This window comes from Agromyces bauzanensis, from assembly GCF_014645655.1.
Classification (GTDB): domain Bacteria; phylum Actinomycetota; class Actinomycetes; order Actinomycetales; family Microbacteriaceae; genus Agromyces; species Agromyces bauzanensis.
On the sequence record NZ_BMMD01000017.1, the window covers coordinates 1 to 88,029 of the forward strand.

The 88,029-nt window shown below is 69.6% G+C and carries 83 protein-coding genes and 4 pseudogenes; 26 read left to right on the forward strand and 61 right to left on the reverse strand.

Annotated elements, in window-relative coordinates:
• The 3 genes from IEX31_RS13680 to IEX31_RS13690 form a co-directional block, all read right to left on the reverse strand.
• A partial coding sequence (locus tag IEX31_RS13680) for a peptidoglycan-binding domain-containing protein (RefSeq protein ID WP_229662358.1) occupies positions 1-572 on the reverse strand: 572 nt, incomplete at its 3' end.
• A gap of 172 nt (positions 573-744) precedes the next feature.
• A complete protein-coding gene (locus IEX31_RS13685) occupies positions 745-1,803 on the reverse strand; it encodes a sensor histidine kinase (protein WP_308423526.1) in 1,059 nt (352 codons plus the stop codon).
• A gap of 10 nt (positions 1,804-1,813) precedes the next feature.
• Positions 1,814-2,509 (reverse strand): response regulator transcription factor, encoded by a 696-nt coding sequence (locus IEX31_RS13690; protein WP_188743990.1) that lies wholly within the window; start codon positions 2,507-2,509, stop codon positions 1,814-1,816.
• A 125-nt stretch (positions 2,510-2,634) separates the two neighbouring features.
• Between IEX31_RS13690 and IEX31_RS13695 the strand changes: the two genes are divergently transcribed.
• The 3 genes from IEX31_RS13695 (at position 2,635) to IEX31_RS13705 (ending at position 5,420) form a co-directional block, all read left to right on the forward strand.
• Positions 2,635-3,240 carry a M15 family metallopeptidase gene (locus IEX31_RS13695; protein ID WP_229662359.1) on the forward strand — a complete coding sequence of 202 codons (606 nt, stop codon included), beginning with the start codon at positions 2,635-2,637 and terminating at the stop codon, positions 3,238-3,240.
• On the forward strand, positions 3,237-3,842 hold the full coding sequence (locus IEX31_RS13700; protein WP_229662360.1) for a VanZ family protein: 606 nt from the start codon (positions 3,237-3,239) through the stop codon (positions 3,840-3,842). Before IEX31_RS13695 ends, IEX31_RS13700 begins: the two co-directional genes overlap by 4 nt.
• 384 nt (positions 3,843-4,226) lie before the next feature.
• Complete coding sequence (locus IEX31_RS13705) at positions 4,227-5,420, forward strand: nucleotide kinase domain-containing protein (RefSeq protein ID WP_229662361.1); 1,194 nt, start codon at positions 4,227-4,229, stop codon at positions 5,418-5,420.
• A 19-nt stretch (positions 5,421-5,439) separates the two neighbouring features.
• Here IEX31_RS13705 and IEX31_RS13710 read toward each other — a convergent pair whose 3' ends face one another.
• From IEX31_RS13710 to nrdH, 13 genes are all read right to left on the reverse strand, one after another.
• The gene (locus IEX31_RS13710; RefSeq protein ID WP_188743992.1) at positions 5,440-6,417 is read right to left on the reverse strand and encodes a thymidylate synthase; all 978 of its coding nucleotides are present in this window, start codon (positions 6,415-6,417) and stop codon (positions 5,440-5,442) included.
• A complete protein-coding gene (locus IEX31_RS13715) occupies positions 6,414-7,028 on the reverse strand; it encodes a nucleoside/nucleotide kinase family protein (RefSeq protein ID WP_188743993.1) in 615 nt (204 codons plus the stop codon). Before IEX31_RS13715 ends, IEX31_RS13710 begins: the two co-directional genes overlap by 4 nt.
• Positions 7,025-7,594: a C1 family peptidase gene (locus IEX31_RS13720; protein ID WP_188743994.1), complete on the reverse strand. Its 570-nt coding sequence runs from the start codon at positions 7,592-7,594 to the stop codon at positions 7,025-7,027. Before IEX31_RS13720 ends, IEX31_RS13715 begins: the two co-directional genes overlap by 4 nt.
• A gap of 116 nt (positions 7,595-7,710) precedes the next feature.
• A complete protein-coding gene (locus IEX31_RS13725; RefSeq protein ID WP_188743995.1) occupies positions 7,711-8,838 on the reverse strand; it encodes a protease inhibitor I42 family protein in 1,128 nt (375 codons plus the stop codon).
• Between the two features lie 4 nt (positions 8,839-8,842).
• The gene (locus tag IEX31_RS13730) at positions 8,843-9,217 is read right to left on the reverse strand and encodes a helix-turn-helix domain-containing protein (RefSeq protein WP_188743996.1); all 375 of its coding nucleotides are present in this window, start codon (positions 9,215-9,217) and stop codon (positions 8,843-8,845) included.
• Between the two features lie 18 nt (positions 9,218-9,235).
• Complete coding sequence (acpS, locus tag IEX31_RS13735) at positions 9,236-9,625, reverse strand: holo-ACP synthase (RefSeq protein WP_188743997.1); 390 nt, start codon at positions 9,623-9,625, stop codon at positions 9,236-9,238.
• Positions 9,622-10,482 (reverse strand): thymidylate synthase family protein, encoded by an 861-nt coding sequence (locus IEX31_RS13740; protein WP_188743998.1) that lies wholly within the window; start codon positions 10,480-10,482, stop codon positions 9,622-9,624. Before IEX31_RS13740 ends, acpS begins: the two co-directional genes overlap by 4 nt.
• Positions 10,479-10,853 (reverse strand): hypothetical protein, encoded by a 375-nt coding sequence (locus tag IEX31_RS13745; protein ID WP_188743999.1) that lies wholly within the window; start codon positions 10,851-10,853, stop codon positions 10,479-10,481. Before IEX31_RS13745 ends, IEX31_RS13740 begins: the two co-directional genes overlap by 4 nt.
• A gap of 419 nt (positions 10,854-11,272) precedes the next feature.
• On the reverse strand, positions 11,273-12,034 hold the full coding sequence (locus tag IEX31_RS19770) for a hypothetical protein (protein ID WP_486303650.1): 762 nt from the start codon (positions 12,032-12,034) through the stop codon (positions 11,273-11,275).
• A gap of 167 nt (positions 12,035-12,201) precedes the next feature.
• On the reverse strand, positions 12,202-13,224 hold the full coding sequence (gene nrdF / locus IEX31_RS13750) for a class 1b ribonucleoside-diphosphate reductase subunit beta (protein WP_188744000.1): 1,023 nt from the start codon (positions 13,222-13,224) through the stop codon (positions 12,202-12,204).
• A 45-nt stretch (positions 13,225-13,269) separates the two neighbouring features.
• Positions 13,270-15,402: a class 1b ribonucleoside-diphosphate reductase subunit alpha gene (gene nrdE / locus IEX31_RS13755; RefSeq protein WP_373285528.1), complete on the reverse strand. Its 2,133-nt coding sequence runs from the start codon at positions 15,400-15,402 to the stop codon at positions 13,270-13,272.
• A gap of 5 nt (positions 15,403-15,407) precedes the next feature.
• Positions 15,408-15,860, reverse strand: a complete 453-nt coding sequence (nrdI, locus tag IEX31_RS13760) for a class Ib ribonucleoside-diphosphate reductase assembly flavoprotein NrdI (protein WP_188744002.1) — start codon at positions 15,858-15,860, stop codon at positions 15,408-15,410.
• A 131-nt stretch (positions 15,861-15,991) separates the two neighbouring features.
• Entirely contained in the window at positions 15,992-16,225 is a 234-nt protein-coding gene (nrdH, locus tag IEX31_RS13765; protein WP_136709313.1) for a glutaredoxin-like protein NrdH, read from the reverse strand.
• 500 nt (positions 16,226-16,725) lie between these two features.
• Between nrdH and IEX31_RS13770 the strand changes: the two genes are divergently transcribed.
• Positions 16,726-17,523: an alpha/beta fold hydrolase gene (locus IEX31_RS13770; protein ID WP_188744003.1), complete on the forward strand. Its 798-nt coding sequence runs from the start codon at positions 16,726-16,728 to the stop codon at positions 17,521-17,523.
• 208 nt (positions 17,524-17,731) lie between these two features.
• Here the strand turns inward: IEX31_RS13770 and IEX31_RS13775 are convergent, their stop codons facing one another.
• From IEX31_RS13775 to IEX31_RS13785, 3 genes are all read right to left on the reverse strand, one after another.
• Positions 17,732-18,307, reverse strand: coding sequence for an HhH-GPD-type base excision DNA repair protein (locus IEX31_RS13775; protein ID WP_188744004.1), 576 nt, complete (start codon positions 18,305-18,307; stop codon positions 17,732-17,734).
• A 105-nt stretch (positions 18,308-18,412) separates the two neighbouring features.
• Positions 18,413-19,300, reverse strand: coding sequence for an LLM class F420-dependent oxidoreductase (locus IEX31_RS13780; RefSeq protein WP_188744005.1), 888 nt, complete (start codon positions 19,298-19,300; stop codon positions 18,413-18,415).
• 231 nt (positions 19,301-19,531) lie between these two features.
• Positions 19,532-19,864 (reverse strand): hypothetical protein, encoded by a 333-nt coding sequence (locus IEX31_RS13785; protein WP_188744006.1) that lies wholly within the window; start codon positions 19,862-19,864, stop codon positions 19,532-19,534.
• Between the two features lie 142 nt (positions 19,865-20,006).
• Here IEX31_RS13785 and IEX31_RS13790 point away from each other — a divergent pair, with 142 nt between their 5' ends.
• On the forward strand, positions 20,007-22,586 hold the full coding sequence (locus tag IEX31_RS13790; RefSeq protein ID WP_188744007.1) for a cation-translocating P-type ATPase: 2,580 nt from the start codon (positions 20,007-20,009) through the stop codon (positions 22,584-22,586).
• Positions 22,587-22,699: 113 nt separating this feature from the next.
• Here IEX31_RS13790 and IEX31_RS13795 read toward each other — a convergent pair.
• From IEX31_RS13795 to IEX31_RS13815, 5 genes and pseudogenes are all read right to left on the reverse strand, one after another.
• Positions 22,700-23,575, reverse strand: a pseudogene (locus IEX31_RS13795) (zinc-binding alcohol dehydrogenase family protein); the annotation flags it as partial.
• 84 nt (positions 23,576-23,659) lie between these two features.
• Complete coding sequence (locus IEX31_RS13800) at positions 23,660-24,928, reverse strand: IS110 family RNA-guided transposase (protein ID WP_188744008.1); 1,269 nt, start codon at positions 24,926-24,928, stop codon at positions 23,660-23,662.
• Between the two features lie 252 nt (positions 24,929-25,180).
• Positions 25,181-26,011: an aldo/keto reductase gene (locus IEX31_RS13805; RefSeq protein WP_188744009.1), complete on the reverse strand. Its 831-nt coding sequence runs from the start codon at positions 26,009-26,011 to the stop codon at positions 25,181-25,183.
• A 131-nt stretch (positions 26,012-26,142) separates the two neighbouring features.
• The gene (locus tag IEX31_RS13810; RefSeq protein ID WP_188744010.1) at positions 26,143-26,685 is read right to left on the reverse strand and encodes an MFS transporter; all 543 of its coding nucleotides are present in this window, start codon (positions 26,683-26,685) and stop codon (positions 26,143-26,145) included.
• Positions 26,643-27,563, reverse strand: coding sequence for an MFS transporter (locus IEX31_RS13815; protein ID WP_188744011.1), 921 nt, complete (start codon positions 27,561-27,563; stop codon positions 26,643-26,645). Before IEX31_RS13815 ends, IEX31_RS13810 begins: the two co-directional genes overlap by 43 nt.
• Before the next feature lie 86 nt (positions 27,564-27,649).
• On the opposite strand from IEX31_RS13815, the gene soxR reads away from it, so the two are divergent.
• On the forward strand, positions 27,650-28,105 hold the full coding sequence (gene soxR / locus IEX31_RS13820; protein WP_188744012.1) for a redox-sensitive transcriptional activator SoxR: 456 nt from the start codon (positions 27,650-27,652) through the stop codon (positions 28,103-28,105).
• Between the two features lie 57 nt (positions 28,106-28,162).
• Here the strand turns inward: soxR and IEX31_RS13825 are convergent, their stop codons facing one another.
• The 10 genes from IEX31_RS13825 to IEX31_RS13870 all read right to left on the reverse strand — a co-directional run bounded on the left by IEX31_RS13825 (position 28,163) and on the right by IEX31_RS13870 (position 41,219).
• Positions 28,163-29,101 carry a cyclase family protein gene (locus IEX31_RS13825; RefSeq protein ID WP_188744013.1) on the reverse strand — a complete coding sequence of 313 codons (939 nt, stop codon included), beginning with the start codon at positions 29,099-29,101 and terminating at the stop codon, positions 28,163-28,165.
• 5 nt (positions 29,102-29,106) lie between these two features.
• Positions 29,107-30,480, reverse strand: coding sequence for an APC family permease (locus IEX31_RS13830; RefSeq protein WP_188744014.1), 1,374 nt, complete (start codon positions 30,478-30,480; stop codon positions 29,107-29,109).
• A 57-nt stretch (positions 30,481-30,537) separates the two neighbouring features.
• Complete coding sequence (locus IEX31_RS13835; RefSeq protein WP_188744015.1) at positions 30,538-31,434, reverse strand: slipin family protein; 897 nt, start codon at positions 31,432-31,434, stop codon at positions 30,538-30,540.
• 152 nt (positions 31,435-31,586) lie between these two features.
• On the reverse strand, positions 31,587-32,777 hold the full coding sequence (locus IEX31_RS13840; RefSeq protein WP_188744016.1) for a cystathionine gamma-synthase: 1,191 nt from the start codon (positions 32,775-32,777) through the stop codon (positions 31,587-31,589).
• Between the two features lie 153 nt (positions 32,778-32,930).
• Positions 32,931-34,298: a cystathionine beta-synthase gene (locus IEX31_RS13845; RefSeq protein ID WP_188744017.1), complete on the reverse strand. Its 1,368-nt coding sequence runs from the start codon at positions 34,296-34,298 to the stop codon at positions 32,931-32,933.
• 348 nt (positions 34,299-34,646) lie between these two features.
• The gene (locus IEX31_RS13850; protein ID WP_373285526.1) at positions 34,647-36,578 is read right to left on the reverse strand and encodes an ABC transporter ATP-binding protein; all 1,932 of its coding nucleotides are present in this window, start codon (positions 36,576-36,578) and stop codon (positions 34,647-34,649) included.
• A gap of 267 nt (positions 36,579-36,845) precedes the next feature.
• On the reverse strand, positions 36,846-37,469 hold the full coding sequence (locus tag IEX31_RS13855) for a TetR/AcrR family transcriptional regulator (RefSeq protein WP_188744018.1): 624 nt from the start codon (positions 37,467-37,469) through the stop codon (positions 36,846-36,848).
• Between the two features lie 343 nt (positions 37,470-37,812).
• Complete coding sequence (locus IEX31_RS13860; protein ID WP_188744019.1) at positions 37,813-38,796, reverse strand: carbohydrate ABC transporter permease; 984 nt, start codon at positions 38,794-38,796, stop codon at positions 37,813-37,815.
• The gene (locus tag IEX31_RS13865) at positions 38,793-39,761 is read right to left on the reverse strand and encodes a carbohydrate ABC transporter permease (RefSeq protein WP_188744020.1); all 969 of its coding nucleotides are present in this window, start codon (positions 39,759-39,761) and stop codon (positions 38,793-38,795) included. The genes IEX31_RS13860 and IEX31_RS13865 overlap by 4 nt, the downstream gene beginning before the upstream one ends.
• A gap of 99 nt (positions 39,762-39,860) precedes the next feature.
• A complete protein-coding gene (locus tag IEX31_RS13870) occupies positions 39,861-41,219 on the reverse strand; it encodes an ABC transporter substrate-binding protein (protein ID WP_188744021.1) in 1,359 nt (452 codons plus the stop codon).
• 268 nt (positions 41,220-41,487) lie between these two features.
• Here IEX31_RS13870 and IEX31_RS13875 point away from each other — a divergent pair, with 268 nt between their 5' ends.
• On the forward strand, positions 41,488-42,534 hold the full coding sequence (locus IEX31_RS13875; RefSeq protein WP_188744022.1) for a LacI family DNA-binding transcriptional regulator: 1,047 nt from the start codon (positions 41,488-41,490) through the stop codon (positions 42,532-42,534).
• Positions 42,535-42,555: 21 nt separating this feature from the next.
• On the opposite strand, the gene IEX31_RS13880 is transcribed toward IEX31_RS13875, so the two are convergent.
• From IEX31_RS13880 to rplJ, 4 genes and pseudogenes are all read right to left on the reverse strand, one after another.
• Complete coding sequence (locus tag IEX31_RS13880; protein ID WP_188744023.1) at positions 42,556-43,803, reverse strand: MFS transporter; 1,248 nt, start codon at positions 43,801-43,803, stop codon at positions 42,556-42,558.
• Positions 43,800-44,258: a MarR family winged helix-turn-helix transcriptional regulator gene (locus tag IEX31_RS13885; RefSeq protein ID WP_188744024.1), complete on the reverse strand. Its 459-nt coding sequence runs from the start codon at positions 44,256-44,258 to the stop codon at positions 43,800-43,802. The genes IEX31_RS13880 and IEX31_RS13885 overlap by 4 nt, the downstream gene beginning before the upstream one ends.
• 239 nt (positions 44,259-44,497) lie before the next feature.
• A complete protein-coding gene (gene rplL, locus IEX31_RS13890; protein WP_188744025.1) occupies positions 44,498-44,887 on the reverse strand; it encodes a 50S ribosomal protein L7/L12 in 390 nt (129 codons plus the stop codon).
• A 50-nt stretch (positions 44,888-44,937) separates the two neighbouring features.
• Positions 44,938-45,428: pseudogene (gene rplJ, locus IEX31_RS13895) on the reverse strand (50S ribosomal protein L10).
• Between the two features lie 404 nt (positions 45,429-45,832).
• Between rplJ and IEX31_RS13900 the strand changes: the two are divergent.
• The 4 genes from IEX31_RS13900 to IEX31_RS13915 all read left to right on the forward strand — a co-directional run bounded on the left by IEX31_RS13900 (position 45,833) and on the right by IEX31_RS13915 (position 50,185).
• Positions 45,833-47,260 (forward strand): hypothetical protein, encoded by a 1,428-nt coding sequence (locus tag IEX31_RS13900; protein WP_188744026.1) that lies wholly within the window; start codon positions 45,833-45,835, stop codon positions 47,258-47,260.
• Positions 47,261-47,320: 60 nt separating this feature from the next.
• Positions 47,321-47,710 (forward strand): RidA family protein, encoded by a 390-nt coding sequence (locus tag IEX31_RS13905; protein ID WP_188744027.1) that lies wholly within the window; start codon positions 47,321-47,323, stop codon positions 47,708-47,710.
• Positions 47,711-47,908: 198 nt separating this feature from the next.
• Positions 47,909-49,663: an MDR family MFS transporter gene (locus IEX31_RS13910; RefSeq protein ID WP_188744028.1), complete on the forward strand. Its 1,755-nt coding sequence runs from the start codon at positions 47,909-47,911 to the stop codon at positions 49,661-49,663.
• A gap of 9 nt (positions 49,664-49,672) precedes the next feature.
• Positions 49,673-50,185, forward strand: coding sequence for a MarR family winged helix-turn-helix transcriptional regulator (locus tag IEX31_RS13915; RefSeq protein ID WP_188744029.1), 513 nt, complete (start codon positions 49,673-49,675; stop codon positions 50,183-50,185).
• A gap of 196 nt (positions 50,186-50,381) precedes the next feature.
• On the opposite strand, the gene IEX31_RS13920 is transcribed toward IEX31_RS13915, so the two are convergent.
• The 3 genes from IEX31_RS13920 to IEX31_RS13930 form a co-directional block, all read right to left on the reverse strand.
• The gene (locus IEX31_RS13920) at positions 50,382-51,938 is read right to left on the reverse strand and encodes a sensor histidine kinase (RefSeq protein ID WP_229662362.1); all 1,557 of its coding nucleotides are present in this window, start codon (positions 51,936-51,938) and stop codon (positions 50,382-50,384) included.
• On the reverse strand, positions 51,935-52,681 hold the full coding sequence (locus IEX31_RS13925; protein WP_188744030.1) for a response regulator transcription factor: 747 nt from the start codon (positions 52,679-52,681) through the stop codon (positions 51,935-51,937). The genes IEX31_RS13920 and IEX31_RS13925 overlap by 4 nt, the downstream gene beginning before the upstream one ends.
• Before the next feature lie 226 nt (positions 52,682-52,907).
• Positions 52,908-53,849 (reverse strand): prenyltransferase/squalene oxidase repeat-containing protein, encoded by a 942-nt coding sequence (locus IEX31_RS13930; RefSeq protein ID WP_229662363.1) that lies wholly within the window; start codon positions 53,847-53,849, stop codon positions 52,908-52,910.
• Between the two features lie 139 nt (positions 53,850-53,988).
• Here IEX31_RS13930 and IEX31_RS13935 point away from each other — a divergent pair, with 139 nt between their 5' ends.
• Both IEX31_RS13935 and IEX31_RS13940 read left to right on the forward strand, forming a co-directional pair.
• The gene (locus tag IEX31_RS13935) at positions 53,989-54,690 is read left to right on the forward strand and encodes a YqaJ viral recombinase family protein (protein WP_373285527.1); all 702 of its coding nucleotides are present in this window, start codon (positions 53,989-53,991) and stop codon (positions 54,688-54,690) included.
• Entirely contained in the window at positions 54,687-55,481 is a 795-nt protein-coding gene (locus tag IEX31_RS13940) for an alpha/beta fold hydrolase (RefSeq protein WP_188744031.1), read from the forward strand. Before IEX31_RS13935 ends, IEX31_RS13940 begins: the two co-directional genes overlap by 4 nt.
• 21 nt (positions 55,482-55,502) lie before the next feature.
• On the opposite strand, the gene IEX31_RS13945 is transcribed toward IEX31_RS13940, so the two are convergent.
• The 3 genes from IEX31_RS13945 to IEX31_RS13955 all read right to left on the reverse strand — a co-directional run bounded on the left by IEX31_RS13945 (position 55,503) and on the right by IEX31_RS13955 (position 58,501).
• The gene (locus IEX31_RS13945) at positions 55,503-56,429 is read right to left on the reverse strand and encodes a capsular polysaccharide synthesis protein (RefSeq protein WP_188744032.1); all 927 of its coding nucleotides are present in this window, start codon (positions 56,427-56,429) and stop codon (positions 55,503-55,505) included.
• A 19-nt stretch (positions 56,430-56,448) separates the two neighbouring features.
• Positions 56,449-57,126 (reverse strand): Pr6Pr family membrane protein, encoded by a 678-nt coding sequence (locus tag IEX31_RS13950; RefSeq protein WP_188744033.1) that lies wholly within the window; start codon positions 57,124-57,126, stop codon positions 56,449-56,451.
• Between the two features lie 415 nt (positions 57,127-57,541).
• On the reverse strand, positions 57,542-58,501 hold the full coding sequence (locus IEX31_RS13955) for an ArsR/SmtB family transcription factor (protein WP_188744034.1): 960 nt from the start codon (positions 58,499-58,501) through the stop codon (positions 57,542-57,544).
• 55 nt (positions 58,502-58,556) lie between these two features.
• On the opposite strand from IEX31_RS13955, the gene IEX31_RS13960 reads away from it, so the two are divergent.
• Positions 58,557-60,014 (forward strand): MFS transporter, encoded by a 1,458-nt coding sequence (locus IEX31_RS13960; protein WP_229662364.1) that lies wholly within the window; start codon positions 58,557-58,559, stop codon positions 60,012-60,014.
• Positions 60,015-60,140: 126 nt separating this feature from the next.
• Positions 60,141-60,509 carry a deoxyribodipyrimidine photo-lyase gene (locus IEX31_RS13965; RefSeq protein ID WP_229662365.1) on the forward strand — a complete coding sequence of 123 codons (369 nt, stop codon included), beginning with the start codon at positions 60,141-60,143 and terminating at the stop codon, positions 60,507-60,509.
• A 184-nt stretch (positions 60,510-60,693) separates the two neighbouring features.
• Here the strand turns inward: IEX31_RS13965 and IEX31_RS13970 are convergent, their stop codons facing one another.
• Positions 60,694-61,590, reverse strand: coding sequence for a bifunctional helix-turn-helix transcriptional regulator/GNAT family N-acetyltransferase (locus IEX31_RS13970; RefSeq protein ID WP_188744035.1), 897 nt, complete (start codon positions 61,588-61,590; stop codon positions 60,694-60,696).
• A gap of 119 nt (positions 61,591-61,709) precedes the next feature.
• Between IEX31_RS13970 and IEX31_RS13975 the strand changes: the two genes are divergently transcribed.
• Positions 61,710-63,089: an ATP-binding protein gene (locus IEX31_RS13975; protein WP_188744036.1), complete on the forward strand. Its 1,380-nt coding sequence runs from the start codon at positions 61,710-61,712 to the stop codon at positions 63,087-63,089.
• Between the two features lie 184 nt (positions 63,090-63,273).
• Here IEX31_RS13975 and aceB read toward each other — a convergent pair whose 3' ends face one another.
• From aceB to IEX31_RS13990, 3 genes are all read right to left on the reverse strand, one after another.
• Entirely contained in the window at positions 63,274-64,977 is a 1,704-nt protein-coding gene (aceB, locus tag IEX31_RS13980) for a malate synthase A (protein ID WP_188744037.1), read from the reverse strand.
• Between the two features lie 99 nt (positions 64,978-65,076).
• Positions 65,077-66,393, reverse strand: a complete 1,317-nt coding sequence (aceA, locus tag IEX31_RS13985; RefSeq protein ID WP_188744038.1) for an isocitrate lyase — start codon at positions 66,391-66,393, stop codon at positions 65,077-65,079.
• A gap of 171 nt (positions 66,394-66,564) precedes the next feature.
• The gene (locus IEX31_RS13990) at positions 66,565-67,128 is read right to left on the reverse strand and encodes an NAD-dependent epimerase/dehydratase family protein (protein WP_188744039.1); all 564 of its coding nucleotides are present in this window, start codon (positions 67,126-67,128) and stop codon (positions 66,565-66,567) included.
• An 81-nt stretch (positions 67,129-67,209) separates the two neighbouring features.
• On the opposite strand from IEX31_RS13990, the gene IEX31_RS13995 reads away from it, so the two are divergent.
• From IEX31_RS13995 to IEX31_RS14010, 4 genes are all read left to right on the forward strand, one after another.
• On the forward strand, positions 67,210-67,350 hold the full coding sequence (locus IEX31_RS13995; protein ID WP_188744040.1) for a hypothetical protein: 141 nt from the start codon (positions 67,210-67,212) through the stop codon (positions 67,348-67,350).
• 218 nt (positions 67,351-67,568) lie between these two features.
• Positions 67,569-69,068 (forward strand): helix-turn-helix transcriptional regulator, encoded by a 1,500-nt coding sequence (locus tag IEX31_RS14000; protein ID WP_188744041.1) that lies wholly within the window; start codon positions 67,569-67,571, stop codon positions 69,066-69,068.
• Between the two features lie 173 nt (positions 69,069-69,241).
• On the forward strand, positions 69,242-70,690 hold the full coding sequence (locus IEX31_RS14005) for an NAD(P)/FAD-dependent oxidoreductase (RefSeq protein WP_188744042.1): 1,449 nt from the start codon (positions 69,242-69,244) through the stop codon (positions 70,688-70,690).
• A complete protein-coding gene (locus IEX31_RS14010) occupies positions 70,687-71,046 on the forward strand; it encodes a cupin domain-containing protein (RefSeq protein ID WP_229662366.1) in 360 nt (119 codons plus the stop codon). The genes IEX31_RS14005 and IEX31_RS14010 overlap by 4 nt, the downstream gene beginning before the upstream one ends.
• A gap of 17 nt (positions 71,047-71,063) precedes the next feature.
• On the opposite strand, the gene IEX31_RS19305 is transcribed toward IEX31_RS14010, so the two are convergent.
• The gene (locus IEX31_RS19305; protein ID WP_268236992.1) at positions 71,064-71,192 is read right to left on the reverse strand and encodes a hypothetical protein; all 129 of its coding nucleotides are present in this window, start codon (positions 71,190-71,192) and stop codon (positions 71,064-71,066) included.
• On the opposite strand from IEX31_RS19305, the gene IEX31_RS19630 reads away from it, so the two are divergent.
• Together IEX31_RS19630 and IEX31_RS14020 are read left to right on the forward strand one after the other, a co-directional pair.
• Positions 71,182-71,466 carry a hypothetical protein gene (locus IEX31_RS19630; RefSeq protein ID WP_188744043.1) on the forward strand — a complete coding sequence of 95 codons (285 nt, stop codon included), beginning with the start codon at positions 71,182-71,184 and terminating at the stop codon, positions 71,464-71,466. The genes IEX31_RS19305 and IEX31_RS19630 overlap by 11 nt on opposite strands.
• A 102-nt stretch (positions 71,467-71,568) precedes the next feature.
• Positions 71,569-73,047 (forward strand): flavin monoamine oxidase family protein, encoded by a 1,479-nt coding sequence (locus IEX31_RS14020; protein WP_188744044.1) that lies wholly within the window; start codon positions 71,569-71,571, stop codon positions 73,045-73,047.
• Here IEX31_RS14020 and IEX31_RS14025 read toward each other — a convergent pair.
• Complete coding sequence (locus IEX31_RS14025) at positions 72,944-73,693, reverse strand: Pr6Pr family membrane protein (RefSeq protein WP_188744045.1); 750 nt, start codon at positions 73,691-73,693, stop codon at positions 72,944-72,946. The two genes, IEX31_RS14020 and IEX31_RS14025, sit on opposite strands and share 104 nt — an antisense overlap.
• Positions 73,694-73,782: 89 nt before the next feature.
• Positions 73,783-74,415 carry an amino acid ABC transporter ATP-binding protein gene (locus IEX31_RS14030; protein WP_344999118.1) on the reverse strand — a complete coding sequence of 211 codons (633 nt, stop codon included), beginning with the start codon at positions 74,413-74,415 and terminating at the stop codon, positions 73,783-73,785.
• 429 nt (positions 74,416-74,844) lie between these two features.
• Here IEX31_RS14030 and IEX31_RS14035 point away from each other — a divergent pair, with 429 nt between their 5' ends.
• Complete coding sequence (locus IEX31_RS14035; protein ID WP_188744046.1) at positions 74,845-75,171, forward strand: hypothetical protein; 327 nt, start codon at positions 74,845-74,847, stop codon at positions 75,169-75,171.
• A 61-nt stretch (positions 75,172-75,232) separates the two neighbouring features.
• On the opposite strand, the gene IEX31_RS14040 is transcribed toward IEX31_RS14035, so the two are convergent.
• From IEX31_RS14040 to IEX31_RS14050, 3 genes and pseudogenes are all read right to left on the reverse strand, one after another.
• Entirely contained in the window at positions 75,233-75,487 is a 255-nt protein-coding gene (locus IEX31_RS14040; RefSeq protein ID WP_188744047.1) for a hypothetical protein, read from the reverse strand.
• An 86-nt stretch (positions 75,488-75,573) separates the two neighbouring features.
• Positions 75,574-76,718, reverse strand: a pseudogene (locus IEX31_RS14045) (acyl-CoA dehydrogenase family protein).
• Positions 76,715-77,986 carry a CaiB/BaiF CoA transferase family protein gene (locus IEX31_RS14050; RefSeq protein ID WP_188744048.1) on the reverse strand — a complete coding sequence of 424 codons (1,272 nt, stop codon included), beginning with the start codon at positions 77,984-77,986 and terminating at the stop codon, positions 76,715-76,717. Before IEX31_RS14050 ends, IEX31_RS14045 begins: the two are co-directional and overlap by 4 nt.
• 169 nt (positions 77,987-78,155) lie before the next feature.
• On the opposite strand from IEX31_RS14050, the gene IEX31_RS14055 reads away from it, so the two are divergent.
• Positions 78,156-79,520 (forward strand): NAD-dependent succinate-semialdehyde dehydrogenase, encoded by a 1,365-nt coding sequence (locus tag IEX31_RS14055; protein ID WP_188744049.1) that lies wholly within the window; start codon positions 78,156-78,158, stop codon positions 79,518-79,520.
• 117 nt (positions 79,521-79,637) lie between these two features.
• Here IEX31_RS14055 and IEX31_RS18970 read toward each other — a convergent pair whose 3' ends face one another.
• The 6 genes and pseudogenes from IEX31_RS18970 to glsA form a co-directional block, all read right to left on the reverse strand.
• Positions 79,638-80,669, reverse strand: coding sequence for a hypothetical protein (locus IEX31_RS18970; protein ID WP_229662372.1), 1,032 nt, complete (start codon positions 80,667-80,669; stop codon positions 79,638-79,640).
• On the reverse strand, positions 80,558-81,718 hold the full coding sequence (locus tag IEX31_RS14060) for a SidA/IucD/PvdA family monooxygenase (protein WP_229662373.1): 1,161 nt from the start codon (positions 81,716-81,718) through the stop codon (positions 80,558-80,560). Before IEX31_RS14060 ends, IEX31_RS18970 begins: the two co-directional genes overlap by 112 nt.
• A pseudogene (locus IEX31_RS18975) lies at positions 81,684-81,998 on the reverse strand (FAD-dependent oxidoreductase); the annotation flags it as partial. The gene IEX31_RS14060 and the pseudogene IEX31_RS18975, both read right to left, overlap by 35 nt.
• 92 nt (positions 81,999-82,090) lie before the next feature.
• The gene (locus IEX31_RS14065) at positions 82,091-83,725 is read right to left on the reverse strand and encodes a response regulator transcription factor (RefSeq protein WP_188744050.1); all 1,635 of its coding nucleotides are present in this window, start codon (positions 83,723-83,725) and stop codon (positions 82,091-82,093) included.
• Between the two features lie 137 nt (positions 83,726-83,862).
• Positions 83,863-84,240, reverse strand: a complete 378-nt coding sequence (locus tag IEX31_RS14070) for a hypothetical protein (RefSeq protein WP_188744051.1) — start codon at positions 84,238-84,240, stop codon at positions 83,863-83,865.
• A gap of 118 nt (positions 84,241-84,358) precedes the next feature.
• Positions 84,359-85,654 (reverse strand): glutaminase A, encoded by a 1,296-nt coding sequence (gene glsA, locus IEX31_RS14075; protein WP_188744052.1) that lies wholly within the window; start codon positions 85,652-85,654, stop codon positions 84,359-84,361.
• Between the two features lie 180 nt (positions 85,655-85,834).
• Here glsA and IEX31_RS14080 point away from each other — a divergent pair, with 180 nt between their 5' ends.
• The gene (locus IEX31_RS14080) at positions 85,835-87,070 is read left to right on the forward strand and encodes an alkaline phosphatase PhoX (RefSeq protein WP_188744053.1); all 1,236 of its coding nucleotides are present in this window, start codon (positions 85,835-85,837) and stop codon (positions 87,068-87,070) included.
• On the opposite strand, the gene IEX31_RS14085 is transcribed toward IEX31_RS14080, so the two are convergent.
• Entirely contained in the window at positions 86,977-87,474 is a 498-nt protein-coding gene (locus IEX31_RS14085) for an iron chaperone (protein WP_308423537.1), read from the reverse strand. The genes IEX31_RS14080 and IEX31_RS14085 overlap by 94 nt on opposite strands.
• Before the next feature lie 141 nt (positions 87,475-87,615).
• On the opposite strand from IEX31_RS14085, the gene IEX31_RS14090 reads away from it, so the two are divergent.
• On the forward strand, positions 87,616-87,885 hold the full coding sequence (locus IEX31_RS14090) for an acylphosphatase (protein ID WP_188744054.1): 270 nt from the start codon (positions 87,616-87,618) through the stop codon (positions 87,883-87,885).
• Positions 87,886-88,029: the final 144 nt, after the last annotated feature.

The window sequence follows — 88,029 nt, forward strand, 5'->3', positions numbered from 1 at the left end:
TGCTGCACGGCAGCCGTCGACGTCAGCGACTCCTGTGCGGCAGCGCCGCCGAGCGCCACCAGTTCGGCCTGCAGCGCTGCAGCCGTCGCCTTGTCGACCGTGCCCGTGACCGGCAACCCGTTCGCCTCCTGGAGGTCTTCGATCGCCTGCACGGTCACCGGCCCCGTCACGCCGTCGACCGTACCGGCGTAGTACCCGGCCGTGGCGAGGTCCTGCTGCAGCGCGAACGTGTACGAGCTGACGGCTGCCTCGGCCTGCACCTGCTGGTCGTCGGTGAGGCATCCCGCATCGGCGAAGAGCCTGAGCCACGCCATCTCGAGCGCGACGACCGCGCTGTTGAACTGCTCGGATGCGTCGGCCAGGGTTGTCTGCTCGGTGACGGCGGCTTGCGCAGCCTCGAAGTCGGCGTCGGCCTGCTTCACCCGATCGACGGAGGCCGCCGGCGCCAGCGGCGTGCTGGTCGGGGGCACGGTCGGCACGGCGACCGAGGGTGTGCCAGACGGCCCCGCCTCGGCCGCGGCCAGGGCCGCCTGTGCCTCGACGAGGTCTGCAGTTGCGAGGAGCCCCGGCATCCTCGCGCGATCCCTGTTCACGCACATCCCCCCGATCATGAGCTGGAACTTGCTCACATCATGGACCAGCGCGGGTCGCGGCGTGTGACTTCAGTCCCGATCCCTCGGCGCACAGCGCGCGGACCCGCTCGATCGATTACCGAGGCGCGCAGGGCCCTCCAGATTCGGTGCATTACGCTGCAGTAAGTACCGCCGTGACGCTCATCCCACCGGCAGCGCGTGGGGTGAGGGTGAGTGTTCCATTATGGGCATCCGTGATGCTCTTCACGATCGCCAGGCCGAGGCCGACGCCAGCGCCGTCGGTGTGAATGCGTTCGGTGCCGCGCTGGAACGGCTCGGTGAGGGTCGCGACCAGCCCCGCAGTGAGTTTCGCACCGGTGTTCTCGACGGTAAGCACCGCACTCGTGTCGCGGGCGCTGGTGCTGATCCACACGGTGCCGCCTTCAGGCAGGTTGTGCACGATCGCGTTGTGCACGAGGTTCGTGGTGAGTTGCAGCAGGAGCGCGTGCGAGCCGATGGTCGGCGTGACGTCGCCGGAGTTCTCGATGGTCACGCCACGCTGTTCCGCGAGGGGCAGGAGTGTCTCGGCGGCCTCCTCCGTGAGCAACGACAGGTCGACGTCCTCCCGGGTGAACGACCGCTGATCGGCGCGACTGAGGAGGAGCAACGCTTCGGTGAGGCTGATCGCTCGGGCGTTGACGGCGTGGAGGCGCTCGAGGAGCTCTGCGCTCACGCCGTTCGGGTCGTCGCGAGCGACCTCGAGCAGCGTCTGCGTGATCGCCAGCGGAGTCCGCAGCTCGTGGGAGGCGTTCGCAGCGAATCTCTGCTGTTCGGCGACCTGCGCTTCGAGCCGTGCGAGCATCGCGTCGAAGCTGTCGGCGAGTTCGCGGAACTCGTCGTTGCGGCCCTCCAATTCGATGCGATACGAGAGCGATCCGTTCGCGGCCCGGCGGGTGGCATCCGTGATTCGAGTCAGTGGGGCGAGCATGCGGCCGGCGAGGATCCACCCGCCGAGCAGGCCGAACAGCAGTAGGAAGAACAGCGCGCAGGCGGCCGGCGGCGCGAATGCCCGAATGAGATCGTCACGGCCGGGGATGAACCCAAGGGTCGTCTCGATCGCGCTGGCCGGCACGTAACGCAGGAGGAACAGCCACACGACGGCGAGCAGGAGCACCCCCGCGACCATGAGGAACCCCGCGTAGCTGAGGGTGAGTTTGAGGCGAACGCTCACCCCGCGCGCCCTATCCACTCTCGTCCCCTGCCCCCGCGGCGTTCGGGCCCACGTCGATGCGGTAGCCGACACCGGGAACCGTGGCGATCACCCAGGGCTCGCCGAGCCGTTTGCGCAGGGCCGACACCGTGATGCGTACGGCATTCGTGAACGGGTCGGCGTTCTCATCCCACGCCCGTTCCAGCAGCTCTTCCGCGCTGATGACGCCGCCTTCGGCGGCGACGAGCACTTCGAGCACGGCGAACTGCTTCCTGGTCAGCGCGACGTAGCGGCCGTCGCGGTAGACCTCGCGGCGGAACGGATCCAGCCGAAGGCCGGCCAGCTCGCGCACCGTCGGCCGACTGTGTGCGCGCCGGCGGTCGAGTGCCCTGAGCCTGAGCACGAGCTCGCGAAGTTCGAACGGCTTGGTCAAGTAGTCGTCAGCCCCGAGTTCGAAGCCCGAGGCCTTGTCGTCGAGCCGGTCGGCGGCGGTGAGCATGAGGATCGGCATTCCGCTGCCCGACGCGACGATGCGTTCGGCGATCTCATCACCCGACGGCCCCGGGATGTCGCGGTCGAGCACCGCGATGTCGTAGGCGTTGATGCTCAGCAGCTCGAGCGCGGTGTGCCCGTCGCCGGCGATGTCGGCCGCGATCGCCTCGAGGCGCAGCCCATCGCGGATGGCCTCCGCCATGTAGGGCTCGTCCTCGACGATCAACACGCGCATGCTGTCATGCTACGAACCCGGGCATATCGCCGGCATATGGAAACCCGCATACGCGCTGGCAACACCCCGCCGCCTTGACTGGCGGCATGAACCGAAATCGACCAGCGCGAACATCGACGTTTTGGATGCGCCGCCTCTTCGTCGTCGGCCTGCTGGTCGTCGTCGCGGCGATCACCGCCGCTGGCTTCTCTACGATTCCGAGCTCGTCGTCGGCATCACCGTCACTGTCCGCGTCAGCTGCCTCAGCAGCGCCCCCTCGGGGTGAGTATCGTGCGGCGTTCGACGACAGCGGCCGGGTGGCCGACGGCGTCACGGTCTTCGAAGACGGGGTTCCTGCTGTCGCCAACCTCGACCCAGCGCTGCTCGAGGCCCTCCGTCAGGCCGCAACGGATGCCGCGGGCGACGGAGTCCCGTTCGTCGTCAACAGTGGCTGGCGCTCACCCGAGTACCAGGACGAGCTCTTTCAGGAGGCGATCGCCGAGTACGGCTCGCGCGAGGAAGCTGCCCGATGGGTCGCCACCTCGGCGACGTCTTCGCACGTGTCGGGAGATGCGGTCGACATCGGGGAACTGGATGCCACGGCGTGGCTGTCCGAGCGCGGTGCCGAGTACGGGCTGTGCCAGATCTACGACAACGAGCCCTGGCACTACGAGCTGCGCACCGCAGCCGTCGATCACGGTTGCCCTGCGACGTATACGGACCCCTCCGAGGACCCGAGGATGCAGCAATGACCGGCGGTACAGGGCTTCGGATGCCGCGGCAGGAGCCGTTCCGTCCGGCCTCCCCCGACGCGAGCGGACGCGGCCGGCTCGTCGCGCTGTTCGTGGTCTACCTCGTGCTGCTCGCCTGGATCGTGCTGTGGAAGCTCGAGCCGCCGTATGTCGGCGAGGGCGAGCTACGCCACATCAAGCTCGTCCCGTTCGCGCCGACGGCGGAGGACGGCGCCAGCGAACCATTCGAGGTCATCGCGAACCTCGCGCTCTTCATTCCCTACGGCCTCTATCTCGGACTCCTCGCGCCATCGTGGCGCTGGTGGAATCACGCCGTCGTCGTCGCCTGGTCGAGCCTCGCCCTCGAGGTCACCCAACACGTTCTGGCGGTCGGGAGCACCGACATCACCGACCTCATCGTCAACTCCGCCGGAGGTCTGACTGGATTCCGCTTCCTCGTGTTGGCGCGCCGCAGGCTCCGAGACGGGACCGGCACCGTCATGATGCGGGTGTGCTCAGTCGGAACCGTGATTCTCCTCCTCGCGGCCGCTAACTTCATCGCCTTTCCTGTTCACTACGCCCCCCTTCGAGGCGCCGACATCTTTGTCGGTTCCTTGCGATAGGAGCCCGCAGAGGTACCGACCGGTTCCACGTGCGCGGATGCCTCGACGATCTCGGTTTCATCGTCAACGACCCGCCGAGCTGAATCGCACGGTTCGATCCCCTAGTGCATGCACCCCTCTGGACTCGCTGACCGAGGAGGTGTCGTGTCATCGGGGCGACCCCCGCAGGAAGCGGGCGCCAACTGTATCGTGCGGCCGCGTCGGCTCCCGGCACCTTTCCTGCGTCGCGGGTTACCGCAGGGGGTTCCATCGTCTGCGGGAATTGACGGCGCATATCGTCGATCGGACAACCAGACTCGGCAGCGACCCTGAATCCATTCAGCTGCATGAATTGGAGACGTCCGTTGACGCCGATGCTATCGACGCGTGCGGTGCCAGTGCCTGGTGGACCCCGGGCTGGTCGCAACGCGCGTCTCGCCGACCCGCGAGATAATTGCAGTGAGATTGGCGCTGTTCAGGGCAGGCGCGGCCCTGCTACTCGGTCCTGCGGTGCACTGTGCACCGTGTTTCGGCGCGACGATGGTAGTGGTCAATGAGAACCTTGTTGCGAGGGGTTACTTCGTAGATGGAGAACGGTTCATGCGCCACATTCGGATCGGCAACGCCGACGTGCAGGCGTCGGACGTACTCGCGAGCTACTGGTTCTTCGCGGCAGAAAGACAGCGGGTCTACCACCGCCGCCTCGCCGGAACGCCGAGTCCTTGGACGGTCGACCCGATTCTGACAAAGTTCCGCTTCACGAACGCTTACCGCGCCGCAGACCGTGTCTCGCAGGACCTCATCCGGGTCGCTTACGCCGGGTCGCAGTCTCGCGACGATCTGGTCTTGCGCGTCTTGCTGTACCGGTTCTTTAACAGGCCATCGACCTGGGGCGCGTTGGAGGCAGCTGTCGGGGAGATCGGTGTCGACACATTCGACGTGGAGTCCTACGACCGGGTGCTCAGCGGTCTGCTTGCTGATGGGCACCGGGTCTACTCGGCCGCGTACATCGTGCCGCCGCCGCCGTTTGGTGCCGAACGCAAGCATCGCAATCACCTTCTCTTGATCCAGCACATGCTGCGGTCCGGTGTGGTCGAGAAACTCGGCACGGCGGACTCTTTGCAGCAGGTGTACGAGGTGATCGCGTCCTACCCGTCGCTGGGGCCGTTCCTGTCGTATCAGCTAGCGATCGATCTGAACTACACGACGTTGCTGGACTTCGAGGAGGACGACTTCGTGGTGCCTGGGCCTGGGGCCCGAAGCGGGATCGCGAAGTGCTTCCCGGGGCTGGGTACGGTTCCCGCGGAGGATGTGATCCGGTGGATGGTCGACCACCAGGAGGAGGAGTTCGAGCGACACGACCTGGTCTTCGAGGATCTTTTCGGCCGCCGGCTGACGTTGATCGACTGCCAGAACTTGTTCTGTGAAACGGACAAGTACGCGCGCGTCGCTCATCCGGATGCGCGTGGGGTTGGCGGTCGGACGAGGATCAAGCAGCAGTTCACCCCGCAGGGGTCCCCGGCTGCCCCGTACTTTCCGCCTAAGTGGGGCATCAATGAGCGGGCCGGTGCCCTGCGAGGCGATCTCGTTTCTGCGTAATCCCGGCGCCAGAGGATGACTACGAGGTCGGGTGGTCGAGGAACTGCCTGGCAGCGTGGCGGAGATCGTTGTCCCCGAGCTGCTCCAGCTTGTGACGCACGGACGAGGTGTCTCCCTGTCTCTGGAAGCTCCAGTACAGGTCGATCATCTGCAGGAAGCCGTGCATGAGCGGGTCGGTGAGGCTGTGGGCGATCCGGTCCAGGTTCGCGCCGCCGCGGAGCTGTTCCTCGATCGTCATCCATTCGCCGAGTTCGCTGTCGAACTCTTCCCAGGGGGTTGCGAAGCGGGGGGAACCGAGAGATGGGTAGTGCGGAGCGGACGTGTTGCGGAGCACGATCTCGGCCTGCTGGTCGTGGCGCTGGTAGAGGTGCAGGGAGGAAATGAAGAACGCGAGTCGGCCCGTGTCGAGGCCAACCCAGTGGGCCATCATCTCGAGCAGCAGCGACCATTCGAAGGCGTTGATCCCGGAGAAGCCCCACCAGACGTCAGTGCTGCGAGCTGCCACGTGGAGGTGGAGCTGGCCGTCGCGAGCGATGAAGTGCAGCCAGTTGTTACACGGGATGTCGTTGCTCTGCACGAAGTCGCGATCGGGATCGAAGAGCATGAGCGCTGCCCGACGCGTGTTCGGGTCGCGGCGCAGCAGTTGCACGGTCTCCGCCAGTTGGTCCGTCCCGTTCCAGTTCCGAAGTCGGGGTCCGTACCCGGCCCGCCAGGTGATCCCGTCGTCGGAGAACTCTGGCGCGCGCTTGAGGTAGGGAGTGAGGTAAGCGAGATCATTGCGGCCGGCGAGCACCCACATCGCTTCCGCGATCGCAGCGAAGACGTTGTTGTTGCGTCCGGGAACGAACAGCAGGCGTTCGTTCGGTTGCTCAAGTTCGATCAGTTGCGCGCAGATCTCCCGCGTCTGACGGTCGCGGACGTCGACGACCCGTCCGTGGTCGACGATCTCCCGCAGCAGCGTGGTGAACGCTTCCCCCGCGTTCCGATAGCGCGTCACGGTGTCACTGGTACGGTGGTCCGCGTGAGGCCACGCACATCGAGTTCGTTGAGGATGAACTCGGTGGTCGCGTCGGCGCTCAGGTTCGGGATTTCGACCGCGAGGTCCGGGTGCTGGGATAGCAAGGCGGTGTACCCACCGGCGATGCCCTCGCGATTGTTGGCGTCATGCTCGTGCGGGGTCCGGAACACGAAGACCACCGAGGCGGTGATCGGTGCCCACACGGCCTTGACGAGGGACTCGAACTGGGTCTGGGTGAACTCGGTGCTTTCGAGCGCTCCGCTGTACCACCCGTAGGCGAGGGTCGACCACCACCATCGGTCGAGGACGAGACTTCCCGACCGGACGGCGTCCACCAGGGCCGGCATATTCTCGGCGTGGCACGCCAAGTGCGCCAGCTGCTGCGCCAAGCCCGATGTGGGTCGGCGCTGCGGGTCCTCGAGCATGCTGTACACGTCGGTGCTGAACCTGGTGAAGCCGCTGGGCATGTGCGCGAACGTCGTGTCGGCGGCTGGGAGTTGGCTGCGCAGTCGATCGATCTGCGTCGACTTGCCAGCCTTGTCCAGTCCCTCGAGCACGATAACGGCGCCCTGCGTGAGCGTGACGGTCATGGGTTCGGGTCTCCTCCTGGTCGAACGAGCGCGGCCTGCGCTCCGAACGCGATCAGATACTCGACGGGCAGCCCGCCGTAGCCGTCCAAGGCCCATCGGGTTCCCCAGCTGTTCTTGATCAGGAGCAGACGGCCGTGGTCGGGATGGGTGAAGGCGCCGACGCAGACGACGGCGTGGTAGCCGCCTTCGTCGGATCGCATGTCGGGTACCGCGATGACGCCGTCTTCGTCCGGCATCCGGAACTCGTCGGTGACCTCGATGATCAGCACGACCGGGCTGCCGGCTTCCAGACTCTCCTCGATGCGGTCCTCGATCCCGTCGTGAGCGAGCGGCAGCGGAGCGAGTTCTGCCTGGTTCCAAGGTGGGGTGAGTCCGTTGGGCGGGTTTTCGGTTGCCTCACCCAGCGTCGGGTCGTACGGCCACGTCGCGAGGTCGGGCTGTCCTGGGCCGCGCAGTGCGGAGTCCGCGTCCATGAGCAGCATGCCCGCGTCGGAGGTGAGGCCGAGTGAGCTGCAATGCCACCAGATCGCCTCGGGTGCGAGGTGCTCCTGGATGGCTCCGTTCAAGGGTCGGTGTGCTTCGTGGGCGCCCGACACAGCGAAAGCGACACAGAGCGGTCGATGCTGCTGGTCGAGCACATCCGGGCCGAGGGCGCTGCGCAAGTCGACATCTGGACGCCCCGTCACGATGGCGAGTTCCGCTCGGCTGCTTCCTCGTCGAGGAACTCCTGGATGCGCCGGGCCCGCAACTCAACGTCGGGCATTGCGCGTGCGGTGACACGGATCGTGACGCGATCGATCGGTCGTTCCGACTCGAAGGGTCGCGCGTAAGCGAGATCGACCGACTCCTGCCCGGCCTCCTGCGCACTGTAGCCAAGACGCCGGATCGTCGGCCCACCCACCAGGGGAGGTTCGCCGGAGACCGGTGCAGCAGGGGCGCTGCGATCGGCAACCCGAGCGAGCACGTGCGCCGACTCTTGTTGGATGGCGAGGGGTATCACCTCGGCATGCCCACCGACGCCGGCGTCGGCTCGCGATGAGAGTTTCGCTGGTGAGCCGGTGGGCAGTATCCGCGGCTTGGAGGGGTGGAGCTGATCGTTGTCCAGCCACCGGTAACCGGTGCTCGGGTTCTCGGGGAGTGTGATGATGACCTCGTCGCCCACGTAGACCTCGACGTCGGTGACGTCGCCCCCAAGGGTCCAGACGTCTCCGCGTGGGTTGGTCGGGGGTCGTCCAGCGGTCAGGAGACGCTTGAGCTGCGCCGGCCGGCTTCTCAGGAGTTGGTCTCGGTTGCCGAAGGAGATGAATCTGATGTTGGCGAGGTGATGCACGGCGGCGCTGTAGCTGACGTGCATGTCCCTGGATATTTCGTAGACAGTGAGGGCGGTCGCGGTATCGCCTTTGCGGAGTCGATGGTGTGCGGCGGTCGCGTAGACGAGGTCCAGCGGCATGAGGAAGTGCGAGGCGAACAACTGCGCGTTCTGTTCGCGGGCGTCGTGCGGGTGCCCTTCGACGTGTTCTTCGGTGTCGAGTGCGAACGCGGCCTGGTCGAGGTACCAGTGGCCGATCTCGTGCGCGGCGGTGTACCGCTGTACTGATGCCGGGCGTTCGGTGTTGATCAGGACACCGGCCGGGTCGCCGGGCACGATCGCGCCGAGAAGCTCTTTCATCGGACGGAACTGCAACTCGAGGCCGAGCGTGTTGATCGCGTCGAACGGATCGATGGGTCGCGTCGGGTCGATGGAGAGATCGTTGTGGGCGCGCGCGGCCGCCTGGACGGCGGCGAGCCGCCCGGCGGCTCGCGTGGTCATGGCATCACCCGATCGTTGCCGATGGTCCGTCATCGCCGCGTCGTGGTGATCCTGCGGCGAGGAACTCCGCGAACCGGAGGACCTGTTCCTTGTCCTCCTCTGAGAGCGCTTGGGTCGCGCGGTGCAGCGCGTTGTCGGCGCTCGCTTGTTCGGCATCCTCCCCGAGGAGCCATTCGACCCGGCGACGGTAGAGGCGAGCGAGTCGGCGCAGTTCCAGCGCGCTGACGCTGCGCTTACCCACCTCCATAGCGTGGACGCTCGTGCGTGGGATGCCAAGCGCACCGCTGACTTCCTCCTGGGTGAAGCCGAGCGCTTCGCGGGCCTCCCGCAGGCGACCTGCGACGACCGTGACTTCGTTGCTGTTGACGGTGTCAGACAACGTCTCCTCCTTCTACTCTCATCGCCCTCGGGTTGGGGTTGAGGCGATGGCGAAGGCGATCGCGAGACCGCCTTCATGACTGAGCGAGATCGCCCAGTCGGCGATCCCAAGTTCACTCGCGCGCTCCAGGGCGGTGCCGGTAAGCGTCACCCGGGGTGCGCCGTCTTCGTCGTCGAGAACCTCGATGTCCAGTGGGGAGATCCGCCCGATCCCTCTGCCGAGGGCCTTCATCACGGCTTCTTTGGCGGCCCATCGGCCGGCGAGCCGGGCGACGTCGCCATCCGCGAAGGCGAGCTCGCGGGCTGTCCACGCGGTGGGCAGGAACGCCGGGTCGTCGTCGATCATGGCCTGCAAGCGGGTGAGTGCGGCGAGGTCGACGCCGACACGAGGCGGCGGCGGCGGCTTCATGCTGCCGCCGTTTCGTCTTCGGGGGTGTCGGGCAGCGCGCGGGCTCGCTCGAGGAGGGCGGTGACACCGGACCTGCCGCCGTACTCGCTGTGCTCGGCGTTGGCGTACCCGGCAATGACAACAAGTTCACCGACGGCAAGTCCGGTCTGCTGGCACATGAACTCCTGGAGCCGGGCGAGGCCGAGCATGTTGCCGTAGGCGCGGGTGATCAGGTGCCAGTGCCGGTAGATGGCGGTGAGCGCGAGGGTGCCCTTGTGGACGCTCAGGTCGATGTGAACCAGGCAGGGGAATCCGCGCGTTCGGCGATCGGTGGCCGCGTACTCCTGAATGCCGACGCCTTCCCCATCGCCGGCGATGACCAGGTCGCTGGCGTTCGATGTGCGTCGTCCGTGGGTCAGTTCTGAGCGTAGGTAGGTGACCCGCTCGTGCAACTGATTGGTGCCGGGTCCGACCTTGCCGGGCCACGCGATCATCCTCGAGAAGTAAGTGCCGCCCTTGTTCGCCTGGACACGCGTGAGCAACGGGAGAATCTCCAGGTACTCGGCATACAGGCTGCTCGCCGCAGCATCGAGTTCGTCGACCTGAGCCTGCGGCAGCTCCGGCGACCACGCGAAGTCCGGCGGCATGTAGAACGCCGATGGGAACAGCGTGTTGGCGACCGTGGACACTTCGTGATTGCCGCGCTTTCGCAGTTCCTCGTCGAGCACGCGACGCACCGCGACCTGATCAGCCGAACTCGGTGCCGGGATGGTGACCATAACGTTCGTTGCCGTGCCATCGGGTTCGGCGTTCATCGCCTCCAGGACCTCCACCCAGGCCTCGGAGATGCCGCGGGCCGGCGGCAGGGGCCGGCTCACGATGCGCTGCCAATCGACTCATGCACGAGCCCTGCGACGTCGGCGAGGTTCGACCACCGATGGCGGTCCACCTTCGTCACATCGATGAGCTGGCGGCCGAACGGCTTGTCGAACTTCGCCAACAGCCAGATGACCTCCAGCGAATCCAGAGCCGACCCAGCGCTGGCGATCGCCGCTGGATCCGCGACACGGCGGAGATTGGACAGCGCCTTCGACATCGCCGATATGACGCTCGCGGCGGTCATCGACCGGGCAGCGTCGACGGTCATCGGCATCCCGTAGAGATCGAAGACTTCGCCAGTCGAGACCGAGGCACCCTGTGCGGTGGGGCGTCCCGATGCCGTCTGAGCGGCGGCTGCTTGCTTTGCCATGTAACAATTGTCGGATATTCCGACATCCGTGTCAAGTATGCCGACAGCTCGTGTCTCCGGACACGTCCACAGATAAGACCATCGGCGGCGGCACCCCTCGATGGCACGGTGCCGCTCGTGAACGCGGGATCAGCCAGGTCCGATGACGGCTACAGCGGGAGCGTCGCGAGACTCGCGCCTTCCTGAGCGAGTATCGTCAAGCCAGTGTGCCGGAGATCATGGAACCGAAACCGAGCCCGCAGGCCAGCTACTGCCTCTCATGCGTCGGCCCAGATGTACCCCCACCGCGTGTTGGACAGCGGCACGTTTCCGCAGACGCTGGCCGGGATCACGGGCGCCTTGGCCTGCCGAAGGTGGTTCCGGAGCCGTTCGCCCATGAGCTTGGGGACGCTCAGTTCTCGCTCGGATCGTGGTCGGCGTCATGCCGTGCGGATTCCTGGCGAGGGATCGTGATGTCGGGTGCCGCCGGGATGATCCCGTCTCTGGCTGCCTGCCGGAGGACCATCATGAGCACTATCAGGACCTGCCGTGTGATCCCGATTGACTTTGACTTCGGATTCAGCGGCGACGGGACCTGGTCCAAAGCGATCAGTCATCAGAGGGATCCGGGTTACATCGATCTCCCGGACGGGTGTATCTCCGAACTCAGGCACGAGATAGCCCGTGACCTCGCACTTGTATGAGCGAACGGTTCCGACGGCGCGCGTCTTACCGCCCCGCGTCGGCCGTATCTGCACCAGTCTGCACCAGCTCAAGCCAACGTTCGGAGCACTCAGCGAGCCAACAGACCGCGCGATCCTCGTATACCCTGCGCCAAGCAATGCCCGGGCGTCCGTCTTGGTCAGAAACGTAAGCGGCTTGTCGTCCTCCGTCCTCGCCGTGTTAGTCTCGCCATACGGTCCCGGATAGCGGGCCTGCCCACGCCCCGAAGGGAGGTTCCGCAGGCTCCCCCATGCCTCGAGCGTCACGCACTCTCCGACTTCTTCGACGCGCTCATCGTGTCCTCCCCTGGCCTCGAACGGACTCCCGTGGACCGGCGTGCCGTTGCGTGCCACTGAATCCCTCCCCGCCTCTTGATCCGCGGACTTCCACGGATTACGGCCGCTCAGAGACGCCTTCTGTGGCACGCAATGGCACGACCTCGGTGGCACGTGGCAGCAAGATTTCCTGCGAAGCGCCACCCCATTTCACCGGGAAGGTGTGCGAATGCCACCCCCCGTGGCCTGATGTTCACTTCCGTCCTCCTCTGTCCATTCGAAGTCGGCACGAAAAGAGGCCCGGGACTGCAGAAACCTGCAGACCCGGGCCTCTCACGAGCCCTTACGGGCTCCCGGCTAGATCAAGGGCCTCAGAAGTCCCAGTCCTCATCCTCCGTGTTCACGGCCTTGCCGATCACGTAGCTCGACCCCGACCCCGAGAAGAAGTCGTGGTTCTCATCCGCGTTCGGCGACAGCGCCGAGAGGATCGCCGGGTTCACGTCGGTGACCGACTTCGGGAACATCGGCTCGTAGCCGAGGTTCATGAGGGCCTTGTTCGCGTTGTAGTGCAGGAACTTCTTCACGTCTTCGGTGAGGCCGACGCCGTCGTAGAGGTCTTGTGTGTACTGCGCCTCGTTGTCGTAGAGCTCGTAGAGCAGCGAGAACGTGTAGTCCTTGATCTCGTCGCGTTTGGCCTGGTCGACGAGCTCGAGCCCGCGCTGGAACTTGTAGCCGATGTAATAGCCGTGCACGGCCTCGTCGCGGATGATGAGGCGAATGAGGTCGGCCGTGTTGGTGAGCTTGGCCCGCGAAGACCAGTACATCGGCAAGTAGAAGCCCGAGTAGAAGAGGAACGACTCGAGCAGCGTCGAGGCGACCTTGCGCTTCAGGGGCTCGTCGCCACGGTAGTACTCCATGACGATCGCGGCCTTCTTCTGCAGGTTCTCGTTCTCGACCGACCAGCGGAAGGCGTCGTCGATCTCCTTCGTCGAGCTCAGCGTCGAGAAGATCGACGAGTAGCTCTTCGCGTGGACCGACTCCATGAACGCGATGTTCGTGTACACCGCCTCCTCGTGCGGGGTCAGCGAGTCGGGAATCAGCGAGACCGCACCGACGGTGCCCTGGATCGTGTCGAGCAGCGTCAGCCCCGTGAACACCCGCATGGTGAGGGTCCGCTCCTCGGGCGTGAGCGTGTTCCACGACTGCACGTCGTTTGACAGCGGCACCTTCTCGGGCAACCAGAAGTTATTCACGAGGCGGTTCCACACCTCGAGATCCTTGTCGTCCTGGATGCGGTTCCAGTTGATCGCGTTGACGTGATCGACGAGCTTCAGCTTGCCGCCGGTGTGCGCCGGGTCGTTCTTGGCCGAGTTGACCGGGTCGGTGAGGGTCATCCGTCTAATCCTTCGTTCGAGACATCCGCAAGTGAGAAATACTCATCAAAGTGTGCACGAGACGCACATATCCAACTCCGTGCCCTCGAGGGCCATCTGGCGCAGGCGGATGTAGTAGATCGTCTTGATCCCCTTCTTCCACGCGTAGATCTGCGCCTTGTTGATGTCGCGGGTGGTCGCCGTGTCCTTGAAGAAGAGCGTGAGCGAGAGACCCTGGTCGACGTGCTGCGTGGCTGCGGCGTAGGTGTCGATGACCTTCTCGTAGCCGATCTCGTAGGCGTCCTGGTAGTACTCGAGGTTGTCGTTCGTCATGAACGCCGCCGGGTAGTACACGCGGCCGATCTTGCCTTCCTTGCGGATCTCGATCTTCGACGCGATCGGGTGGATCGACGCCGTCGAGTTGTTGATGTACGAGATCGAGCCGGTCGGCGGCACCGCCTGCAGGTTCTGGTTGTAGATGCCGTGCTCCTGGATGGAGGCCTTCAGCTCCTGCCAGTCGTGCTGCGTGGGGATGTGCACGCCGGCGTCGGCGAAGAGCTCGGTGACCTTTGCCGTGACGGGCACCCACGGGGCATCCGTGTACTTGTCGAAGAACTCACCCGACGCGTACTTCGAGTCCTCGAAGCCGTCGAACGTCTCGCCGCGCTCGATGGCGATGGTGTTCGAGGCGCGCAGCGCGTGGAACAGCACCGTGTAGAAGTACATGTTCGTGAAGTCGATGCCCTCATCGCTGCCGTAGAAGATGCGCTCGCGAGCGAGGTAGCCGTGCAGGTTCATCTGCCCGAGGCCGATGGCGTGCGACTTGTCGTTGCCGTCTTCGATGGAACGCACCGACGAGATGTGCGACATGTTCGACACCGCGGTGAGGCCGCGGATCGCCGTCTCGACAGTCTTGCCGAAGTCGGGGCTGTCCATCGTGAGGGCGATGTTCAGCGAACCGAGGTTGCAGCTGATGTCCTTGCCGATCTGGTTGTACGAGAGGTCTTCGTTGTACGTCGTCGGCGTGTTCACCTGCAGGATCTCGCTGCAGAGGTTCGACATGTTGATGCGGCCCTTGATGGGGTTGGCCTTGTTCACCGTGTCCTCGAACACGATGTAGGGGTATCCGCTCTCGAACTGGATCTCGGCGAGGGTCTGGAAGAACTGGCGCGCGTTGATCTTCGTCTTCTTGATGCGCGGGTCGTCGACCATCTCGCGGTAGTGCTCGGTGATCGGCACGTCGCCGAACGGCTTGCCGTAGACGCGCTCGACGTCGTACGGCGAGAACAGGTACATGTCCTCGTTGTTCTTCGCGAGCTCGAACGTGATGTCGGGGATGACGACACCGAGCGAGAGCGTCTTGATGCGGATCTTCTCGTCGGCGTTCTCCCGCTTGGTGTCGAGGAACCGCATGATGTCGGGGTGGTGCGCGCTGAGGTACACGGCGCCGGCGCCCTGACGTGCGCCGAGCTGGTTGGCGTACGAGAACGAGTCCTCGAGCAGCTTCATCACGGGGATGATGCCCGACGACTGGTTCTCGATCTGCTTGATGGGCGCACCCGACTCGCGGATGTTGCTGAGCGAGAGCGCGACACCGCCGCCCCGCTTCGACAGCTGCAGCGCCGAGTTGATGCCGCGCGCGATCGACTCCATGTTGTCTTCGATACGCAGCAGGAAGCACGAGACGAGCTCGCCGCGCTGCGCCTTGCCCGTGTTGAGGAAGGTGGGCGTGGCCGGCTGGAAGCGGCCGCCGATGATCTCCTCCACGAGGTCGACGGCGAGCTGGTCGTCGCCCTGGGCGAGTCCGAGCGCGGTCATCACGACGCGGTCCTCGAAGCGCTCGAGGTAGCGCTTGCCGTCGAACGTCTTCAGCGTGTAGCTCGTGTAGTACTTGAACGCGCCGAGGAACGTCTCGAAGCGGAACTTCTTCGAGTACGCCAGGTCGTTGAGCTTCTGGATGAACTCGAAGGAGTACATGTCGAGCACCTCCTTCTCGTAGTACTCCTTCTCGACGAGGTAGTCGAGGCGCTCACGCAGCGAGTGGAAGAAGACGGTGTTCTGGTTGACGTGCTGCAGGAAGTACTCGCGTGCGGCTTCCTTGTCTTTCTCGAACTGGATCTCGCCGTTCGGCCCATAGAGGTTGAGCATCGCGTTGAGCGAGTGGTAGTCCATCGCCACGCTGGTGCGCGGAGCGTTCATCAGCGCTACGCCGTCAGGTGCTGCGGATGCCCCGCCTGCGTCGCGTGCCATGGTTCCTGCTGTGTTCGCCAAAATGCGTCCAATCCCTCGTCGACGGCGCGAACGTCGTCGGGTGTGCCGAATACTTCGAAGCGGTAGAGGTGCGGCACCCCGGTCTTCGCGGCGATGATGTCGCCGGCGAGTCCGTAGGCCGTACCGAAGTTGGTGTTGCCCGCGGCGATGACGCCGCGGATGAGCGAGCGATTGTGCGGGTCGTTCAGGAACCTGATGACCTGCTTGGGAACCGCACCCTTGCCGTCGCCGCCACCGTAGGTGGGCACGACGAGCACGTACGGCTCCTCGACGCGCAGCATCTCGTCACGCGCGCGCAGCGGAATGCGGGCCGCGGGGCGGCCGAGCTTCTCGATGAAGCGCACGGTGTTGCCCGAGACGCTTGAGAAGTAGACGAGATTCGTCATGATGCATCCTTCGCCGGAATCCCGTGATGGTCGGGGTTGCTGCCGATCGAGGAGGTGATGGGGTGGTACTCCCGATGACCGCCGGCCTGATCTCGAGGACGGTGCCGCTCGAGGTCAGGCCGGGGTAGACATCAGGCGAGACGCGAGGCGAGCTCGGCGATCTTGTCGGGACGGAAGCCCGACCAGTGGTCTTCATCGGTGATGACGACCGGGGCCTGCAGGTACCCGAGCTCTTTGACCTGCGCGAGGGCGTGTTCGTCGGCAGTGACGTCGAGCACTTCGTACTCGATGCCCTTGCTGTCGAGCGCCCGGTAGGTGGCGTTGCACTGGACGCAGGAAGGCTTGGTGTAGACCGTGACCGTCATGGTTTCCCCTCGTTGTTCTCGAGCTCGGAGCAGCCCGCCCCCGGTGTAACTGATTCGGTTCTTCAATACTACATCTAGTGTCTGTGGAACTGAACCGCCACAAGATGATGTAGTTACATCCGTGTAGTTATCCACTGGTGCTTCCACCGGCTGTGGATGGCGGATGTCGCGGCGATCGGCGGATTCTCGCGAATGACACCCGTGTTATCCACAGCCTGTGAGATCGGAATCTCGTGGGCCTGTGGACGGATGTCGGGCGTGTCGCGGCGTGTCGCGGCGTGTCGCACGGAGTTGCATGGATGCCGCTGCACGAACCCTTGGGGCGAAGCGCCCCACCGATCCCTACATATGGTGTTGTGACCTCAACACTGCCACCACCCACCGACATCGCTGGGGGCGTCGGGTCGCGTGTCGGAGCGGCATCCGGATGCCCCAGATCGGGGACGCTGGAGGATGTCACCGGGCCCGCGTAGCCTGTGGTCCGACGCAAGGGTGGCCGCATGACCGTGTACGTGACTTCCGCCGACGGCGCGCGCATCGCGTACGACGTCGAGGGGTCGGGACCGCCCGTGATCCTCGTCGGCGGTGCGATGCAGTTCCGCGCCTTCAACCCCGGGACGGTCGAGATGGCGCACCACCTCGCCGAACACGGGTTCACAGTCGTCAACTACGACCGCCGCGGGCGCGGCGAGAGCGCGGCGGATGCCCCCATCACCCTTGCCCAGACGATCGACGACCTCCGGGCACTCGGCGACAAGCTCACCGAGGGCGCCGACGACGCGGTTGCGCTGTTCGGCAACTCCTCGGGCGGCTCGATCGCGCTTGCCGCGGCGGCGGCGGGCCTGCCGGTGTCGAAGCTCGTGTTCTTCGAGATCCCGCTCGACGAGGACGGCGGCGTGGGCGGCGCCGAGTACCTGGCGGGCCTGCGCGAGTGTCTCTCCGCCGGCGACCACGAGGGCACGATCGAGTTCTACATGAGCGACATGCCGCGGGAGTGGCTGGAGGGCGCGAAGCAGAGCCCCGCCTGGTCGACGATGGTCGCCATCGCCCCGAGCCTCGAGCCCGACGCCGAGTCCCTCGCCTGGACGCAGTCCGCCCCGCGCGCCGAGCTCTTCGCCGGCATCACGCAGCCGACGCTCGCGTTGGTGGGCGACGAGACGCTGCCCATCATGACGTCGGCCGCGGCATCCATCGTCGCGACCATGCCCGACGCCCAGACGCGCACGATCCCGGCGGCGAACCACCAGTGGGAGCCGCGCACGATGGCGCTCGCGATCGCCGAGTTCCTCGTCGGCTGACGGGCGGCCGCGCGAGACCCGCGGCGCCACGGCGGACCGTCTCCGCGGCGGCGGCCCGAGTTCGAGCCGCCCCGGCGAGCGAGAGCACGTTTCTCGAGGGCGACCGCCGCTGCGCCACTTCGGCGGCCCCTGCGCCAGTCGAAGTGGCGCAGCGGGCGACCAAGTGGCGCGGCAGCGCGCGGGTCACATCCGCACCGGCGGCGCGGACTCAGGACTTCGCGGCGGCCTTCGCCGCCTGCTTGGTGGCGCGCACCCTGGCCAGCGACTCGGGATCGACGATGTCGGCGACCGAGGCGAAGGTACCGTCGTCGCCGTAGTGTCCGGCCGCCTCGCGCCAGCCCGCCGCCTCGAGGCCGCACTGCTTGCCGAGGAGCGCCAGGAAGATCTTCGCCTTCTGCTCGCCGAATCCGGGCAGGGCTTTGAGCCGCTTGAGCACCTCGGCGCCGTCGGGGTCGCCCCGGGACCAGATGGCGGATGCTTCGCCGCCCCACTCGTCGCGCACGACCGCGGCGAGCGCCTGCACGCGTCCGGCCATCGAACCCGGGTATCGATGCACGGCCGGCGTCTGCTTGAACGCCTCGACGAGCGCCACGGGGTCGTACGCGGCGATGTCCGCTGGATCGATCGAGCCCGTGCGCTCGCGGATCTTCTCGGGCCCCGCGAACGCGGTCTCCATCGCGACCTGCTGGTCGAGCAGCATGCCCACGAGCAGGGCGAACGCGTCGTCGCTGAGAAGCCGGTCGGCCGCAGGATCCCCGGTGATGTGCAGTGCCATGCGTCCCATCCTCGCATCCGCGGGACGCCGCCGCCGAATGTTTCCGTTCGCGCGCGGTGCGCCTGTTGTGCCGGGAACATTCCGCGCGAACGGAAACATCCGGCGCCGATCCGGCTACAGACCGACCGGCTGGATGTCGCGCAGGCGAGGCAGCACGTCGTCGGCCACGCGACCGACGAAGCCGACGGGATCCGGCTGCTGCACGCGCACCTGGATGTGCTGCACGCCGAGCGTCGCGAGTTCCTCCGCGTGGCGCAGGAACCCGTCGGGATCCGCCGCCGGGTCGAGCGGCCCACCCTGCGCGGTGACGCGGATGTCCCGGATGTCGCGACCCTCGCGGTCGCAGTGCGCGCGCAGCACGTCGATCTTGTGCCGGATCTCGTCAGGCTCGGTCACGTTGACGTTCCACACGTCCGCGTACTTCGCGACGAGGCGGAGGGTCTTGCGTTCGCCGGTCCCGCCGATGAGGATCGGCGGATGCGACCGGCCGAGGGGCCGGGGGCGATTGAGCGTCTCGGCGAGTCGGTAGTGGGTGCCCTCGAACGCGCCATCGTCGTCGCCCCACATCTGCAGGCAGATGCGCAGCGTCTCCTCGAGGCGCTCGAACCGCTCGGACAACGACGGGAACGTCACGCCGAGGCCGAGGTGCTCGCGCTCGTACCACGCAGCGCCGAGGCCGAGCCACGCCCGACCGCCGGACAGCACGTCGAGCGTGGTGACGGTCTTGGCGAGCAAGCCCGGATGCCGGTAGGTGACCCCGGTGACGACCGTCGAGAGCGGGATGCGCGTGGTGTGCGCGGCGACGAAGCCGAGCGCGGTGTACGCCTCGAGCATCGGGTCCTCCGCGTCGAGCATCTGGTCGATCTGGAAGAAGTGGTCCATCACCGAGAACAGCGCGAGGCCCGCGTCATCCGCCGCCTTCGCCGTGTCGGCGAGGTGTGGTGCGATGGCGGCGTCGCCGTCGGGGTGGGTGAAGTTCCAGTAGTGGATACCGAGATCCATGGCGCCTCCGTCTGCGTGGGTGGTGTGACGAGGTGAGCGTTGCCCATCCGGACGAGAACCGACCGGATGGTGCGGATGCTGGTGGCATGTGATCCGGCGAAACGGATCGCCCCGCACACTGTATCGAGGAGGCATCCCAAGAACTGGAGGATCGAGCTCATCTTCGTCCCCGTCACCGATGTCGACAACGCGAAGGGACCCCCGTGCCGAGTTGCACCGACGGCGCGATGGTCACCCGGTCGCCGAGTCGGCCAGGAGCCAGGATGCCGCGGCCCAGCTCACGCCCGCCCCGGTGAGTGCGAGGCTCCACTCCACGGAGGTGTCACCTCGCACCCGGTCGCGCACGCGCAGGATGGGCGGCAGTATCGTCGCGGCGGCCGGCAGCATGAGTCCGATGACGCCGAGGAACACCCAGCGCCAGCCCAGCGCCCAGACTCGGGCGACGGTCACGTACGGCGGCACCGAGACGGCGGCGCACGCGAGCCCGTGCACGAGCCGCCCTGCGATGAACACCACCATGCTCGGGGTGGTGCCGGCGATGATCAGGCCGATGGCGAACAGCACCGCAGACGCGATGAGCGACGTGAGCGGACCCGCCCGGTCCGTCGTTCGTCATCGAATCGCTCACTCGTTCGTCCCCAACGCCGACCGCCCGCAACGGCACGAGACGGCGACAGCCCCTACGCTGACACTGAGGGGAGCGGCCATGTCAGGGATCGTGGCGCCCGGGCTGACCACGGCTGAGGCCGGCGCGCGGCGTGAGCAGGGCGGAGCCAATCGGCTGCCCGCCGCGCGGCGTCCGTCGGCGGTTCGCCGGCTGCTCGGCGAGATCGTCCACTTCTTCGCGATCATGCTCTGGGTCGCCGCCGTCCTGGCATTGTTCGCGGGACTGCCCGCGCTCTCGATCGCGATCGTCGCAGTCATCGTGCTCAACGCGGTCTTCGCCGCGGTGCAGCAGGCCCGCGCCGACCGGGCGGCCGATCGGCTGCAGGCACTGCTGCCCACTCGCGTGTCGGTCTGGCGCGACGGGAGGCGACGGGTCATCGAGGCCGAGGACGTGGTGGTCGGCGACCTGCTGCTGCTCGAGGCCGGCGATCGAGTCCCGGCCGATGCGACGGTCGTCACGGCGAACCGGCTGCTCGTCGACACCTCGCTGCTCACGGGCGAGAGCGTCGCGGCCTCGGTCGCCGAGGGCGAGCGGCTCTTCGCCGGCACGTTCGTGGTGGAGGGCGACGCACGCGCCGTCACCACGGGCATCGGCGCCGCGACCAGGCTCGCGGGCATCGCACGCCTGACCACCTCCACGACCAAGCCCGACACGCCCCTCACGCGAGGGCTGCGCGGCGTCGTGCGCCTCACCGCGGCGATCGCCGTGATCGTCGGCGTTGTGTTCCTGCTCGTCTCGGTGCTCGTGGGCAACCCGATCCAGGACGCCCTCGTCTTCGCCATCGGCGTGACCGTCGCCCTCGTGCCCGAGGCGCTGCTGCCCACCGTGACGCTGTCGCTCGCATGGGGTTCCGAGCAGATGGCCAAGCGCCGGATCCTCGTGCGCAACCTCGAGGCCGTCGAGACGCTCGGCTCGACCACCTTCATCTGCACCGACAAGACCGGCACGCTCACCCGCAACGAGATGGCCGTCGTCGAGGCGTGGACGCCGGCCGGCTCGGTGTCGGTCGACGGCACCGGCTACCAGCCGACCGGCCAGCTGCGATGGTCGGAGCCGGATGCCCCGGATCCGATCCGGGCGCTCGCCATCGCCGGCACCCGGTGCTCGACCGGGTATGCCGAGGAGGTCGGCGGCCAGTGGCGCGCCCACGGCGACCCAATGGAGGCAGCCCTCGACGCGTTCGCGCGGCGCCTCGGCTTCGACACGCTCGACGACCGAGCCGACGTGTCGGCACAGCTTCGATTCCCGTTCGACCCCCGGCGGCGCCGGATGGCCGTGGTGCTCGCCGACGAGGTCGTGGTGAAGGGTTCACCCGATGGCTTGCTCCCCTTGTGCGGCGACGACCCCGACGCGAACCGGGCGCTCGAGGAGCTCACCGCTCGCGGGCTGCGCGTGCTCGCCGTGGCATCCGCTCCCCGCGACGGCCGGACGCCGCAGACCCTCGAGGAATGCGAGCAGGGCCTCCGCCTCCTCGGCCTGGTCGGGCTCGAGGATCCTCCCCGCGACGACGTGCGGGAGTCGCTCGAGGCCTGTCGGCGGGCGGGGGTCAGGGTCGCCATGGTGACGGGCGATCACCCGGTGACTGCCACGGCCATCGCCGAGGAGGTCGGGCTGCGGCTCCCAGGCGCCCCCGTGCTCGTGGGCGCCGACCTGCCCGCAGAGGAGCAGCACCTCGCGGCGCTGCTCGATCACGACGGCGTCGTGATCGCCCGGGTCTCACCCGAGGACAAGCTCCGCATCGCCCGCGCGCTGAGGTCGCGGGGGCACGTCGTGGCGATGACGGGCGACGGCGTGAACGACGCCCCCGCACTGCACGAGGCCGACATCGGCGTTGCCATGGGCCGGTCGGGCACCGACGTGGCGCGCGAGGCGGCCGACCTCGTGCTGCTCGACGACTCGTTCGCCGGCATCGTCGCGGGCATCGAGCACGGCCGCGCGACCTTCGTCAACATCCGCCGCTTCCTCACCTACCACCTCACCGACAATGTCGCCGAGCTCACGCCGTTCCTCGTGTGGGCCCTCTCGGGCGGACAGTTCCCGCTCGCGCTCGGCGTGCTGCAGATCATCGCGCTCGACCTCGGCACCGACACGCTGTCGGCGGTCGCGCTCGGCGCCGAGCCGCCGGCGAAGCACCTGCTCGACGGCCCGCCCGTGCGGGGCCGGCTCATGAACGGCACCGTGCTGCGGCGCGCCTTCGGCGTGCTCGGGCCGCTCGAGGCGGCACTCACCATGGTGGCGTTCGTCGTATCGCTGGTGGCGCTCGGCTGGCGACCGGGTGAATCGTTCCCCACCGGGGCCGACCTGATGGCCGCGTCCGGCGCCGCGTTCATGACGGTCGTGGCCGCGCAGACCGCCAACGCGTTCGCTTGCCGCTCGTCGACGAAATGGCCGGGTGCCCTCGGCTGGACGACCAACCGGCTGCTCATCCCCGCGGCCGCCATCGAGCTGGCGTTCTCGCTCGTGGTGCTCTGGGTGCCGCCGATCGCGATGGCGATCGGACACCAGAACCCGCCGCTCTGGGGGTGGGTGGTCGCCATCGCGTCGATGCCGATCCTGATCGCGGTCGACGCGTTCGACAAGCACCTCCGCGCCCGCCGGCCGCGTCGGCCGCACTCGTGACTCAGGTGGAGGTCAGCACGGCCGCGCCGTGCACGCGGTCGGCCGCGAGGTCGCTGAGCGGCATCCGCTCGGTCGAAGGGGTACGGCGTCACGGTGGCGCGCACGCCCAGCCTGACCGCGAGGCGCAGGAGGTCCTCGCCGTCGGCGCGCGTGTTGGACGTGACGCTCGTGAGCGTCTTCTCGCGGAACAGGTGCTCCTGGTACTGCAGCGACGGGATGTCGCTGAGGTGGATGCCGGCCACCGCGAGCGTGCCGTTGCGGTCGAGGGCAGACAGTGCCACGAGCACGAGCTCGCCCGCCGGAGCGAACAGGATCGCCGAGTCGAGCGGCACCGGGGGCGCGGCGTCTGCCGCGCCGGCCGAGACCGCACCGAGCTCGAGGGCGAGCTCGCGCGCCGCGGCATCCCGGGTCAGCACGTGCACCTCGGCGCCCTGTGCGATGGCGATCTGCGCGGTGATGTGGGCGCTCGCACCGAAGCCGTAGATGCCGAGGCGCCCGCCCGGCGGCACGGCCGCGCGACGCAGCGCGCGGTAGCCGATGATGCCCGCGCAGAGCAGCGGCGCCACCTGCTCGTCGGGAAGGTCGGGCACGTGGTACGCGTATGCTGCGGGCGCGACCGTGTAGTCGGCGTAGCCGCCGTCGGCGTCCCACCCGGTGTAGCGCGATTCGGCGCAGAGGTTCTCGGCACCGCGACGGCACCATCGACAGGCCCCGCACGTGCTGCGCAGCCACGCGATACCGGCCCGGTCGCCGGGCGCGAACGAGCCGACACCGTCGCCGACCGCCTCGACCACGCCCACTATCTCGTGGCCCGGCACCACGGGCGAGCGGTGCGGCGGCAGGTCGCCGTCACGCACGTGCAGGTCGGTCCGGCACACGCCGCACGCCGTCACGCGCACGAGGATCTCGCCGGCCCCGGGCTCGGGCCTCGGCAGCGTGACCTCGTGGAGCTCGCCGTCGCCGCTGGTCTGCCAAGCCCGCATCTGCATGCGCGGCCCCTAATCCGAAAATGGGTGGTGCCCGGGCAGGCCGAAGGCTCCCGGCGGAGCCGGGATCGTGTGTGACGGTGCGGTTCAGGCGGCGGGTTGCAGGGTGACGTGGTAGCCGAGGGCTTCGAGCTGACGGACGTGGGCTCGTTTGATGGTCTCGGTATTCGCGTGCCGGTCGTGGTGGTCAGGTCCGAGGTCTTGGTAGCGGGCGTCCGGGTCGCTCAGGAGGTGCCAGATGATGACGAGGATGGATCGGCCGACCGCGACGAGGGCCTTCTTCTTCCCGCGGCGGCGCACGAGCCGGCGGTAGCGGGCGCCGAGGAACGTGTTCGTCTTGCTCGCGCCGACGACGGCTTCGCCGAGGGCTCTGGCGAGGTAGCGGTTCCCGTGCCCGGTGGCACCGTTGCCCTTGTCTTTCCCGGCCGAACTGTTCATCCCGGGCGCGAACCGCGCCCACGAGGTCAGATGCCCGGGGGTGGGGAACCGGGTCATGTCCACGCCGATCTCGGCGATGATGGCTGCGGCCGCCGTCGCCCCGATCCCGGGGATCTCGTCCAGCCGGGCGGCCGCGTCACCGAAAGGGACCATGTGCTCGTCGATCTGCTCATCCACGGCCGCGATATCGCCGTCGATCTGATCGATCCGGCCCAGCATGCGTTCCAGCAGGAACCGGTGGTGCTCGTCGAAGTGGCCGGTGAACGCTTCCTCCAGCTGCGGGATCTTGCGCCGCATGCTGGACCGCGCCATCTGCGCGAGCACGCGGGGGTCCTGCTCCCCGGCGATCAGGGCGGCCATCATCTCCCGCCCGGAGACCCCGAAGATATCGGACGCGACCACGGACAGCTTGATGCACGCGTCTTCGAGGAGTTTCTCGACCCGGTTCTTCTCCGCGTTACGCGAGCCGACCAGGGCGATCCGGTACCGGGTCAGATCCCGCAGCCGGCGGATCGGACGTGGGGGCACGAAACTGGGTCTGAGCATCTGCCGCTCCGCGACCTTGCAGAGCCATACCGCGTCCAGCACGTCCGTCTTCGGACGCCCCGGCAGATGCTTCACGTCTTTCGCGTTGACCAGCCACGGCTCAAGCCCGTGCGCCTCCAGCAGGTAGAACGGCGGCCGCCAGTAGTCGCTGGTCGCTTCCATCACGACCCGCTCAATCCCCAGCTCCACCAGCCTGTTCGCCAGCTCGGTCAACGACCTCGTCATCGTCGAATGCGTCGTGACCTCCTGCACTCGGCGTTTCCCGTCGGCAGGTGCGGGCAACCGGACACAGCACACCACCTCGGCCTTGCCGATGTCCAACGCCGCGACCCGTTGGATGATCTGCTCGTCATCCTCGGACTGCGCAAACACTGTTCTCACGTCCCTTCTGATCGACAGCTTCCACGAAGCGACCGCCCGGGGGAACCGGCAAGGCAAGAACAACGAATCTAATCCTCGTGCTCACCCGCCTCACGGCGGCTGGCGACAATGAAAGTGCCCAACACGCGGCTCCCACCATCCGGCTAGAACACGGCCTCAAGGACCATAGAAACAACGACGTCAACCGGACGGCCGCACCCCATTTTCAGCCTCGAACAGGCGCCCCGGGAAGGGGCACCCAGGCTAGAACTCCTCGTGCGAGTCGGGATCGCCGCCCGAGAGCCGGCCGCGCGAAAGTGCCGAGATCGCCTCGACCTCGTCGCCCGAAAGGCTGAACGAGAACACGTCGAAGTTCTCGCGCCGACGCTCGGCGTGCGCCGACTTCGGGATCGGCACCGACTCGAGCTCGACGTGCCAGCGCAGCACGACCTGCGCAGGCGAGACGCCGTGCTCGGCGGCGATGGCGGTGACCACGGGCTCCTTCAGGAGCTCGGTGCGCTTGGCGAGCGGACTCCAGCTCTCGGTGCGGATCTCGTGTTCATCGTGGTAGGCGCGCAACTCCTCCTGCGGGAAGTACGGGTGCAGCTCCACCTGGTTGACGACGGGCACCACGCTCGTCTCGCGCTCGAGCCGCTCGAGCATCTCGGCCGTGAAGTTCGAGACGCCGATCGAGCGCACGAGCCCCTTCTCGCGCAGGCGGATCATCGCGCGCCAGCTGTCGACGTACTTGTCGATGCGCGGGTTCGGCCAGTGGATGAGGTAGAGGTCGACCCAGTCGAGGCCGAGGCGATGGCGGGACTCGTCGAGGCTCGCGAGCGTCTCGTCGAAGCCGTGGTGCCGACCGGGCAGCTTCGTCGTGATCACGAGGTCGCTGCGATCGACGCCGCAGCGGCGGATGGCCTCACCGACGACCTCCTCGTTGCCGTAGTTGTACGCCGTGTCGATGAGGCGGTACCCGTCGGCGATGCCGGAGACGATCGCCTCGACACCCGCCTCCTCGTTGAGCCCGTAGGTGCCCAGCCCGATGGCCGGGATCCGGTTGCCGTCGCGGAGCGAGTACTCGGGAGCGGTCATTCCTCCATCCTCACGCACGGCGGCGACGGATGCCACTGCCACGACTTGACGCGTCGCGCGTCGCGGGTTGCGCGGCGCGCACCGTGCACCGCGACGTCGGCTCGTGGCATCCCGCTGCGCTGCGGCGGTGCTCAATCGATCTCGACGGCCACGGCCTCGGGTGCCTCGACGTGGGCGCGCAGCCCCGTGAACAGCCCGGCCGCCCACACGCCGAGCGCGACGGTGATCGCGACGGCCACCGCGGTCACGGTGCCGAGGGGCAGCAGGAGCGCGAAGACGATGGCCGTGAGCGCGATGGTCACGGCGGCGCCGAGCGCGTCGGCGACCGTCATGGCCGAGCTGATGAAGCCCTGGTTCTCGAGGCTCGACGACTGCAGGCCGATCACGGTCGTGCGCGGGTACATGATGCCCATGCCGGCGCCGGCGAGCGCCCACGTGATCATGAAGACGTAGGGCGGCAGCACGAGCAGCGTCGCGAGCAGCGAGCCCACGATGGCCGCGCCGAGGAGGCCGAGGCCGATGCGCAGGCACAGCTCGTGGCTGAGGCGCTCGGGGTTGCGTCCCTGCACCTGCGACGCGATCGCCCAGGCGACGCCGCTCAGCGTGAGCACGAGCCCCGCCATCGCCGTACTCAGGAGGTAGGGCTCGCCAGTGAGGAACAGCGGCAGGTACACACCTGCGCGCCGAAGAACGCCCCCGAGAGCGTGGCGCGAGTCAGCACGGTCGCGGGCAGCCCGCGGGCGCCGCGGAGGGTGTCTCTCGGCACCATGGGGCGCACGGCGACGGCCATGACCACGACCGCGGCGAGGGGCAGCGCCCAGCCCGCCCATCCGGATGCCTCGCTCGAGAGGTTCAGCACGAGCACCGCGACGCCCGCGAGGGTGGCCCACGCGATGCGGGAGATGCGCCACGGCGGTCGCTGCTCGGCCGCGTCCATGCTCATGCGGCGAAGGCTCGGCACGACCATCGCGAGCGCCGGCACCACGAGTCCGACGACGCCCAGGAAGACCCACTCCCAGCCGACGCTGTCGGCCACGACGCCCGAGATGAACGGCCCCACGAGCGAGGGCACCACCCACGCGGCCGCGAACCCGGCGAACAGGCTCGGCTGCAGCGCCGCCGGGATGACCCGCGCGACGATCACGTACAGGGCCACCGTGAGCCCGCCGCCGCCGAGCCCGTGCACGAGCCGGCCGATGACGAGCTGCCACATGCCGGTCGCGGTGCCGGCGATGAGGAGCCCGGCGACGAACAGTGCCACCGACGTGTAGAGGGCGAGGCGCGGGCCGCCGCGGTCGGCGGCGTTGCCCGCGACGATCATGCCGATGACGCTCACCGCCAGGGGCCCGGCGAACGCGAGCGCGTACAGGGACCGGCCGTCGAGGTCGGCGGCGACCGCCGGCATCACGGCGGTCACGGCCATCGCCTCGAAGGCGGCCAGGAACACGAGGGTGAACATGCCGACGCTGACCCACCGGTAGGTGGGGCCGAGCACCCGTTCTCGAACCGGCACCGGGATCTCGCCGGCGAGGTTCGCTCCGTCAACAGTCATGCGGTCGAGCGTATGACCTCAACTATGGTTGAGGCCAAAGGGCCGTCGAACGCGACGACGGTCGACGACCCGGTGAAGGAGGGCGGATGCCGCAGCTCGAGTCCGCCGGCCATGTCATGCTCACCGTCGGCGAGCTGTCGACCCGCAGCGGCGTGTCGATCTCGGCGCTCCACTTCTACGAGCGCGAGGGGCTCATCGCATCGGAGCGCGACGACCGCAATCATCGCCGCTTCCGCCGCGACGCGCTGCGCCGGGTCACGTTCATCCGCGTGGCGCAACGCGTCGGCATCCCCCTCGCCGAGATCCGCGAGGCGCTCGAGTCGCTTCCGGCGGGGCGCACGCCCACCAAGGCGGACTGGGCGCGCCTCTCCCGCCACTGGCGCGCCGCTCTCGACGCGCGCATCACCGACCTGGAGCACCTGCGCAACGACCTCGACGGCTGCATCGGGTGCGGCTGCCTGAGCCTCAGGACGTGCCGGCTCCGCAACCCCGACGACACCCTCGGCGCGACCGGCGCGGGACCGCGCAGGTGGGAGGAGTGACGCGGCTCGGCGGCGGCGGCCGATGCCGCTCGGCAGCGCGGTAGAGGTGCGATGCGCTCATCGCACCGGCAGCTCCGCGAACGCGCGCACCGGGAACGTGCCGAAGCCCTCTACGCGCGGCGGCACCGCCGTGAAGCGGGCTCCGCGCGCAGGCAGGCGGTCGAGCCCCGTGAGGTGCTCGACCACGTGCACGCCCGCCGCGAGCAGGATCGAGTGCGCGGGCCGCGTGCCGCCCGACTCGGTGTCGTCGATGTTGAGCGAGTCGATGCCCACGAGCCCGACGCCTGCGCCGACGAGGTGCCGCGCGCCCGCCTCGGTGAGGAAGGGCGCGCCGTGCGCGTACTCGGGCGCACCGAAGTGGCGGCTCCAGTCGGTGTGCAGCAGCACCGCGGTGCCTGCGAGCTCGCGATCGAAGAAGACCTCGGCGGGGATGCCGCGGCTCGCGACATCCGTCAGGTGGAACACCTCGGCGGGCAGCCCGACGAGCGTCTCCAGCGAGAGGCTCGCGAGGTCGCCGCCCTTGGCGTACCGGTGATACGGGCTGTCGAGGTAGGTGCCCGTGTTGCCCGCCATCGTGATGAGGTCGATCGCGAACTCGATGCCGGGCGCGTAGTGCTCGCGTGACGCCTCGCGCGTGAGATGCGGGGTCACGGTCGGCGCCGGGATGCCCGGATAGGTCACGAGTCCGGCCCGGATCGTGTGGCTGAGGTCGACGAGCTCGCCGCGTTCGGCGCCGGGGGCAGCGGATGCCGCGTGGCCGGCCGCGCCGGTGTCGGCCATGCCGCGCGAGCCACGGTGCGGCTCCTCGACGACCTGGAGGTTCGAGAGTGCGACGCGTCCGACCAGCGCGAGCCCGAGGTGCCGCACGAGGAGTACGGCGATCTCGGCGTCGTTGGTGTCGGCCGATGGGATATCGAGCCGGAAGCCGTCGGCCCGCAACCCGCCTCCGTTCACGAAGTCGATCTCGGCGTCGAAGTGAGCGCGATACTCGGTCACTCGGACTACCGCCCGCGGGAGGTGGTGGTGGAGCCGGTCAGCGCGGGCTCCGGCTCTGGTCCGGCCTCGACCGGCGTCGCCGCGGCATCCGCGGGACCGTTGCGCAGCCTCCGCACGACCGTGACAAGCACCGCCGCCGCCGCGAGCAGGAGGGGCACGACGAGGTTCGCCCCGGCGAGCACGAGGAGTCCGACCGTCATGATCGTCGCGATGACCGCGAGCCACCAGCCGAAGCTCCAGCGCCGCAGCAGCAAGGTCGCGGCGAGCATGCCCAGGGCGTAGATCGCGACCATGTTGCTCGTGTGGATGAGGATGAACGCCGTGAGATCGAGGTCGTTCAGGAGCATGAGCCCGAAGTACACGATGATGAGCAGGCCCGTGAGTGCAAGCGCGCGACGCGGGATCTCGCCGTCGGCCGCGCCCTTCGCGAAGAAACGGGGGAGGTCGCCGTCGCGGCCGAGCGCCGCTCCGAGCTTGCCGAATGCCGGGAGGTAGGCGTTCATCACGCCGAACGTGACGATGGCCGCGATGATCGCGACGAACACGGGCCCGACGCCGGGCACCGTCGTCTCGACGAGATCGACGAGCGGCGCCTGCCCTTCGCCTGCCCGGTCGCCGAGCGCCGCGACGGTGACGACCTGCAACGCGAGGTACCCGGCGCCGACGACGACGATGGCGATGCCGGTGGCGATGGGGATCGTGCGGCGTGGGTTCTCGAACTCGCCCGCGACATGGGTGCCGACCTCCCAGCCGGCGAACGCCCACACGAAGAGGCTGATCGCGAGGCCCACGCCGCCCCATCCGTTCGGCAGGAACGGCTGGAAGTTCGAGGCGTCGACTGCCGGGAACGTGACCGCCACGACGCCGACCACGACCGCGAGCAGCAGTCCCGTGAGCGCGAACTGCACCCACCCGGCCACGCGGACGCCGAACCAGTTGGCGATGAACGGGGGCACGAGGACTGCGAAGCCGATCACCGGCACGGCGGCGCGGTCGACCCCGAGCACCGCGACGACGTACTCGCCGCCCAGGATCGCGAGCACGGGTGCGCCCACGCACACGCCGAAGAAGAACCAGTAGCCGGTCATGCGCGCGGCCGTTCCGCCGAGGGCGCGTCGCACGAAGCTCGCCACTCCGCCGGCATCGGGGTAGCGCGCGGCGAGCGCGGCGAACGTGCCGGCGAGCGGGATGGAGAGCACGAGCACCGCGGCCACGGCGATGATCGAGGCCGGGCCGGCCGCGGCGGCGGCGAGGCCAGGCAGCACGAGGATGCCGGTGCCGAGCACGCTGCCGATGTAGAGCGCCGTGCCCTGCCCGAGACCGAGGGTGCCGCCCTGGCGCTGCGGGCCGGCCGGCGCGCCCGTCTGGTTCGGAGTCACCCGCTCATTCTGGGGGATCCGACCGACACGCACCGCTGGCAGGTCTGACGGCTTCCGTCAAGATCCTGCCACCGTCGGCTCCGAGGGTCGAGAAGCCGACCCCGCGGGTCGAGGCGCCGACGGTGGAGGCGTCTCGAAACCCGCTCGCACCGGCACCGATCCGTGGCCGCGCACCTGCGACGTCGCGGCCTCCCGATCCAGGAAGTTGACCACCTCCCCGATCGCGCTCATGAGCGGCGCCGGGAATACCACGAGCGTGTTCTTGTCGACGCCGACCTCGACGAGCGTCTGCAGCGTGCGCAACTGAAGGGCGAGCGGATGCGCCATCATCGTGTCGCTCGCGGCGCCGAGTTGCGACGCGGCCAGCGCCTCGCCCTCCGCCGCTATGACCTTCGCGCGCTTCTCGCGCTCCGCCTCCGCCTGCTTCGCCATGGCGCGCTTCATCGAGTCGGGGAGGAGGATGTCCTTCAGTTCGACGAGCGTGACCTCGACGCCCCAGTCGGCCGTCGTGACATCCAGGATCTCGCGGATGTTCCCGTTGAGGGCCGCCGTGTCGGAGAGCGTCTCATCGAGGTGGTGCTGCCCGACGACCCTGCGGAGCGTCGTCTGGGCGATCTGGTCGATGGCCGACTTGACGTCCTCGATCGCGATCACCGACTTCACCGGATCGATGATCCGGTAGTAGGCGACGGCCGAGACGCCGACGGTCACGTTGTCCTTCGTGATGATGCCCTGCGACTGGATCGGCAGCGTGACGATGCGCAGCGACACCTTGATCATCACGTCGACGATCGGGACGATGAAGCGGATGCCCGGATCCCGCACGTTGTGCAGCCGGCCGAACCGGAGCACCACGCCGCGTTCGTACTGCTTCACGATCTTCACCGACATGAAGAACAGCACGATCGCGAGCACGCCCACGATGATCAGGGTGACGATGAGGCCAGTGGTCATGAGCTCAGCTCCCCGGCGCCGGTGACGTGCCGCGCGCCGTCACCTCGATTCTCCCACCGTCCGCCGCGCCACGACCCGGTACCGCCTCACGACCGTTCGCCGGGGTCCTCCACCGCACGAAAGGTCGTCAGGCTGCGAACGAGCGGATGCCGCTACAGACGCGCGAGCGTCCGGTCGATGTCGTCGAGCAGGTCGTCGACGTCCTCGATGCCCACCGACAGGCGCACGATCGAGTCGGGCACCTCCGCCTCGGTGCCCTTCACCGACGCGTGCGTCATGTCCGAGGGGTAGTTCACGAGCGACTCCACGCCGCCGAGCGATTCGGCCAACTGGAAGAGCGACGTCGACTCCGCGAATCGGCGCGCCGCCGGTGCTCCGCCGGCGAGCGCGATCGAGAGCATGCCGCCGTATCCCGACATCTGGCGCCCGGCGAGTTCGTGTCCGGAGTGCGACTCCAACCCCGGGTAGTAGACCCGCTCGACGGCCGCGTGCTCGTCGAGGCGCCGCGCGATGGCCAGGGCGTTCTGGCTGTGCCGTTGCATCCGGATGCCGAGGGTCTTGATGCCGCGCGACGTGAGGAACGCGTCGAACGGACCCGAGATCGCACCGGCCGCGAACTGCGTGAACGTCACGCGCTCGGCCAGCTCCTCCTGCCCGGCCGCGAACACGAGCCCGCCACCCACGACGTCGGAGTGGCCGCCGAGGTACTTCGTCGTCGAGTGCACGACCACGGCGGCGCCGAACGCGAGCGGCTGCTGCAGCGCGGGCGAGGCGAACGTGTTGTCGACCACGACCAGCACGCCCGCCTCGTCGCCGAGCTCGGCGAGCGCCGCGACGTCGGAGATCTTCATGAGCGGGTTCGACGGCGTCTCGACCCAGAGCACCTTGGTGGTGCCGAGCTCGATCGCGTCGCGCACGGCGGCGAGGTCGCTCGTGTCGACGGTGGCGTGACGGATGCTCCAGCCGCCGAAGATGCGACGCACGAGCCGGTGCGTGCCCCCGTACACGTCGTTGCCGATCACCACGTGGTCGCCGGGCGCGAGCACGGTGCGCAGCAGGGCATCCTCGGCGGCGAGGCCCGACGCGAACGAGAGGCCGCGGATGCCGCCTTCGAGCGCCGCGAGCTGGGTCTCGAGCGCGGTGCGCGTCGGGTTGCTGCTGCGCGAGTACTCGTAGCCGCCGCGGAGGCCCCCGATGCCGTCCTGCACGAACGTCGAGGTCTGGTAGATCGGCGGGATGACCGCGCCGGTGGTCGGGTCGAACGCCTGCCCCGCGTGGATGGCGCGGGTGTCGAAGCGTGCGTCGTCGTGCCGCTGCTCCGTGCGCAATTCAGGAGTGTTCATGTCTTTCATTGCCTTCCCATTGGATTGTGAAGTCTGTGGGCTTGTTTGCGAGTCGATCGGATGCCTCGGCGCCGACCCGTTCCTGAATTCTGGACTGCTACCGGCCGCGGGTGCCGGCACGGCCGCCGCGGCGCATCCCGCCCGAGGCGGCCGTCAGGCCGAGAGGTAGCTGAGCAGGTCGGAGCGGCTGATGACGCCGAGGGCCTTGCCGCCGTCGGTCACGAGCATGGCGGGGGCCGTCGCGAACGCCGCACGTGCTGCGGCGACGGGCTCGTTCACGCCGATCTGGGGCAAGGGCTCGCCGATGACGGTCGTGACCTTGTCGGTGAGCTTCGCCCTGCTGGAGAACACGAGGTCGAGCAGCTCCTCCTCGTGCAGCGCTCCGACGACCTCGCCGAGCACCACAGGCGGCTCGGTGGTGAGCACGAGCAGCTGCGACACGCCCGCCCCGGTCATGGTGTCGATGGCATCGCGGATCGTGTCGTTCGGACGCACGTAGAGCAGCGGCGGCGTGCGGTCGGCCTTGGCGGCCAACAGCTCGGCCACGGTGTCACCCTCGGGCGCGTTCGAGAAGCCGTACGCGCGCATCCACTTGTCGTTGAAGATCTTGCCGAGGTAGCCGCGACCGCCGTCGGGCAGCAGCACCACGAAGACGTCGTCGGGACCGGCGGATGCCGCGGCCTTCAGCGCCGCGACCACGGCCATGCCGCTCGACCCGCCGACGAGGATGCCCTCCTCGCGGGCCAGGCGGCGCGTCATCTCGAACGACTCCGCGTCGCTGACTGCGATGATCTCGTGCGGAACCGACGGGTCGTACGCCGTGGGCCAGAAGTCCTCGCCCACGCCCTCGACGAGGTAGGGGCGTCCGGTGCCGCCCGAGTACACCGAGCCCTCGGGATCGGCGCCGATGATGCGCACCGTGTCGCCCGACACCTCGCGCAGGTAGCGGCCGGTGCCCGTGATGGTGCCGCCCGTGCCGACGCCGGCGACGAAGTGCGTGACCCTGCCGTCGGTGTCGCGCCAGATCTCGGGGCCGGTGGTCTCGTAGTGCGAGCGCGGGCCGTTGGGGTTCGAGTACTGGTCGGGCTTGTAGGCGCCCGGGATCTCGCGGGCGAGGCGATCGGACACGCCGTAGTACGACTCGGGGCTGTCGGGTGCCACGGCCGTCGGCGTCACCACGACCTCGGCGCCGTACGCCGTGAGCACGTTGCGCTTGTCCTCACCCACCTTGTCGGGGCACACGAAGACGCAGCGGTAGCCGCGCTGCTGGGCGACGAGTGCGAGCCCGACGCCGGTGTTGCCCGACGTGGGTTCCACGATCGTGCCGCCCGGCTTGAGTTTGCCCTCCGCCTCGGCCGCGTCGATGATGCGGGCCGCGATGCGGTCCTTCGAGGAGCCGCCCGGGTTCAGGTACTCGAGTTTCACCAGCACCGTGGCATCCGTCACCCCCTCGGTGACGCGGTGCAGCTTGACGAGCGGGGTGTTGCCGACGAGATCGACGATGGTCTCTGCGTACTTCATGCTGTGTTCGTTCCTCGTGTCAGTGCGTCTTGGGCGCAGGATGCGGTGCGCGACGCTGGAAAGGGGTCGCCTGTCTCAGCGACGACAACACAACATGGAAGAGTTCACGCGCCCAGCCTAGTCGCGCGGATGCCGCAGACGCGACGCTGCCGGGATGCAGCACGTTCGACGACTGCTGCCGACCTCGCAGATGCTGCATTCCGGTCGGATGCCCGTCACGCGGAGCCTTCTCACAGCCCATGCGTTCGCATCCGTCGTCGCCAGCCAGACCTCGGAGATCGCGGTCATGCAGGAGCTGCTCGCCGCACGCACGGCCGCTCCGGCGCCCGCTGGTCGAGGAGGTGGGCGTCAGGCGTCGACGACCGGGCGCTCCTCCTGCTGCCGGTACAGCGACGCGTACACGCCGCCGGCCGTGATGAGGTCGGCATGCGTGCCCTGCTCGACGACGCGGCCGCCGACGATCACGAAGATCACGTCTGCCGCGACCACCGTCGACAGGCGGTGCGCGATGGCGATGGTCGTGCGCCCGCGTGAGGCGTCGTCGAGCGCCTGCTGCACGACCCGCTCGCTGATCGTGTCGAGCGCGCTCGTCGCCTCGTCGAGCACGAGCACCGCCGGGTCCTTCAGCAGCACGCGCGCGATGGCGATGCGCTGCTTCTCGCCGCCCGAGAGGCGGTAGCCCCGCTCCCCCACGACCGTGTCGTACCCCTCGGGGAACGACGCGATCGTCTCGCGGATGTTCGCGGCGCGCGCCGCCGCCTCGAGCTCGGCATCGGTGGCATCCGGCTTCGCATACCGCAGGTTCTCGGCGATCGACGCATGGAAGAGGTACGTCTCCTGGCTGACGATGCCGATGTGCGAGATGAGCGACTCCTGCCGGAGCTCGCGCACGTCGTCGCCCGCGAAGCGCACGGCACCGCCCGATGCCTCGTAGAGCCGTGGAACGAGGTACGACACCGTCGTCTTGCCGGCGCCCGACGGCCCCACGAATGCGGCGTACTGGCCCGGCTCGATCGTGAAGCTGACGCCGTCGAGCGTGGGACGCGAGTCGCCGTCGGCGTCTGGGTAGCGGAAGGTCACGTCGTCGAACTCGACGCGACCGAGGGCGGGGCCGGATGCCACGTCGCGGGCGCTCGGGACATCCGTGATCGCCGGCTTCAGGTCGAGGTACTCGAAGATGCGCGCGAACAACGCGCTCGAGGTCTGCAGGTCGAGGGCGACCCGCATGAGCCCCATGAGCGGGAAGAGGAGACGTGCCTGCACGGTCGTGAACGCCACGATCGTGCCGGCGGTGATGTCGGCGCCGCCACCGCCGATGAGCCACCCGGACACGAGGTAGACGATCGCCGGGATCGACGACATGAAGATCGACACCATCGCGAAGAACCACTGCCCGGTCATCTGCTGCCGCACCTGCAGTCGGATCTGGTTCTGGTTCTCGTCGGCGTAGCGATCGATCTCGCTGCGCTGGCGTGTGAAGCTCTTCGAGAGCAGGATGCCCGAGACGCTGAGGGTCTCCTGCGTGATCGCCGTCATCTCCGACAGCGACTCCTGCGTCTTGCCGGCGATGCGGGCGCGCACCTGGCCGACGCGCCGCTGCGCGATGACCATGAACGGCATGAGCATGAGCGCGATGATCGTGAGCTGCCAGTTGAGAAGCAGCATCGCAACGAATGCCGCGAGCACCGTGACGGTGTTGCCGAGCACGCTCGAGACGGTGTTGGTGAGCACGGATGCCACGCCGCCCACGTCGTTCTGCAGGCGCGACTGGATGACCCCGGTCTTGGTCCGCGTGAAGAAGCTCAGCTCCATGGCCTGCAGGTGCGTGAAGAGGCGCACCCGCAACGCCCCCATGACCTTGTTGCCGATGGTCGCGGTGAGCCACGTCTGCCAGACGCCGAGCAGCGCCGAGACCACGAAGACGAGGATCATGGCCGCGACGACCGTGCCGAGCACCGGGAGGTTCGGGCCGGTCGCCTCGCCGTCGGGGCCGATCGGGAAGAGGCCGTCGTCGAATGCGCGCTGCGTGAGCAGGGGCGGGATCACGCTGAGTGCGGCGCCCACGAGGACGAGCACGACGGTCGTGACGAGGGCGGCCTTGTGCGGCGTGAACAGCTCCGTGATGCGGCGGAGCAGGTGCGGGATCTTCGGTGCCTCGGCGTTCTCGGCGCGCTGCGCCTCGACGTCACCGCTGGAGATGCGGCCGCGCGGCCCGCCGCCCCTCGCGCCGCCGGGCCTGGACCCTGGCGGCGGCATCCTCCCACCACCGTGCATGCTCATGCATTCACCCTATGCGGCGGGTGCGACGCGTCCGCCTGCGGGAGCGCCCCGAACTGGGGTGCGGTCGGCGTCGCCGCACCCGCCGCAACCGGGGAGGTGTTCGAGGCCGACGTCGCGCTCGACCCGGGCGACTACACCATCCGGTACACCGCCGTCGGCGAGACCGATCCTCGGTTCGTCGACACGCAGACCTTCACGATCGGTGCCTGCCCCGACCTCGACGTCGAACTGACCACGTCGTGCAGCACGGGCGGGGCTCGGCGACGGTCACGACCGAGCCCACGTGTCCGCGGGTGGAACCGCCACGCCCGGCGGGGTGTACGCGGCCAGTACGGTCGCCGCGATGACGGATGCCGCGTCGTCGTGAGCCAGACGGCCGGATTCGATCTCGGCCGCGGCGCCGTGCATCACCCGGTGCAGGGTGCCCACGAGCCACGACGTGGGAAGGTCGGTGCGGAAGACCCCCTCGGCCTGCCCTCGCTGCACCAGCCGCTCGACGCGCGACGCGGGTCGCTCGTGCAGCTCGTGCATCCGCTCGGGCGACAGTGCCGACTCGGCGGCGGTCACCAGCGAGCCGATCTGGACGAGGGCCAGCCAGCTGCGCTCGATCAGGCGCACCAGTGCCCCACGCGCGTCGCCGCTCAGGTCGAGCGCGTCGAGCGCCGCGTCGCCCTCTTGGATCGCGCGCGCGACCACCGCGTCGATGAGTTCGGCACGCGACGAGAAGTGCCCGTACAGCGTGACCCTGCCGACGCCCGCCGCCTGTGCGATCTCGGCGATGCTGGCCTCGGCGTCCCGGCTCAGGCTGATCGCCGCCGCATCGAGGATCGCCTCGATGTTCCGCCGCGCGTCAGCGCGTCTGGCGGTCGGCTGGGTGGTGCTGCGTGCCACGCATCCCCCTTACTCGAACACCAATGTACAAGTTACGGACCCAGCAGGTCAAGGGCGCTCCTGGCGACATCCGTCAAGCCCTCCGCCGCTGAACATGCCCCACCCGTAGACTGGCGCGAGAGGTCCGCGACGATGCGGGGGTGAGTCACGGCCTCGATGCAGCGGCGCTGCTTCTGCTCGGCCTCGGTGCCGCTGTGCTCGTCACGTGACGACGGCCCACGAGTACCCACCGGCCGAGCGCCGATACGCCGTGCGAGCGCCGCGTGGATGCGGGAGGCAGAGCGGATGCCACGGGCCCCCGCCCGCGACATCCGTCTCCCCCTGCCCGTCTCGGCGGTCGGCGCTATCCCTTCGTGGACCCCGCGAGGAGTCCGCGCACGAAGTAGCGCTGCAGGCTGAAGAACACGATGAGCGGAACGACGAGCGACACGAACGCGGCCGCGGTGAGTCGCTGCCAGTCCTGGCCTCTCGTGCCGGTGAGCTCCGCCAATCGTTGCGTCAGCGGGGCGACGTCCTGCGTGCCGCCCGAGAAGATCAGGGCCACGAGCAGGTCGTTCCAGACCCAGAGGAACTGGAAGATCGCGAACGACGCGATGGCGGGCACCGCCAGCGGCAATACGATGCGGAAGAAGATCTGCCCGTGGGTGGCACCGTCGACACGGGCTGCCTCCACCACATCGTTCGGGATCTCCGAGATGAAGTTGTGCAGCAGGAAGATGGCGAGCGGCAGGCCGAACATCGCGTGGGCCAGCCACACGGGCGCGTAGTTCTGCTCGGGGATGATCGGGATCACGTCGTGCAGCCACGCCTGCATCGGTCGCAGCCAGGTCGAGAAGATCTGCAACAGGGGCACGAGGGCCATCTGCAGCGGGATGATCTGCAGGGCGAACACGAAGATGAACAGCACGTTCGCGCCCTTGAACTTGATCCAGGCGAACGCGTACGCGGCCATCGACGCGAACACCAGCGGGATGAGCGTGCCGAGCAGCGCGATCGCGATCGAGTTCACGAAGTACGCGCCGAGCTGCGGCGATGACTGCGACGTGGAGAACAGCACATCCCGATAGTTGTCGAGCGTGAAGCCGGGATTCTGGAAGATGGTCCACCAGCCGGTCGTGCGGATGAGCTCCGCCGGCCGGAACGACGAGATGAACAGGCCGAACGTGGGAATCGTCCAGGCGACCGCGATGATGAGCGAGAGGACCGTGGCCGTGCGCGAGGTCAGCCGCTTCTTCACGCGGCCGGTCTTCGTCGGGGCGATCTCGGTGGACTCGATCGCACCGAGGTTCTTGGCGACGGGAAGGTCGGCCGGGGCGACGCTGCTCATCGGATCTCCCTCTGCTTGCGAAGCACGTTGACGTTGTAGATGATGATCGGGAGGACGAGCACGAAGAGGATCAGCGCGAGTGCCGATCCACGTCCGACCTCGCTCGCCCGGAACGCCTGCGTGTACATCTCGTTGGCGATGACGCTGGTGTTGAAGTTACCCGCGGTCATGGTGCGCACGATGTCGAAGACCTTCAGCGTGGCGATCGAGATCGTGGTGAGCACCACCACGAGGGAACCGCGGATGCCGGGCACCGTGACGTTGGTGAAGCGCTGCCAGCCGTTCGTGCCGTCGAGCTGGGCGGCCTCGATCTGCTCGGTCGGGATTCCCTTGATTGCGGCGCTGAGCACGACCATCGCGAAGCCCGTCTGGATCCAGATCATGACCACGATCAGCAGGATGGTGTTGATGGGATCGGTCTGCAGCCACTGCACGGGGTCGCCGCCGAACGCGGTGACGATGGCATTGAGGAGGCCGATCTGCTCACGGTCGCCCGAGCGGTACTCGTAGACGAACTTCCAGATGATGCCGGCGCCGACGAAGGAGATCGCCATGGGCATGAACAGGATCGCCTTGTAGTACCGCTCGCCGCGTGAGCGGTCGATGAACACGGCGTATGCGAGCCCGACCACGGTCGCGATCGTCGGCACGAGGGCCACCCAGATGATCGTGTTGATGAGCGTGCGGATGGCGGTCGGCTGCGTGAACGTCCAGATGAAGTTGTCCCACGAGAAGTCACCGCTCGAATCCTGGAACGCCAGGATGCTCGTGCGGATCGCCGGATACACGAGACCGATGACGACCAAGATCATCGCCGGGGCGAGGAAGCCCACGAGCTGCCAGTAGTCGCGCCCCCGCTTGGGCGCCTTGTCGATGAAGAAGATGAGGAGGCCGACGACCGCGGCGAACACCGCGAGCCCCATCACCACCTGCAGGAGCTTGCCGAGCAGATCGGCCGTGGTCATCTGTGCCTCCCGTGTTCGTCGTTGAATCAGGGGTGCCGAGGGGCGGGGTCTTCGAAACCCCGCCCCTCGATCATGCCGCCTGTGGCGTGCCGATCGCTACTAGCTCGCCGGCCAGCTCGATTCGATGTTGTTCAGGACCTGCTGCGTGCCCTCTCCGCTGACCCACGCCACAATGCCCTTCCAGAAGGAGTCGGCACCGACGGCGCCGGGCATCAGGTCGGATCCGTCGAAGCGGAACGTCGTCTCGGGGTCCTGCAGGATCTCGATCGACTGCGTCAGCAGCTCGCTCGACGCGACCTCGGGGTCGAGCCCCTTGTTCGCGCTGATGACGCCGCCGAGGCTCACCCGGTTGTTGGCCCAGGTGTCGCTCGAGAGGTACGCGCGGAAGGCCTCGACCTCTTCGGCGTCGCGGAACGCGACCGGGAACTCGCCGCCGCCCGTGACGTTCAGTCCTCCGCCGGCTTCGACGGGCGGAAGCAGGAACGCCCACACGGAGCCATCGGGAGCGACGGTGTTCTCGTCGCCGCCCTCGGGGTTCCAGAACGTCTCGTAGAACGAGGCCTGGTGGTGCAGCGAGCACTCGCCGTCGAGGATCGGCAGGCCAGCCGTCTGGAAGGCCTCCGTGATCTGCGTCGAGACGTCGCCGATGCCGCCGTTCACCATCTTGTCGTTCTTCAGGTACTGACCGACGGCCTCGAACGCATCAAAGACCTGCGGGTCGTTGAACGGAATCTCGTGGGTCACCCACTGGTCGTACACGTCGGCGCCGTGGAGACGCAGCATGTAGTCCTCGACCCAGTCGGTGCCGGGCCAGCCGGTGGCGTCACCCGACTCGAGGCCGACGCACCACGGCTTGTGGGCGCCATCGGCCGCGATCTGCTCGGACAGGGCCTTCAGCTCGTCGAGGGTCTCGGGGACCTCGTAGCCGTTCTCCTCGAAGTCGGCCGGCGAGTACCAGACGTACCCCTTGATGCTCGCCATGAGCGGAGCCGCGTAGAAGGTGCCGTCGTGGGTGCCGTACTGCTTCCAGTCCTCCGACCACCATTCGTCGACGTTGGCCTCGACGGCCTCGGAGGCCGGGATGAGCCAACCGCCCACGGCGAGCCGCTGGAGCAGGCCGGGCTGCGGGACGATGCCGACGTCGGGCGCGTTGCCGCCCTCGGCGAGCACTGCGATCTGGGCCTCGAACTCGCTGGAGCCCTGGTAGTCGACCGAGATGCCGGTGCAGGTCTCGAAGTCGGACCACGACTCGACCAGGCGGTCGGCCTCGAGGTCGAGGATCGTGCCGCCGATGGTGACCTCGGCGCCATCGAACGTGCCGTACTCCTCGTAGGGGCCGCAGTCGACGTCGGCCGCCTCTTCATCGGCGATGTCGCCGGTACAGGCCGTGAGTGCCAATCCGATCGCCGCGGCCGCCACGACCGGGGCCATCCAACGGCGATGCCGTGTGAGTCTCATGTCTTCTCCTCGTTGAGTGTGATGCAAGGCGAAGCCGGGAACCGGTTCCAGCGTCCACGGTAGGACAACGGGCCGATCCTCACAAGTGATGGGAGGTCACGGTTCAGACACCGCGCGCAGAGAGCCCGCGAATCCGGAGAGAGAGCGCTCCCACGGGGTACGTCGTCCATGTCGCGTGCAGTCCCTCGTCCCTTAGGGAAACGGTTCCACATTCCGTGGGAATCGCACTACACTCGGCATCGGAGCTGCCCGATGGAGGGAGGCGTTGATGCCAGCGATCGGCGACGTCGCACGCCTCGCGGGAGTCTCCAAGGCCACGGCCTCGCGCGCCCTCACCGGTCGCGGGTACGTCGCCGACGAGACGAGACGCCGCGTCGAGGCGGCCGCTGCGCGCATCGGCTACATCGCCTCGCCCGACGCCGCCAGCCTGGTGACCGGGCGTACGAAGAACGTGGGCGTCGTCATCCCGTTCGTCAACCGCTGGTTCTTCGGCGAGGTGCTCGAGGGCATCGAGCGGTCGCTCCTCTCGGCGGGCTACGACCTCACGCTGTACAACCTCGCCCAGTCGGGGCCCCACCGCGACCGCGTGTTCGACTTCTTCCTCGCCCGCAAGCGCGTCGACGCGGTGATCGCGGTGGGCGTCGACCTGACCGAGCGCGAGGTCGAGGTCATCACGCGGCGCAGCAAGCCCATCATCGCCCTCGGCGGCACCGCCCCGGGGGCCCCACGGCTCGCCATCGACGATCGCGCCGCGGCATCCCTCGCCACCGAACACCTCCTGAAGCTCGGCCACGTCCGAATCGCGCATCTCGCGGGCGCCGGCTCCGGCGCGGCCGCCAGGAGCGTGCAGGGCCTGCGTCGTGCCGGTTTCCTCCAGGCGATGGATGTCGCTGAACTCGCTCCTGCGGGCGGAATCGACGACGTCATCGAGGCGGAGATGAGCCTGCCCGGCGGGTACGCCGCGGCCCTGCAGCTGCTGGGGCATCCGGGCGACCGGCCCACGGCCATCTTCGCGGCATCCGACGAGATCGCCTTCGGGGCGATGCGGGCGGCCGAGCGGCTCGGCATCCCCATGCCCACGGAGCTCTCGATCGTGGGGATCGACGGCCACGAGTACGCCGAGCTGTTCGGACTCACGACCGTCGAGCAGTATCCGGGCGAGCAGGGTCGCATCGCCGTCGCGCGCGTCATGCGGATGCTCGGCGAGGGGCCCAGCGCGCTGGAGGATCCCGGTGGCGCCGAGTCGGATGTCGAGTGGACACCGCTCGCGACGCGCCTCGTCGTGCGCTCGAGCACCACGGCCGCACCCCGCTGATCGAGGCCGCGGAGGCGGTCCTCAGCTCGCGTCGCCGATGCCCACCGCCTCGGCTTCGACGAGGGCGGTCTCGGGCCCATCGTCGACGCGCCGCAGCGCGCGGTGCCCGGCGAGCACCACGACCAGCGCGACGAGCACCGATCCGGCCGCGGCGAAGTAGGGCGCGGACGGGGAGATGAGGCGCGCGAGCTCGGCCGCCGCCGGCGGGGCGATCGCGCCCCCGAGGAACCGCACCGACGAATACGCGCTCGACGCGACTGATCGCTGCAGGTCGGTGGCCTCCATCACGCACTCCGTGAGCACCGTGTTGAGCACGCCGAGCACGAGTCCGCCCACGACGATGCAGGCGACGAGCGCCGCCGCCTCATGGATCACGAGACCAGCGACCGCGAGATCGATCGCGAGGAGCGGCAGGACGATCCACAGGACGCGCGTGCGCGGCATCCGTGCGGTGAGCAGCGGGGCGACGAGCACCGAGGTGATCGCCAGCGCGAGACCCCAGCCGAAGAACGTGAGGCCCAGGCCGATGGCGTCGAAGCCGAGCGGGAACGGCGAGTACGCGAGCAGCACGAAGAAGCCGATGTTGTAGAAGAACGCCGCGGCGGCGAGCACCGCCAGGGCGGGCTGGCGGAGCGCGCGGAGCGGCGCCGACAGGCGCGTGGGTTGCGGTCGGGCCTTGCCTGCTGCCTCGCGATCGTCCTGCAGGAAGACCACGATGGCCACGAGGCCGATCGCCATGAGCACGGCGGTGCCGAAGAACGGTCCGCGCCAGCTCAGGTGGCCGAGCAGCCCCCCGAGCAGCGGTCCCACGGCGATGCCGAGGCCGAGTGCCGCCTCGTAGAGGATGATCGCCGAGCCGGAGCCTCCGGATGCCGCGCCCACGATGGTCGCGAGCGCAGTCGAGACGAAGAGCGCGTTGCCGAGCCCCCACCCGGCACGGAAGCCGATCACCGACTCGACGTTCTGCGACAACCCCGCCGCCGCCGCGAACACCACGATGATGCCGAGCCCGATGATGAGCGTGCGCCTCGCCCCGATGCGGCTGGAGACCCAGCTCGAGCCGAGCATCGCGAGCCCGGTGACGAGGAGGTAGCTCGTGAACAGGAGCTCGGCTTGGGTGGGCGTCGCCTCGAGGCTCTGGGCGATGGCCGGCAGGATCGGGTCGACGAGGCCGATGCCCATGAACGCGATGACGCACGAGAACGCGACCGCCCACACGGCCTTCGGCTGACGCAGGATCGACGCGTATGACCCTTGCACCGCGCTCACGCGGCCGCTCCCGTCGTGGCGGCATCGCGAACCCGCTCGAGTTGCGCCCGCACGATCTCGACGGCCCTCGCGAGGGTGGCGAGCTCGTCGCGGTCGAGGTGGGCGAAGGCGGGCGCGAGGGCGCCGACGAGCTCGGCATGCCACGCGTCGAGCGCCGCGATGCCGTGCCGATCGGCGGAGATCAGCCAGGCTCGGGCGTCGCTCGGGTCGGCGATGCGCCGGATCCAGCCGCGCTCGTGGAGCGCGTGCACGAGCTTCGTCATGGTGGGCTGGCTCACCCGACTGACCCTCGCGAGCTCGCCGAGCCGCATGGGACCCACGTCGCGGAGCACGCTGAGGGTGCGCCAGACGGCCGACGACTCGGTGCTTCCGGTGGCGGTGGCGGCGAGGCGCGTGAGCCGGTGGTTGACGGCGACGAGGTCGCCGAGCACGCCGGGAAGGTCTGGAGCGGTCATCCCAGCAGCATATAGGTCAGCTATCGATCTTTCGCCGACGGTCCCGCATGGCCCTCGTCACGTCGACTCACGCGAAGTGGCCGCACGCGTGCCAGTCCTCCGGCCACAAGTCGTGACTCGGCGAGCTGAGCCGGCCTGGAGACGACGGATGCCCCGTGGCCGACGATCGGCCACGGGGCATCCGTGGGTCAGGTGACGCGCGTCACCTCGAGCTGCGAACCCGCTCGCGCGGGCTGCGACTACTTGAGGGTGACGGTCGCGCCGGCCTCCTCGAGGGCGGCCTTCGCCTTGTCGGCGGTCTCCTTGTTCGCGCCCTCGAGCACGGCCTTGGGAGCACCGTCGACGACAGCCTTGGCCTCGCCGAGGCCGAGCGAGGTGAGCTCGCGCACGACCTTGATGACCTGGATCTTCTTGTCGCCGACAGTCTCGAGGACGACGTCGAAGGAGTCCTTCTCCTCGACCTCTTCGGCAGCGGCGCCGCCGCCTGCGGCAGCGGGGCCGGCAACGGCGACGGGGGCGGCCGCGGTGACCTCGAAGGTCTCCTCGAACGCCTTGACGAACTCCGAGAGCTCGATGAGGGTCAGGCCCTTGAACTGCTCGAGCAGCTCCTCAGTGGACAGCTTCGCCATGATTCTTCTCCTTAGATTTCCTGGTTACTCACCGCTTGGGAGGCTCGCGCCTACGCAGCGGACTCCTGCTTCTCACGCAGCGCGTCGACCGTGCGAACGGCCTTCGAGAGCGGTGCGTTGAACAGATATGCGGCTCCGAACAGCGAGGCCTTGAAGGCGCCGGCGAGCTTCGCCAGCAGCACTTCGCGGGACTCGAGGTCGGCCAGCTTGCCTACCTCTTCGGCGGTCAGGGGCTTGCCATCGAAGTAGCCGCCCTTGACCACGAGGAGAGGGTTCGCCTTGGCGAAGTCACGCAGCGACTTCGCGACGGCGACCGGGTCGCCGTGCACGAACGCGATCGCCGACGGGCCCTTGAGCTCGTCGTCGAACGAGGAGATCCCGGCGTTGTTGGCCGCGATCTTCGTCAGCGTGTTCTTCACCACGGCGTAGCTCGCGTCCCCACTGATGGACTTGCGAGGCCGCGGTATTCGGTCAGCAGAACGGCGGTCGAGCTCTCGAACAGGTTCGTGAGTTCGGCAACCGAGGCTTCCTTGTTCGCCATGGCCACTCCTTGTGTCTCCAACATGCATCGCGGTGGCGGTGCACGGCCTCGGAGCGCTGGGCGGTTCTCATGAACGCGGCCAAGGAGCGAAAGAAAAGAGCTCCGGCGCAGTTGCGCGGAGCTCGGCCCGATCCATCGGGAAGTCTTCGTCACACCTGCGCGGGCACTTGCTTTCGCAAGACTTCGGTCGTCTCGCCCGATGCTTCAACACCGTGCGCGCACGACAACCAGCGGTCTTCGGCTCAGTACAGGATAACGGATGCCCCGCGAGCGGCCAAATCACCGGTCGACGACGCCCGGCGACTGCCCGAAGGGGCACCATCCCGCCGCGGTGACCCGGCCCCCGCGGGCGTAGCGGCATACTGTCGTGAGGAGCCGCCGATAAAGGATGCCGGCCGGAGACCATGGCAGAGGACATGCGCCGAGAGGACGCGCGACCGACTGCGCAAAACGCCGTTCGCGCGGCCGCGCCCGGCGCCGGCCCGGCGGCGCATTCCCCGGGTCACCTCGGCGTGCTCCGCGCGTCCGACCCGTCGGCGGTGCGCCCCGACCATGACCTCGTCGCGCTCGCCCGCCTCGCGGGCAACGCCTCGGTCGCGCGACTGGTCGACCGCTCCCTCCTGCGCCTGCAGCGCGACGATGCCGGAGCGGCGCAGCCGACCGCGGCGCCCTCGCCTCCGAAGCCCCGTCACACGTGGGTCTTCATCATGGGCGCCGATCCACCGGGCTCGAAGAACCCCTTCTTCACGCACGCCGAGACGTTCTACCAGGCCAGGTACGGCTCGGTCGCGAACGCGCACATCGTCAGCGTCACCACGCTCGAGGCCGTCCTCTCCACCGTCACGGCCGACGGCAACCCGATCGACCTGCTCCTCATCGTCTCCCACGGCCATCCCGACGGCCGCCTCATGTTCGACCTCGGCGTGACGCCCGATGCGCCACCCCACACGAGACTGCCCATGAGCAAGACGAACGGAACTCCCACGCAGTACGACACGACCAAGGACGCCGCCGAGCAGGGCAAGCTCACCACCGTCCCCGCGGAGGTCATCGACGACCAGACCAAGATCGTGATCAAGGGCTGCAACATCGGCCGGAGCACGCGCATGGTCGGCGTGCTCAAGGATGTCTTCGGCGGACGGGCCGCGGTCACCGGGTCGACGCACGCCCAGGAGTTCGGCGGCGGCAGGGAGCACCTCGCGGAGTACTACGTCGAGAAGCCGGGCACGCAGTCCCTCACCCGGAAGGCCCTCGCCGCAGAGTTCAAGACCAAGTACTCGGCCCACGTCCCGAACATGGACGCCAAGGCATGGACCCGCGTCGCGGCCACGGCGTCGAAGAGCCTCGACGCGGTGCCGTTCGAGGCGTACCGGGGGTCGATCGCCGAGGCCACCGACGCCGACTTCAAGCTCGTCTTCGCAACCCAGCTGGCCGAGCTCGCGCAGACCGAGGGTGCCACGTCGATCACGTTCATCAAGCGGGTGCGCAACGGCGCCGACTTCGACTACACCTTCGGCTACAAGAAGCTCGTCGACGGTTCCGCGCAGGCGGTGGAGAGCGTGATCAGCATCGAGGCGCCGCCCGACGATGCCGCGGCCATCCAGGCGGCCAGGGACGCGTCCGGACGCCCAGCCTCCTTCGACTTCTCGGTCAGGCGGTCCAAGGATGGACTGGACACAGTCGTCACGGTCACCGCCACACGTACCGAGTGGAAGCTCGTGCACCAGGTGATCAAGGACGGCAGCGGCACCCCGATCCCGCCCCCTCCCGACACCGACGTCTTCTGGTACACGACGGTGACCCCGCCGCCGGCTCCTGCGACGACGCCCTGACCTGCCCGCGCCGGCGGAGCCCCAAGGCCGAACGTCGGTCGCGGGCGGTATGACGGAACCATGGAGATCACGCACCTCAACCCCGCCTCCCTCTTCACGAGCCCCGCGTTCAGCCAGGGCGTCCTCGTGCGGGGCACGCACGACACGCTCTACGTCGGCGGTCAGAACGGCACGGATGCCTCTGGGGCCATCGTCGAAGGCGGCCTCGGCCCGCAGACCGAGCAGGCGCTGAGGAACGTGCTCGCGGTGCTGGCCGAGGCGGGCGCCGACCAGACGAATGTCGTGCGACTCGCCATCTATCTCGCGGCCGGCCAGGACCCGATCGAGGGCTATGCCGCCTCGGCGAAGGTGTGGGGGCGACACGCGACGGCCGTCACGGTGCTCAACGTCGCGAGCCTCGGGCGAGGCGAGGCGCTGGTCGAGATCGAAGCCGTCGCCGTCGTGGGGTGAACTCCGGCGACGCGACATCCGACCTCGGAGCGGAGCGTTCGGCAAGGTCCCGTGCGCGATGGGAATAGTTGATATCGGTCCACTAGTTGACTATGGTTGACCGACATCGATCATTTCTGGAGTCACATGGCCAACCCTTCTCGTGCTCGCGCTTCGACGTCGACGGATGCCGCGTCCGCCGCACTCTCCGACAACGGGATGACCCACAGGGAGGTGCTCACCGCCCTGTCGGGCCTACTGCTCGGCATGTTCGTGTCGATGCTCGCCACGACGGTCGTCGGCACCTCGCTGCCGGTCATCATCTCCGACCTCGGAGGCGACCAGTCGGCGTTCACGTGGGTCATCACGGCGACACTGCTCGCGACCACGGTGTCGACGCCCATCTGGGGCAAGCTCGCCGACCTCTTCAACCGCAAGCTGCTGCTGCAGCTCGCACTCGTGATCTTCGTGGCCGCCTCGGCGATCGCCGGGCTCTCGCAGGACCCCGCAACCCTCATCACGATGCGCGTCTTCCAGGGCATCGGCGCGGGCGGACTCGCGGCCCTCAGCCAGATCGTCATGGCCGACATCATCAGCCCGCGCGAGCGCGGCCGGTACGCGGGGCTGTTCGGCGCGGTCATGGCCGTGGCCACGGTCGGCGGTCCGCTGCTCGGCGGCGTCATCACCGACAGCCTCGGCTGGCGGTGGAACTTCTTCGTCGGCCTCCCCATCGCCGTCGTCGCGATCGTGCTGCTGCAGCGCACGCTGCACCTGCCGAAGCGGCCGAAGCAGAAGGTCTCCATCGACTACCTGGGCATCGTGCTCATCTCGGCTGGGGTCTCGCTCCTGCTGCTCTGGGTGACGTTCGCGGGCAGCGACTTCGAGTGGGTCTCGGTGCCGAGCCTCGCCATGGTCGGCGGCGCGGTGCTGCTCCTCGCGATCGCGATCGTGGTCGAGTTGCGCGTGAAGGAGCCCCTCATCCCACTCGGCCTGTTCCGGAACCGCACGTTCACCCTCGCCGTGATCGCCTCGATCTCCGTCGGGGTCGCCATGTTCGGCACCGCCATCTTCCTCAGCCAGTACATGCAGCTCGCGCGCGGCGCGACACCTACCGAGTCGGGCCTGCTCACGATTCCCATGATGGCGGGCGTGCTCATCGCCTCCGCCGTGATCGGCGCGCTCGTGAGCTGGCGCGGCAGGTGGAAGGGCTTCATGGTCGCGGGCAGCCTGTTCATGATCGCGGGCAGCATCCTGCTGTCGCGACTCGAGTACGACACCGAGTTCTGGTATGTCGGCGTCTCGATGTTCGTGCTCGGCGCGGGCGTCGGCATGCTCATGCAGAACCTCGTGCTCATCGTGCAGAACACGACCGAGGTGAAGCACCTCGGCGTGGCCACCAGCGCGGTGACGTTCTTCCGCAGCCTCGGCGGCACCGTCGGCGTCGCGGTCATGGGCTCGATCCTCGGCACTGTCGTCGCCGAGCACATCACCACGGGCATCGACGCACTCTCGCCCGAGCAGCAGCTTGAGGCCGCCCGGACACTCGGCGACGGCACGATCCCCCAGATCAGCGAGCTGCCCGGGTTCCTCAGGGTGATCGTCGAGTCGGCATACGGCGCCGGCATCGGCAGCGTGTTCCTCGCCGCGGTGCCGCTCGCGATCGTCACGCTCGTCGCGGTGCTCTTCCTCCCCAACGTGAGCCTGGGCACCCAGAACGCGATCCAGCGAGCGCGCAGCGACGAGCGGGCAGATGCCACGAGTGCCACGAGCGCGACCCCGTCCGAGCAGCACGAGGAGCACGTCCGGGAGTTCGAGGACGTTGAGGACGCCGTGATCGACACGGCCGCGGCATCCGTCGCCCTCACCCCCGTCGGCCTCACGCACGACCCCGCCACCGGCGCCCTCGAGACGGAGGGCGAGACGGTGGGCGAGGCATCCGTCACCACCCGCGATCCACGTGCCGATGGACTTTAGGATCACTCCATGACCACCTCCGACACGGCCGCGCCGCGCACGGCCTCCGACGACGACATCGCCTCGGTCGAGGAGCAGCTCCGGCTGCTCTTCGTCCGGGTGCGGGCCGTCTGGAAGGAGGCGGCTGCGGCCGTGCATACCGATCTGCAGCCGGTGGGCTACAAGATCCTGTCGGCGATCGTGCGCCGCGGGCCGATGCACGCCGGGGCCATCGCCGCCGAGCTCGAGATCGACAAGAGCGTCGTGAGCCGCCAGACCCGGCACCTCCAGTCGCTCGGCCTCGCCGTGGGGGTGGCCGACCCGAAGGACGGTCGCGCGCGGATCATCCAACCCACCCCGCAGGCGATCGAGAGCGTCGGCCAGAAGTCCTCGCGCATGCAGCGACAGCTCTACGGGAGCCTTCGCACATGGGCGGCCGACGACGTCGACCAGCTGGCGCGGCTGCTCGGCCGGCTGACGAGCGAGGTCGTGCTCGCCGAGCGGCCCGACCCGCCCGACGCGGCCTCAGCCGACGAGGGCTGAGGGCGGAACGCCGCGTCCCATCTCACGCGCCGCACCCGCTCGGGCGCCGAGAGGATGCCGAAGACACCGTGCCGGCCGAGGAACGGTGCATTCGGCATCCTCTCGTGCTCCCGTCCCGTCGTGCTCCCGTCCCGTCGTGCTCCCGTCCCGCGCTCTCGTGCTCCCGCCTCTCGCGCCGCCCGCGTGGACCCGCGACTCAGACGGGCAGGTCGACCGTGAACTCGGTGCGACCGGGTTCGGTCTCGACGGCGACCGTGCCGCGGTGCGCCTCGACGACGGCACGCACGATGGCGAGTCCGAGACCCGTGCTCCCGGCTCGGCGCGAACGGGAGGCGTCGCCGCGCACGAATCGCTCGAACAGGTCCTCGCCCACGTCGGCGTCGATGCCCGGGCCGTCGTCGGTCACGGTGAGGCGCACGCGATCGCGCGCGGCATCCGTCACCCGCTGCAGGCGAACCACGACCTTCGTGCCCTCGGGCGTGTGCACTCGCGCGTTCGCGAGCAGGTTCCCGAGCACCTGGTGCAACCGCGACGCGTCGCCGATGACGGTCACGGGATCGTCGAGCACCACGACGCGCCAGTCGTGGTCGGGGGCTGCGGCCTGGGCGTCGCCGACCGCATCGACCACCAACTGTCGCAGGTCGACGGACAACGCCGCGAGTTCGCGACCCTCGTCGAGCCGGGCGAGCAGCAGGAGGTCCTCGACGAGCTCGGTCATGCGCACGGATTCGGACTCGATGCGCCCGATCGCATGCACCACGTCGGGCGGGAGCTCGCCGCCGTGCAGGCGCGTGAGCTCGGCATAGCCGCGGATCGACGCGAGCGGTGTGCGCAGCTCGTGCGAAGCGTCCGCCACGAAGCGGCGCACCTTCTGCTCGCTCTGCTCGCGGGCCGAGAGGGCGGATGCCACGTGCCCGAGCATGCGGTTGAACGCCGTGCCCAGTCGTCCCACCTCGGTGCGCTCGTCGTCGACGGGCACGCGCTCGGCGAGCGCGACGTCGCCGCGGTCGAGCGGCAGCTCGGACACGCGCTGGGCCGTCGCCGTGACGTCGGCGAGGGGGCTGAGCGCCCGCCGCACGACGGCGGAGCCGATCGCGAGCGCGACGGCGAGGCCCGCGAGCGCGACGAGCGCGACCGTCCAGGCCAGCTGCGTCGTCTGCGCGTTCAGGTCGGCCATGGGCAGCGCGAGCACGATGGCGACGCCGTCCCACTCCGGGCGCACGGTGGCGAGCGCACGGTAGTCGCCGAGCTGCGGCACGTCGATCGAGTGCGGCTCGCCGTCGACGGGCACCGCAGCGAGTGACCCCGTGAGCTCACCCGGAAGCGGGAGCACCCGCCCCCGTTCGGTGATGTAGCCCGCGGTCGCCTCGCCCTCGTCGGGCACGAGCGCGGCCAGGGTGCCCGCGGCCTGCCCGGGGACGTTCAGGATCAGCCCGGGCTCGGCGGAGGGGTCACCCGGGAATCCCGGCGGCTGCTCGGAGATGCCGACTTCCGCGCGCGACAACGCCTCGCCCAGGTCGGTATCGAGCCGTGCGACCGAGGCGCCGTGGAAGATCGCCACGGTCGCGATGCCGATGACGGCGCTCACGGCCACGAGCAACGCCGCGACGATGACGAGCAGGCGCCGGCGCAGGGTCATCGGGTGACGCGGGAGCGCGGCATCCGTCACCGCCCCTGCGGCCGGAGCCGTGACGCGTGCCGTCGCCTCCTCGCGCGTCGCTGTGGCGTGGCCGGGGTCGCCCGGCTTCGTCATCCGGCGGCCTTGAGCATGTATCCGGCGCCGCGCACGGTGTGGATCATGGGCTCGCGACCGGCGTCGATCTTCTTGCGCAGGTAGGAGATGTAGAGCTCCACGACCGACTCCCGGCCCCCGAAGTCGTACGACCAGACCCGATCGAGGATCTGCGCCTTCGAGAGCACGCGGCGCGAGTTGCGCATGAGGAAGCGGAGCAGCTCGAACTCGGTGGCCGTGAGCTCGATGGGCGTGCCACCGCGAGCGACCTCGTAGGAGTCCTCGTCGAGCGTGAGGTCGCCGACGGCGAGCACCGGGTCCTTCGCCTGCGCGAGGGTCAGGGTCGAGCGACGGATGAGTCCGCGCAGGCGCGCGACCACCTCTTCGAGGCTGAACGGCTTGGTGACGTAGTCGTCGCCGCCGGCGGTCAGGCCCGCGATGCGGTCGTCGAGGGAGTCCTTCGCGGTGAGGAAGAGCACGGGCGTCTCGGTGCCGTCGGCGCGCAAACGCTGCAAGACCTCGAGCCCGTCGATGTCGGGGAGCATGATGTCGAGCACGATCGCGTCGGGCCGGAACTCGCGCGCGATCTTCACCGCGCTGAACCCGTCGGCGGCGGTGCGCACGTCCCAGCCCTCGTAGCGGAGCGCCATCCGGAGGAGCTCGGTGAGCGAGTGCTCGTCGTCGACGACGAGCACGCGCACCATGGACCCGTCGCCCTTGGTGATCTGCGAGGCACGGTGCTGGGTGGTCGGACTCGTGCTCATGCTCCCAGTATCCGCAGTCCGCTATGCGTTCCCTATGAGTTCCTTGGGCGAATGCCGAGCGATCTGCGTAAGTGAAGTCGCCCGGCGTTCTCCTGGCCGCCAAACCCACCGGCAACCTCGACGACGGGACTCGCGGCGAGATCATGGACCTGCTCGGAGGCCTCCGGCGCGACCACGGCCTCACCATCGGGAACGTGGGCGGGAACAGAAAACTCCCGGCGGGAAACTATGCCCCGTACGCGGCCAGCACGCGCAGCGCGATGAGGGTCACCCACGGGTGCGGCCGGCCGGCACGGACCGGCGGCAGGTGCGTCGCCCCGGGATAGGCGCTGCTCGCCGCCCAGCGCCCGTCGTCGCGCTGACGGCGCCGGAGGATCTCGATCGCGTCGTCCATTCGCGTGTCGTATGCGATGCCGGCATCCCGCAGCGCATCGAGGCCGCGAAGGATGTCGAAGTGCCAGCTCGCTGGATGGTGGAGCCTGGTGAACTCCGGGTGCATCGGTTCGCCGGTGTGCTCGCTGCGGAACAGCCGGTGCCGCAGCAGGAACTCGACGGAGCTTGCGGATGCCGCGGCGAGCTCATCGGCGCGATACCGGAGCCCATGGCGGAGGTACTCGGTGATGCCCTCGATCACGCTCACCGTGGTGTGCACCGACGAGTGCGTGGCGCCCGAGCGGTTCGACCGGCAGTTGAACCCGCCGTCCGCCATGCGCTGCGCGAGGATGAAGTCGACCACGCCCGCGCGGTCGTCGGTGAGGGCCCCGAAGTAGCTCAGGTAGTTCATGGCCATCCCGTTGACGCAGACATCGCTCTGCCCGATGGTGCGACTCGGGTTGAGGCCGCCGTCCCGCCCGCGCTCCTCTGCCAGGATCCTGGCGCCCGTCTCCCGCGGCGCGGGCGTGTCGGGCGGCAGCCCGAGGTTCTTCAGCTCGAGCAGCGTGTAATGGCTCGAGGTCCACTTCGGCTGGTAGAACCCGCGCCCCCAATGGCCGTTCGCGCCGCGCGCGGCGAGCAGCGCCGCGCCGTCGCCCTCCGACGCGATGCGCCGGCGGAGGTCCATATCGTCGTGCCCGAGCAGGTCCCGGTGCGCCTGGTAGCGCACCGCCACGTCGGTGTGCTCGTCGAGAAGCCACTGGATCGCGGCATCCGTCATCTCGGCATCCGTCATCTCGCCTCCCCTGGCGGGTCGTGCCGTCCCCCGGTGATGCGTCCCTGCCGACCATCATGCCTCGTCGCCGCTGAGGCGAACACCTCCGAGACGCCGCGTCGCCCCGTGCGCCGGGGCAGGTGCGCGGTACGCTCTGGGAGTGCCCGATACTCCCTTCGCCCTCTTCGACCTGGAGGGCGCGGCGACCGAGGCGCACCGGCCGCCGACGCCCATCCGGCATCCGCACGAGACGCGGATCGTCGCGGATGCGAGCGACCGCGTCGCGTGGCTGCGGGCCCGCTCCCGTGGGGTGACGGCGACGGATGCCGCGAAGCTGGCGTCCAGGGCATCGGTGCGTGCCGCGGCGTGGGAGAAGCTGCACGGCACGCGCGGATTCGGCGGCAGCCGGTTCACCGACCACGGTCGCACGCGCGAACCCGTGATCGCCGGGTGGGCGAACCGCGAGCATGGCATCACCCCGTCGACGCTCCTGTTCCACGCGGAGGGCGACCGTCGTCACCTCGCCACGCCCGACGGGCTGCGCGTGACGCCGCAGGGCGTGCTCGAGCTGTGCGAGATCAAGACGACGTCGCGGCCGTGGCGGGCCATCCCGCGCACCTACCTCCGCCAGGTCTGGTGGCAGCAGTACGTGCTCGGCGCCGAGCGCACGCTCGTCGTGTGGGAGCACCACGAGGATTTCGTGCCGGTCGGTGCGCAACCGCAGTGCCGGTGGGTCGACCGCGACGACGACCAGATCGCGATCCTCGTGCGACTCGCGAACGAGCTGCTCGCCGCCCTGCGGCCGAACGGCGACCCCGTGCCCGACGCCCGCGCGATCTACCGCCCCGGAGCGCTCGCGTGACGACCGTGCTGCTGCACGGACTCGGCGCCGACCGGCGCCAGCCGCTCGGGTTGTTCGAGTCGATGGTGCAGGAGGTCTCGGGCGCCGACGAGGTCGTCATCGCCCCCGAGGTGCGGGCCCACGGCGGCTTCCTCGCGGTGGGCGAGCCCGCGGACTTCGCGATCGACCGCCTCGCGGCCGAGGTCTGCGAGCAGGTGCCCGCGGCGATGGCCGACGCGCGGCGCGGCGGGCGCGCGGCAGCCGAGCCGGTCACGATCATCGGCATCTCGATGGGCGCGGCGATCGCCCTGCGCATCGCGCTCGCCGGCCTGCTGCCCGTCGCGCGCGCGGTCTTCGTGCGGCCGGCGTTCGACGACCGGTCGCTTCCCGAGCACCTGCGACCGTTCCCCGTGATCGGGCAGATCCTCGCCGACGCGGGGCCCGCCGGCGCCGCGGAGTTCCGGGAGCGGGCGATCTACCAGCGGGTCGCCGCAATGTCACCGGCCGGCGGCCGGGCGCTCCTCGCACAGTTCAAGGCGCCGGATGCCTCCCGCCGGGCCATGCGGCTTGTCGAGGTCCCGCGCAATCGCGCGTTCGATGCCGAGGCCGAGCTCGCAGGACTCGGGGCCCGCGGCATCCGCTCGTTCGTGGTCGGCGCCGTGCGCGACCCCGTGCATCCCGTCGCGGTCGCCGAGCAGTGGGCGGGAGGCCTCCGTATGCCCATGGAACTCGTGCCGGGCCGCGACGACGGTCAGGCCGCACAGGCGGCGGCGCTGCAGGAGCGCGTGGCGCGCTGGCTGAGCCGGGTCTGAGGCAGAGCCCGGGGCAGTCGCTCACACCTTGGCCGCGTCGCCCGCCGCGTCGTGCAGGCCGTGCGAGAGGAGCCGTGCGAGGATCGACTCGGGCGGCACGGCGTCGGTGTCGTACTTGTAGCTCAGCTTCTGGACCATCGCGGCGCCGAGGATCAGTCGCACCAGCTCGGCGTCGTACGGCCGCAGCATCGCCAGCTGCAGCAGGTGGCTCGGGATCGTGCTGAGGCGCGGCATCCGCTTCGCGACGCGACGCGCGTCGTCGTCCTCGGCGACGAGCGCCTCGTGCAGCCGGTGGTAGAGGAAGTAGTCGGGCAGTTCGTCGCGTTCCGTCCACCATGCCGTGAGCGCGGCCCGCTGCAGCGCGATGAGCGGATTGCCCCGGCGTGCGGCGATGAACCAGTTCGAGATCTGCTGCCCGCCCCAGCGCAGGTAGAGCGCGCCCGCGCGGAGCTTCTCGGCCACTGGGTCGGTGACCGGGGCGGGCACGTACGCGGTGGCGTCGACCCAGATGCCGCCGTGGCGTTCGAGGAGCGACACGCGGATGAGGTCGGAACGGTGCGCCGGACGGTCGGCGAGCCTGCCCTCGACGAGGCGCGGCAGCGGCACGAGCTCGCGCGCCGCGGCGGCGTCGAGGATCCGCGCATCGGGATGCACGCGGCGAAGCTGCGCAAGGCACGCGCGCACGAGCGGCGGGGCGTCGCGTTCGGGCCCCTCCCAGTACGTCCAGACGGGGAGGGGCTCGTCGGCGAGACCGGGCGTCGACGGGTCGACGATTCGGCCTGCGGCATCCGCCCGCAGCTCCGCGTGGTGATCGCGAACGAAATCGCCCGCCTCGATCCGGGCGCGAGCGGATGCCGCGGGGTCGATGGTCGGCGCATAGAACTCCTTCGCCCGTCGCGCCTGGCGCATGAGCCGGTCGAGTGGTTCGACGGTCGCACGCTCGCTCATGCACCTCACCCTGCCAGGGTCAGGCCGAGGCGTGCTCGGCGGCCTCGGAGGGCCTCGCTGGTTCCACGGGCTCGTGTGGCCACGGCGTGCGGCTGAGCGCGATGATGCCGGCCCCGACCAGCAGGATGAAGGAGGCGATCGCGATGACGTACACCGCGACGCCGCCGTACCCGGCCTCCTGCGCGGGGTTCAGGAACGGGTACGGGTACCAGCCGGTGACGGCGCCGCGGATCATCGAGTAGGCGACCCAGGCGAGCGGGAAGATCGCGATGGTCCAGATGCGCCGCCACTCCACGTACCGTCGCCCGGGTGCGAGCACCCAGTCGAGCACGAGGTAGAGCGGGGCCCACACGTGCAGGATCTCGTTCGACCACGGCACAGTGGTCGCCTGGTCGAGGGAGATCTCGCGCAGCAGCAGGTTGTAGACGACGAACGTCGTCGCCATGTAGGTCACGACGCACGCACGCACGAGGTTGAACATGACGGTGTCGGCGGGTCTCGTGAACGCGATCCACGCGCCGACGAGCAGCACGATCGACGACACGGCGTTCGACAGGATCGTGAAGAAGCTGAAGAAGTTCACGAGGAAGAACGCCTGGTCGGGCACCATCGACCAGCTCTGCGCGAACTGGCCCGCGACCGCGACGATGATCGCCGCCGCCGCGAGCACCCGCAGCACCCCGAACAGTCGTCTCACCGGAACCCCGTTCCCGTCGCCTCGGCACCCGCCCGCGACGCAGTTGAGTGCAGCATACTGGCGCGGGGCCCACCCGGTGCGGGACGCCCGCGATGGGCGGCCTCGGAGGGCCCTCTCCGGTGAGCGTCGCCCGTCCCGGACGGTCGACGGTCGTCAGCTCGCTCGACGTGCGGGCGACCCGGGACGCGCGGGACGTCGTCACCGCCATGCACGAGCTTGCCGTTCGGGAGGCGATCGACCACTTCACCGCCGCGGTGAGCCGATCCGCCTGTGCGCCGCCGGTGATGTCGAGGGAGCGGCGGCCGTCGCGCACGAGTCCTGGCACCCCCTTCCGGTCTCAGCGAGCTGACGGGGGCCTACCCGGCGCGGGGCTCCCCGGCGCGGGGCTCCCCGGCGCGGGCTCCCCGGCGGGGGGCTACCCGGCGCGAGTCTCCAGCAGCGCGGTGCCGAGCTCGCTTCGCAGGTAGAGCACGCTGCGGCCGTACCGCGTGCTCACGAGGAGCCCCGCGTCGCGCAGCACGCGCAGGTGCTGGTTGACAGCCGAGGCGGTGACCCCGAGCCGCACCCCGAGCTCGGTCGATGACGCCGGGTCGCCGAGGTCGGCGAGCAGGTGCGCCCGCGTCTCGCCGAGCAAGGCGGCCACGGCGGCCGGGTTCGCGATGCGCTCGGCCTCCCACAGCGCGCCCTGACCTCGTGCGGAGTACATGATCATGGGCGGCCCCTCGCCGACGGGAGCGGATGCGCGCCTCGTGAACAGCGTCGGCACGAGCGTGAGCCCGTTGCCGTCGATCGGGTAGGTGCGGTCGCGCGGGTCCGAGAGCTGCACCGACACGACGCCGTGCTCGTACGAGATGCGCGACGAGAGGCCGTTGAGCATGGCGGCCACGCCGGCCTGCGCGATCTGCCGGCCCCGATACACGATGTCCGCCTCGAGGACGGCGCGCATGCGGGGCCAGTACGGCTCGAAGCAGGTCTCCCAGAGCTGCCGGAGGGCGCGCACGATGCGGCGGAGTGCGGGGCTCGTCGCCCCCGCGAACACGTCGGGCACACGGCCGTGCACGGCGATGAGGTCGGCCCGGACCGCCCCGGACGGCGTGGCGAGGAGGGTCGCGAACTCGTCCTCGATGCGCGTCAACGGCGATTCGGGCCGCGGGTTGAGGAAGTCGGGGGTCCACATGCGCTCGTTGATGAGGCCATCGAGGGTCCGCAGGTCGAGTCGCGCCCGGGCCGCCTCCGTCCTGCGAAGCCAGCCGAGCTGCAGCGGGAACCGGGCCGGGTACTGGATGGCGCGCAATGAGAGGGCGAGCTCGCTCAGCGGCGAGATGCCGAACCGCACGGCGCCCACGTCGTCTTCGGTCAACAGGTAGCGCAACATGTAGCACTACGCTACATCGATTTCGTTGCCCCGCCCCGTCTGGGAGAACGGATCCGTGAGCAACAGCCATTCCCCCGTCACCGACACCGGCACCGGCACCCGCCCCGTCATCGAGCCCGAGCTCGACGACGCCGCAGCCGCTGCCGACGAGGCCTCGACCGAAGTGGATGCCCCGCCCGCGCGCACCGGGCTGGTGCGACGGCTCGCGGCATCCGTCGACGACCCCGTGCTGCGCATCCTCGTCGTCTCGACCGCCATCAGCCGCGTCGGCCGCGGCGTCTCCCTCACCGTGACGGTGCTCTACTTCACGCTCATCGTGGGACTCGCCGCGCACGAGGTGGCCATCGTGTTCGCCGCCGCGAGCGCCGCGGGCGTGCTCTCGTCGCTCGCAGGCGGATGGCTCGCCGACCGGATGAGCGCCAGGCGCCTGCTCCTGGTGTTCACGGCGCTCGACGGCATCGGCCTCATCTGCTACGTGTTCGCACAAGATTTCGCCACCGCACTCGTCATCGCCGTGGTCGTCGGCGCGTTCGAGCAGGCGTCGAACTCGACGCGCATGGCGATCATCGCGCGAGCGTTCCACGGCGAGCGCCGCGTGCACGCCCGCGCGGTGCTCCGCACGGTCACGAACGCGGCCATCGCCGTCGGCTCGGGCCTCGGCGCGCTCGCCCTCGTGGCCGGCACGGCCGACGCATACCGCTGGATCATCGCGGGCGCCGGCGTCATGTACCTGCTCGGCCTCACCCTGCTCGTGCGCCTGCCCGCCACCGTCGACGCGCCGAGCGCGCCGCTGAGCGCATCGGTGACGACCATGACGGGGTCGACGGATGTCGCGGCATCCGCTCGCTCGGAACGGCGCGCCCTTCGCGCGCACTCGCCATGGCGCGACCCGCGCTACCTCGCGCTCACCGCCCTCAGCGCGATCTTCGGCATGCAGTTCGGCGTCAGCGAGGTGGGCGTGCCGCTCTGGATCGCGAACGAGACCACGGCGCCCGAGGTGCTCGTCGCGGCCGTGCTCATCCTCAACACCCTCGTCGTGGTGCTGTTCCAAGTGCCGCTCTCGCGCGGCACGCACGACCCGCGCAAGGCGGGTCGCGTCTCCGCGATGGCGGCGTGGCTCATGGCGGCCGCTTGCCTCGTGTACGCGTCGGCCGCCGGCCTCTCGGTCGGGTTCGCGATCGCCGTCATCGTGGTCGCGGCGCTCGCGCACGCATTCGCCGAGGTGCTCTCGCAGGCGGGCGGCTGGGGGCTCAGCTTCGAGCTCGCCGACCCGGTGCGGGCCGGCACCTACCAGGGCGTCTTCTCGATGGGGTACTCGCTCGGCGCGCTCGCCGCGCCCCTCGTGGTGACGTCGACGGCGCTCACGCTCGGGCTCGCGGGCTGGGCGGTGCTCGCCGCGATCTTCCTCGTGTCGGGGCTCGGGACGTGGGCGATCGCGCGAGCGGCGGCGCGAGCGGCTCCGCATGCGGCATCCGCTGGGAGCACGGCACCCGGGGCATCCGGGGTCGCCTGATCCGGGCGACGGACTTCGCACGATCTGCAGGACGATACCGACCCCGGAGTCCTGCCAATCGGCGAATCTCCTGCGAACCGTGAGCGAAGATCGGGCACCCGTGACGCCGTCGGCTCGGGTCGCCGCATGGCCGACGCCCCGACGATCGTGTGGTTCCGCGACGACCTGCGCGTCGCCGACCACCCGGCGCTCGCTGCCGCCACCGATCGCCGCCGTCGTGTGCGTGTACGTGTCTTGCTCGACGAGGTCTCGCCGGGCATCCGTCCGCTCGGCGCGGCCGCGAAGTGGTGGCTGCACGGCGGACTCAGAGACCTGGCGGCGTCGCGAGGCGCTCGGCGCCACGCTGGCGCTGCGTCGGGGACCCGCAGCCCGGGTCATCCGCTCGTTCGTCGAGGAGACCGGCGCCGGTGCGGTGTGCAACCTCTGACCGTCCAGCGTCCAAGCACCCGCCTGTCACCGGCCTGTGCCGGTGTTCATCGAGCACTCGATGCGTGAACGTCTACGCGATGCCGGCCACGAGGAGGCTCGGATGCACGTCGAGCACGCAGACGTCGTCAGTGGTCGCTGGACCCAGGGCGACGCTATCCCGCAAGCCCCGCCCGCAAGAGCGTCGCGGTGAACGTGACCGAAACGCGACAACTCGGGGGTCCTCGAGACCGTCCGCTCCGGGACCCCGACCCTACGCCAGCGGCTTCGCGAACCAGAGGTCGGCGTAGAACTCGTCGTTGAACGGCTCGACTTCGACGTAGCCCGACGCCCGGTACATGGCGATCGCCTGGGTGAGCGTCTCATTCGTCTCGAGCACCGCGGATGCCGCTCCGTGCTCGCGTGCCGCCTGCTCCAGCGCATCGAGGATGCGCCGACCCACGCCCGTGCCGCGCATCGATTCGTCGACCCACATGCGCTTGAGGTACGCGCGCCCGTCCTCCTGGAACAGTACGGCGCCGCAGCCGATCGCGCGGTCGTGCAGTCGGGCGAGCACGAACAGCCCGGTCGGTTCCGTGAACTCGTGGGTGTCGGGGTGCAGGCTCTGACCCGGATCGAAGCCGTCGGGAAAGCGCCGCGCGAGCTCGTCGTAGTAGGCGGCGAGGCACCTGCGAGCGTCGTCGGATGCGGCATCCGCCGACTCGACCTCGACGAGCCCTGCGTCGAGCAGGCGCATGACGGTGTCCATGGCGTCGATGAGTCGGAGGCGTTGCCCGTCGCTGAGCGGGGCGAGCAGCGAGGCCGCGAGCTCGTCGCTGCGCCGGTCGAGCTCCGCTCGCTCGCCGCGGCCCGCGTCGGTCGGGCGCACGCTGCGCACGCGCGGGTCAGCAGGCGATCCCGCGACCGTCACGAGTCCCTCGCGCTCGAGCGAGCGCAGCAGCCGAGAGAGGTAGCCCGAGTCGAGCTCGAGCCGTTCCCGGATGTCGCGCACGTCGACGCCGTCGCCGTCGACCTCCCACAGCACCCGCGATGCGCCGAGCGAGCGGCCGCCGCCAAGGTGGTGATCCCGCAGGGCGCCGATGCGCGTCGTGACCGCGCGATTGAACGCGCGCACGCTCGCGACAGCTTCGGCATCGATCGGTGCACTCATATCGCTGACCTTAGTCAGGGATTCGGGGGGAGGCAACCGTCAGCGGATGAGCGATCCTGAAGGCGGACACGTTCACCCATTCTCGCGGCACGACCAGCCCGAGTGGCAGGATCGTGACCATGGGGGCCGACATCACCGAGATCATCGCACGCTCCGACGACGGGCGCTCCTTCAGCGTCGCGAATGCCTCGGGCTCCCACGTCGTGGCGGGCTCCCTCGTCATCGCGGCCGGCGACGGGGTCAGGCAGCTCGCGCTCGTCGAGGCGCGGTCGGAGAGTGAACCGCCGACCCTGCGCGGACGCCTCCTCGGCGAGCTCGTCGAGGGCCGCCTCGACGCCCGCAGCAGTCTCGCGTTCGAGCGGGCACGCATCGAGCCGGCCGACCTCGACACGCTCGACGTGCTGCATCGCACGACCGGCGCCCTGCTGGAAGTCGGCACGGCACTCACCCAGCCCGGAGGCCCGGCGCGGCTACTCCCCCATCGCTTCAACCGTCACACGTTCTGGTGCGGGCAGAGCGGGTCGGGCAAGACCTACGCCCTCGGCGTCGTGCTCGAGCAGGTCCTCGCGCACACCGCGCTGCCGATCGTGATCTTCGACCCGAACTCCGACTTCGTGCGCCTCGGCGAGCTCAACCCCGACGCGATCGGACCGACCGCCGAGGCACTCGCGCAGCGGGACGTGCGGGTACTGCGCCCGAACGTCGAAGGCGCCGAGCCGCTGCGGGCGCGGTTCATGACCATGCCCATCGCATCGAAGGCGGCCGTGCTGCAGCTCGACCCCGTCGCCGATCGCGACGAGTTCAACTCGCTGATCCACCTGCGCGACCTGCTGAAGTCGACCGAGATCGCTGGAATCACCCCGGCGCTCCACGAGTCGGGCGACCCCGCGCACCACCGGCTGGCACTCCGACTCGAGAACCTCGGCGTCCTGGACTGGGAGGTCTGGGCGGGCGCTCGCACCACGGCCACCGAGGTCATCGACGAGCGGCCGGATGCCACGGTGCTCGACCTCGGCGGATTCTCATCGCCCGAGCAGCACCTCGTCGTCGCGCTCTCGGTGCTGGACGAGCTCTGGGAGCGCCGCGAGGAACGACGCCCAGTGCTCCTCGTGATCGATGAGGCGCACAACCTGGCCTCGCCGACCCTCGACTCGGCGCTCGCCGTGGCGGTGCGCGAGCGCCTCATCCAGATCGCCGCCGAGGGCCGCAAGTTCGGGCTGTGGCTGCTGCTCTCGACCCAGCGACCGTCGAAGGTGCATCCCGGCATCATCAGCCAGTGCGACAACCTCGCGCTCATGAAGATGTCGTCGCCGATCGACCTCGCCGAGCTCGGCACCTACTTCGGCTACGCGCCGGCCGAGCTCATCGCGAGGTCACCGTGGTTCCGGCAGGGCGAGGCCCTGTTCGCCGGCAGCTTCGCGCCCGCGCCCACGCTGGTGAAGATGCAGGCGCGGCTGACCCCCGAGGGCGGCAGCGACGTCGGAGTGCCGCTGCGCTGAACGGGTGGAGCTCGCCGTCGGCTGAGCACGGGCGGATGCCACGGGGCGAGCCCGCGGCATCCGACGCCCGCGGCATCCGACGCACGCGGCACCCGGGACGCAGGCGAATGGGCGCCATCCCGCCCTGAGGGAGGGGATGGCGCCCATTTTCCTGCTCAGGCCGTAGCCGTGTGTCGGCCGCGGCCTAGAGGAACCTGGTGTACGCCGGGATCGTGAGGAACGTCGGGAACTCCGGCTCGAGCGCGACGCTGCGGAACACCGAGATGGCGTCGTCGAAGCGGTCGCCCTCGAAGCGCGGGAGCCCGGCGACGGCCGCGGCCATGAGGCGCACGATCGATGTCTGGTCGATGCGCGTGCCCTCGGCGGTCACGGTGTTGTCGTGCAGCCACTGCCACACCTGCGAACGCGAGATCTCGGCGGTCGCGGCATCCTCCATGAGGTTGTCGATGGCCGCAGCTCCCGTGCCGCGCAGCCACGACTCGATGTAGCGGATCGCGATCGAGATGTTGTCCCGCACGCCGTGCTCCGTGACCTCGCCGCCGGCCGACGGGATGTCGAGCAGGTCGGCCGCGGTCACGTGCACGTCGTCGCGGAGGCGGTCGACCTGGTTCGGCCGGTCACCGAGCACCGCGTCGAACTCCGCACGCGCCGTGGGGATGAGGTCGGGGTGCGCCACCCAGGTGCCGTCGAAGCCGTCGCCCGCCTCGCGGCGCTTGTCGGCGGCGACCGCGGCGAGCGCGCGCTCGGTCACCTCGGGGTCGCGCCGGTTCGGGATGAACGCGCTCATGCCGCCGATGGCGTGCGCACTGCGCTTGTGGCACGTCGCGACGAGCAGCTCGGTGTAGGCGCGCATGAACGGCACCGTCATCGTGATCTGCTTGCGGTCGGGCAGCACCCAGCGGCGGCCGCGCGAGCGGAACGTCTTCACGATCGAGAAGATGTAGTCCCAGCGTCCGGCGTTGAGCCCCGCGCAGTGGTCGCGCAGCTCGTAGAGGATCTCGTCCATCTGGAACGCGGCCTGGATCGTCTCGATGAGCACGGTGGCACGCACGGTGCCCTGCGGGATGCCGAGCGCGTCCTGCGCGAACACGAAGATGTCGTTCCAGAGCTTCGCCTCGCGGTGCGACTCGAGCTTCGGCAGGTAGAAGTACGGCCCGCGGCCGGCCTCGATGAGCGCCTTCGCGTTGTGGAAGAAGTACAGCCCGAAGTCGACGAGCGACCCCGACGCGTGCATCGAGCGCCCGGCCCGGTCGTGGAACTGCAGGTGCTTCTCCACGAGGTGCCAGCCGCGCGGGCGCATCACGATGGTCGGCGTCTCGGCCGCGGTGACGCGATACTCCTTACCCTCGGGGCTCGCGTACTCGAGGTTGCCGCGCACGAAGTCGTACAGCGACAGCTGCCCTTCGATGACGTTCTGCCAGGTGGGGCTGGTCGCGTCCTCCTGGTCGGCGAGCCAGACCTTCGCGCCCGAGTTCAGCGCGTTGATCGCCATCTTGCGGTCGGTCGGGCCGGTGATCTCGACCCGGCGGTCCTCGAGGCCCGGTGCACCCCCGGCGACGCGCCACGACGCGTCCTCCCGGATCCATGCGGTCTCGGGCAGGAACTTCGGGTCACGGCCGTTCGCCGCGTCCACGCGGGTCTGCAGCCGCACGGCGAGCAGCTCATGCCGGGTGTGCGCGAAGCGGTCGTGCAGGTCGGCGAGGAACCGAAGCGCCTCGGGCGTGAGGATCTCGTCGTAGCGCTCGCCGAGCGGCGCGATGACCTCGATGCGGGGCTCGACGGTCTGGAAGCTGCCGGTCGCGGGCTTCGGCTCGCTCACGGCGCGGCCGGTGGATCCGGATGCCGCGGCATCCGTTCGCTCGAGGGTCGAGCCGGTCGTGGGGTTCATGGTCGTGTCTCCTTCGGTATCGCTGGTCGAGTAGCCGAAGCGCGGATCGAGACCTCGAAGGGTCTCGATACGGCGCTGGCGCCTACTCGACCACCGGATTCAGAACTGCTCTTCCTCGGTCGATCCGACGAGTGCGAGGGTGGCGCTGTCAGGGTTCAGCGCGGTGGCGATCCGGTCGAAGTACCCGGTGCCGACCTCGCGCTGGTGGCGCGTGGCGGTGTAGCCGGATGCCTCCGAGGCGAATTCCGCCTCCTGGAGCTCGACGTAGGCGCTCATGTGACGTTCGCTGTAGTCCTTGGCGAGCGTGAACATGGAGTGGTTGAGTGCGTGGAAGCCCGCGAGGGTGATGAACTGGAACGCGTAACCCATCGACGCGAGCTCGCGCTGGAACTTCGCGATCTGGTCGTCGTCGAGGTGGCGCTTCCAATTGAACGACGGCGAGCAGTTGTAGCTCAGGCGCTTGCCGGGGAACTTCGCGTGCACGGCCTCGGCGAACCGGCGGGCGAGGTCGAGGTCGGGCTCTGCCGACTCCACCCACAGCATGTCGGCGTATTCGGCATAGGCCACGCCGCGGGCGATGACCGGCTCGGGGCCGTTCTGCACCTCGTAGAAGCCCTCGGCGGTGCGATCGCCGGTGACGAACGGCTTGTCGCGCTCGTCGTGGTCGCTCGTGAGGAGCGTCGCCGCGAGGGCGTCGGTGCGGGCGATGATGATCGTGGGCACGCCCGCGACATCCGCCGCCAGACGCGCCGCGTTGATGGTGCGGATGTGCTGCGACGTCGGGACGAGCACCTTGCCGCCCATGTGGCCGCACTTCTTCTCGCTCGCGAGCTGGTCCTCCCAGTGCACGCCCGCCGCACCGGCCTCGATCATCTGGCCCATGAGCTCATACGCGTTGAGCGGCCCGCCGAAGCCCGCCTCGGCGTCGGCCACGATCGGTGCCATCCAATCGCGGTCGTCGGTGCCCTGCTCGATCTGGCCGGCCCGCAGCAGCGCGTTGTTGATGCGGCGCACCACGGCAGGAACCGAATTCGCCGGGTACAGGGACTGGTCGGGGTAGGTCTGGCCCGAGAGGTTCGCGTCGGCGGCGACCTGCCAGCCCGAGAGGTAGATGGCCTTGAGGCCCGCGCGCACCTGCTGCACGGCCTGGTTGCCGGTGAGGGCGCCGAGCGCGGCCGACCACTCCGGGTCCTCCATGGGCGCGAACGCGGTGCCGGTGTTCTTCTGGATGTCCTCCCAGAGCTTCTCGGCGCCGCGCTTGGCGAGCGTGCGCTCCTCGCGCACCGGGCCGCGCAGGTCGATGACGTCCTCGGCGGTGTAGTCACGACGGACGCCCTCCCAGCGGGGGTCCGCGTCCCACTCGAACTGCAGCTCGGCAGCGGTCTGGGTCTGGTCTCCGGGGCGGTTCGTGCTCATCGTGGTGCTCCTTCGGTGCAGCGGTGCGGATGTCTCGGTGTGCCCGCTCGGCGTCTGATTCGGCGTCTCCCGGGTCCCGTGTCATCCATGCTGCGGGCTGCGCGGCATGCCCGAGCGCCGATCCGATGGTGAACTTTCGCGGTATTTCTGCGACACAGAACAACTGGACGCTCAAGCGAAGCGTTGGTCGGGCGAGGCACTGCCGGGACGACGCGCTCGAGGTCGGCGACGGCTCGGCCGCCGATCGCTGCGGAACTGGGCCGCGGCCGGACGCGCCGTCTGCACCTCCTCCAGCACGCTCGTGTGCTGGGGCACCCAGCCGAGCGAGCGGGCCTTCGCCCCGCGCTCGCTTGTCGAGGAGGTGGGCGTCGGCGAACGCGGCCCGGAGCGGGCCCGCGCAGCGTCGACGGACTCGGCGGGTCCCGCGACGGACTCGGCAGGTCTCGCGACGGACTCGGCGATCGCGCGCACGCTCGTCGGGTTGCCGTCGGAGCCGATCAGGCGACCGAGCGACTCGGGATGCCCGACCGCGGGCAGGTACAGCCGGGCGAGGTCGTCGACGTGCACCCAGGTCCAGTGCTGCGCGCCGTCGCCGATGAGCGTGAGCGCGCCGTTCGCCGCGCTCGGGCCGTCGGTGACGAGGCTCACTACGCCCCTGCCGTGCCCGTGGAGGATGCACGGCACCAGCACGGTGGCGACGACGACGGATGCGAGCAGGCGGTCCTCCTGCGCCACCCGCCAGGCGACGAGCCCGGCGGGTCGGGCGCGTCGTCGTCGCGGATGTCGGTGCCCGCCCCGTGGATCCAGGCGCCGCTCGTGAGCACGAACTGCTTGCCGGTTCCGGCGAACGAGCCGATCACGGTGTCGATGACGGACGCGTTGAACTCTGGGGCCCCGTCGGCCGGAGCGGCCGTGTGGATGGCGGTGGCGGCGCAGCGCATGGCGGCGACGACGTGATGTCCGGCCTCGACGAGCCCGGAGTAGGGACTTGCGAGTGCGCGAACCGAGGCGTATGACCGCGGGCGCTGGAAGACGACCGGCTCGCGGAACTTCTCGGTCTCTTCGCGGACGACTTCGCGCGATCGTGCCAGAATTCCGGTGCGGGCGCCGAATCATGCGGAATTTCACGACTTCTTCGGTTTGCGGTATCCGCTCGGCCGTGTGACCATCGAAACATGGTCATCGCAGATCCCATCGCTCGCACGGCCCTTGCGGCGGTGACCGTCGAGCCTTCGGACGAAGGCGATGGGGTCGACGCGCTGACACTCGGCCGTCGCATCCGCGAGCGCCGCACCGCCATTGGGATGACCCTCGGCGAACTCGCCGCCGCCATCGACCGCGCCCCGTCGCAGGTCTCGGCGATCGAGAACGGCAAGCGCGAACCGCGGCTCTCGATGCTGCGCACGATCGCGCTCACCCTCGGCACCACGGTCGACGACCTGCTGCGCGCGGATGCCCCGTCGGAGCGCGCCGCACTCGAGATCGCCGTCGAGCGCGCCCAACGCGGGCCGGTGTTCGCCGCGCTCGGGTTGCCCCCGTTCCGCGTCGCGAAGGGCATGAGCGACCAGACGCTGCAGACGATCCTCGCCCTGCACCACGAGATCGACCGCCTGCATCGCGAGCGCGCGGCGACGCCCGAGGAAGCTCGCCGCGCCAACGTCGAGCTCCGCGCCGAGATGCGCGCACGCGACAACTTCTACCCCGAGCTCGAGGCGAAGGCCGCCGAGCTGCTCGGGGCCGTGGGCCACACGGGCGGTCCGGTGTCGCACCAGCTCGTCGCCGACATCGCGTCGCACCTGGGCTTCTCGCTGCACTACGTCGGCGACCTGCCGCACTCGACGCGCACCGTGACCGACAAGCTGAACGGACGCATCTACCTGCCGACGCAGAACATGACGTCGCACGACTCGCGCTCGCCCATCCTCCAGGCGCTCTCATCGCACGTGCTCGGGCACGAGGAGCCGCGCAACTACGGCGACTTCCTGCGTCAACGCGTCGAGACGAACTACCTGACCGCCGCAATCCTCCTGCCCGAGCAGGCGGCGGTGCGCTACCTCACCGAGGCGAAGAACCTGCGCCGGATCTCCATGGAGGAGCTCCGCGACCACTTCGCGGTCTCGTACGAGACGGCGGCGCACCGCTTCACGAACCTCGCAACCGCGCGGCTCGACATCCCGGTGCACTTCATGAAGGTGCACGAGTCGGGCACCATCATCAAGGCGTACGAGAACGACAAGGTGCTGTTCCCGAGCGACGCGCTCGGCGCCGTCGAGGGCACGACGGTGTGCCGCAACTGGACGGCGCGCACGGTGTTCGACATCGACGACCGCTTCAACCCCTATTACCAGTACACCGACACCCCCACCGGCACCTTCTGGTGCACCTCGCGCATCGAGAAGGCGAAGGAGGGCGAGTACTCCGTGTCGGTCGGCGTGCCGTTCGAGCACGTGAAGTGGTTCCGCGGGCGTGAGACGCCCCACCGCACGGTCTCGCGCTGCCCCGACGAGTCGTGCTGCCGTCGCGCACCCGACGAGCTGTCGGAGAAGTGGGCGGATGCCTCGTGGCCGGCCGCGCGCACGCCGACCTCGCTGCTCGCCGCGCTGCCGACGGGCACGTTCCCCGGCGTCGACCAGACCGAGGTGTACCAGTTCCTCGAGGCGCACGCGCCGCGCTGACGCGCGGCCGCCCGCACTGCGCGCCGCCCGCCCGGCGCTGCGCCACTTGCGCACCCCGCGCGCCACTCGAACTGGCGCGCTCCGCACCCAACTGGCGCACCCCGCACGGCTGGCGGCGACCGCACCTCACGCGGGAGGATGGGAGGACACGTCCGCGTCAGGGGAACAACACTGTGGAAACGACCGTCTTCGAACGGTGCCGGCCACCGGCATCCGTCATCGAGCACTCGCTCGCCGGCACCCAGCAGCGCGTCTTCTGGCTCGACGACCTCGCCGCCGAGGCGAAGCAGGCGCGCCCGAAGCTCACCGGCGACCGCGTCGCCCAGCTCGTGATCGTGGGCGGCGGCTACACGGGCCTGTGGACGGCCGTGCTCGCCAAGCGCCGCAATCCCGACACGCACGTCGTGCTCGTCGAGGCGAAGACCGTCGGCTGGGCGGCTTCCGGGCGCAACGGCGGCTTCTGCGAGGCGAGCCTCACCCACGGCCGCGAGAACGGCCTCGCCCGCTGGCCCGAGGAGCTGGAAACCCTCGACCGCCTCGGGCTCGAGAACCTCGACGCGATCGAGGCATCCGAGTCCGAATACGGCATGGACGTCGAGTTCGAGCGAAACGGGTCACTGAGCCTCGCGGTCGAGCCGCACCAGGTGGAGTGGCTGCACGAGCAGGTGGCGGATGCCGCAGCGCGGGGCGACGACTCGGTACGGTTCCTCGACCAGGCCGGCGTGCGTGCCGAGGTCGACTCGCCCACGTACCTCGCCGCCGTGTGGGAGACGCGCACGAGCGCGCTCCTGCATCCGGCGAAGCTCGCCGTCGAGCTCGCGCGCGTCGCGGAGGAGCTCGGCGTGGAGATCTACGAGGGGTCCCCCGTGCGGCGCATCGACACGCCGGGCTCGACGGGCGCGGTCACGATCGTCACGGAGCACGGCCGGGTGGTCGCGCAGCGAGCCGTGCTCGCCACGAACGTGTTCCCGACACTCCTGAAGCGCAATCTCCTCATGACCGTGCCGGTGTACGACTACGCGCTGATGACCGAGCCCCTCACGGACGAGCAGCTCCAGGCGATCGGCTGGTCGCATCGGCAGGGCCTCGGCGATCTCGCGAACCAGTTCCACTACTACCGGCTCTCGCGCGACAATCGCATCCTCTTCGGCGGCTACGACGCCGTGTACCACTACGGCCGACGCATTCGCGCGGCGTACGAGCGCCGACCCGAGTCGTTCGAGCGGCTCGCGAGCCACTTCTTCACGACCTTCCCGCAGCTCGAGGGCCTGCGCTTCACGCACCAGTGGGCTGGCGCCATCGACACGAGCACGCGGTTCTGCGCGTTCTTCGGCACGGCCCGCGACGGCCGCGTCGCGTACGCGGCGGGCTTCACGGGTCTCGGCGTCGCCGCGGCCCGGTTCGCCGCCGAGGTCATGCTCGACCGGCTCGAGCAGCGCGACAACGAGCGCACCCGCCTGCGCATGGTGCGCGAGCGACCGCTGCCGTTCCCGCCCGAGCCGGCCGCCGCCCTCGGCATCAACGCCACCCGCTGGTCGCTCGACCGCGCCGATCACGAGAGGGGGAGGCGCAACATGCTCCTGAAGACCCTCGACGCGCTCGGACTGGGATTCGACTCGTGACCGATGCGCCCCGCCTGCATCCGGGCGTGATCGCGGATGCCGCGTCCATCGCCCTCGAGCACGTTCGCGTCGACCCCGAGCAGGTCGTCGACGGCTTCCCCACCACCGGCCATCTCGTGCTCGACGAGTCCGACGGTCGCACCGTGGCGGTCTGGGAGATGACACCCGGCGCGATGCACGACGTCGAGGCCGACGAGGTGTTCGTCGTACTCGCGGGCGCCGCGACCGTGGAGTTCGAGCATCCGGTCGCCGACCCGATCATTCTCACCCCGGGCTCGGTCGTTCGACTCGAGTCGGGCATGCGCACCGTGTGGACCGTGCGCCGGACGCTCCGCAAGGTGTACGTCACGCCCTGACGGCCGGCCCGTGTGCGTCAGGCGGCGGATGCCGCGTCGCCCACCTCGCTCGCCGCGCCGGTCGGCGGTGCGACGGGGGCGATGCGGAACGTCAGCCGGAAGCGCTCGAGCAGGGCGCTCCCTCCGTCGAGGATGGTGACGCCCACTGGCGGTCCCTTCGAGGCGACGGCCCCGCGCGCCCGAGACGAGGTCGCGGAAGCCCGCCGGCTCGACGGCGAGCTCGAGCACGGCCTCGGGCACGACGTCGGGCACCGCGCGGCGCGGCTGCGGGAGCGCCCGCGGCCCGACGAGCAGGTCGCGAACGATGAGCAGCGCCCATCGATCCCCGACCCGCTCGAGGGCCCGAGCGAGCCGCTGTACTGGCCGAAGCCTCGAGCGGCGCGCGTGGCCATGGATCGTGCCCGGTCAGGCCGACAGTGAGCGCCGCGTAGACGTCCTTCGCCTGCTCGGCGGCGGGCATGTTCCGGAGAGCGCCCGCGCCCACCCGCGCGGCGAAGCCGCACAAAAGCTAGCCTGAGTCCCATGGACTCTCGGGCGGCGTCCGGCGGCATGGCCCGGCGAACCTTCCTCACTGCGTCGCTGTCGGGGATCGCCGCCGTCGCCCTGTCGAGTTGCACGTGGCCGCCGCCGGAACCCACGCCGACGCGCGCGGCCACCCCGTCGCCGATCCCCGGCGTGCCCAAACCCACGGCGATGGAGCGCTCGAGGTGGGCCGACGACCCGTTCGCACGCGGGGCCTTCAGCTTCGACGCCGTGGGCTCCACCCCCGAGCTTCGCGAGGCGCTCGGCGAGCCGGTGAGCGATCGGCTGGTCTTCGCCGGAGAGGCCTGCTCGACGGATGCCCCGGGCACGCTGCAGGGGGCACGCGACTCCGGCCTGCGCGCGGCCGCCCACGTCATGCGCCCGGGCAGCCCGGGCGAGCGCGTCGCCGTCATCGGCGCGGGCGTCGCCGGGCTCACGGCCGCCCGAGAGCTCCTGGACGCCGGCTACGAGGTCATCGTGCTGGAGGCGCGCGACCGCATCGGCGGCCGGGTCGACACGGTCGAAGACCCTTCCGGCGACGGCACCGCCGAGTTCGGCGCGATGTTCATCGGGGATGACGCCGGTCTCGAGCTGGCGCTCACCGCGGCCGGCGTCGACGTGCGTCCGACGCCGGACAGCACGCTGGTGCGCACGCTCGACGGCACGGCCGTGGAGCCGTCGGATGCCGGGTGGCAGGCGATCGCGGCGGCCCAAGCCTGGGCGCAGGGCAGTTCCGAGGACGTCTCGCTCGCCACGGCGCTCGCGACGTCGGGAGTGCTGCCCCTGCCCGACGAGCCCGCCGCCGACGGCACAACGCCCGCGGACTGGCTCCGCCACTCGCTCGCGAGCGGTGTCGAGCCCGCCACGGGCGCGCTGCCGACCACCGTCTCGGCGCAGCGGTTCGACGCGGCGCGCGCCGAGGCATCCGTGGCCTTCGTCACGGGCGCGCTCTCGGACTGGCTGACCTCGCTCGCCGAGCCGCTCGAGGTGGTGCTGTCGAGCGCGGTCGTGCGCATCGCCTACGACGACGAGCGCGTGGGCCTGCGATTCGACTCGGGCGAGTCGCTCAGCGCCGACCGGGCGGTCGTCACGGTGCCGCTCGGCGTGCTGCAGACCGACACGATCGCGTTCGAGCCCGCCTTGCCGCTCCTGCACCAGCGCGCTGTCGCGACCCTCGGCATGGGAGTCGTCGACACCGTGCGGATGCGGTTCGACGAGGCGTTCTGGCGGTCGCCCGCGCCTGCCACGGCGCGGCCCGGCGACGAGCCGGCCGAGCCCCCGGTCTTCCTCAGCACCGTGGGCGGGGTTCCGGCGGTGGGCCTGTGGATCGACGTCGGCGTCGCGTCGGGCACCGGCGAGCCCGTGCTGGTCGGCCTCATCGCGGCCGAGCAGGCTCGGCGACTGGAGCAGGTGAGCGATCGGGAGTTCCGGGAGGCGGTTCTGCCCGGGCTCGCGCCCTTCGCCACAGCCGCCGGTTGATCGCGACGAGCGCCGCGGTGAGCATGACGAAGATCACGAGCACCAGCGCGCAGTACAGTGCGACGCCGACGGGTCCGTCGACCTGAGCGACGTCGAGGAAGAAGTACGGGTACCACCCGACGTCGGCGCCACGCACGAGCGTGTACGCCAGCCAGATCGACGGGTAGACGAGCACCCAGCCCACGGTCGACCACGGCACCCGCGGGTTCAGGCCAATGACGCTGTCGCTGGTCCACGCGAGCACCGCGAGCCCGGGCACCACGAAGTGCAGGAGGGTGTCCGACCACGGCACGTCGACGCGGTAGTCGCGCGTCGACGCCTGCGAGACGATGAGCCCGAACACGATGCCCGACGCGAGAACGTAGACCGTCACGATCGTGCGCAGGATGCCGAGCCACGGCGGATCGCTCGGCGCCAGGAGCGCGAACGCGCCGGCGATCAGGAGGGTCGCGACGGCCGCGAACGCCGATTGCACGGTGAAGTAGCTGAAGAAGTTCGCGGTCGCGAACGACCGGAAGCCGAGCACGTACTGGTAGTTGCCGACGATCGCCACGATCTCGACCACCGCGACCGCCACGCGGAAGACGCCGAGCGCGCGTCTGGCCTGCCAGCCCCAGGGCACGTCTCCCGGGCTGCGAGCAGGCATGCCTCAACGCTACGCCCTGCCCCATGCGGAGCCCCGTGGCGACCTTCGGGGCGGCGGCGCGGGCCGGCGGCACCCGCCGAGTCCTGCCCTCAGTCGAGCGGACGCAGGATGCGGTCGAGGAAGCGGCGGGTGCACTCCTCGGCCGGCTTGGTGAAGATGTCGCCGGTGGCCCCACGCTCGACCACGACGCCGCCGTCGAGGAACAGCACCTCGTCGGCCGCCTGCCGGGCGAACTGCGGCTCGTGCGTCACGACGACCATGGTCCAGCCCTCGTCGGCGAGTTCCCTGATGTCCTGCAGCACCTCTCCGACGAGCTCGGGATCGAGCGCGCTCGTCGGCTCATCGAACAGCAGCAGGTCGGGCCTCAGCGCCAGCGCTCGCACGATGCCGACGCGCTGCTGCTGCCCGACCGAGAGCTGGAACGGGTACGCGTCGCGCTTCTCGGCGAGCCCGACGCGGTCGAGCAGGGCGGATTCCTCGGCGGTCGCCCGCGCCTTCGGCACGCGCTGCACACGCACGGGCCCCTCGCTGACGTTCTCGATCACGGTCATGCGCGGGAACAGGTCGTGCCGCTGGAACACCATGGCCGACCGGTCGCGCATCGCGAATCGTGCGGACTTCGCGATCGGCTTCGAGAAGTCGATCTCCGGTCCGCCTGCGAACGACAGGATGCCGCAGTCGGGGGTCTCGAGGCCGAGCTTCTCGGCGACCGCCTGGGCCACCTCGACGTCGTACCCGACCAGGTCGCCCGAGCCGTCCTCGTGGTAGCAGAACGGGCGGCGAGGCCGAGGACGGTGCGGACGCGTGACATGGGTGGGGTGCTCCGTTCGTGACGTAGACAGGGTGCCGGTGCTTCGTCCGGTCGCTCCAGCGCGACGAGTTCATCACGAGGGCGACCCGCGAGTGACCGCGCGACTCCACGTTGCATCTCACTGGCGTGACATTCGTCCGATTTCCCCTGCAGTTGACGGGATATCGCCGACCGGTCGGCGGTTGGCGGCTCCGACGGGCACATTCCAACCGCGGCATACCGGCTCAGCCCGCGGCGTGCAACCCCTCGCGCCCGGCCTCGAAACGCCACTAGTCTGGCGGCGTCGCGGGAGTCCTCTCCCGCGTCGCGGTGCTCGCCCCACCAACCCGAAGGAACCCCAATGATCACGTTCACCCTGCTCGTCCTCATCGGCGTCATCGGCGGCGCACTCGCGCTCGTCGGCGGAATCTGGCGTCTCCGCGCGCGCGGCGGCAACACGATCGTCGGCGTCATCGAGATCATCGTCGCGGCGCTGTTCATCCTGTCGTTCTTCGTGCCCGTCCCGTGGGGGTCGGTCGTGCTCGGCGTCGCGACACTGATCGCGCTCGTCGTCGCCCTCTTCGCGGGCGGCCGCACCGGCCGCGGAGTGACGATCGCGGCGATCGTGGTGATCGCCATCTGGTTCGTTCTCGTGAACCACTGGATCGTGATCCCCGGCATCAACTGATCGAGGACAGTACGAGGGCCGACCGTCCAGCAGGACAGTCGGCCCTCGTCAACCCCCGGGGTCAGCGGCCGTACGCGGAGCTCCAGGCGAGCGCGTCGACCGCGTCGCCCCCGATCTCGGGATGCTTCGCCCGGAACTGCGCCGAGTCGGCGCTGAAGTCCGCTTCGAGTCGGCGAGCGGCCTTTGCGAGCGCGGGTCCGGCTTCGCCGCCGAATCGCGCGATGACGCGCGCGTCGTCTCGTGCCGGGCGGGGCGTCGTGCCCCATCCGGTCCACTCGACCACGGCGCGGGTGAGACGAGGCTCCATTGCCTTCATCGTTTCTCCTTCGTTGGGAACGCACGCCCACCATAACTCCGCGAGCGTGCTGGTGGAACTCCGCGATCGCGGAATTCACGATCGGGTCAGGACGTGTTCAGTCCGGTGAGCGCCCGACCGAGTACGAGCTGGTGGATCTCATCGGTGCCCTCGTAGGTGCGCACCGACTCGAGGTTGGCGGCGTGCCGCATGACGGGGAACGCGTTCGTGATGCCGTCGCCCGCGAGGATCGCGCGCGCCTGATGCGCGATGTCGAGCGCCTCGCGCACGCTGTTGAGCTTGCCGACCGAGATCTGAGCGGGCGTGGGCGCGCCGCGCTCCTTCAGCCGCCCGAGGTGGAGCGCGAGCAGGATGCCCTTCTCCACCTCGACGAACATGTCGGCGAGCTTGGCCTGAATGAGCTGAGGCACGAACGGGCCGTGCCCATGGCGCCCCAGACGATGCCGTAGCGCGCCTCATTGAGGCATCCGAACGGACCCGGGAGGCCGGATGCCTCGGGCAGCATCGCGTCGGCGGGCACGCGCACCCCGTCGAGGTCGACGTCGCACTGCACCGAAGCGCGCATCGAGAGCTTGCCGTCGATGGGCGTCGCCGTGAACCCGGGCGTAGGCGTCGGCACGAGGAACCCGCGCACGGCGTGCCCGCCCTCACCGTATGCGCCCGACGGGTCCTCGACCCGTGCCCACACGACGGCCACGTCGGCGAGCGAGGCGAGCCCGATCCAGCGCTTGGCGCCGTCGAGCACCCACTCGTCGCCGTCGCGGCGCGCGATCGTCGACATCGCGGCGGGGTCGCTGCCACCCTGCGGCTCGGTGAGCGCGAAGCATCCGATCAGTTCGCCCTTCGCCATGCCCAGGAGCCACCGCTGCTTCTGCTCCTCGGAGCCGTACCTGTGGATCGCGCTCATCGCGAGCGAGCCCTGCACCGAGACGAACGTGCGCCAGCCGCTGTCGGCGGCCTCGAGCTCGAGGCACACGAGCCCGTACGAGACGGCGCCGGCCCCGGCGCATCCGTAGCCCGTGAGGGGTATGCCGAGGAACCCCAGCGCGCCGGGCTCGCGCACGAGCTCGCGGCGGAAGTGCTTCCGCTCGAAGTGGTCCTCGATCACGGGCAGGATGCGCTCCTGGGCGAAGCGCCGGGCACGCTGCTGCCACTCGCGCTCCTCGTCGGTGAGCTGCGCGTCGAGGTCGAACACCGCGTCGATGCGGGGGGTGACGGTTCCGTCGGTCATCGGGGCCCTTTCGGTGATGAGTCCTGGGGCCGGGCGAGCGGCCGAGCGCGCGGGAGCCAGTCGGCGCCACCGTGCTCGCCGAGCGCGGGCGGCGCGGTGCGGTAATCGGCCGGGGATGCGGAGAGCCCGATGGGGTTGGCGATCGAGCGGTGCGCCTGCGCAGGTCGAGGGGCGAGCGCAGCGAGCGTCCCGAGACCCGGCCGAGCCGGGGCATCCGCCTCCTCGATCTCGGCGACCGGCTCGAGGCCGAGCGACTCGGCGAACGCGATGGCCTCGGCGACGTCGTTCACGATCCCGGCGGGCACGCCCGCGCGCGTGAGCGCGTCGACCCAGTGCGCTTCGGATGCCGCGGCGAGCGCCTGCTCGATGGCCGCGCGCAGCTCGTCGCGATGCGCGACGCGGGCGGCGTTCCCCCGGAACCGCGCGTCGTCGGCGAGCTCGGGCGCGCCGAGCACCTCGGCCAGGGCTCGGAACTGCTTGTCGTTGCCCACCGCGATGACGAGGTCGCGGTCGGCGGCACGGAACACGGCGTAGGGCGCGATGCTCGGGTGCTGGTTGCCCATGCGACGGGGCGGCGTTCCCGTGGCGAGCGTCGAGGAGGCCTGGTTCGTGAGCGCCGAGAGCAGGCTCTGCAGGAGGCTCACCTCCACCAGCTGGCCCTCACCGGTGCGGTCGCGCTCCCGCAGCGCGAGCAGGATGCCGGCGACGGCGTTCTGGCCGGCGAGCACGTCGACGAGCGCGACCCCCACCTTCGACGCCTCGCCGTCGCGTGGGCCCGTGATGCTCATGAGCCCGCCGACGGCCTGCACGAGCAGGTCGTACCCGGGGAGCGCGGTGCCCTCGCCCGTGCCGAACCCGGTGATCGAGCAGTACACCACCCCAGGGTTCACGGCGCGGACGGCCTCGTGGTCGAGTCCGAACCGTGCCATCACGCCCGGGCGGAAATTCTCGATGACCACGTCGGCGGATGTCGCGAGCCGGCGCGCCTCGGCAAGCCCCGCGGCATCCGCGAGGTCGAGCACGACCGACCGCTTGTTGCGGTTCACGCCACCGAAGTACGTGGCGCGACCGGTGGCGTCGACGGGCGGCGCCCAGTGCCGGGTGTCGTCGCCCGCCGGCGCCTCGATCTTGATGACGTCGGCGCCGAAGTCGGCGAGCAGCATCGTCGCGTAGGGGCCGGCGAGCACCCGGGAGAAGTCGGCGACGCGGATGTCGCCCAGCACGCCGTGACCCACTTCGTCCTCCTCGGCTCGACCACTCGCCACCATACCGAGCGGGTCTCGCGCCGCGGTTGTACACCCCGTCGAAGCCACGCCGGGAATCCGCCACCGCGTCGGTTCCGGAACATCCGGTCGCCGCTTAGGCTGGTGACAGGTGTGCACCGTCGTCGCCGACCGGTCGGCGGGTTCGAGGTGCACTCAGCCCCAGAGGAGCCCCATGAGCTATGCCGTGACCAATCCTGCGACGGGTGAGGTCCTCACGACGTACCCCACGATCACCGACTCGGAGCTCGAGTCGGCCATCGCCTCGGCCGACGAAGCGCACCGCACCTGGTCGAAGTCCACGACCGTCGAGGAGCGCGCCGCGCTCATCCGTCGCGTGGGCGAACTGCACGTCGAGCGCCGCCAGGAACTCGCCGAGATCATCGTGCGCGAGATGGGCAAGCCCATCGAGCAGGCCCTCGGCGAGGCCGACTTCGCCGGCGACATCTATACGTACTACGCCGACCACGCGGCCGAGTTCCTGGAGGACGAGCCCGTGCGGCTGCTCGCCGGCGAGGGCTCCGCGGTCATCCGCCGCAACTCGCTCGGCGTGCTGCTCGGCGTGATGCCGTGGAACTTCCCGTACTACCAGGTCGCCCGGTTCGCAGGTCCCAACCTCATCATCGGCAACACGATCCTGCTCAAGCACGCCGAGCAGTGCCCCGAGTCGGCCGAGGCGATCCAGCGGATCTTCCTCGACGCGGGCTTCCCCGAGGGCGCGTACGTGAGCATCTATGCAACGCACGACCAGATCGCGACCGTCATCGCCGACCCGCGCGTGCAGGGCGTCTCGCTCACCGGCTCGGAGCGCGCCGGAGCGGCCGTCGCCGAGATCGCCGGACGACACCTCAAGAAGGTCGTGCTCGAGCTCGGCGGATCCGACCCGTTCATCCTGCTCTCCACCGACGACCTCGACGCGGCCGTGCAGAACGCCGTCGATGCGCGCCTCGACAACAGCGGCCAGTCGTGCAACGCGGCGAAGCGCTTCATCGTGGTCGACGAGCTCTACGAGCCGTTCCTCGAGAAGTTCACTGCGAAGATCGCCGAGGTCGAGGCGACCGACCCGACTTCGAGCGACTCGGCGCTCGGGCCGTTGTCGTCGCTGAAGGCCGCCGAGGGCCTCGACCAGCAGGTGAAGCGCGCGGTCGAGCACGGCGCGAAGCTCGTGCATGGCGGCACCCGCGACGGCGCGTTCTTCCAGACGACGGTGCTGACGGATGTCTCGAGCGACAACCCCGCGTCGAAGGAGGAGTTCTTCGGCCCCGTCGCACAGGTGTACCGCGCCGCCGACGAGTCCGACGCGGTGCGCATCGCCAACGACATCCCGTTCGGTCTCGGCTCCTACGTCTACACGACCGACCCCGAGCAGGCCGACCGCGTCGCGAACGCGATCGAGGCCGGCATGGTCTTCGTGAACCTCGTGCTCGCCGACGGCGCCGAGCTGCCGTTCGGCGGCGTCAAGCGGTCGGGAACCGGCCGCGAGATGGGTCGCCTCGGCGCCGACGAGTTCGTGAACAAGAAGATGATCCGCATCGGCTGACGCCCGCGCCACCCGCGCTGTGCGACGACAGGAGCGGGCGACCGGAACAGGTCGCCCGCCCCTGTTTTCGCGTTCGCGCCGCATCCGGCTCCTGTTCCGGACGCGGAGCGTTCACGCTCAGGAGCCGGTGTAGGGCACGCGCTCCCAGGAGAGCACGCCTTCGCCGGGGCCGGAGTTGGGCTGCACGGAGACCCGCAGCCATTCGTTCGATGTCGCCGCGCCTTCCACGGTCACCCGGCGAAGAGAGTCGACGTCGTCCTGCCCGTAGATCTCCAGCCAGGGCGAGCCGGCCGCCAGCGGCGAGTCGTCGGTGTAGACGTGGCTGTCACCGTTGAACAGGTAGACCTCGCCGCCGAAGCCTCGAGCACCCTCGGCGAGCGCGTCGACGATGGGGAGGAACCCGCTCACCAACTCGGGGTGCTCGGCGGCCCCGAGCTGCAGCAGGAACGGGTCGAACATGTCGGCCTGGGTCATGATGACGACTGCCCGCGCATTGGTGCGCTTCGCGTCGGCGAAGGTACGCTCGAGCTGCTCGACGTCCGCCGCGGTCCGGGAGGCGACCTCCTGCAGCTGGGCGGCTGTGGGTACGGACAGGCCGAGACCCGTCCAGGGCATCAGCGAGTTGTTGGATCCCTGCACGTTCAGCACGGAGAAGGCCACGCGCTGCACGCCGAACCTGACGTTCTCGGGCAGGGCCGAATCGGGCACGTCGACCGGCATGTTCGCCCCGAGGGTCTTCCCTGGGTCCGAGAAGAACACCGAACGCAACGCCTCGAGGCGTTCCAGCGGGTCGAAGGAGCCGTTGTTGGTCCGGTGGCAGTCCACCCACTCGTTGTCGCCGGGGGTGTAGACCAGCGGTGCCTCGAAGCGATCGAACTGGGCCTTGATCGCGGCGAAGTACTCATCGGTGCACAGTGCCGAGCCCGCCTTGATGTCGCCGACGTGCGAGACGAAGCGCAGGTCCTCCTGCTCGTTCAGCTCCGACACCATGGCGGGGAACCGGGCGATCTGGGCGGAGCCGTAGGGCACGTCGCCGATCACGGCGAAGCTGAACGACTCGTCCTGCGGGGCATGCGACGATCCGGGAGCGGCCTGAGCCGGGGCGGCAGCCGACGCGAAGAGGGCCAACGCGACCGCGGCGACCCCCACGAATTCCTGGGTTCTGGACAACGACATGACGGGCTCCAATGCTGGGTCGGGGTGAATACGTCAGGGCGAGCGTCACAGTAGGCACGGCAGGCGACGGCGCCGCGAAGCGCGGGTGGCGCCGCGGTGAACAACCGACCTCTGCACTCGCGTCCATCCCGTCGCCCGCTGATGTCCGGGGCGAGGTGCCGTCGGACTACCGTTGCGACAGGGCGAAGGGACCTGGGCTTCGGCTCCGACGCTCGGCGGCTCGCCCCCATCTGTCGCGCGAGGAAGGCCGCATCGCTGACCGCACCGGGCAGCGTCGCCGACATCACGCTGTGCATCCCCTCCTGGCCGAGCACGTACAGGCCGGGAACCGCGGTGACGACGCCGTGGCGTTGCACGAGCCTCCCCTCGTCATCGAACGCCGGCACGTCCATCCAGCGAAGGTCGTCGCGGTACCCCGTGCACCAGATCACGTTGGCCACGTCCAGCACGTCGCCTCCGGTGACGACCGGTTTCCCGTCGCGGGTCCCCGTCACGCGGGCGACGCGCAGCACGCCGGCAGCCTCGAGGTCCGCCGTCCTGGTGCGCATCAGCGGAGTCCCCTTCGAGCCTGCCTTGGCAAGCACCGTTCGCCCTACCGGCGTACCGAGCGTCAGGATGTGCAATCCGGCGAACCGCATGGCCGGGAGCACGAACCGGGCCGCCGTTCGTCCATGACGCACCGGCAGCTCGCCCGACGGCGTCCCGGCGAGGATCGTCGGGCGCGTGCGGCTCAGCTCCAGGGCGATCTCGGCGCCCGAGTTCCCCACCCCGACGGCGATCACCGGCCCCGGCCTGAGTTGGCCCGGATTGCGGTACTCGCTCGAGTGCAGTTGGAGGATGGATGCCCCGAGCCCCCGAGCGAACTCCGGCACGTCGGGTGCGCCGCATCCTCCCGTTGCCACGACCACGTTCCGCGCCCTCCAGCGGCGTTCGCCCCGAGGAGACGACGAAGTGGCCGTCTTCGCGTCGGAGTCGTTGGACGCGAACGCCGGTGTACACCGGCAGCCGGAAACGCGCGGCATACGTCTCGAGGTAGTCGGCGAGCTCGTCCTTGGTCGGGAAGCCGAGTCGATCGCCGGGGAACGGCATCCCCGCGAGTCCGTCGTACTTGGCCGGCGTGAACAGGCGCAGGGAGTCCCAGCGCAGGCGCCACGCATCGCCGACGCGTTCGTGTGCGTCGAGGATCGCGATGTCGCGGTGCTGCGCCATCAGGTGGTATCCGATCGCGAGTCCGGCCTGTCCGCCACCGATGACGACGGTGTCCAGCATCCGACCCGCTGCGTTCTCAACGTTGCTGTTCATGGTGCCGACGATAGGAATCGCGGGGGTCGGCGGCGTCGGGCGGATGACCCATCCGCTCGGTCGACAGCGTGGGAAGTTCTGTGCAGAGGCCGTCAGTCGGCCATCCCGTGCCGATAGGCGTAGGCGGTCGCCGCGGATCGCGACGAGACGCCGAGCTTGGCGAAGATGTTGCTGAGGTGGCGGGCGACCGTCTTCTCGCTCAGGTACAGGTCGAGCGCGATGAGCCGGTTCGTCTTCCCCGCCGCCACCAGACGCAGCACCTCTGCCTCGCGAGCGGTCAATCCCCCGGCCCGTCCAGGCGGCTCCGAAGCCATCAGCACCTCGACGGCGCCGAGCGCCTGCCTGGCGTCCAGGCCGACGAAGACGGAACGTGCGGCGTCGAGTTCCATCGATGCCGACGGTTCGTCGCCGAGCACGCGGCAGGCACCCGCGGCCAGCACCCGGCATCGTGCCGCCTCGTAGGGCACGTCGAGCTCTCGCCAACGCGTCCACGCGCGCCGCGCCTGAACAAGGGCGGCGCGCGCGTCACCCTCTTCGAGCCGGAGCGCGGCCTCGGCCTGGTCGACGATGGCCTGCATCATGGGCATCGGGCTCGTCCGTTGCAGTGCATCCAGCTCGTCGGCGACGGTCCGCGCGGCGGTGACGTCGCCGGCGGCCAGTTCGATCTCGACGACGGCGGGGAGCATCCACCGCCGTTCGGACGGGTCAGCGCGGTCGATGGCACCTCGGATGAGCGATTGGGCGAGAGTCGTCTCGCCTTGGGCGAGACGGAGCAGCGCGAGCCCGGGCTGGGGTTCGTATCCGGTCTGAGCGGCCCGCTCGTACGACGATTCCGCCAGGTCGAGCTCCCCGCGCAACCGACGCACCTCGCCGTCCTGGTACCAGGCGCTGAACTGGCCGTCGTGATCACCGCGTGCCGCCCGTTCCCGCGCCGACGCTGCCGCGGCGAGGGCGTCGACCCACGCGCCGTGCAGGATGAAGAGCGCTGCGCGCTGCGCCTGGCACTGTCCGCTGAAGGCGATCATGTCGGGTCGCGCCTCGCACCAGTGGTCGAGCGCCCGCGTCCATTCGTGGGCGCGACGCAGATCGAACGTGAGACGACAGCATTGCAGCACGGTGCAGTACACGATGCCGGACGGAATGGGCGAGATCTCCCCGGCGGTGACGGCGACCATCACCTCGTCGAGCAGCATCAGCCCTGCCGCTGGGTCGCCCATCATGATCTTCGCCTGGCCCAGCCCGAGGTGCGACAACGCCATGAGGTCGGCGTCATCGAGCCGATGCGCGAAGCTCGCCGCCCGCTCGAAGGCGACGGCGGCGCGGGCTCCGTCTCCTGTGTAGAGTGCGCCGAGGGCCTCGGGTATCAGCTGGAACCCCTCGCCCGGGCCCGATGCTGGACCGGGCTCGACGAGCCGCTGGGCACGCGCGAACCATCCGGCGCTGCGCGCGCGATCGCCGAGGTCCATGAGGTGCATTCCGAGCCAGGCAGCGCATCGTGTGGCACCGACCACGTCTTGGGCTCCGAGGAACGCCTCATGCGCACGCGTCAGGGCGTCGACGCCGTCCTCGGCGCGCCCGACCAGGAGGAGGGCGGTGGCGAGGTGCTCGAGGTCCTGGGGAGCGATCGTGTTCTCGTGTTCGGCTTGGTCGAGCGCCGCGATGGCCTCGCTCCAGTGATGTCCCTGATATGCAGCACGGCCCCGATCGAGGGCGGTCGGCGCGTCCATGACGCCTCCACGAGCCGTCGGATCCGGGTGGCGCCTGCGCGCCCGCGTTCGGCCCACCCTCAGGCTAGCTTCGCCCCGCAACGCTGACAACGTGGCGACGCGCCGGACGTGCGGAGTCGAGCGAACGCCGCAGTCCCTCAGCGCTGCTCCGACGAGTCGACCTCGTCGCGCCGCGGCAGGGTGATCTGGTCGACGAGCGATCCGGACCGACGTGCGAACTCGGTGCCCGGGGTCCTGCTCCGCCGTCGTCCGGCGGAGCTGCCCCGCTGTGCCGCGCAGAGCACGAGCATGATCGCGCAGGAGACGACGTAGAACGTGTGCAGCGCCCAGATCGGACCGACCGGCAGGCTGAACACGTAGACCGAGTACACGGCGTTTGCGGCGTTGATCATCGCGATACTCGAGAGGCTGTACGACGAGACATCCCGGGTGCGCAGCGCCTTGCGCAGCATCGGCAGGTTGCTGACCGCGAACACGACGGCCGAGACCGTGCCGGCGATCAGTGGGATGTCCATGCCCAGAACGGTAGGCGGGGCATCCGTTCGCCGCGTCGGCAGAACTCCGCATCTTCCCCCGCGGGGCGCATGGGTCATTCTGTGCACGGGCGGCGGTCGCCATCCGGCGCCGGACGAGTCACCTCGCTCCCGACGAGCGAATGCCGAGGCCGGGCGCGAGTTCGAGAGACTCGGCGTTCAGCACGCGCACCTCGATGCCCGCGGCATCCGCCTCGCGCACCGTCGCCGCGAGCAGCCGCTCGGCGATCGGCGCCACCCGCGTGACGTCCTCGAAGTCGAGGCCGAGTGTCGTCGCGCCGGTGTGCTCGAGGAGTCGGCCCGCGTCGTGCACGACCTGCTCGGCCGCCAGGAAGTCGAGCTCACCGCGCAGCGCGATCGTCACGCTCGCGGTCGCGCGGTCGACGGTGACGGCGCCGGTGGGCGATGGAGGCTTGGCGGTGTGGTCGAACATGTGCAGGCCCGACCGCGCCGAGAGCATCTCGAGAAGGGCGACGCCCCGGCTGCTGTTGCCGGCAGGATCCAGCGGCGGACTGAACACCCCCACTCCGAACTCTCCGGGCTTCACCGCGACGATACCGCCGCCTACGCCCGACTTCGCGGGCATGCCCACGCGGAAGATCCATGCTCCGGAGCGGTCGTACATGCCGCACGTGGCCATGAGCGAGAGCGTGTCGCGGGCGACGATCTCGTCGACGACCTGCTCGCGCGTCAGCGGGTGCACTCCGCCGTTCGCGAGCGTCGTCCCCATGAGCGCGAGGTCGGTCGTACTCACGAGCAGCGCGCACTGGCGGAAGTACGGGTCGGTCGCGTCGTCGACATCGTCGGTGCCGAGTACGCCCGCCGCGAGGGTGAGACCCGCGAGGGCTCGATTGCGATGTCCGGTCTGTGCCTCCGAGCGGTAGACCGCCTCGTCGAGGTCGAGCTCGCGGCCGGCGAAACGGGAGAGCGTGTCGCGCAGCCGCGCGAACCGCTCGTCGGCTCCGGCGGCGGGGATGAGCGAGGTCGTCACGATGGCGCCGGCGTTGATGAGCGGATTCGCGGGCCGGCCGTCCTCGTCGAGGCTGATGGCGTTGAACGGCTCTCCACTCGGCTCCAGGCCCACATGTCGCAGGACCTCCTCGGGGCCGAGCTCGGCGAGGGCGAGCGCGTACACGAACGGCTTCGAGATCGACTGGATCGTGAAGAGCGCATCGCGGTCGCCGGCTCCGTAGACGCGACCGAGCACGCTCGCCATCGAGATGCCGAACGCCCCGGGGTCGGCGCCCGCGAGCTCGGGTATGTAGTCGGCCACCGCCCCGTCGGCGACGCGGGCCGCAACGTCGACGAGGGCGTCGGCCAGCGCCTCATCGACCGGGCGGCCGAGCAGCGCGGTGTCGGTATCGTACCTCGCGTCGTCGCTCGTCGGTTCCCCCATGGCGGTCATGCTACGCGCGCACGGCCCGCCGCGGCATCCGTGCTCGACTCGGCAGTCGCCGCCGGACGTCACGTCCTGTTCATCGAATCATCAGCCGCTGCTCACCCGACGGAACGGTCGCGACACCCTCGGCTCCCTAACCTGAGCGTGTTCATCCCAACCGAATACGGAGCACTTGACATGCGCATTCGTACCATCGCCGGCGCCGCGTTCTGCGCGACCGCCTTCGCCCTCATCCCCGCCGGGGCGGCCTCCGCCGCCAACGGCCCGATCGGCTTCGACCCGATCGACGGCACCCCGTACGCCACGGCCACGCCCGACTGGACCGAGCCGTTCGTCATCCCCGACGGCTTCACGCAGCAGCTCGTGGCCGACGAGACCGTGCTCGACATCTACGCCGGTGCCGACGACCTCACCGACATGAACACCGTCAACGAGACCGGCCCCGAGGCCGGCCGCTACCTCTACCGAACGCACGAGGTGGGCTCGAACGGCTCGCTCTCGGTCGTCGACCTCGAGACCGGTGAGGCCAAGGTCATCGCGCAGGACGCCGGCTGGCGCCGGCTCGACGGCCTTCGCTGGACCCCGTGGGGCACCCTGCTGTTCGCCGAGGAGACCGCCGGCGGACGCCTCTTCGAGGCCTTCCTCGACCCCGAGGACCCGACCGTCGTCACTCGCATCGAGGAACGGCCCGAGGTCGGCATCCTCCGCCACGAGGGCATCGAGGCGCTCGGCGACGGCACCGTCTTCGTCATCGACGAACTCAACGGCGGCTCGATCTTCAAGTTCGAGCCGACCACGCGCGGCGACCTCTCCGACGGCCAGCTCTACGCACTGAAGCTCACGGGCCTCAGCGACGCCGAGCAGCTGTGGGACTCGGAGACCTACCAGCAGAAGGTCGGCGCCTTCGAGTGGGTCGCGCTCGACATGGACCAGGTCGTGGTCGATGCCGATGAGGCGGCGAACGACGTCAACGCGACCGAGTTCGGTCGTCCCGAGGACGTCGAGGTCATCGGCAACGTGCTCTACGTGGCCAACACCTCGGAAGACCGGGTCGTCGCGATCGACCTCGCGAAGCAGGAGCTCACCTCGTTCGTCGAGAAGGGCGTCAACACGCCGGTCGAGGACGCGGAGGCCGGCGTGACCGGGTTCAACAACCCAGACAACCTCGCTCAGGGCCCCGACGGCCGCCTCTGGGTCGTGGAGGACAACTACCTCTCCGACGTGTGGGCCGCGAGCCGCGACAACGACCAGGACGGCGCCGCCGACGAGGTGGAGCAGTTCGCGTCGCTGATCGACACGGGCGCGGAGATCTCGGGCATCTACTTCGGCAAGGACCCGAAGACGCTGTTCCTCAATGTGCAGCACCCCGACAAGGCGCTCGCCGACGGCACCTGGACGATCACCAAGCGCTGACGCGCGACCACGAGGGGCGGGCGGCCGGGACATCCGGCGCCCGCCCCTTCGTCGTCGTCAGCGCTTCTTCGCGGCGTCGACTCGTCGCGTCGCAGGAGCACGATGCGGTCGACGACGGAGTCGGGCAGCGGATGCTCCGGGGTGAACCGGATCGTGCCCTTCGACCGCGAGAACCCCTCGAGCTCGGCCTCGACCGCGGTGATCACCGGCGGACTGAACGGGTACAGGCCGATGTGGTCCTTCGTCGCCATCACGCCGAGCGGCGGCGAGTCCCGGGAGCGCAGTGCCGGCATCCCGTAGCTCATGCCCTCGAGGGCGTCGGGTACGAGCGACACCGCCCGAGCCCGGATGCGTTCGATCAGGTCGCGCTCGGGGCCATCGAGCCGGGCGATGTAGTCGCTCATCTCCCCCATGGGCCCTCAAGATACGCCCGGCGCGGTCGCTGAATCGACGGTACTCGCCACGGTCCGTCGCAGCGTGGCTCGCCTCGTCCCCCCACCTCCGACCGCTCGCGGCCGTTCGAGACGTGCGAATACGCTGGGGACATGATCCGGAGGCGGGTGATCGTGCACGGTGAGGTCCAGGGCGTGGGCTTCCGCTACTCGGCGCGGTTCGAGGCCGCGCGGAACGGCGTCGCCGGCTGGGTGCGGAACCGCCCCGACGGCACCGTCGAGGCCGAGATCGAGGGTGACGAGGCATCCGTCGCCGGCATGCTCGAGTGGTTCGCCGAGGGCCCGCCGGGTGCAGTCGTGCACCGCACCGAGGTCTCGACGCTCGACCCTGCCGGCGATCGCGGCTTTCGGGTGACGGGGTGAGCGGAGCCTCTCGGCAGACCATGCCACGGAAGGAGCGGCGATGAGATTCCCTAGGTCAACCTCAGGCGGCGATTTGTTGCATGGCGCCTCCGTGGAGTTGGGGGTTGTAGGTGGTGTGGTCTTGCCAGCAGCGCCAGATCACGC

Coding starts and splice junctions, on each gene's coding strand:
- soxR (WP_188744012.1), top strand. CDS start 27,650: ATGCCGCAGCTCGAGTCCGCCGGCCATGTCATGCTCACCGTCGGCGAG.
- IEX31_RS13695 (WP_229662359.1), top strand. CDS start 2,635: ATGCGCCGCCTCTTCGTCGTCGGCCTGCTGGTCGTCGTCGCGGCGATC.
- IEX31_RS13970 (WP_188744035.1), bottom strand. CDS start 61,590: ATGAGTGCACCGATCGATGCCGAAGCTGTCGCGAGCGTGCGCGCGTTC.
- IEX31_RS14025 (WP_188744045.1), bottom strand. CDS start 73,693: ATGCCTGCTCGCAGCCCGGGAGACGTGCCCTGGGGCTGGCAGGCCAGA.
- IEX31_RS14020 (WP_188744044.1), top strand. CDS start 71,569: ATGGACTCTCGGGCGGCGTCCGGCGGCATGGCCCGGCGAACCTTCCTC.
- IEX31_RS14055 (WP_188744049.1), top strand. CDS start 78,156: ATGAGCTATGCCGTGACCAATCCTGCGACGGGTGAGGTCCTCACGACG.
- IEX31_RS13870 (WP_188744021.1), bottom strand. CDS start 41,219: ATGAGACTCACACGGCATCGCCGTTGGATGGCCCCGGTCGTGGCGGCC.
- IEX31_RS13925 (WP_188744030.1), bottom strand. CDS start 52,681: ATGAGCACGAGTCCGACCACCCAGCACCGTGCCTCGCAGATCACCAAG.
- IEX31_RS13780 (WP_188744005.1), bottom strand. CDS start 19,300: ATGGATCTCGGTATCCACTACTGGAACTTCACCCACCCCGACGGCGAC.
- IEX31_RS13815 (WP_188744011.1), bottom strand. CDS start 27,563: ATGACTGTTGACGGAGCGAACCTCGCCGGCGAGATCCCGGTGCCGGTT.
- rplL (WP_188744025.1), bottom strand. CDS start 44,887: ATGGCGAAGCTGTCCACTGAGGAGCTGCTCGAGCAGTTCAAGGGCCTG.
- IEX31_RS13840 (WP_188744016.1), bottom strand. CDS start 32,777: ATGAACACTCCTGAATTGCGCACGGAGCAGCGGCACGACGACGCACGC.
- acpS (WP_188743997.1), bottom strand. CDS start 9,625: ATGAAGCCGCCGCCGCCGCCTCGTGTCGGCGTCGACCTCGCCGCACTC.
- IEX31_RS14050 (WP_188744048.1), bottom strand. CDS start 77,986: ATGGTGGCGAGTGGTCGAGCCGAGGAGGACGAAGTGGGTCACGGCGTG.
- IEX31_RS13845 (WP_188744017.1), bottom strand. CDS start 34,298: ATGAAGTACGCAGAGACCATCGTCGATCTCGTCGGCAACACCCCGCTC.
- IEX31_RS14065 (WP_188744050.1), bottom strand. CDS start 83,725: ATGGACGCGCCGACCGCCCTCGATCGGGGCCGTGCTGCATATCAGGGA.
- IEX31_RS13910 (WP_188744028.1), top strand. CDS start 47,909: ATGACCCACAGGGAGGTGCTCACCGCCCTGTCGGGCCTACTGCTCGGC.
- IEX31_RS14040 (WP_188744047.1), bottom strand. CDS start 75,487: ATGAAGGCAATGGAGCCTCGTCTCACCCGCGCCGTGGTCGAGTGGACC.
- IEX31_RS13875 (WP_188744022.1), top strand. CDS start 41,488: ATGCCAGCGATCGGCGACGTCGCACGCCTCGCGGGAGTCTCCAAGGCC.
- IEX31_RS13975 (WP_188744036.1), top strand. CDS start 61,710: ATGGGGGCCGACATCACCGAGATCATCGCACGCTCCGACGACGGGCGC.
- IEX31_RS13865 (WP_188744020.1), bottom strand. CDS start 39,761: ATGACCACGGCCGATCTGCTCGGCAAGCTCCTGCAGGTGGTGATGGGG.
- IEX31_RS13965 (WP_229662365.1), top strand. CDS start 60,141: ATGGCCGACGCCCCGACGATCGTGTGGTTCCGCGACGACCTGCGCGTC.
- IEX31_RS13700 (WP_229662360.1), top strand. CDS start 3,237: ATGACCGGCGGTACAGGGCTTCGGATGCCGCGGCAGGAGCCGTTCCGT.
- IEX31_RS13955 (WP_188744034.1), bottom strand. CDS start 58,501: ATGTTGCGCTACCTGTTGACCGAAGACGACGTGGGCGCCGTGCGGTTC.
- IEX31_RS13850 (WP_373285526.1), bottom strand. CDS start 36,578: ATGAGCATGCACGGTGGTGGGAGGATGCCGCCGCCAGGGTCCAGGCCC.
- IEX31_RS14060 (WP_229662373.1), bottom strand. CDS start 81,718: ATGCCGCGCGTTTCCGGCTGCCGGTGTACACCGGCGTTCGCGTCCAAC.
- IEX31_RS13690 (WP_188743990.1), bottom strand. CDS start 2,509: ATGCGCGTGTTGATCGTCGAGGACGAGCCCTACATGGCGGAGGCCATC.
- IEX31_RS13860 (WP_188744019.1), bottom strand. CDS start 38,796: ATGAGCAGCGTCGCCCCGGCCGACCTTCCCGTCGCCAAGAACCTCGGT.
- IEX31_RS13770 (WP_188744003.1), top strand. CDS start 16,726: ATGACCGTGTACGTGACTTCCGCCGACGGCGCGCGCATCGCGTACGAC.
- nrdF (WP_188744000.1), bottom strand. CDS start 13,224: ATGACCCTCACCGACCCGGTCAACTCGGCCAAGAACGACCCGGCGCAC.
- IEX31_RS14090 (WP_188744054.1), top strand. CDS start 87,616: ATGATCCGGAGGCGGGTGATCGTGCACGGTGAGGTCCAGGGCGTGGGC.
- IEX31_RS13745 (WP_188743999.1), bottom strand. CDS start 10,853: ATGGCAAAGCAAGCAGCCGCCGCTCAGACGGCATCGGGACGCCCCACC.
- glsA (WP_188744052.1), bottom strand. CDS start 85,654: ATGGGGGAACCGACGAGCGACGACGCGAGGTACGATACCGACACCGCG.
- aceA (WP_188744038.1), bottom strand. CDS start 66,393: ATGAGCACGAACCGCCCCGGAGACCAGACCCAGACCGCTGCCGAGCTG.
- IEX31_RS13790 (WP_188744007.1), top strand. CDS start 20,007: ATGTCAGGGATCGTGGCGCCCGGGCTGACCACGGCTGAGGCCGGCGCG.
- nrdH (WP_136709313.1), bottom strand. CDS start 16,225: ATGACGGTCACGGTCTACACCAAGCCTTCCTGCGTCCAGTGCAACGCC.
- IEX31_RS14070 (WP_188744051.1), bottom strand. CDS start 84,240: ATGGACATCCCACTGATCGCCGGCACGGTCTCGGCCGTCGTGTTCGCG.
- IEX31_RS13715 (WP_188743993.1), bottom strand. CDS start 7,028: ATGACCGTCACGCTCACGCAGGGCGCCGTTATCGTGCTCGAGGGACTG.
- IEX31_RS13915 (WP_188744029.1), top strand. CDS start 49,673: ATGACCACCTCCGACACGGCCGCGCCGCGCACGGCCTCCGACGACGAC.
- IEX31_RS14035 (WP_188744046.1), top strand. CDS start 74,845: ATGATCACGTTCACCCTGCTCGTCCTCATCGGCGTCATCGGCGGCGCA.
- IEX31_RS13945 (WP_188744032.1), bottom strand. CDS start 56,429: ATGAGCGAGCGTGCGACCGTCGAACCACTCGACCGGCTCATGCGCCAG.
- IEX31_RS14000 (WP_188744041.1), top strand. CDS start 67,569: ATGGTCATCGCAGATCCCATCGCTCGCACGGCCCTTGCGGCGGTGACC.
- aceB (WP_188744037.1), bottom strand. CDS start 64,977: ATGAACCCCACGACCGGCTCGACCCTCGAGCGAACGGATGCCGCGGCA.
- IEX31_RS14085 (WP_308423537.1), bottom strand. CDS start 87,474: ATGAGCGACTACATCGCCCGGCTCGATGGCCCCGAGCGCGACCTGATC.
- nrdI (WP_188744002.1), bottom strand. CDS start 15,860: ATGACGAATCTCGTCTACTTCTCAAGCGTCTCGGGCAACACCGTGCGC.
- IEX31_RS13900 (WP_188744026.1), top strand. CDS start 45,833: ATGGCAGAGGACATGCGCCGAGAGGACGCGCGACCGACTGCGCAAAAC.
- IEX31_RS14080 (WP_188744053.1), top strand. CDS start 85,835: ATGCGCATTCGTACCATCGCCGGCGCCGCGTTCTGCGCGACCGCCTTC.
- IEX31_RS13725 (WP_188743995.1), bottom strand. CDS start 8,838: ATGACCACGCGAGCCGCCGGGCGGCTCGCCGCCGTCCAGGCGGCCGCG.
- IEX31_RS13885 (WP_188744024.1), bottom strand. CDS start 44,258: ATGACCGCTCCAGACCTTCCCGGCGTGCTCGGCGACCTCGTCGCCGTC.
- IEX31_RS13905 (WP_188744027.1), top strand. CDS start 47,321: ATGGAGATCACGCACCTCAACCCCGCCTCCCTCTTCACGAGCCCCGCG.
- IEX31_RS13920 (WP_229662362.1), bottom strand. CDS start 51,938: ATGACGAAGCCGGGCGACCCCGGCCACGCCACAGCGACGCGCGAGGAG.
- IEX31_RS13930 (WP_229662363.1), bottom strand. CDS start 53,849: ATGACGGATGCCGAGATGACGGATGCCGCGATCCAGTGGCTTCTCGAC.
- IEX31_RS13835 (WP_188744015.1), bottom strand. CDS start 31,434: ATGACCACTGGCCTCATCGTCACCCTGATCATCGTGGGCGTGCTCGCG.
- IEX31_RS13775 (WP_188744004.1), bottom strand. CDS start 18,307: ATGGGACGCATGGCACTGCACATCACCGGGGATCCTGCGGCCGACCGG.
- nrdE (WP_373285528.1), bottom strand. CDS start 15,402: ATGAACGCTCCGCGCACCAGCGTGGCGATGGACTACCACTCGCTCAAC.
- IEX31_RS13805 (WP_188744009.1), bottom strand. CDS start 26,011: ATGACCGCTCCCGAGTACTCGCTCCGCGACGGCAACCGGATCCCGGCC.